This window comes from Vibrio sp. 2132-1 (genome assembly GCF_033344315.1).
Map to the genome: position 1 here is coordinate 57,672 of NZ_JAWPON010000014.1, position 109,101 is coordinate 166,772.

Annotated in this window: 96 protein-coding genes and 6 pseudogenes (1 of these 102 cut by a window edge); 60 read left to right on the top strand and 42 right to left on the bottom strand. The window is 43.9% G+C overall.

Annotated features, from left to right (window positions below; genetic code table 11):
- The 3 genes in view from R8N47_RS16355 to R8N47_RS16365 are tightly spaced (at most 55 nt apart) and all read right to left on the bottom strand, a layout consistent with a single transcriptional unit that may run on beyond the window.
- Window positions 1–1,458, bottom strand: partial view of an Hsp70 family protein gene (locus R8N47_RS16355; RefSeq protein WP_064353897.1) — the 5' portion only. 1,353 nt of this gene lie to the left of the window's left edge; 1,458 of the gene's 2,811 nt are visible here — the first part of the coding sequence; the start codon lies at window positions 1,456–1,458; its stop codon lies beyond the left edge, outside the window.
- A 55-nt stretch (window positions 1,459–1,513) separates the two neighbouring features.
- On the bottom strand, window positions 1,514–3,478 hold the full coding sequence (locus R8N47_RS16360) for an Hsp70 family protein (protein ID WP_005442693.1): 1,965 nt from the start codon (window positions 3,476–3,478) through the stop codon (window positions 1,514–1,516).
- Complete coding sequence (locus R8N47_RS16365; RefSeq protein WP_005389474.1) at window positions 3,478–4,110, bottom strand: DUF2760 domain-containing protein; 633 nt, start codon at window positions 4,108–4,110, stop codon at window positions 3,478–3,480. Before R8N47_RS16365 ends, R8N47_RS16360 begins: the two co-directional genes overlap by 1 nt.
- Window positions 4,111–4,401: 291 nt before the next feature.
- Here R8N47_RS16365 and R8N47_RS16370 point away from each other — a divergent pair, with 291 nt between their 5' ends.
- Both R8N47_RS16370 and R8N47_RS16375 read left to right on the top strand, forming a co-directional pair.
- Window positions 4,402–5,943: a sensor domain-containing diguanylate cyclase gene (locus R8N47_RS16370; protein WP_005377686.1), complete on the top strand. Its 1,542-nt coding sequence runs from the start codon at window positions 4,402–4,404 to the stop codon at window positions 5,941–5,943.
- A gap of 83 nt (window positions 5,944–6,026) precedes the next feature.
- Entirely contained in the window at window positions 6,027–6,557 is a 531-nt protein-coding gene (locus tag R8N47_RS16375) for a 3'-5' exonuclease (protein ID WP_033905248.1), read from the top strand.
- Window positions 6,558–6,798: 241 nt separating this feature from the next.
- Here R8N47_RS16375 and R8N47_RS16380 read toward each other — a convergent pair whose 3' ends face one another.
- The 3 genes from R8N47_RS16380 to R8N47_RS16390 all read right to left on the bottom strand — a co-directional run bounded on the left by R8N47_RS16380 (window position 6,799) and on the right by R8N47_RS16390 (window position 9,729).
- Window positions 6,799–7,239, bottom strand: a complete 441-nt coding sequence (locus tag R8N47_RS16380) for a TerB family tellurite resistance protein (protein WP_017820644.1) — start codon at window positions 7,237–7,239, stop codon at window positions 6,799–6,801.
- 189 nt (window positions 7,240–7,428) lie between these two features.
- Window positions 7,429–9,369 (bottom strand): alkaline phosphatase D family protein, encoded by a 1,941-nt coding sequence (locus R8N47_RS16385; protein ID WP_064353898.1) that lies wholly within the window; start codon window positions 9,367–9,369, stop codon window positions 7,429–7,431.
- 9 nt (window positions 9,370–9,378) lie between these two features.
- Window positions 9,379–9,729, bottom strand: coding sequence for a hypothetical protein (locus tag R8N47_RS16390; protein WP_005377676.1), 351 nt, complete (start codon window positions 9,727–9,729; stop codon window positions 9,379–9,381).
- A 235-nt stretch (window positions 9,730–9,964) separates the two neighbouring features.
- On the opposite strand from R8N47_RS16390, the gene R8N47_RS16395 reads away from it, so the two are divergent.
- Both R8N47_RS16395 and R8N47_RS16400 read left to right on the top strand, forming a co-directional pair.
- Complete coding sequence (locus R8N47_RS16395) at window positions 9,965–11,269, top strand: MipA/OmpV family protein (RefSeq protein ID WP_064353948.1); 1,305 nt, start codon at window positions 9,965–9,967, stop codon at window positions 11,267–11,269.
- A gap of 65 nt (window positions 11,270–11,334) precedes the next feature.
- Window positions 11,335–11,721 carry a hypothetical protein gene (locus R8N47_RS16400; RefSeq protein ID WP_081248157.1) on the top strand — a complete coding sequence of 129 codons (387 nt, stop codon included), beginning with the start codon at window positions 11,335–11,337 and terminating at the stop codon, window positions 11,719–11,721.
- A gap of 94 nt (window positions 11,722–11,815) precedes the next feature.
- Here R8N47_RS16400 and R8N47_RS16405 read toward each other — a convergent pair whose 3' ends face one another.
- Window positions 11,816–12,400, bottom strand: coding sequence for an FMN-dependent NADH-azoreductase (locus R8N47_RS16405; protein WP_005377667.1), 585 nt, complete (start codon window positions 12,398–12,400; stop codon window positions 11,816–11,818).
- A 185-nt stretch (window positions 12,401–12,585) separates the two neighbouring features.
- Between R8N47_RS16405 and hrpA the strand changes: the two genes are divergently transcribed.
- The 5 genes from hrpA (at window position 12,586) to R8N47_RS16430 (ending at window position 20,408) form a co-directional block, all read left to right on the top strand.
- Complete coding sequence (hrpA, locus tag R8N47_RS16410) at window positions 12,586–16,572, top strand: ATP-dependent RNA helicase HrpA (RefSeq protein ID WP_198039104.1); 3,987 nt, start codon at window positions 12,586–12,588, stop codon at window positions 16,570–16,572.
- A gap of 182 nt (window positions 16,573–16,754) precedes the next feature.
- Window positions 16,755–17,234: an outer membrane beta-barrel protein gene (locus R8N47_RS16415; RefSeq protein ID WP_021033871.1), complete on the top strand. Its 480-nt coding sequence runs from the start codon at window positions 16,755–16,757 to the stop codon at window positions 17,232–17,234.
- A gap of 199 nt (window positions 17,235–17,433) precedes the next feature.
- Window positions 17,434–17,949 (top strand): outer membrane beta-barrel protein, encoded by a 516-nt coding sequence (locus R8N47_RS16420; protein ID WP_005377661.1) that lies wholly within the window; start codon window positions 17,434–17,436, stop codon window positions 17,947–17,949.
- A gap of 362 nt (window positions 17,950–18,311) precedes the next feature.
- Window positions 18,312–19,892, top strand: coding sequence for a BCCT family transporter (locus R8N47_RS16425; protein ID WP_054579965.1), 1,581 nt, complete (start codon window positions 18,312–18,314; stop codon window positions 19,890–19,892).
- Between the two features lie 126 nt (window positions 19,893–20,018).
- Window positions 20,019–20,408 (top strand): ATP-binding protein, encoded by a 390-nt coding sequence (locus R8N47_RS16430; RefSeq protein ID WP_054579474.1) that lies wholly within the window; start codon window positions 20,019–20,021, stop codon window positions 20,406–20,408.
- Window positions 20,409–20,427: 19 nt separating this feature from the next.
- Here the strand turns inward: R8N47_RS16430 and R8N47_RS16435 are convergent, their stop codons facing one another.
- The 16 genes from R8N47_RS16435 to R8N47_RS16510 form a co-directional block, all read right to left on the bottom strand.
- Entirely contained in the window at window positions 20,428–21,066 is a 639-nt protein-coding gene (locus R8N47_RS16435) for a sugar transferase (protein ID WP_054576904.1), read from the bottom strand.
- A 10-nt stretch (window positions 21,067–21,076) separates the two neighbouring features.
- Complete coding sequence (locus R8N47_RS16440) at window positions 21,077–22,267, bottom strand: glycosyltransferase family 2 protein (RefSeq protein ID WP_064353899.1); 1,191 nt, start codon at window positions 22,265–22,267, stop codon at window positions 21,077–21,079.
- Window positions 22,260–23,378, bottom strand: a complete 1,119-nt coding sequence (locus R8N47_RS16445) for a glycosyltransferase (RefSeq protein WP_054730656.1) — start codon at window positions 23,376–23,378, stop codon at window positions 22,260–22,262. Before R8N47_RS16445 ends, R8N47_RS16440 begins: the two co-directional genes overlap by 8 nt.
- Before the next feature lie 221 nt (window positions 23,379–23,599).
- Window positions 23,600–25,033: a GumC family protein gene (locus tag R8N47_RS16450; RefSeq protein WP_005377649.1), complete on the bottom strand. Its 1,434-nt coding sequence runs from the start codon at window positions 25,031–25,033 to the stop codon at window positions 23,600–23,602.
- Complete coding sequence (locus R8N47_RS16455; protein WP_064353900.1) at window positions 25,030–26,154, bottom strand: glycosyltransferase; 1,125 nt, start codon at window positions 26,152–26,154, stop codon at window positions 25,030–25,032. Before R8N47_RS16455 ends, R8N47_RS16450 begins: the two co-directional genes overlap by 4 nt.
- A 115-nt stretch (window positions 26,155–26,269) precedes the next feature.
- Entirely contained in the window at window positions 26,270–27,634 is a 1,365-nt protein-coding gene (locus R8N47_RS16460) for an O-antigen ligase family protein (RefSeq protein ID WP_005377645.1), read from the bottom strand.
- Entirely contained in the window at window positions 27,631–29,061 is a 1,431-nt protein-coding gene (locus tag R8N47_RS16465; RefSeq protein WP_064353901.1) for a lipopolysaccharide biosynthesis protein, read from the bottom strand. Before R8N47_RS16465 ends, R8N47_RS16460 begins: the two co-directional genes overlap by 4 nt.
- Window positions 29,054–30,226 carry a glycosyltransferase gene (locus R8N47_RS16470; RefSeq protein WP_064353902.1) on the bottom strand — a complete coding sequence of 391 codons (1,173 nt, stop codon included), beginning with the start codon at window positions 30,224–30,226 and terminating at the stop codon, window positions 29,054–29,056. The genes R8N47_RS16465 and R8N47_RS16470 overlap by 8 nt, the downstream gene beginning before the upstream one ends.
- 11 nt (window positions 30,227–30,237) lie before the next feature.
- Window positions 30,238–31,422, bottom strand: a complete 1,185-nt coding sequence (locus R8N47_RS16475; protein WP_053350559.1) for a glycosyltransferase — start codon at window positions 31,420–31,422, stop codon at window positions 30,238–30,240.
- A gap of 144 nt (window positions 31,423–31,566) precedes the next feature.
- On the bottom strand, window positions 31,567–32,637 hold the full coding sequence (locus R8N47_RS16480) for a glycosyltransferase family 4 protein (protein ID WP_064353903.1): 1,071 nt from the start codon (window positions 32,635–32,637) through the stop codon (window positions 31,567–31,569).
- Entirely contained in the window at window positions 32,612–34,138 is a 1,527-nt protein-coding gene (locus R8N47_RS16485) for a sigma-54-dependent transcriptional regulator (protein ID WP_031778967.1), read from the bottom strand. Before R8N47_RS16485 ends, R8N47_RS16480 begins: the two co-directional genes overlap by 26 nt.
- A gap of 308 nt (window positions 34,139–34,446) precedes the next feature.
- Window positions 34,447–34,827 carry an Hpt domain-containing protein gene (locus tag R8N47_RS16490; protein WP_005377636.1) on the bottom strand — a complete coding sequence of 127 codons (381 nt, stop codon included), beginning with the start codon at window positions 34,825–34,827 and terminating at the stop codon, window positions 34,447–34,449.
- An 11-nt stretch (window positions 34,828–34,838) separates the two neighbouring features.
- A complete protein-coding gene (locus R8N47_RS16495) occupies window positions 34,839–35,525 on the bottom strand; it encodes an AAA family ATPase (RefSeq protein WP_033905258.1) in 687 nt (228 codons plus the stop codon).
- Window positions 35,525–37,627: an SLBB domain-containing protein gene (locus R8N47_RS16500; protein ID WP_064376593.1), complete on the bottom strand. Its 2,103-nt coding sequence runs from the start codon at window positions 37,625–37,627 to the stop codon at window positions 35,525–35,527. The genes R8N47_RS16495 and R8N47_RS16500 overlap by 1 nt, the downstream gene beginning before the upstream one ends.
- Entirely contained in the window at window positions 37,624–38,490 is an 867-nt protein-coding gene (locus tag R8N47_RS16505; protein ID WP_017634930.1) for an OmpA family protein, read from the bottom strand. Before R8N47_RS16505 ends, R8N47_RS16500 begins: the two co-directional genes overlap by 4 nt.
- Before the next feature lie 26 nt (window positions 38,491–38,516).
- Window positions 38,517–38,837: an STAS domain-containing protein gene (locus tag R8N47_RS16510; protein ID WP_017634929.1), complete on the bottom strand. Its 321-nt coding sequence runs from the start codon at window positions 38,835–38,837 to the stop codon at window positions 38,517–38,519.
- A 423-nt stretch (window positions 38,838–39,260) separates the two neighbouring features.
- Here R8N47_RS16510 and R8N47_RS16515 point away from each other — a divergent pair, with 423 nt between their 5' ends.
- A complete protein-coding gene (locus R8N47_RS16515) occupies window positions 39,261–40,106 on the top strand; it encodes a DNA ligase (RefSeq protein ID WP_053307085.1) in 846 nt (281 codons plus the stop codon).
- 15 nt (window positions 40,107–40,121) lie between these two features.
- Here the strand turns inward: R8N47_RS16515 and R8N47_RS16520 are convergent, their stop codons facing one another.
- Both R8N47_RS16520 and R8N47_RS16525 read right to left on the bottom strand, forming a co-directional pair.
- A complete protein-coding gene (locus R8N47_RS16520) occupies window positions 40,122–41,120 on the bottom strand; it encodes a DUF3080 domain-containing protein (protein ID WP_042522941.1) in 999 nt (332 codons plus the stop codon).
- 134 nt (window positions 41,121–41,254) lie between these two features.
- Entirely contained in the window at window positions 41,255–42,625 is a 1,371-nt protein-coding gene (locus tag R8N47_RS16525; protein ID WP_005377626.1) for an MATE family efflux transporter, read from the bottom strand.
- A gap of 392 nt (window positions 42,626–43,017) precedes the next feature.
- On the opposite strand from R8N47_RS16525, the gene R8N47_RS16530 reads away from it, so the two are divergent.
- A complete protein-coding gene (locus R8N47_RS16530; protein ID WP_064353905.1) occupies window positions 43,018–43,629 on the top strand; it encodes a riboflavin synthase in 612 nt (203 codons plus the stop codon).
- A 75-nt stretch (window positions 43,630–43,704) separates the two neighbouring features.
- Here R8N47_RS16530 and R8N47_RS16535 read toward each other — a convergent pair whose 3' ends face one another.
- Entirely contained in the window at window positions 43,705–43,899 is a 195-nt protein-coding gene (locus R8N47_RS16535) for a CPXCG motif-containing cysteine-rich protein (protein WP_017634925.1), read from the bottom strand.
- A gap of 253 nt (window positions 43,900–44,152) precedes the next feature.
- Window positions 44,153–45,019, bottom strand: coding sequence for a fructosamine kinase family protein (locus R8N47_RS16540; protein ID WP_005377623.1), 867 nt, complete (start codon window positions 45,017–45,019; stop codon window positions 44,153–44,155).
- Between the two features lie 224 nt (window positions 45,020–45,243).
- On the opposite strand from R8N47_RS16540, the gene R8N47_RS16545 reads away from it, so the two are divergent.
- The 3 genes from R8N47_RS16545 (at window position 45,244) to R8N47_RS16555 (ending at window position 47,715) form a co-directional block, all read left to right on the top strand.
- Window positions 45,244–46,218 (top strand): response regulator, encoded by a 975-nt coding sequence (locus R8N47_RS16545; protein WP_021033872.1) that lies wholly within the window; start codon window positions 45,244–45,246, stop codon window positions 46,216–46,218.
- Complete coding sequence (locus R8N47_RS16550; protein WP_025766666.1) at window positions 46,218–47,180, top strand: GGDEF domain-containing protein; 963 nt, start codon at window positions 46,218–46,220, stop codon at window positions 47,178–47,180. Before R8N47_RS16545 ends, R8N47_RS16550 begins: the two co-directional genes overlap by 1 nt.
- A 190-nt stretch (window positions 47,181–47,370) precedes the next feature.
- Window positions 47,371–47,715, top strand: a complete 345-nt coding sequence (locus R8N47_RS16555; RefSeq protein ID WP_005377620.1) for a DUF3802 family protein — start codon at window positions 47,371–47,373, stop codon at window positions 47,713–47,715.
- 45 nt (window positions 47,716–47,760) lie between these two features.
- On the opposite strand, the gene R8N47_RS16560 is transcribed toward R8N47_RS16555, so the two are convergent.
- The gene (locus R8N47_RS16560; protein WP_064353906.1) at window positions 47,761–48,255 is read right to left on the bottom strand and encodes an NlpC/P60 family protein; all 495 of its coding nucleotides are present in this window, start codon (window positions 48,253–48,255) and stop codon (window positions 47,761–47,763) included.
- A 134-nt stretch (window positions 48,256–48,389) separates the two neighbouring features.
- Between R8N47_RS16560 and R8N47_RS16565 the strand changes: the two genes are divergently transcribed.
- The 5 genes from R8N47_RS16565 (at window position 48,390) to R8N47_RS16585 (ending at window position 52,297) form a co-directional block, all read left to right on the top strand.
- Window positions 48,390–50,408, top strand: coding sequence for a methyl-accepting chemotaxis protein (locus R8N47_RS16565; RefSeq protein WP_064353907.1), 2,019 nt, complete (start codon window positions 48,390–48,392; stop codon window positions 50,406–50,408).
- A 207-nt stretch (window positions 50,409–50,615) separates the two neighbouring features.
- Entirely contained in the window at window positions 50,616–51,035 is a 420-nt protein-coding gene (locus R8N47_RS16570; RefSeq protein ID WP_053307086.1) for an NUDIX domain-containing protein, read from the top strand.
- A complete protein-coding gene (locus R8N47_RS16575; RefSeq protein ID WP_005389540.1) occupies window positions 51,025–51,438 on the top strand; it encodes an NUDIX hydrolase in 414 nt (137 codons plus the stop codon). Before R8N47_RS16570 ends, R8N47_RS16575 begins: the two co-directional genes overlap by 11 nt.
- 211 nt (window positions 51,439–51,649) lie before the next feature.
- On the top strand, window positions 51,650–52,030 hold the full coding sequence (locus tag R8N47_RS16580) for a hypothetical protein (protein ID WP_005377611.1): 381 nt from the start codon (window positions 51,650–51,652) through the stop codon (window positions 52,028–52,030).
- A gap of 48 nt (window positions 52,031–52,078) precedes the next feature.
- A complete protein-coding gene (locus tag R8N47_RS16585; RefSeq protein WP_005389537.1) occupies window positions 52,079–52,297 on the top strand; it encodes a hypothetical protein in 219 nt (72 codons plus the stop codon).
- Between the two features lie 103 nt (window positions 52,298–52,400).
- On the opposite strand, the gene R8N47_RS16590 is transcribed toward R8N47_RS16585, so the two are convergent.
- Entirely contained in the window at window positions 52,401–53,216 is an 816-nt protein-coding gene (locus tag R8N47_RS16590) for a sterol desaturase family protein (protein ID WP_031777247.1), read from the bottom strand.
- A gap of 140 nt (window positions 53,217–53,356) precedes the next feature.
- On the opposite strand from R8N47_RS16590, the gene R8N47_RS16595 reads away from it, so the two are divergent.
- Both R8N47_RS16595 and nagK read left to right on the top strand, forming a co-directional pair.
- Entirely contained in the window at window positions 53,357–54,106 is a 750-nt protein-coding gene (locus R8N47_RS16595) for a tRNA-uridine aminocarboxypropyltransferase (protein ID WP_064353908.1), read from the top strand.
- Between the two features lie 175 nt (window positions 54,107–54,281).
- Window positions 54,282–55,190 carry an N-acetylglucosamine kinase gene (gene nagK / locus R8N47_RS16600; protein ID WP_005377586.1) on the top strand — a complete coding sequence of 303 codons (909 nt, stop codon included), beginning with the start codon at window positions 54,282–54,284 and terminating at the stop codon, window positions 55,188–55,190.
- 203 nt (window positions 55,191–55,393) lie between these two features.
- On the opposite strand, the gene R8N47_RS16605 is transcribed toward nagK, so the two are convergent.
- The 6 genes from R8N47_RS16605 to R8N47_RS16630 all read right to left on the bottom strand — a co-directional run bounded on the left by R8N47_RS16605 (window position 55,394) and on the right by R8N47_RS16630 (window position 60,375).
- On the bottom strand, window positions 55,394–55,660 hold the full coding sequence (locus tag R8N47_RS16605; protein WP_005377584.1) for a DUF2960 domain-containing protein: 267 nt from the start codon (window positions 55,658–55,660) through the stop codon (window positions 55,394–55,396).
- 74 nt (window positions 55,661–55,734) lie between these two features.
- Entirely contained in the window at window positions 55,735–57,513 is a 1,779-nt protein-coding gene (locus R8N47_RS16610) for a bifunctional molybdopterin-guanine dinucleotide biosynthesis adaptor protein MobB/molybdopterin molybdotransferase MoeA (RefSeq protein WP_064353909.1), read from the bottom strand.
- Window positions 57,510–58,097, bottom strand: coding sequence for a molybdenum cofactor guanylyltransferase MobA (mobA, locus tag R8N47_RS16615; protein WP_005377572.1), 588 nt, complete (start codon window positions 58,095–58,097; stop codon window positions 57,510–57,512). The genes R8N47_RS16610 and mobA overlap by 4 nt, the downstream gene beginning before the upstream one ends.
- Window positions 58,075–58,794, bottom strand: coding sequence for an energy-coupling factor ABC transporter ATP-binding protein (locus R8N47_RS16620; protein WP_005377570.1), 720 nt, complete (start codon window positions 58,792–58,794; stop codon window positions 58,075–58,077). Before R8N47_RS16620 ends, mobA begins: the two co-directional genes overlap by 23 nt.
- A 57-nt stretch (window positions 58,795–58,851) precedes the next feature.
- A complete protein-coding gene (locus R8N47_RS16625; RefSeq protein ID WP_005389524.1) occupies window positions 58,852–59,550 on the bottom strand; it encodes an ABC transporter permease in 699 nt (232 codons plus the stop codon).
- Window positions 59,551–59,556: 6 nt separating this feature from the next.
- A complete protein-coding gene (locus tag R8N47_RS16630) occupies window positions 59,557–60,375 on the bottom strand; it encodes a substrate-binding domain-containing protein (RefSeq protein WP_005389522.1) in 819 nt (272 codons plus the stop codon).
- 334 nt (window positions 60,376–60,709) lie between these two features.
- Between R8N47_RS16630 and R8N47_RS16635 the strand changes: the two genes are divergently transcribed.
- The 3 genes from R8N47_RS16635 to R8N47_RS16645 all read left to right on the top strand — a co-directional run bounded on the left by R8N47_RS16635 (window position 60,710) and on the right by R8N47_RS16645 (window position 66,000).
- Window positions 60,710–62,161, top strand: coding sequence for a sigma-54-dependent transcriptional regulator (locus tag R8N47_RS16635; RefSeq protein WP_064353911.1), 1,452 nt, complete (start codon window positions 60,710–60,712; stop codon window positions 62,159–62,161).
- Window positions 62,151–64,190 (top strand): cache domain-containing protein, encoded by a 2,040-nt coding sequence (locus R8N47_RS16640; protein WP_064353912.1) that lies wholly within the window; start codon window positions 62,151–62,153, stop codon window positions 64,188–64,190. Before R8N47_RS16635 ends, R8N47_RS16640 begins: the two co-directional genes overlap by 11 nt.
- Window positions 64,191–64,407: 217 nt before the next feature.
- Window positions 64,408–66,000, top strand: coding sequence for an ABC-F family ATPase (locus R8N47_RS16645; RefSeq protein ID WP_025766654.1), 1,593 nt, complete (start codon window positions 64,408–64,410; stop codon window positions 65,998–66,000).
- A gap of 240 nt (window positions 66,001–66,240) precedes the next feature.
- Here R8N47_RS16645 and R8N47_RS16650 read toward each other — a convergent pair whose 3' ends face one another.
- On the bottom strand, window positions 66,241–67,065 hold the full coding sequence (locus R8N47_RS16650; protein ID WP_017820681.1) for a formate dehydrogenase accessory sulfurtransferase FdhD: 825 nt from the start codon (window positions 67,063–67,065) through the stop codon (window positions 66,241–66,243).
- A 323-nt stretch (window positions 67,066–67,388) separates the two neighbouring features.
- On the opposite strand from R8N47_RS16650, the gene R8N47_RS16655 reads away from it, so the two are divergent.
- The 31 genes and pseudogenes from R8N47_RS16655 to R8N47_RS16800 all read left to right on the top strand — a co-directional run bounded on the left by R8N47_RS16655 (window position 67,389) and on the right by R8N47_RS16800 (window position 98,853).
- Complete coding sequence (locus R8N47_RS16655; RefSeq protein ID WP_005389514.1) at window positions 67,389–67,853, top strand: DUF3305 domain-containing protein; 465 nt, start codon at window positions 67,389–67,391, stop codon at window positions 67,851–67,853.
- Window positions 67,843–68,472, top strand: coding sequence for a DUF3306 domain-containing protein (locus tag R8N47_RS16660; protein ID WP_005389513.1), 630 nt, complete (start codon window positions 67,843–67,845; stop codon window positions 68,470–68,472). Before R8N47_RS16655 ends, R8N47_RS16660 begins: the two co-directional genes overlap by 11 nt.
- A 308-nt stretch (window positions 68,473–68,780) precedes the next feature.
- Window positions 68,781–70,442, top strand: a complete 1,662-nt coding sequence (locus R8N47_RS16665) for a 4Fe-4S dicluster domain-containing protein (RefSeq protein ID WP_064353913.1) — start codon at window positions 68,781–68,783, stop codon at window positions 70,440–70,442.
- Between the two features lie 9 nt (window positions 70,443–70,451).
- A complete protein-coding gene (locus tag R8N47_RS16670; protein ID WP_064353914.1) occupies window positions 70,452–71,078 on the top strand; it encodes a molecular chaperone in 627 nt (208 codons plus the stop codon).
- A gap of 73 nt (window positions 71,079–71,151) precedes the next feature.
- Window positions 71,152–71,352 (top strand): twin-arginine translocation signal domain-containing protein, encoded by a 201-nt coding sequence (locus tag R8N47_RS16675; protein ID WP_005377542.1) that lies wholly within the window; start codon window positions 71,152–71,154, stop codon window positions 71,350–71,352.
- A gap of 10 nt (window positions 71,353–71,362) precedes the next feature.
- On the top strand, window positions 71,363–74,218 hold the full coding sequence (locus R8N47_RS16680; RefSeq protein ID WP_021033875.1) for a formate dehydrogenase subunit alpha: 2,856 nt from the start codon (window positions 71,363–71,365) through the stop codon (window positions 74,216–74,218).
- Between the two features lie 11 nt (window positions 74,219–74,229).
- The gene (gene fdh3B / locus R8N47_RS16685; RefSeq protein ID WP_005377536.1) at window positions 74,230–74,838 is read left to right on the top strand and encodes a formate dehydrogenase FDH3 subunit beta; all 609 of its coding nucleotides are present in this window, start codon (window positions 74,230–74,232) and stop codon (window positions 74,836–74,838) included.
- Window positions 74,839–74,852: 14 nt separating this feature from the next.
- Window positions 74,853–75,905 carry a formate dehydrogenase subunit gamma gene (locus R8N47_RS16690; protein ID WP_064353916.1) on the top strand — a complete coding sequence of 351 codons (1,053 nt, stop codon included), beginning with the start codon at window positions 74,853–74,855 and terminating at the stop codon, window positions 75,903–75,905.
- A complete protein-coding gene (locus tag R8N47_RS16695; protein WP_012841836.1) occupies window positions 75,889–76,305 on the top strand; it encodes a membrane protein in 417 nt (138 codons plus the stop codon). Before R8N47_RS16690 ends, R8N47_RS16695 begins: the two co-directional genes overlap by 17 nt.
- A 423-nt stretch (window positions 76,306–76,728) precedes the next feature.
- Window positions 76,729–81,126, top strand: a complete 4,398-nt coding sequence (locus tag R8N47_RS16700) for an RHS repeat-associated core domain-containing protein (protein ID WP_064353917.1) — start codon at window positions 76,729–76,731, stop codon at window positions 81,124–81,126.
- Window positions 81,119–82,021, top strand: a complete 903-nt coding sequence (locus R8N47_RS16705; RefSeq protein WP_053350543.1) for an immunity 49 family protein — start codon at window positions 81,119–81,121, stop codon at window positions 82,019–82,021. Before R8N47_RS16700 ends, R8N47_RS16705 begins: the two co-directional genes overlap by 8 nt.
- 66 nt (window positions 82,022–82,087) lie before the next feature.
- Window positions 82,088–83,134, top strand: a pseudogene (locus R8N47_RS16710) (type IV secretion protein Rhs); the annotation flags it as partial.
- On the top strand, window positions 83,124–84,023 hold the full coding sequence (locus tag R8N47_RS16715) for an immunity 49 family protein (RefSeq protein ID WP_064353919.1): 900 nt from the start codon (window positions 83,124–83,126) through the stop codon (window positions 84,021–84,023). The pseudogene R8N47_RS16710 and the gene R8N47_RS16715, both read left to right, overlap by 11 nt.
- A 707-nt stretch (window positions 84,024–84,730) precedes the next feature.
- On the top strand, window positions 84,731–85,624 hold the full coding sequence (locus R8N47_RS16720) for an immunity 49 family protein (RefSeq protein ID WP_064353920.1): 894 nt from the start codon (window positions 84,731–84,733) through the stop codon (window positions 85,622–85,624).
- A gap of 28 nt (window positions 85,625–85,652) precedes the next feature.
- Window positions 85,653–86,113, top strand: a pseudogene (locus R8N47_RS28860) (type IV secretion protein Rhs); the annotation flags it as partial.
- 1 nt (window position 86,114) lies between these two features.
- A complete protein-coding gene (locus R8N47_RS16725; protein ID WP_033905285.1) occupies window positions 86,115–87,005 on the top strand; it encodes an immunity 49 family protein in 891 nt (296 codons plus the stop codon).
- Window positions 87,006–87,180: 175 nt separating this feature from the next.
- Window positions 87,181–87,690 (top strand): annotated as a pseudogene (locus tag R8N47_RS16730) (type IV secretion protein Rhs); the annotation flags it as partial.
- A gap of 16 nt (window positions 87,691–87,706) precedes the next feature.
- Window positions 87,707–88,588: an immunity 49 family protein gene (locus tag R8N47_RS16735; RefSeq protein WP_033905287.1), complete on the top strand. Its 882-nt coding sequence runs from the start codon at window positions 87,707–87,709 to the stop codon at window positions 88,586–88,588.
- A gap of 168 nt (window positions 88,589–88,756) precedes the next feature.
- The gene (locus tag R8N47_RS16740) at window positions 88,757–89,659 is read left to right on the top strand and encodes an immunity 49 family protein (protein ID WP_064353922.1); all 903 of its coding nucleotides are present in this window, start codon (window positions 88,757–88,759) and stop codon (window positions 89,657–89,659) included.
- Window positions 89,660–89,722: 63 nt separating this feature from the next.
- Window positions 89,723–89,936, top strand: a pseudogene (locus R8N47_RS16745) (hypothetical protein); the annotation flags it as partial.
- A gap of 196 nt (window positions 89,937–90,132) precedes the next feature.
- The gene (locus R8N47_RS16750; protein ID WP_033905291.1) at window positions 90,133–90,351 is read left to right on the top strand and encodes a hypothetical protein; all 219 of its coding nucleotides are present in this window, start codon (window positions 90,133–90,135) and stop codon (window positions 90,349–90,351) included.
- 673 nt (window positions 90,352–91,024) lie between these two features.
- Window positions 91,025–91,924 (top strand): immunity 49 family protein, encoded by a 900-nt coding sequence (locus R8N47_RS16755; RefSeq protein ID WP_318070354.1) that lies wholly within the window; start codon window positions 91,025–91,027, stop codon window positions 91,922–91,924.
- Window positions 91,925–92,229: 305 nt separating this feature from the next.
- Window positions 92,230–92,673, top strand: coding sequence for an SMI1/KNR4 family protein (locus R8N47_RS16760; protein ID WP_169644514.1), 444 nt, complete (start codon window positions 92,230–92,232; stop codon window positions 92,671–92,673).
- 159 nt (window positions 92,674–92,832) lie between these two features.
- Window positions 92,833–93,732 (top strand): immunity 49 family protein, encoded by a 900-nt coding sequence (locus R8N47_RS16765; RefSeq protein ID WP_301875983.1) that lies wholly within the window; start codon window positions 92,833–92,835, stop codon window positions 93,730–93,732.
- Window positions 93,733–93,807: 75 nt separating this feature from the next.
- Window positions 93,808–94,062, top strand: a complete 255-nt coding sequence (locus R8N47_RS16770) for a hypothetical protein (protein WP_226084321.1) — start codon at window positions 93,808–93,810, stop codon at window positions 94,060–94,062.
- Between the two features lie 429 nt (window positions 94,063–94,491).
- The gene (locus tag R8N47_RS16775) at window positions 94,492–95,046 is read left to right on the top strand and encodes an imm11 family protein (protein WP_064353926.1); all 555 of its coding nucleotides are present in this window, start codon (window positions 94,492–94,494) and stop codon (window positions 95,044–95,046) included.
- Between the two features lie 181 nt (window positions 95,047–95,227).
- Window positions 95,228–95,389: pseudogene (locus R8N47_RS16780) on the top strand (transposase); the annotation flags it as partial.
- A gap of 102 nt (window positions 95,390–95,491) precedes the next feature.
- Window positions 95,492–96,384 (top strand): annotated as a pseudogene (locus R8N47_RS16785) (type IV secretion protein Rhs); the annotation flags it as partial.
- Window positions 96,385–96,636, top strand: a complete 252-nt coding sequence (locus R8N47_RS16790) for a hypothetical protein (protein ID WP_033905296.1) — start codon at window positions 96,385–96,387, stop codon at window positions 96,634–96,636.
- Entirely contained in the window at window positions 96,612–97,190 is a 579-nt protein-coding gene (locus tag R8N47_RS16795) for an ankyrin repeat domain-containing protein (protein ID WP_225452442.1), read from the top strand. The genes R8N47_RS16790 and R8N47_RS16795 overlap by 25 nt, the downstream gene beginning before the upstream one ends.
- 442 nt (window positions 97,191–97,632) lie before the next feature.
- Complete coding sequence (locus R8N47_RS16800) at window positions 97,633–98,853, top strand: ammonium transporter (RefSeq protein WP_064353929.1); 1,221 nt, start codon at window positions 97,633–97,635, stop codon at window positions 98,851–98,853.
- 32 nt (window positions 98,854–98,885) lie between these two features.
- Here the strand turns inward: R8N47_RS16800 and R8N47_RS16805 are convergent, their stop codons facing one another.
- On the bottom strand, window positions 98,886–99,059 hold the full coding sequence (locus tag R8N47_RS16805) for a hypothetical protein (RefSeq protein WP_165401620.1): 174 nt from the start codon (window positions 99,057–99,059) through the stop codon (window positions 98,886–98,888).
- A gap of 118 nt (window positions 99,060–99,177) precedes the next feature.
- Between R8N47_RS16805 and cobB the strand changes: the two genes are divergently transcribed.
- Window positions 99,178–99,909, top strand: coding sequence for a Sir2 family NAD+-dependent deacetylase (gene cobB / locus R8N47_RS16810; RefSeq protein WP_005377522.1), 732 nt, complete (start codon window positions 99,178–99,180; stop codon window positions 99,907–99,909).
- An 88-nt stretch (window positions 99,910–99,997) separates the two neighbouring features.
- Here cobB and R8N47_RS16815 read toward each other — a convergent pair whose 3' ends face one another.
- The 5 genes from R8N47_RS16815 to potA all read right to left on the bottom strand — a co-directional run bounded on the left by R8N47_RS16815 (window position 99,998) and on the right by potA (window position 105,145).
- Entirely contained in the window at window positions 99,998–101,035 is a 1,038-nt protein-coding gene (locus tag R8N47_RS16815) for an extracellular solute-binding protein (protein WP_005377521.1), read from the bottom strand.
- Between the two features lie 249 nt (window positions 101,036–101,284).
- Complete coding sequence (locus tag R8N47_RS16820; RefSeq protein WP_005377519.1) at window positions 101,285–102,316, bottom strand: extracellular solute-binding protein; 1,032 nt, start codon at window positions 102,314–102,316, stop codon at window positions 101,285–101,287.
- Between the two features lie 102 nt (window positions 102,317–102,418).
- Complete coding sequence (potC, locus tag R8N47_RS16825; protein ID WP_005389180.1) at window positions 102,419–103,189, bottom strand: spermidine/putrescine ABC transporter permease PotC; 771 nt, start codon at window positions 103,187–103,189, stop codon at window positions 102,419–102,421.
- Window positions 103,189–104,049 carry a spermidine/putrescine ABC transporter permease PotB gene (potB, locus tag R8N47_RS16830; protein ID WP_005377512.1) on the bottom strand — a complete coding sequence of 287 codons (861 nt, stop codon included), beginning with the start codon at window positions 104,047–104,049 and terminating at the stop codon, window positions 103,189–103,191. Before potB ends, potC begins: the two co-directional genes overlap by 1 nt.
- Window positions 104,030–105,145: a spermidine/putrescine ABC transporter ATP-binding protein PotA gene (gene potA, locus R8N47_RS16835; RefSeq protein ID WP_064353931.1), complete on the bottom strand. Its 1,116-nt coding sequence runs from the start codon at window positions 105,143–105,145 to the stop codon at window positions 104,030–104,032. The genes potB and potA overlap by 20 nt, the downstream gene beginning before the upstream one ends.
- A 400-nt stretch (window positions 105,146–105,545) precedes the next feature.
- Between potA and R8N47_RS16840 the strand changes: the two genes are divergently transcribed.
- From R8N47_RS16840 to ttcA, 4 genes are all read left to right on the top strand, one after another.
- A complete protein-coding gene (locus tag R8N47_RS16840; RefSeq protein WP_005377508.1) occupies window positions 105,546–106,343 on the top strand; it encodes a hypothetical protein in 798 nt (265 codons plus the stop codon).
- Window positions 106,336–107,172, top strand: a complete 837-nt coding sequence (locus R8N47_RS16845) for a glucosaminidase domain-containing protein (protein WP_017634900.1) — start codon at window positions 106,336–106,338, stop codon at window positions 107,170–107,172. Before R8N47_RS16840 ends, R8N47_RS16845 begins: the two co-directional genes overlap by 8 nt.
- Window positions 107,173–107,185: 13 nt before the next feature.
- The gene (locus R8N47_RS16850) at window positions 107,186–107,848 is read left to right on the top strand and encodes a DUF2987 domain-containing protein (protein ID WP_005389171.1); all 663 of its coding nucleotides are present in this window, start codon (window positions 107,186–107,188) and stop codon (window positions 107,846–107,848) included.
- A gap of 198 nt (window positions 107,849–108,046) precedes the next feature.
- Window positions 108,047–108,940, top strand: coding sequence for a tRNA 2-thiocytidine(32) synthetase TtcA (ttcA, locus tag R8N47_RS16855; RefSeq protein WP_005377502.1), 894 nt, complete (start codon window positions 108,047–108,049; stop codon window positions 108,938–108,940).
- Window positions 108,941–109,101: the final 161 nt, after the last annotated feature.

Here is a 109,101-nt window from a genome sequence, read left to right on the forward strand (position 1 = left end):
GCCCATCTTGTTCTTCTCTTGAAGGTGCAAGAAGTAAGAACGCGCTGCACCACCACCTATTTTTAGCTGTGCACCACGACGTGCTTTACCAAACGCAACAGCACCTAGTGCAACAGACCAATCTGGATGTGGGTTATCTAATACCGTAACTGGAGCGCCTCGCCAATCGGACAGTAGGGTAGTGACTCGCTCAGTCACAAGTTCACTATTGAACACACCACCGTTAAGTAGCAAACCGACCGGAATTGCATTTTGTTTGTCGTCTTCAATGCTAAGAGCGGCACGAGCAACTTGTTGGTGCTGAGTTAAGAACTCGGCTACGTGTTTGCTCACCGCTGGGTCAGCAACGTAGGGAAGACCAAACTCGACAACCGCGCTGCGACGTTTGTCTGGTACTTCACTGAAATCAGAAAGCGGGAAGAAGCCATCCAAAGCGATTTGGTGCACTTCTTGTTTGCTCAGCCCAATACTCTTTGTTCCGCCAAGAAGTTTCGAGCCGCTGCCCAGCATGGTGATCTTCACTTCTTCAGGTGCACTTGCTGAAAGTAGGTTTTCTTTCGCCTTACGAGTTTGCTGAATCAGCTTAGTCAGGCTTGCAGCAGTGAGCTTCTTACTTTGATTGAAACGGCTCTCTGCAAGATGTGCTAATGCTAAGTCGAGGTTGTCACCGCCCAGCATCAAGTGCTCGCCAACACCAATACGGTCAAGGGCTAGTTCATCTTGAGAAGAGAAACTGGCTTCAATCAAGCTCAAGTCGGTAGTACCACCGCCCACATCACATACCAGAATCAGCGGTAACTCTTTGAGTTCATCAGCTGCGGTTTGCTGGTGGCGTGCGTACCAGTCGTAACATACGGCTTGTGGCTCTTCGAGCAGGACGATTTTCTTTAAGCCTGCCAGCTCAGCCGCTTGAAGCGTGAGCTTACGAGCGGTTTCATCGAACGACGCTGGAACGGTCACAACCACATCTTGGTCTTCTAACTTATTGCTAGGATGACGGTAGTTCCATGCTTGGCGAATGTGGTTGAGGTAGCTTGCGCTGGCAATAACGGGTGAGACTTTATCTACGTCTTGCGCACCAGCCCAAGGAAGAATGTCTGAACTACGATCCACTGCTTGGTGCGATAGCCAGCTTTTAGCACTGGATACCTGACGTCCTTCCACCTTAGCGCCTAATTCACGAGCCCATTCACCCACGATCACATTACTAATGTCGCCAGAGACAGGTTCGTTTTCCCAAGGGAGTGTTAGGTCAGAAGGGGAGATTTGACCAACCGCAGGGTGATAGCGGAAAGAGGGCAGTAATGGTTTACGAACCACTTCACCCGGACCAATTAATTGGTCGATGTCGAATAGGGATACTTCGGATTGTTCAAGGTTGTCGGTGATTTCACAATACGCCACCACAGTGTTTGTGGTGCCAAGGTCAATACCAACAAGAAAACGAGGAGATGCCATACAAACCTTCGTGTATTTAAAAACGGCACCCGATTGGATGCCGTTTGATTTCTATTTATTCTTCTTCGTTTGAGTTGCTTTTCGCGTCTTCGCGCACATCGAACTCAACATGCCATTTTTGACCGTTATCAGCGGCAATGGCTTCTAAGTAAAGCGTACCAAGCTCTGTTACGCGAGAGGCTAGGGTTACCGGAACCACTTCACCTTCACGACGACCTTCAGATACAGGCAGCGTTACTTGAATTTCTGGTAGCTCTTCAAGCTCTTCTGGTGCCCAGTAGTCTAGGTGAGTACCTGCTAGGTCATCACGACGAACCGTTGAGCCAAAGAATTGGAAGTTAACCGGCTGACCGATGATCAAACCAAACTCTTGGCTTGGTACGTCAACGCTGGAACCTTCTTCCATACCAAATGGTGCAACGCAAAGTGCTTCCATTGGAGGCGCCATGCCAGGAATCGCAGGCATCGCACTTTCGATACCCACGTAGTACGCCGAAGCAATACCACCACGGATACGAACGCCTTGACCACGACGTACAGAGCCGTAGTAAGCCGCACCGCTAGCAACCGCAAGGTCTAGATCCACACCTGTTAGGCGCTTCGCCATTTCTGCATCTGCTTCAATTAACCATTCGTTGATCGTGTCTTCTAGACGAGTTGCTAGAAGTTTCGATTTCAGAACACCACCGTTGAATAGGATTGCCGTTGGCTTGATGAAGTCAGCTGATTGCGCTGCATCCGCACCTGGCATACCAGGCATGTTAGCGAATGGATTGAAATCTTGAGCTGCTGCTTCTGCGCCATTTCCTGAAGCAGAAAGGGCATTAGCTTGCTTAGACAAGAATGCAGCAATGTGACGAGTGATGCCTGCATCTTGTGCGTAAGGCAGACCCATTTGCGTTAGTGCACCACGGTTACGTTGAACAGGGTGGTCAGTAATCGCAACTTGAGGGAAGAAGCCGTCAACCAGTGTTTGTTGTACTTCTTCTTGAGTCAGTTCTGTTTTCAGCGTTGCGCCAAGCAGTTTAGAACCACGGCTTGGTACTACGATTGGCACTGACTGAAGTTCGCTGTCGTTCAATAGCGCTTCTTTTGCGTCACGACATGCGTGTGTCATTGCCTGAACCTGCCATGGTTGTAGCTCTTTGCCTTCTTGCGCTAGCTTCATCTTCAAGCGGTACGCAAGTGCAAGGTCCATGTTGTCACCGCCAAGTAGGATGTGTTCACCTACCGCGATACGGTTTAGAGTTAGGTTGCCGTCGTCTTCAGTTACTTCAACCAAAGAAAGGTCGGTTGTACCACCACCGATATCGACCACAAGTACGATGTCGCCAACTTCAACTTCGTCGCGCCATTTGTCGTTGCTGTTATCGATCCAGTTGTAAAGTGCAGCTTGTGGCTCTTCTAGAAGCGTTAGGTGCACAAAACCAACGTTGCGTGCTGCTTCTGCAGTTAGATCGCGAGCAGCAGGATCAAAAGAAGCAGGTACCGTGATAGTCACGTCTTGATCGGCAAGGTTGTGATTTGGATTGGTGTGATTCCAAGCATCTTTTAGGTGCTCTAGGTAAAGCTCTGTCGCACGAAGAGGGGATACTTTTTCCACTTCTTCTGGGCTACCTGCTGGTAGGAAAGCATCACGACGATTCACACCTGCGTGGCAAAGCCAAGATTTCGCACTTGCAACAAGGCGAATCGGTGTTTTTGAACCTAGGTTACGTGCAATTGCACCAACTAGAGCTTTTGGCTCGCTCGACCACGGAAGAACGCGTGATTGCGGGTTCATTTCGTGCTCGTGCGGCTGGTAAAGGAAAGAGCCTAATTGGCTACGAGTCTCTACCGTACCCGGCGCAGTCAACTGCGGGATTGGCATCACTTCAACGCGAGCGTCTTCGTTGTGTGTATCAACAAAAGACATGACACAGTGTGTTGTACCTAAGTCGATACCAACACTGAATTTAGGTGTCTGTTGAGTTTCAACAGACGCTTCTTGAGAATGGTTTTCTTGGTTCATGTGTTCCATTACAGCTCAACCTCAGCTGGAGCGATCACAGAAGCATCGTAGTTCTCAGCCAGTTTAGGCAACGTCATTGATGTTGCTTTCCAGCCTTTGTGAACTAGCGTGCCGTTGAATGGCGCGCTGCCTGTTACGTTGCCAGTTAGGCGGATTTCTTGTGGGTTGAAGCCTTCTTCAACCGTAATGCGAGTTTCTTCGTCTTCGTTACGAACATGCGCTAGCGTCACGTAGTCGTTCAGTACTTTCTGACCGCCAGTGTGGATTACGCGAGCGGCTGCGCCTACTTCTTCATCAGAGAATGACGTTAGGTCTTCTTTTAGGAAGTCAATCAGGCGAGCTTCTTGTTGCATGATAGAAAGCAGCTGCATTGCAGAGTCCGTTGACGCGGTTGCAAGTTTTGATTCAACTTCCACCACTTTTTCAACGACTTTCTCTACTTCCACTACTTTTTCTACTTCAACGATCTTCTCAACTGGTTTCTCAACCTCGACGATTTTCTCGACTGGTTTTTCTACCACTTTCTCGACCACTTTTGATTTGCGCGACACTGCAACTAGAAGAAGCAAAACGCTCGATGCGGTTAGGCCAGCGTGAAGCATATCGAACGTTTGAGGAATTAGGTTCAAATCAATGTTCATGACGTTTTTTCTCTTTCTATTGATTTATTGGTGCTCAGTATTGGCTCATATTTGTTCACTAAAACGATCGTCTTTGCGATCTTGCACCAAGTTTAGACATTAAAATGATGACGGATGGTAGCATATTCAAGGCTTAAGGCTGTAATAATTCGTGACTATACCGTACGAACAGCGTGAAAAATCGACGATCAGACTCCCCAATATAGGTTGTTGCTTGATGTTTGTGCATTGCTAACGCAGTATTTCAATAGATCCCGAAGTTTAACTTACGGAAGTATCAAAAATTACGATATGACACAAAGCACCGCTCATAAGAGCTTTATAAAACGACATTCAGACTCTATTTTAGCTTTTTTGGCGACTTTATGTGTCACAGCTGGTGTAGTAGGTGCTGCTTATACAATGCAGCAACGGTATACACAGACGACGTTTGATACTTTAGCCGACCGACAAGCAGAATCACTTAAAGCAAACGTCGAGAATGATCTAAAGTTCATTGGTGCGGGCGCAAACTTTTTCCATTCGATTGAGCGAAGCTATTGGCCATCGTTTCCGATGTATGCGGAACAAGTGATTAACAGCTCGCGAAGTCTCATTGGACTTCAATGGATGCAAAAGGTCGAATTTGAAGATCTTGATGAACATATTTTAAAGACCCGTCAAAAATTTCCAAACTTCCAACCGTTTACCGTTCCTAAAGATGGTCCCAAAACCTACGGGTACATTTTTGAACACAATGAGCCAATTTTTATCGCGTCGGATATCTACCCAAGAACACCGGAAAACCTTTCTCTATTGGGTTTCTATTTTTCGCGCAAACGCTTCGATTTAATCTTGGATGATATTTCCGAAAATGGGCGAGCGAATGTCTCGGATAAAGTTCGCTTACTGCAAGATGGTTATGACAAGTCCATACCTAAGACTGGGTTGCTGGTGTTCCATCCAGTGTTCGACTTCGAGAACAAATATTTATTAGGAGTAGTGACCGGCGTTATCCGAAGTACGGTCTATTTTGAGGATTTGATTACGAAAACCGCGACGGAGCTCGATATGTCGGTGCGCGTAGAAGACTTGGGATTCGACGCAGCAGATGACCCTGTTCTCTTTCAAAGTGCTAGCTGGGATAACATTCGAGGAACCGTTATAAGCCGAACCATTCAACTGCCTAACCGTGAATGGCGTATTGACTTTAAACTTTCTGACGCAGTCTCAGCTTGGGAGCGTTCTATTTTAGCGGGCACGACGCTAGCCGGATTGGTAATCGCCTTTTTGATCAGTTGGATTGTGAATTTACAGTCTCGAGAAAAAGAGCGCTTAGCGGTCATGTTGGAGCTCAAAACCGTTGAATTAAAAAGAATGGCAGAGCGAGACCCTCTAACTCAACTACTGAATCGCCGAGCATTCAACGATCACTTGCTTAATCAGATAAACAAAGGTGTTAACTTCGCCTTGGTTGGTTTTGATATCGACCACTTCAAAGTGATTAATGACAAACACGGCCATTTAGGTGGAGATGAAGCGTTGCAACATGTCACTAAGCTGGTCAGTGCTAATTTAAAACCGGGAGATAAGTTTTACCGCGCTGGTGGTGACGAGTTTTGTATTATTTCTAAAGTCATTGATAGAGCGGTGCTAGAAGCTTACCTAGAAAAGTTACGGAGTGTTGTGGCAAGTACGGCTTTTGATTATGGTGATGCGTCAATCATCTGTACGTTGAGTATCGGTGCGGTTATCCATAAAGAAGAAGATCCTGAGAGCTTGTATCACAAAATGGACAGTCAACTCTATTTGAGTAAAAAAAACGGCCGTAATAATGTGTCGATCGGCGATTAAATGGGCGCACAAATTCGAGTTTTACGCCGTGTTACGATAGAATCGCACGCTTTAAATTTTTATGTTAGGAACCAAGGCAAACTATGAACCATAACCGTATTGTATGCTTCGATTTAGAAATGTGTTGCTGGAACGAAAATGGCGTCGGCAGCACGGGTGAAATTATCGAAGTGGGGTTAGCTGAAATAGATTTGTCTAAAGGTGAGATAGTCAAGCGTGCTCAATACTACGTGAAACCAGAACACGATGAAGTGTCTCTGTTTTGCGCTGAGTTAACGGGCATCACACCACGTAAGATTGAAAAACAAGGACGCCCACTAGAAGAAGTGCTTAAATCCATGGTTAAGAACTTCGGTGGTCGCAACAAAATCTTTGCATCTTGGGGGCGAGATGACCTCATTCTTCTAGAAGAGTGTAAGCAAAAAGGTATTGAAGCACCGTTCACAGAGTTCATCAACTTAGCGACACTCTACCGTATTCAAAATCGTCTTAAAGATAGACGTATAGGCCATCGAGCCGCTCAAGAAGCAAAAGGAATAGACTGGGAAGGGCGTCAACACTCTGGCTATGTAGATGCATACAACTTAGCTAAGCTTGCTTTGACCATGTTTTAGTTATTCGAACCTAGCTAGCTTGTAATTAAATAATCATCCAACCATTGTTGTTTTGTCATGCAGTCTGTTTAGTGTGGAAAGAGCTAAACACATACCTTGACCAGTATTTTAATAACAATGTCGTTGGCTTATTGAAAAACGCGCAGAGTGCGCGTTTTTTTATGGCTACAGAAGCGATATCTGTTGTCATTCTAGGGGTAGCTTAGAGTTAGCCAGCGACTTATATACTCATCTCGTCACTTTACTGAGACTGTAACTTCGCTCGAATGAACTCGCTGTGATCAACATAGAGTAGCTCTGCTGTTTTACGGATCACCGCGTCTTCTAGCGGGTCAATTTCGCCGTCTGCGTAAGCGACTTCCCACATGCTTTTGATTAAGTTGTAACGAGTTTCTTGAGTCAGTTCTCTTAGTTGAGAGGTAAAGTCGTACAGCGAAGCGGAATCTTTTATTTTCTGTTGCGCTTGCTCTAACAAAGTATTTGATTCTTCTTCATTTAACGAAAGCAGTTTCATCAATAAAGAGCGCTTTGTTTCTTGTTCTCTATCATCGACACTATGGTCTGCGCCAGAAACTTCACAAAGCAAACACGCGATAGCCATGTTAGGGGAAAGTGTGTTGGTTTGGCTTAAATCAGAGCCATCAATGAGTTGTTTAAATAATGATGTGAGAGAATTAAACATAATGAACACCGAGCTATTGTTTATTTGGTTAACATGGTAATAAATACGGAAGATCTCAAGGTGCGATACCAAATTTAGCACGCCGTTGACATTTAAGAACGGCCACTTTCTCCCCAAAAAAACTAAACTCCTGAGTTAGTTCAAGGTGACTTGCCTCTTACAAAGGGCAAGTCATTTTGGGATTGATACTCAGCTTTCAGCACGTGTCGGTGGAAAATGAACTTCGTCACCATCACTCGTCAGAATACTAATTTGACTTGGTTTGCCTTCATCATCAAGGCGTAGCTCACCAATGGCACTATGGTTAACCAAGCGATAAAAGTTGTGCGTACTTGGTGCGCGTTTGTAAATCTTGAGTCGTTTACGTTTTGTGAACCAGTTTAAAGGTGAGCGAGGGCTGTATAGCAGTCTATCTAGGCCATCACAAATATTGAGCAGTTGTGTAGGGAACTGATTTTTAATTCCACTACAGGTGATTTGATAGATATTCGGACTGTTTTTTCGATAGCGGAGCTTAATATCGTATGCAAAAGAGTAGTGTACGTCGCCAGAGAGAATAACAAAGTTAGTTGGTGTCTTTGTGTGTGTGAAAATACTAATAAGAGTATTCGCACTTCCGGGGTGAGCCATCCAGTTTTCAGCATCAACCATCAATGGTTTACCAAGCATGGTCACCACACGTTGTAGTGCTTCGATAAATTTCACACCAAACATTGGCGCGGCAGAAACAATAACAACTTTGTCTTGGTGCACGAGTTCTTGGTGGAACTCAATCATCGCTTCCCAGTCCATTAAGCCAGAAGGTTTGTTCATTTTAGACTCAGAACGCCAGCGTCTGGTTCGTGTATCTAGCACGACAACTTTTGGTGTCGTAGGAATGGTGTAGTGCCAATTCTCAAAGCGATACAAATATTGAATAAATGCATCTTGGGTTTGCGAGGTTCGCTCATCGATAAAGCGTTGAGCGAGGCTCATAAATTCATCATTGAATTTTTCTGGCGCATTTCCCCAACCTTGGCAAACCCAGTAAGCAATCAAGCTATTACCGATAATGCGTTTTGCAAACGTGTTGCTGTATGCGGCTTGTTCCCAGCCTATGGTGAGATTCCAATCGTCGGTGACATCGTGATCATCAAAAATCATATAGGTTGGAATGTGAGCGAGTAAGCGTTGAACCTTGTCCAGACCTGCGACGAATTTATCAATTTGTTTTTTTTCTTCGCGCCATTGCTGCTGCCATTTGGGTTCAAGAACTTCTCCGCCGACAGTAAATTCGTTTTCTAATAAACGATCCGTTCGAACAAGCTTCCACAAGGTCGGAGACCAAACCAATAAGTACATTGCAAAGCACTCAGCAAAGCTTATTAGGTGATTCTCACACTCTTTGGCGCTGAATATTGGTGTCCCTCGGTGTGGAAAAAACTTACTTAGTAAACTGTCATCACTCACATAATGAGGCAACAATTTATCTCGACCATAATAGCAAGCAGGGTGTTGGTAGAGCTCATTGGTATTTTTTATCGGAGCTTGATCGAATTCTTCGCCTGGCAAACCCAATAAAGCTATGACTTGCTCAATGGCATCGAGAGTGGGGCCTGCAACATGGTCTGCATAGATTTGATCACCACTCATGATGAGCATATCCGGTCTCTCTTCAATGGATTGAGACGCGATTTTATGATCCGCAGCGACCAATGTATCATCACTGAAGTGATGGGGATTACGGCAAGAGCCATGTAGGAGATAATCCGCTTTTTCACTAACGAGGAACTCAATACCCAAGTTTGGCGTATTATCTCGCTCATAAGTCAGGTGAGGGAGCAGTTCCGTCACTAATCCATATTGCGTTTTTATTTGATAGCGTAACGCTTGATGGGTTGGAAACTCGCCTTCTAATTTAAGTAAGCAACACCACGCATTGAGGCCGATTTGAAGCTGTTCTTTTTGTTCACTTAAAGGGGCTTGATAAAGGATGGAGGCATTTTCATCCGTAATTTGCACCATACCCTCCAAGCGTTGGGTGGTGACTAGCCAAATATTGATTTCAGTTGCGGTCACTTTACGTAGGATCGGACCTGCAACGACAAGAGGAAGTGAAGAAATTTCAGTCGTGTTCATCAATGCTGGCAAAACGGCTCCTTATGTGTCAGCTTCTTCTTCTAATATTTCGATAACTTGCGAGCTACTAAGTTCATGTCCCATAAGGAACAAACCAAGCATCGCATCGGCTTTTGACGCGTTATCACTGTCTTCATCCAAAATTTGCTGAAGCCGAGTTCTAATTAGGTCGATTTCGTGTTCGACGAAGCCACGCCCTTCTTCGTCACCTTGACCATCTTCTGGTGCATTATCAAAGTGCAAAAACAACATGTCACCATCGAGTTGAGTCCCTATCAACCTCTCTGGCAGCCATGCTTCTCCCATCACAATGTCTGGGTCTGTATCTGCGGGTAAATGATTCAAGGTAGAGATGAGTTCTGATGCTTTCACTTTTTACTTCATTATGTTTGATTTAGAACTAAGCTAGAGTTTAAGCGCTTGTTGTGATGGTAAAATATTCGCAAACAAGCTCACCTAGTCGTGCAATATTAATATGATCTTGGGACTCAAACTGTCACGAGGATGACAACATTTGCCATTGTAACGGCTATCATCAGCAGAACATAAGCTTTTAATGGCAAATCATTGATGTTTGCCTGCTTCTCAACCAACATTTTTCGAACTCATGAAGAGATTAATTCTAACAACACTCGCTTTACCTTTAGCTGCGGCAGTTTCTTCTGCGCATGGTTCAGAAGAACAAACGTGGGGGATTGCTGCGATGTATCGCACAGCATCGATTCCGTTTTATACCGCCGATAATGACTCTACGGTGAGTACATTTGTACCAATGATGTTCTTTGAAAACGAACATGTGTATATCAATGGCATTGAAGGTGGCGCTTTTTTGTATAACGAGAGTGATTCTGACTGGCGTGCGAGCGCACTCATGCGATTGAGATTTGTCGATATTCCCATGTCACTACAAAATGCTAATGAAGGGGACAGAGTCGATTTCGGTGGGCAAGTGCGTTATAGCATTAACGACAATTGGCGCGCAGAAGTAGAGTTGATGGCGGACGACGAACTCCAGTTTCACTCTAATTACCGCCTTGCTGCCAATTATGTATTTGGGGATTGGGAATTAGAGCCATCGATTACGATTCGATACAAAGACGCTGACTTCAATAGTGAATATTATTCCTTTAAGGATAGTACTGGCGAGAGAATTGGAGCTGGGCTTGACACCAATCTTGGTATTAAAGCGCGTTACCATGTAACTTCAAATTTGTATTTATTGGGTGAGACGAGTGTTACTCGCTTAGATGATAACGCCTACAACAGTCAGCTTGTAGAAGATCGATATCAGGGAGAAGTGTTTGTCGGTTTTGGCTTTTTCAACGATAAAAGCAAAGCTCCGAAACCGACACTGAGCAATAAAGCATATCTACGTATTGCGCATGGTTGGGCGACGCCTTCGAACATCGGTGAAATATTTAGCTTTGAGAGAGAAAAAGACCCATACGACAATCAACTTACTTCATTGTTTTATGGGCATCCATTAACGGATGAGCTGTTTGGTTTTCCTCTTGATATTTATTTAACGCCAGGGTTGGTTCATCACTGGTCGTCCAGTGTTCAGTCTGCGAGCACAGAATACGTCATGGCGATTAAGGCTTATTATACGGTTAATTGGCCTACGACTTGGCGATTTGGTGTAGCGGAAGGTGTGTCATACATTGATAGCATTACCTATATTGAAGGCACAGAAATGGAAGACAAGGGTTATACACCAAGCAAGTTGCTCAACTACCTAGATTTCTCGTTTGATGTCAATGTAGGCGATCTCTTCAACCAAAAGAGCTGGAACAATATGTGGGTGGGCTATTCATTGCATCACCGCTCGGCAATTTTTGAAAGCGCTTCCCAGTTTGGGCGAATTAAAGGTGGGAGCAACTACAATACTATTTATTTCCAGTTCGAGTTTTAGCGCATCGCGAGATGCATATAGGTCGGATTTGCAACTGACTTATTTATCGCCCATTATGAGTAAAGATGAATAATACTATGCTGCTTTCAACGAGAAATTTCGTATATCGTGCCAGAGTTAAGGCTGTTTGTGATGCATCTGATGAATCGGATGGCATAAGCACCATGAGTATCGACTCCTCATTTAATATTCAAATTGAAGCGATAAATTGTACTAACTATGAATTTGCTAAACGATTTTTTGCCATTCACGGAGAAGGGCATTTGGAGGGAGATGAATGGTTGGTGTTGTACGTCAACTCTCTTGACGTTAAGGCGGGAGACAATATAGAAATCCGTAGCGATGTCGCGTTTAATGCGATGATCGAGAATATGATAAGCGAAGCTGAGCGGTCTTTAGAAAAAGTCTACCTCGATGCAATACGCAACTTGGAGAAAGTGAATCGTTTTTGACGATGTAAGAGACCCGATAAATACGATCAAGGCATCAGGATCCAAAAAGGGATTGGCGCGAACCAATCCCTTTTGTATTCTGGTTTATTCTAACTTACGCCATTGTTGCAAGTTGGCTTTGCGCTTCTGAAATGCCTTTTGCAGCCGCATCTTCACCCATGTTTAGCGCTTCGGCGTAAACAAATTCCACATCAGTGATTCCTACAAAACCCAGCACAGTGCGTAGGTATGGCGTAACGTTGTCAGTTGGTGAATCTTTATGAATACCACCACGAGTCGTTACTACAATCGCCTTTTTACCTTCAATCAAACCTTGAACGCCGTTTTCTGTGTATTTGAATGTCACGCCTGCACGAGCAATCAAATCAATCCAGTTTTTAAGCTGAGTCGGGATGGTGAAGTTGTACATTGGAGCGGCAATAACCAAAGTGTCTGCGGCCTTTACTTCTTCAATAAGGGTGTCAGACAAGTCGACCACCGCTTGCTGTTCTTGTGAAAGATCTTCCGTAGCGCGCAGTGCAGTCGCAACGGCGAAGTCCAAAACAGGTAGCGGGTTTGCAGCCAAATCACGAACAGTAAGCTTGTCTTGGTCTACATTTTTGATGAAGTCTTCAACCAATTTGTTTGATTGAGAGTAATCGCCAAGGATGCTTGATTTTAGAGCTAGTACACGAGACATAATGGTTATTCCTTAAATAAGTGCTTTCGACTATGGGAGCCATTATAAGCAACGTAAGTGAGTTCAAAAGCCTAGCGATTCGCTGAACATGTTCGAAAAAATTGAATGAGCTTTCGGTTATCTTGTTACAGATCTTGTGTGATACAATCCGCGCAGTTTTTGTAATGAAAAGAATAGGAAACGCTTTGACTTCGTCACAGCCCCCAAAAAAGAATCTAGCTGAAGAGCAAGCGACACCGTCAAATGGTGCGCAAAAAGCGACAGCGAAACAAGCTCAAACACCTCAGGCTCAAGTGAATAGTGCTGCATCTCTGCGTAAAGCGCTGAATCAGTGCATGATGCGCGACCGTTTCCGCTTGAGTAAACGTATTTCTGGTGCAAGCAAAATTAATAAGGACGCAGCGCGTAATGCTGTGTTCGACGAAATCGCATTAGACATCGCAAAATCCATGATGGTTGCAGAGCAGCGCAGCAACTACAAACCAACGATTGAATACCCAGAAATCCTGCCTGTAAGCCAAAAACGCGACGATATTGCGAAAGCGATCGAAGAAAACCAAGTGGTTATCGTCGCGGGTGAAACCGGTTCTGGTAAAACCACTCAGCTACCAAAAATCTGTGCTGAGCTTGGTCGCGGTAAATTTGGTCTGATTGGTCATACTCAGCCTCGTCGTCTTGCAGCGCGTTCGGTTGCTAACCGTATTGCCGAAGAGATGGAAACCAAGCTTGGTGAGTTTGTTGGTTACAAGGTTCGATTCAACGATCAGATCTCTGAAAATACCCAAATCAAATTGATGACGGACGGTATCTTGCTGGCTGAAATTCAGCATGACCGTTTCTTGAATCAATACGACACCATCATTATCGATGAAGCGCACGAGCGCAGCCTTAACATCGATTTCATCTTGGGTTACTTGAAAGAGTTGCTGCCACGTCGTCCTGATTTGAAAGTGATCATCACGTCGGCAACCATCGACCCAGAACGCTTCTCAAAACACTTCAACAATGCACCAATCATTGAAGTATCGGGTCGTACTTACCCAGTAGAAACACGTTACCGCCCACTAAGCGGTGATGACGACAATGATCGTGACCAGCTTGAAGGCATCTTCGAAGCGGTAGATGAACTGTGCGATGAAGGTTTAGGTGACATCCTGATTTTCATGAACGGTGAACGTGAAATCCGTGATACCGCAGATGCATTGTCCAAACGTAATCTGAAGAGCACGGAAATTGTGCCGCTTTACGCGCGTTTGTCGGCAGGTGAGCAGAATAAGATTTTCCAACCTCATACTGGTCGCCGAATTGTACTGGCAACCAACGTGGCAGAAACCTCGCTAACTGTTCCGGGCATTAAGTACGTTATCGACCCGGGTACGGCGCGTATCAGTCGATACAGTTACCGTACTAAGGTTCAGCGTCTTCCAATTGAGCCAGTTTCTCAGGCGAGTGCGAACCAGCGAAAAGGTCGTTGTGGTCGTGTGGAAGAGGGTATTTGTATTCGTCTGTACTCAGAGGAAGATTTTGAGTCACGCCCAGAGTTTACTGATCCTGAAATCCTACGTACCAATCTAGCGTCGGTTATCTTGCAAATGACGGCACTTGGTTTGGGTGATATTCAAGCGTTTCCGTTTGTGGAAGCACCGGATAAACGTAACATCCAAGACGGCGTGCGTTTGCTGGAAGAGCTTGGTGCGATTAACTCTGAGGTAAAAGACCCGAAAAAGCGCCTGACTTCCATTGGTCGCCAATTAGCGCGTTTGCCAATCGATCCGCGCTTGGCGCGTATGGTATTGGAAGCGCCAAAATATGGTGCGCTTAAAGAAGTGATGATCATCGCAGCTGCCTTGTCGATTCAAGATCCACGCGAGCGTCCTTCCGACAAACAACAATCTTCAGACGATAAACATCGTCGCTTCTTCCATGAAGAGTCGGACTTCCTGACATTTGTGAATTTGTGGGAATACATCCAAAAGCAGCAAAAAGCCTTGTCTAGCAATCAGTTCCGCAAACAGTGTAAGCAAGACTATTTGAACTACTTGCGCGTTCGCGAGTGGCAAGATGTGTACTTCCAAATTCATCAGTCGATGCGTGAGATGGAGTCCAAGCTTAACGACGAGCCCGCTTCTTACCATGGCGTACACAGTGCCATTTTGGTTGGTTTGCTGTCGCACATCGGCATGAAAGACCAAGAAAAGAATGAATATCAAGGCGCTCGTAATGCTCGCTTTCATATCTTCCCAGCGTCGGGGTTATTCAAGAAACAACCTAAATGGATTATGTCAGCCGAGCTGGTGGAAACCTCAAAGCTTTGGGGTCGTATCATCGCAAAGATTCAACCAGAATGGATTGAGCCGTTAGCTAAACACCTTATTAAACGCAGTTACAGCGAACCACACTGGTCGAAGAAACGTGCGGCGGTGATGGCGCACGAGAAAGTCATGCTTTACGGCGTACCAATTGTACCGAAACGCTTGGTCAACTACGGCAGTATCGATTCGACCGTAAGTCGCGAAATCTTCATTCGTAGTGCATTGGTTGAGGGTGAATGGGAAACCAAACACGCGTTCTTTAAGCAAAACCGTAAGCTTCTGCAAGAAGTGGAAGAGCTTGAGCATAAATCTCGTCGTCGAGACATCTTAGTGGATGATGATGAGCTGTTTGATTTCTATGACCAACGTGTTGGTACTGAAGTCGTTTCTGGCAAACACTTCGATACGTGGTGGAAAAAGGCATCTAAAGAAAATCCGGAACTGCTGAACTTTGAAAAAGAGATGCTGTTCAAGGGTGATGCTAGCCATGTGACCGATTTGGATTACCCGAACTTCTGGCATCAAAATGGTTTGAAGCTCAAATTGAGTTACCAATTTGAACCAGGCGATGATAGTGACGGTGTCACAGTGCATTTGCCGTTGCCGATTTTAAACCAAGTTGAACCAGCGGGCTTTGATTGGCAGATCCCAGGTTTACGCCATGAGCTTGTGGTTAGCTTGATTAAATCGTTGCCAAAGACAATTCGTAAGAACTTTGTACCTGCGCCGAACTATGCCGATGCATTCTTAGCACGCGTTACGCCAATGGAAGCGCCGCTGTTAGATTCATTGGAGAAAGAGTTGCGACGCATGACGGGCGTAGAAGTGCTGCGTGAAGACTGGAACTTGGAACAAGTACCTGAGCACTTGAAAGTCACGTTTCGTGCGGTTGATCACCGAAATCGTAAACTGAAGGAAAACAAAGACCTTCATGAACTGAAAGAAAGTTTGAAAGACAAAGTTCAAGAAACGCTTTCCAAAGTTGCGGATGACGATATCGAACAGCAAGGTCTGCATACGTGGAGTTTTGGAGAATTGCCGAAAGTGTATCAACAAAAACGTGGCGGCTACGATGTAAAAGCGTATCCGGCGCTTGTTGATACCAAAGACAGCGTTGAAATCAAACTCTACGAAACGGAGTACGAGCAGATAACGGCAATGCGTGCTGGTCAGCGTCGCCTAATTTTATTGAACGTACCGTCGCCAATTAAATATTTGCACGCCAACTTACCGAACAAATCGAAGCTGGGTCTGTACTTTAATCCATACGGCAAAGTGCTTGATCTGATAGATGACTGCATTGCCTGTGGTGTCGATAAGCTTATTGAAGAGCAGGGTGGTTTAGTTTGGGAGCCAGAGAAGTTCGAAGCGTTGAAAGAACACGTTCGTGCTGAATTGGGTGACACCGTTGTAGAGATTGCTCAACAGGTTGAGACTATTCTGACCACGGCGTTTAGCATCAATAAGAAGCTAAAAGGCAAGATCGACTTCACAATGGCGTTTGCTCTGTCCGATATCAAAGCACAAATTGAAGGCTTGATCTTCAAAGGCTTTGCAACGGAATGTGGCTGGAAACGCTTGCCGGATATTCTTCGCTACATGCGCGCGATAGAGCGTCGTATGGAGAAGTTGCCAATCGATCCAAACAAAGATCGTTTACATATGCTGAAGATTGAATCTGTGACTCAAGACTATAAAGAGTTGCTGAACAAGATCCCGAAAGGTGTGGCCATTCCTGAAAATGTAAAAGAAGTGCGTTGGATGATTGAAGAGCTTCGCGTGAGTTACTTTGCTCAACAATTAGGCACTCCTTATCCTGTTTCTGATAAACGAGTCAAAAACGCGATTGATGCTTGCTAATCAACCAGTAAAATAGTGTCAGATTTGTAATTATCGCTTAAGAAGTTGCTGGTACACTAATTGCTAGTAACTCAATAAGCATTATTTTTTAGTTCTGGGAGGCAATAGTTCGCCTCCCTTTATTTGTAGTACCAACGACTGAGTTATGCAGACGTGGGAATAATAAAGAGTAAAGGTAGATGATGAAAAAAACTCTATTAGCAGTGGCGCTACTTGGCGCATCTTCTGCGGCAATGGCGGATTCTTGGATTTACGGTGGTGCAACAGTAGGTCAGTCTGACTACAAAGGTGAGACGGACACATCATACTCTGTTCACGTTGGTACAGGCATTCTACCTATCATTGGTGTTGAAGCTGGTGTAACACAGCACGGTGAGTTCAACGTAAATGGTCAAGACACTAAGCTAACTTCTTACTACGCAGCACTTAAGCCAAGTATCGACTTCGGTCCGCTACACGTGTACGCAAAAGGTGGTTTCCATCAGTGGGACAAAAAAGTGAAAGGCGGCAAAGACGATGACGATTTGGACCTAATGTACGGTGTGGGTGCTGAGTACTTCATTTTTGGCCCAATGTCTGTTGGTGCTAGCTACATGAACTACACTGCTGGTAAAGACGATATCAGCACGTTCTCTGTTAACGCAACACTACATTTCCTATAAGCGTCAAGCTTTCTAACACCATATGAAACACACCGGCTTTATGCCGGTGTTTTTTTGTCTGGAAGTCACAAAACAAAAGTTGAACATAAATTATTCACTTTTAGAGTCTTAAAATGCCTATGCTTTCCAATATATAGTGGCGATTAAATGCGCATATTTGCGTAATGTTTCGCTTAGGAATCGATCAGGAAGGGATAGTATGAAAAAAACACTCTCGTTATTCGCTCTAACGTTGTGCTCAACATCAGCTATGGCTGACTCTTGGATTTACGCTGGTGGCCAAATTGGTCAGTCCGATATCGACAGCGAAAATGATACAACCTACGGTATTCATGTTGGTACTGGTATTTTGCCGTTCATTGGCATTGAAGCAGGCTACTTTAACCACGGCAAAGTGGATTTATCTTTGAGTGGCAGCAGGGGTAGTGCTGATTTTGATTCATTCTATTTAGCGGCGAAACCTAGTATCGACTTCGGCCCGTTACACGTTTACGCAAAAGGCGGCATCAATGCATTCAACGTTGATTATGACGGCGGACTTAGAAACTTAGACAAAGATGATGGCGTCTCTTACATGTATGGTGTTGGTGCCGAATACTTCTTGCTTGACAATGTGTCTGTGGGCGCGAGTTATCAAGCGTTTGGCGTGGATATTGAAGGCGATAGCGATACCGTTAGCAGCGTAACAGGGAACATCACCTTCCATTTCTTATAACGCTCGCTGGATGAAAGGTTTGCTGATTTGGTTTCGTCGTTAATTGTGAAACCAAATCATCGCAGGTCTTCTCTATTTGCGCAGTGACTGGCTATGAACTTAAGTATTTCTTGTGCCTTTTCTAGTCTACAACCTACGACAAAATCAATCGTTAGACCTCATAATTTTTGTGTTGATATTATTTCCCCTTCATCTGTCTCGAATTGAGCTTAAAATGCAATAAATCACGACTTTTTGCAAAAATATGTGATTGCTGCTAAAATTCGTTCCGCTTTAAAACTTTAGAGTTCAAATTAATGGAGGGCGGTATTGGAGTTCTTCTCACCTGAGGGGCGTTTCAAATTCACGTTAAATTTGTATTTATGGATAATGCATTTAAAAAATATAGTATTGATACAACCGATTATCAGGTTGGACAGGATAACGTTCAAAAGTGGGGATTCGATATACATAACCCGGTTTTTGGCATTAGTGCGGGGCTCGTTGTTTTCTGTCTGATTTCACTTCTTCTTGTTGAGCCAACCACTGCTCGTGACGTATTAAACGGTCTAAAAAACGGAATTATCGAACAGTTTGATGCGTTTTTTATGTGGTCGACAAACTTCTTCTTATTGTTCGCCGTTGCTCTTCTTTTTTCTCCGCTAGGTAAAATCCGCTTAGGTGGCAAAGAAGCAACGCCGGATCACTCAACCGTTTCTTGGTTGTCGATGCTTTTCGCCGCGGGTATGGGTATTGGTCTTCTGTTCTGGAGTGTGGCTGAGCCGACCGCGTATTTCACTGATTGGTGGGGAATGCCACTTAACGCAGTACCATACACCGAAGAAGCAAAATCCCTCGCGATGGGTGCCACTATGTTCCACTGGGGTGTGCATGGTTGGAGTATTTACGCACTCGTTGCACTAGCATTAGCGTTTTTTGCATTTAACAAAGGTTTACCACTTTCATTGCGCGCGGCGTTCTATCCAATTTTTGGTGACCGTGCATGGGGCTGGTTAGGTCACGTTATTGATATCCTTGCCGTTTTGTCGACGCTATTTGGTCTTGCAACGTCGCTAGGTCTGGGTGCTCAGCAGGCGACCAGTGGTATTAACCATGTCTTTGGTCTAGAAGGCGGCATTGGTACACAAATGATTGTGATCACCTTCGTTACCTTTATCGCGGTGCTATCAGTGATTCGTGGTATTGATGGTGGTGTTAAGCTACTGAGTAACGTCAATATGGTGGTTGCGTTTGCGCTGCTTATTTTCATTACCTTCATCACGTTTGATACGGCGTGGAGCTCGCTACGCGACACAACAATGGCTTACATTGAAAATATTATTCCATTGAGTAACCCTCACGGTCGTGAAGATGAAACTTGGATGCACGGCTGGACGGTATTCTACTGGGCTTGGTGGGTATCTTGGTCACCGTTTGTTGGTATGTTTATCGCGCGTGTGTCTAAAGGTCGTACGGTTCGAGAATTCTTATTCGCAGTCATCGTTATTCCTACAGTTGTTACTTTGACTTGGATGTCTGTGTTTGGTGGTATCGCGCTTGACCAAGTGGTGAATAAAGTTGGTGAGCTAGGTGCAAATGGCCTAACTGATATTTCATTGACTCTGTTCCATGTTTACGATGCGCTTCCGTATAGCTCAGTGATTTCAATGCTTTCTATCGTGCTGATTCTGGTATTCTTTATTACATCGTCAGACTCTGGCTCGCTGGTTATCGATAGTATTACCGCCGGTGGTAAGATTGATGCACCAGTACCGCAACGCATTTTCTGGGCGTGTATTGAAGGTGCAATTGCAGCCGTAATGCTTTGGGTTGGTGGTAAAGAAGCCCTGCAAGCATTGCAATCAGGCGTTGTTGCAACAGGATTACCGTTTACTTTTGTTCTGCTGTTGATGTGCGTCAGTCTGGTGAAAGGGTTAAGAACTGAACTGCCAGCTTACAAATAAATACAACACGATCCATGATTGAGTTTAAATGCCGAGCCTAATGTGCTCGGCATTTTTTATTTCTACTTTTCTTTTCCAATAATTTCGTTACAGTTTAGGCTTATTCCCACCTCATTAAACTGCATTATGTCACTGGCTAAACTCATTCTTATTCGTGGACTTCCGGGTTCAGGTAAAACAACCTTAGCAAAACAACTAGCGATAGAGCTTGGTGCTAAGCATTTTGAAGCTGACATGTATTTTGAAAATGATGAAGGTGATTATCACTTTGAACCGGTTCAATTACCTCAAGCGCATGAGTGGTGTTTTCAGAAAGCTAGAAAGTGGCTGAACAAAGGGAGAGTCGTGATTGTGAGCAATACGTTTGTTCGACATTGGGAGATGAAGCGTTACATGGACTACTGCATGAAGAAGCGCATCGAGGTGGAAATTAAAGTGTGTCACGGAGCGTATCAAAGCATTCATGACGTGCCACCAGCGACGATAGAAAAGATGCGCCGCCAGTGGCAAGAGTGACCGTTACCAGAACCGGAAGTTATTGACCTCGTCCGTCAATCATCACAACGAATGTTTTGCTCATGATTGAAAGGTCCATTGAAATCCAAGAGTAAAACGAACCTAAGCTTAGTGCGTAACTGTGGTCAAACCCAACTTTGCGTCTTACATCTTCAATGCATGCATCATAGCCTTGGTTAACCTGAGCTAAGCCTGTGATACCTGGTAACACGCCATATGTGCGCTCTACAAAATAGGGGATTTCATCTTCCAATTTCTGGTAGAAAGCTGGGCGTTCTGGGCGCGGCCCAATCATCGACATTTCACCTCTCAACACATTAAACAGTTGAGGTAGTTCATCTAAACGCGTTTTGCGTAAAAAGCGTCCTACTGGCGTGATGCGGGGATCATTTTCAGTTGCCCATACTGCGCCAGAGCGTTGCTCTGCATCAATATACATGGTGCGAAACTTCATGATTTGAAAAAGATCCATTTTTTCTGGTGTACAGCGCCCAACACGCAGTTGACGATAGATCACTGGGCCTTTCGATGTGATTTTTATAGCTAGCGCGATAAATGGGAATAGCGGTGCAGTGACGACCAAAATAAGCATTGCAACCAGTACATCAAACGTTCTTTTCGCGTGGCATACATTTGAATCGTAGCGTGAGTTTTTCATGATGCTTTCCTTATTGGTTGACGCGTTTCCAACGTCCATTTTCCATTCCGAGTAAATACTTCATACCGCCGATAAAGTTGGCGAGATGACCAATGACGATGTAGCTAATCAGCTTAAAAGGTTTAATTGTGTTAAGTGCTGGCATCAAGTAAGTGATAAGCGCGATGCTATAAATACCAACTTGTGCGGACAGCATTACTTGAAACAGCGGATTGTGTGCCAGTAGTAGTGAGCAAATAAAGCAAACAATCATCAAATAGGGTGTTGCTAAGCGCAGAACCTTTCCCGATAGAAATGCAAAGGCAGTGCCACGATAACGAGGTAGCAGTAATTTCTTTAATTGCATGAGCTGCTGCATGTTACCCGCTGAAATTCTTAGGCGCCGCTTGAAATCTGCGTTGTCTGAGCTCTGTTCTAGTTCAAGAGCCAGCATGTTTGGCTCGTAAATAGCGCTATAGCCTCGCAAAACGATTCTCATAGGGAGAATAAAGTCGTCATTAATGGTGCTAACTTCCAGTGGTTCAAATAAGTGAGTTCTGAAAGTGTAAAACGCACCGTGGGAACCAATCGTTGAACCTAACAAAGATTCTTGGTGCTTTACTCGAGACTGGTATTGCCAATACGCCGCTTCACCTTGGTTATCAGTGCTCATTATTTGATATGTTGCGTTAACCACTCCAACGTTCTCATTTTGATAATGCTGACTAGCTAGCAATAGAGAATCGCAAGAAATCAATGCCGACGTGTCACTCAGTGCGGTAATGTCCGAGCTAACATGACGCATTTCTTCGTTGAGTAGGGCAACTTTACCACGATTGACTTGGTGATCATTAATAATGAACAGAGTATCAGAGCAGATTGCTTCTTGAATTGTCGCTTGAGCAATCTCGGCTGTGTTATCTGTGCAGCCATCACATGCGATCACTACTCTTAATTTATCCCTCGGGTAGTCTAGGCTCGCAAGGTTACGGATCTTCTCTGCTATCCATTGTTCTTCATTGTAGGCGGGCACGATGACAGTAATAGAGGGTAGCTGGCTGTCTGTTTTGGAGGCTTTGTAAGCTCGCTCTACAAATGGTGCTTTGGCTTCGTCTTGCTGTTTTAAAGGAAGCCACTTAAGGAGCAGTGGGTACCCAACGTGATGATAGACAATCAAAAACGCGGATAAACCAAACCCTATAATCCAAAGTAAATCATTCATAACTAGCCTCCTTGGCCAAACGTGAGTAGCGACTCACCATGTCTCTGATATCAAAGTGTTTGAGAATAAAAGTTCGAGGAGAATGGTGTGATGATTCCAGTTGCTGTGATAACGCTTCGGCCAACGAAAACACGCGATTTGCTTCAACCAGTGTGCTGTTGTTCGGACAGAGCGTCTCTTTCACGCCGCCAACATCCGTCGCGACGCAAGGAATGTCACATGCTTGAGCCTCGAGGGTTGAGAGAGGAAATCCCTCTTGAAGTGATGGTAAGCAAAACAAGTCTAGGCTTTGGTAAAAGCTGGGCATATCGTCGACCAAGCCTAAAAAGGTTACTCGATCTTCAAGTTTTAACGTTCTAACTTGTGCTTCCAATTGAACTCGCTGAGAACCATCTCCAGCAATGGCTAGGTGTGTGTTTGGCGTAAGATGAGAGAATGCTTCGATAAGCACTTTATGGCCTTTAACTGCTTCTAGACGCCCGGCAACGCCAATCACGATTTTGTCGGTTGGAAGTTCAAACAAGTGTCTTGTTGCCGTTTGGTCACCGCTTTTAAACTTCTGACAGTCAATCCCGTTATGGATAGTACAAATTTTGCGATACTTTAACTTAGTCTGTATTTGATGGGCGACAAAGTTAGCATCCGCAACTACTTGCGGGCGAATCATCGTTAGCAAAAGGGACTGTAGTCGAGCTGATTTTTTGTTATTAAGGTGCCATGCGTCGTGCTCGGTATGAATCACTACAGGTACGTGCGCTAAACGTGCAGCAATACCACCATACAGAAGTGGGCCGATATGATGGGTGTGGACCACGTCAGGCTTAAGTCCTTTGAGCATGGAAGTCAGCGTACTGATGGTTTTTCCGCTGAATCCAGGTTTCTTATTAAGAAAGTGCAGTTGGCCTTGGTAGGGCAATAGTTTTTGCCAGCCTTGTAGTGCATGTTCTTTGCTTCCTTCTAAGCTCACGACAAAAACGGAATGGTTTGGCTGCGCAAAACGAAGCATTTCTAGTACGAGCGTTTCTAAACCACCAGGAGCTAAGTGTTGCACGACGTGTAATATCACTTTTTTGCTGTGCTTAGTGTTATTGTGTTTTTGTCTGAATTCCATTTTCAAACCCTCGTTGAGTTCTTTGTTTATTTAGGAGTTGCAGACTGCGTGCCAAAAAATTAATCATTTAAAAACAATAGGTTAATATTGATGTTTATGAGACTTTATGTTTATTCTCAATTTGAGATTCATATTAGTGGACATGCTATGAGGCTGTATAAGGCAGTAGTAAAAGAAAAGCACTCGCCGACCGAGTGCTTGTAAATGAGTTCTTATGGCGGTTAGTTTCCGTACACTACGTTAGGTAAAGTGGTGATGACAGGAACACCAAGGTGTTTTTCTAATGCTCTTTTAGAGCGGATAGAGTTATCGGCTAACTCTAGTATCGTCGCTAATCCAATGCCTAAACCAGCGCCACCAATAAATCCTAAAATGACAAATACAAAACTAGGTAAGTTAGTTGGGATCGTTGGCGTGAACGGTTCATCAATGATTTTTACGCGCTTATTCTCTTCAAATTCTCCCAAAGAACCCGTTAGTTGGGCCATCTCATAGCGTTCGACGAGTTCATCATACATTTCTCTCTTCACTGCGACGTCACGAGCTAAGCGGTTGATTTCTGTCGCTGTGCTCCCAAATTGGTGCGCATTTCGCTCTAATTCTTGGATCATGTCTCGCAAGCTGTTGGTTTCTTCCGTAAGTGCTTCAAAACGTCCGCGCATCATTTGTAATTGATGTAGTTGGGAGACAAGTAGAGGCTGTGCTTCGCCAAGACTGTTTACTGTGGTATTGCTCGCGATATCCCATAGTTGAGCACTGTTTAGTTCTGGTTGTTTAGAGTTCAAGAGTACCGAGCGTTCCTGCTCCAACCGGTTTAATTCTCGCAACTTACCTTGCACTAAACTATGCGCCTCTGTGTATTTAGCGCGAAGCAGGGTAAGTTCACTACGAATGTCGATGATTTGCTCTTCCAGTTTACCGATAACCGGGTTCGTTTTGGATAGTTGTTGATCCAAACTGCCTAGACTTCGTGAAACACCAGCAAGCTCCGCCTCCTTTTCGGCTAACGTTTGTTTGAGGCTAGCAAGGCGAGTAAGGCTTTGAGCTTGCATTTCGGGCGTCGCGTCTGAGTAAGTATTTTTATATTCTGCAAAGGCTTGTTCAGCCTTGTCTAGTTCTTCCCTGCGTTTGTTGATATGGATAGTCAAAAAATGGCTCGAATCTTTAATCGAAGAACGCTCAGGAGCCAAAAGCTGTTCGACAAAATGCTCTCTGACAGACAGCAGCATCGACTCCATTCCTTCTGATTTACCACTTTGCAATTGAATTTGAATGAAGTCTTTACCGAGTGGCTGAACAGACAGGCGCGACGCGAGATCTTTTATGATGAACTCTTGCTCTTTTGCACTCATCTCGTCATTGATCAACGATTGTTCTTTTGCGACTGAATACAAAACGTGTCGGCTTTTTAGCAGAGTACTGAGTGCGCTCAATCGGTCTTTCAGCATTGTTGAGACGGCAAGGTCTTGAAGGAACGGGTTCATTTTCGCTGTCTCTTGAATAAGCATGCTGGTATGAGCAACATAAGTCGTCGGAACCAGTTTACTTACGATGAAACCCAGCACCGGCAAGACAAGCATAGGAATAACGATCATGTAGCGACGTCTCCAAGCTCCATGTAACAGTACGCTGAGGTTTTCTCTTAAATCGTTCATAGCGCCCTCACTAATTTATCAACTTGGTTGGCTCTTGCTTCCCAGCTTTGCTGTTGAACATATTGCTTTGAGTTTGCCGGGGGTGGGATCAGGTGATCGAGACTGGCACGCACGTCTTCGACATCTTGAACCACATGAAGCATATGTTTGTAGGGCATTAATGCAGGAAACGGTGTGCTGATAACAGGGGTTCCTGTTGCCAAGTACTCAAGAAGTTTAAGCGGATTACATGCCTTGATTTGAGCGTTATCAACAAAGGGCAACCAACTGGCATCCCAGTGTTGGGAGTAACGTGGCAGAGTGTGATGCGCTCTCGGGCCCAGGTAGTATACGTTGCATCTTTGTGGAAGTGGATTATCACTGAACTCGTTAGGGCCGATGAACACGAGATCCCAGTCAGGCGCTTGGTCTGCGACTTGGGCAATTAAGTCGTAGTCTAACCATTCCGACAAACTGCCATAAAAGCCCAGCACCTTGCGACCATTATTAGGAAAATCTTCAGCCTTAGGTGCTGGCTCAGAAAACAGACTAAAGTTGACACCGTGAGGCAAAGTGACGGTTTTACCAGATGGAAATTTGGTGGAGAGTGTTTCGCTTGCCGTAAAGATAACGCTGGCCGCATTAACAAGAGTACGTTCGTGCTTGGCCACCGTGTCGTGGTCAACACCAGCTAAAGCGCTAAAGTCATCGCCACAATAGTAAATCAGTCCACGTGGGTTCATTTCTGCACAAAGATCGGCAGCAGTCGGGAGCGACGTCCAAAATACAGGCTTATCAAAACCAAGAGCTTGTAATTGTTTATTGAGTTGGTGTTTCATCATCTTAGCGGCCACTTTTCTTGCTAATGCAGAGCTAGGGGCAGGAATGGTGAGCAAGTTGATGATGTGAATGTTTGGGCTTGTTTCAGAGTCCAATGTTGGCTTGTGTGAGTCTACGTTATGAAATACACGAGTGAGTTTGTTTAACGCACGCTGTATGTCTTTAGAATCCAGCTTAGGTTGACGAAGGCCAATGGAGTTAACCCAAAGGATGCGATGGTTCGCTGCTAGTCGCTTGACAATATGCTGAGTGGAAGAGGGTAACCCACCAAAATCTTCTCCAAATACTACGATGTCTGTCATGTGGCTCTCCTTGAGTCTTGGTTATTTGATTACTAATTAAGTGAGTAATCACAATGCGTGCCAAGGAATTAGCCATTTTAAAACAGTGAGTTATGGGTTTTGTTTATGTTTGAAACTAGGATTTCTCATTTTGACAGTCACTTTGAACAATTCGGCTAACGACAACTGTTAATGCCGCTAGAATGTAAATTGGCCAAGTGAAACCTTGAGTCAGAAAAGTGCCTGATACGATGGTACCGATAAGCCCACTTAACACGGCGTTTGCTCCAACAGAGAGGGTGTAATCTGATTTTGGTGTCAACAATGAGATGGAATGCAAAGAGGTGCGGATCAATGACACAATTAAAGTGATGAACACCGCGAGCCCGACAAAACCCGTTTCTGCTAACACGCCAAACCAAGTGCTATGGACGGCGTGGTTGATACCATCCCAGTGTGGGCTGTAGAAATAGTAATTAAAGTAGAAGTTATCTAGACCTACGCCAGTCAACGGGTGATGCAGCGCCATTTTAAATGCCGCTTCCCACGCATAAAGTCGCCCCATCGCAGAGGCATCTATACCATCCTCAGCGGCTCCCCCCGATTCTCGTCCTGAAATACCAGCGAATGCGTAGAGTACGATCGCTGCGATAGCGCCTAATACCAAGACTAATGTTTTGCTTTTGATATGTTTAAAAGCAAAGTAGGCAAATACAGACAGTGAACCTAGTAACCCCCCGCGGCTCTGCGTCTCAATGATCGCAAAGAACAAAACCAAACAGGTGATAAGGGCAAAGAGCCTGAGATGCTTGGGGGAATGCTTCTCCATCAATTGACTAACGGTAAAGGCAAGGGGAAACATCAGCACTAGTGCCAAATCGTTAGGATCGCCAAGTACTGAACCTATGGAGCGTCCTATCGACACGCGCGTCCCTTCGACTAAATCAATGCCATTCGCTGCGTTTTGTAATGCCACTAAGCCAATCAATAATCCGGCGAAAATAATTGCTTTTGACATCTGTGCGAGCTGTGAAGGTTTAGTAATAAGCCAGGTGATGGCCAACGTCATAATGATGATTTTCCAATAGGTGTTTTTGAACACCGTTATTGCGATATCACGACTGGAAGCGAATATGATTCCGATGATCACCAGACCCCAAAATATACACAGCCACTTTAATGAAGGGTGCCAAAAAGCTGTAATCTGGCGGCTTATAAGAAGGTGAAAAGCGAGTGCGGCGAGTGCCCCCAGTGATAACAGTAATGGGATCTTGAAGTTATAGATAACAGGAAAGGCTTCGTGAATACGAAAGAATGAAAAAATAACGAACAGTGTGACAAGCCAAAACGTTTGATTGAGAACAAACAGTAACGCGAGTGGTGCGAAACACAACGCGACAATCAAAATGGGATGAGGCATAACAATCCAAAGCAGGCCGATACAGACAGTGATCGTCAGTGCTGCGATGGACTGTTTTGTTCTCACCTTGGTTTCATTCATAACGAGTATCTCTTCACCTGTCCACGCCTTTTCACTATGTATCGAGTGAGAGCATTTAGCGTCTCTTTACTCACGTAGCGAGTGGCTATCCATGCCAGCAAACTGCATGTCAAAATGCAAATTGCGATGGCGATGCCTATTGATTGTGAAGAGTGAAGCAGGAACAGTGCCACACCGGATATAATCTGTAATAAAACCATCAGACTGAGGTGAAAAGGCAACGTCATACATTGTTGGCTTACTACATAAGTCAGGCCCAACTTACACAGTTGTGCGTAATAAAGCGCAATGAATACCCCATAAATGCCCAGAGAAGATAAGCCAAACAGCAAAGCAATCGCAACGCACGCAGAGACGACATTTATACCCAGTAGCCAGCGAGTACGACGCTTGTACAAAATGGAGATGTTAATCAATTCACTCCATTCTTTTAACATGGCGATAGGCAGCAAGAATAAGCTAAATAGTACCGCCTCATGATAGGTTTCTGGCAGTAAGTAGGTGATCATCACCATTGCTAATGTGCCGACCACTACACTCAAACCTGTGATGTAAATCATACCTAGGTGTGTGATGCGCACTGCTTCAGTGTTCTTGCGCCCTTCTAAGTAGTTAAATCGACGTGGCATCCACCACATGCCAAATGGCTGCACTAAAATACACATGCCCACTGCAAATTTTACCGCTATCGCGTAAATCCCTAACGTCGCAAGAGAAGTGTTGGCACCAATGAACCAGCGCTCAGCGCCATTGAGGCAGAACGCAACCAATCCAGCCATCATCATTGGTAGGCAGTAGTTTAGGTATTGTTTTGCCAATGTCAGCTTAGGAAGGGTGACATTGTAACGGTTAACGATGTGCAGCCAAACAAATTGAGTAATAGCAGCCAACAAGCCCCCCCACAAAACAGAAATAACATGGGGATGAACAGACAGCGCCGCGACGATAAAAATGACCTGAAAAATGGTGGTAGTGACCATGACGTTAAGCAGTGTTCTTGCTTTGTCGTCTTGTGTTCTTAACCAGGCAGTGCCGATTGCAATACTGCCTTCTAGAACGATGGCAAACATAACAATAGCAAATTCGACTCGCGTAAAAGGCGCGGGAATGGGGGCGATTAAAATGATAGTGAGCAAGCTAAGAGCGACGACGCCAGCGATGAGTAAAGCAAGTGAGTACAGCTGGTTTAGTAGGCTTGTGCGCGTATTTTGATCCTTTTCAACGCCGACGAATCGATAAAGCGCTTCATGCAAAGCGAAACTGACAAACAAGGTCGTAACAACACCAAAGGTTGTTAGAAGCTCAAGCTTGCCCATTTGTTCTGGTGAGAGAAAGTGGGGCAATACAGGCAGCATGATTAGGCTGATGCTTTTATTGATCACTAAGGCGATAGCAAATAGCGTCATGTTGGTCATTGCTTTAGACATGATCATATCCTTTGATGTCTCGCGGTGTCTTGAGTGTGCAATCATTGTTGGTAGCAATTTCGGCAGCAAGGTGCTGGGCGATTGGCAAATAACAACGTTCGGCTGTGTATAGTTGAGAAACATTAAGTGCTTCGATACCCATCGTTACTTTCATCCACGGCGATTCATTCAAAAGGCGAATTGCGTTGTGTAACGAAGCCACATTGTTAGGCGTGTATTTAATACAATTTCGGCCGTGAGTTAACACGCGGTCCCAATAACTATCATCATGTGGAATGACGACACACATACCTGCAGCGAGAGCTTCCAAAATAGATAACCCAAAAGGCTCGTTGAGACTGGTGGAAACAAACACACCACACTGTGAACGCAATTCATCTAAGTTGTTTGGGCACTCATGCCATTCAACACCTTGTCTGTTGAAGTCCGGTGTTGAATATTCCACACCTGCCACATTAGGTTTGATGTAACACACGGTGGATTTGATCTTTTTCGACTCATCAAGTGTTAAAGCATCAAGCAAAAGATCGATGTTCTTCCATTTTAGTAAGCTAGCTGCCCAGAAAACGCGGTTTGAAATCGGATTCGCTTGTTTTGGCCAGCGATCTTTCGATAATCCATTAACAAACGTAGATGTATTCAAACCACACCAATAGCGTTCGGTGGCTGGCTTCTCTGTTTTGAGGTAGGCCTGTAATGCTTCTACCATTGATTCGCGGGTGTTTGCCAAGTAGTAAATTGCCGATGCTTTTACTAAGCAGTAGCCAGCAGATCTCGATCGTCCAATAGGACCATGAACCATCTGTACCACAGGCTTTTTGCTAATTAATCGTAGTAAGTACAAAGGCATATCATTACTTGGGCAAGATAGGCCCAAAAAGCTATCTATTTTTGGCAGCTTCATGCACGCGTAGAGAAGTTGGAGAAAGTAGTAAGCGTTCATCAACCAGTAGGTCAGTCCATGAGTCGAGTTAAATGGTGATGGTTTTATTTTTATAACTTGCACACGCGGTGTATCACTAAGCAGTGACGCCCAATGCTCTGGATTTGTAGTGAGTAGATAACCAATCACGTTCAGCTTATCGCACTGCTTAAGGAGCTCTGCATTCGCGATTTTGGATCCACCTTGCATTGGGATGGCGTCGAACATCAATACACGTTTCATGACCGGGCTCCTCAATTGATGCTCAACCAGCGTGAAAGAGGCTTCATGCAGTGAGTCATTGGCATTGGTGTAATGGCGTTGTTATTAAGTTCACCTTCGTAAATACGTTCAATAGCGTTGATAGATGCAGTCGTCGTTAAGTTCTGGCTAGCATGTAGGTAAGCGTTTTCCGCCAGCTTGTTTCTTAATGCCGCGTCTTGCATGACTTGTTGAATCGCGTTTAACAGGCTCGCCATTCCACTGTTCTGGTACAGCAATGCAGAGTGATTATGCTCGAACAACTCAGGAATGCCTCCCGTTTTAGGAGCCACGATAGGCAGTTGAGCTAAAGCCGCTTCCCCGAGCACGAGACCAAAGGCCTCTTCATAGGCGCCGCTAATAAAAGCGTCTGCATTACCACACATCCACTCTCCGGCATTGTGTTGCTCCCCGACAAAGTGCACTCGCTCTTGGATACCAAGATCCGCGGCAAGCTGTTGCAATGCTTCTCTTTCTTCGCCGTCACCAACAATAACAAGGTGAGGGTTGTGGTGGTGGTAGTTGTGCATGCGCATTGCGCGAATAAGGCGGTCGAACCCTTTGCGCTTAATCAGCGAACCCACCGACAGAAAGGTAAAGGCCTGTGATGGGATTCCGAGTCGATCTTTAATGTCGATGGGTGTATCCACGCCTTGAAGTGACACGCCGTTGTGTACGACATGAAGTTGGTTTTGCGGGTAGCCGTCCTGAAGAATTTCGCGTCCAACATCTTTGCTAACGCAAATCAATTTTGGAGAGAGGTGAAGTCCGAGAGAGAAGCGATCGCGCAATGTATAATGGCAATGAAGTTGCGTGACAAGTGGTATATGATTCATGCGAGCAGCCAAACACATCCATTGACAAGGGCCGCCGCTATTGACGTGTACCAAGTCGATGCTGTGCTTTTCGATCAAAGCTGAGCCTTGTTTGATAAGGCTATTCCACCCGCTAATATCCCAGCGTGGAGCGCTCCAACCACCAACCAAATTGAAGGATGAATGTTCCGCTTCAATTCCGAGCGAATGGCACTTATCGATTAATGGTTGGCAGTTTGACCATACGAATGGCTCAAACTTATTGCGGTCGATTCCTGAAATGAGATCCAGAAGCACCACTTCACTGCCGCGAATCCAATTATCACCATAATGAACATATAGAATGCGTTTTGGCGTAGTCATAAGTCACCTCTGTCTCATCATTAATCTGCGTTAACTGCTGAGCTGCAATAGAGATGCCAAAATATGCTATTAGTTTATGTGATTGAATCTTATATGATATTTATGTTTGGAACTCATCATTCTCATATTGAGAACCAATATGGATTAGTGATCCGTTTCAATTTGATATTTTTGTAGCAATACGGGAATCACACTTTGCGCTGAGAAATCATCAATGATGGTTTGTCGAGCATTCTGGCGAATGAGTGATTGTTGCGCTTCACCAATCGACATCCAGTCATGAAGACATTTAGCAAGAGAGGGAATGTCTTCGACGATAAAACCATTTTTACCCGTTTGGATAATATCTGGAAGACGACCTACACGTAAGCTCATCACGGCAATGCCTCTCGACATGGCTTCAAGCGCCGCCATTGGAAGACCCTCATAACGAGAAGAAATGATAAGTACACTGATATTTTCCCAAACACCTTCCATATCGGTTTGATGGCCGAAGAAAGTCACATTTGAAGGGGCAGTTTGATTAAGCGACTCTTTTTCCGGGCCATCACCGTACACACTAAACTGTAATGTTGGACAGAGCCTCGCTACCTCAATAAATTGATCGGCGCCTTTTTCCTGACTCAATCGGCCGACAAAAGCGATCTCCTGATAGTTGAGTTGACTGTTGGGAATCGAAACAAAGTTATTCAGCAGTTCTGAAGAACAAAAAACTTTGCGCTGAATACTTGGACTGACAGCAAAGCAATGGTCAGATAGGCTGCCGGAGCTTCTATCAAGCCAATCGTATAGCCATAGTTTCCCTGAGGACGATTCACCAGCATGATAAGTTGAAATCAAACGAGGAAACGTACGGGTGAGCAGTTTGGCGCAGCGCGACAAAATCGACGCTTTATAACCATGGGAGTGAACCACTGAGGGTTGGTGATTGGCGACGGCGCTTGTTAGGTGTTTAATTTTTAAAGCTTTATTGGGCTCGCCAGACAAATAGTTTAAGTAACTCACAGGGATCGCGGCTTCTTTTGCCTTCTGTACAATCTGAGCGGCTGGCGAATACTCAGTGGTTAGCACAACTCGAGCTTTGTGTCCAAAGGCGATTAATCCCCGAGCTAGCTCGATAACGTGACTTTCAATGCCACCGAATAGACGGCTATCAAGCAAGATCCAAATTTCACCAATGGCAGGTTTATCAAGATTGTTCGAGATTAATTTCATCCGCTTCCCACGCTTGTTTTTTTCGGTAAACCGTAGATGGGCTTAACTCCAGCATGACAGCGGCGTTGAGGACGTTGCCATCACAGTACGCGATTGCGTTTTGAATTGCTTCACGCTCTACTTGCCACATAGGACGAATGGTTCCATCAGCGTTAAAGTACGGTGAGGTAGCAGCAGAGGACGGTGTACCAGGCAGCTCCGCTGCGGTAATCGACGGTTCGACCGCAGAAGGTGAAGGTTCCTCAGTATAAACAGGTGGTGGTGTGATTGGTGCAATGTTTGCTGACTCTTGAGCAACATGCGCAGGCGTCGTTGTTTTCGTCACTTTAGACTTTTTAGTAAGTTGAGCGGGTAGGTGGCTCACCGTGACTTTTTCGTCGTTATTAAGCACCACAATGTTACGTATGATGTTTTGTAGTTGCCTTACATTACCCGGCCATTCGTAATGCTTGATGATATGTTGAGCTTCGCTGTCGATTGTTGAGAATTTCTTTTTGTCCTGTTTGGCGTAAGTGGTCAAGAAGTGCTTGGCAAGCGTGACGATGTCACTTCCTCGTTCACGTAATGGGGGCATATCGATAGGTATAACGTGCACACGGTAGTATAAGTCTTCACGAAAACGACCTTCTTCTACTTCTGTTAATGGATCTCGGTTAGTGGCACAAATGATTCTCACATCTACTTTCATTTCTCGAGTGCCACCAAGAGGGGTGTAAGTGCCCGTTTGTAGAAAACGGAGCAACTTCTTTTGCATCTCAAGTTCCATTTCACACAGCTCATCAAGAAAAAGCGTACCACCATGTGCCAGCGTCGCCGCACCTTTTCGATCTGTTGTTGCTCCAGTAAAGGCCCCTTTAACGTGACCAAAAATCTCACTTTCCATCAAATCTCGTGGAATAGCCCCACAGTTAATTGCAATAAAAGGCTTGTCTTTACGGTCGCTCTGGCGGTGGACGGCTTCAGCACAAACTTCTTTACCTGTGCCGCTTTCTCCCACAATAAACACACTGGCAGAAGTTGGCGCAACAGCATCAATGGTCTTGTATACCGCCTGCATCGGGAGGCTTGAACCGATGAATCCGTGATAGTTGTGGCGATCAAACTTGGACTGAATATTTTCCACCAAATCTTCCAATTTGGCGCGTTTGAGGTGCAATGCGACTGATGTTTTTAGGCGATCAGCGTTTATGGGCTTTTCTAAGAAATCTTCCGCACCTTTTTGAATTAGATTAACGGCTAAGTCGACGCTGCCGTGTGCCGTAGCAATAATAACGGACGTAGGAATGTCATTCTGGTTGATCCAATCCAACACGTCTTCGCCAGACATGTCGGGCAGTTTCAAATCGAGAATGATGAGCTGAGGTTTGCTTCTTTCAATAAATTGAATCGCTTCGCGACCTGTCTCGACATGAAAAATGTCATAAGGTTCGTCTTTAACATACTGCTTATAAAGTATGGCTAGTGAAGTAGAGTCCTCTACCAGTAACACCCTTGGTCTCATAGTCCCATCCCAACGTAGTTTGTTTCATTTTTTATGATTTTTGTCAGCACTACTATTTGGCATTATGAGTGGTTTATAGCTCTCTAGTGCTGAAAATTCTCAATTTGAGAAAAGCGTTATTTAAGTATTAGCACAAGGTAGGAAATTTGCGAAAAATCCATACTTTTTAATTGATTAAGTTATACCCAAATAATTTCAAGGTGTGTGGCTTGGCGAGGGTGACTGAATTTGGAGCCTAAATTTCTGAGATGATGTAGGCATCGCGCTTTATCAAACGCGATGCTTCGCTAGGGAGTAAGACACTGATACTACTCAAACCCTTGAGCTTTTCGCTTTTCTAACGCATCAAACGATTCATTGGCGAGTTGAGGAAGTGTTTCACAAAGCTCCAATGCTTTTGGTATTTTTCCTTCGACACAGTACTTCTCAATCATTCTTGCTTGTCTTGAAAGCGTTCGATTGCCTAGAGCGAGAGCAGAACTGCCCAGTGTGTGAACCTCGAACTCTAATGTTTGAAGGTCTTTTGTGCTTAATGCTTGCTCTATTTTCTCCATGCGATCGCGTGACTCTTCGACATAGTGATCAATCAAGGTAGGGATGATTTCGGCGCACGTATCTTTGATCATTTGCTGAAGAATATGCTCATCCACTAATTCTTGCTCGATAGTCAATGTGTTATTTATCGTCATAATAGCGCTCCCTATAACATAAACAGTTCGCTTTTTTTAATTTGCTGAGACAGTTTTTCTTTCCACTTTTTTGGTAAGAAACGCAGCTTGGAAACTTGGCGGATTAACTCATCTTTCAGGCTTGGAGTGTGCTTCATGTTCAGTACAGAACCAATCAAGTTCGCATCGCTAGCATCGAGTAGCTTTTTGGCTTGCTCGAGCTGGGTTGCAGTCGTAGAACCATAATGCGCTACTAACAAAGTAGCATCACATACGCCAGCAATCACTTGAGGCGCAATATTGCTTCGGTTGACACTGAGAAGTGGTGATGTATCTATCACGACGCGCTCGTACTGCGTTAACCATTGTGCAATGTTTCGTTTCAGCATTGTTGGGTCTCGGTACGCTAACTGAGTGCTGGCGAGAGATGGAGCAGGGAGGCCGACTAAAGTTTGATGTGTATTCTCTCGTGTGATCAAATGGCCAACCTTCTCGTCATCATCAAAGTCGTGAACAGTGTGATAAGCGGGTTTGAATAAGTTAAGGTCTACATACAAAGTATTGTGGCCTGCTAAAACCAAGCGCTCTGCAAGAGATGACGCCACGGAAGTGACACCATCTTCAGATTTACAACCCACAACACAAATCGTTTTGTGGCCTTTCTGTTCACTCTGAAGATAAATTTGCTCAATCTCAGCGTGAGTTGCAGGAATAGTCATTACAACGCTCCTATTAACACGATGGTTGTGGTGATTTGTAAAATATCTCTTAATCCGGCCCTCGCTTTTTCAACAAAGCTTTCGTCTTTATGGGGAATGTAAATCGTGTCGCCTGCGCGAATGACTGGCAGCTCATAAATGTTGGCTGTTTTACTAAAGTTCACCAAATCAAATGTTCGGGCTTGGCCCTGGCAGCAAGACATATTGACCACACTGATCTTTTCAAGGTAGGCATTGTCAGTTGGTCCTCCTGCTTCCGCTAACAGATCAAGCACAGTCATGTTGTCATTGAATACGTATCGCCCTGGGTCTCTTACTTCACCTAATACGCGTACCGTGGACTCTTTTGAACGATCTAACCAGTTTTTGTTTTTTTCTGGAATGTAAATGGTATCACCAGGACGAACGTGGGGCAGAATTGATTCATCACCTGTTTCAAAGTACATCGATAAATTCAATTTACTCACTTTGGCATAACCTAGGCCTCGGTGTGTGACACGGATGTTGTGAATATCTGCATCCATTGTCGGTCCATCGGCGGCAGACAAAATATCCAGAAAATGCATATCTTCAGTGAAACGATAGCGCCCAGGTGCATTGATTTGCCCGAAAACGTATATCGATGCGTCAGAGCTTTGGCTTACCCATTGCGATTTATTATCGGATGGGTCGTCAGGCAATGCATGTACCCTTACGACTGTACCAGCGGAAACTCGAGGTAGGCTTGATGTTGGTGAGCCATCCAGAATGTATTGGTCTAAGTCAAATTGTGTCATTTGACCGTTATTGGCGACTTCAATTTTGGTGGTATCAGCTCGTCGAGTTGGGCCACCAACGTGTGCAAGCAGATCAATCAAATCCATTTCGTCTGACCACTCGATGCGTCCAGGGCGAACAACTTCTCCCATCACTGCGACCGCTCTACTAGGTGCTACTTTTAACCAAGACTTCTCATTGAAATCGGTTTTCTCCGGCACGAAAATCGCATCTCCTGGTCCAACATTTGGTGGTCTGGCTGAAGATAGTCCTTCTGTATGCGCGGTAAGATCGAATTTGATGACTTTGCCATCGGCTTTTATAACGCGAATTTGGCGAGATTCTGCGTAGCGAGTGGGCCCGCCAGCGTTGGCGAGGATATCCATGAAGCTAGCGCCTTGCTTGCCTTCGTATGCCCCAGGATGGGCGACTTCACCCATCACGTAAACCACATTTGCACCTGCTTTGATTTCTTCTTCCTGTTTTGGGACAAAGATGGTGGCACCTGGCAGGATCTCCGGCAGTAGGCTTTGGTCTCCAGTATCAAGGTACTTTTTCAGGTTAAACATGGTTGGGTTATTGTTTGTTATCACGCGAATTTGCTCAACACTGGCATATCGTGTCACGCCGCCAGCTCGCATTACGACATCAACTAGCGTGGTGTTTGGCTTGTATGAGAACGAGCCAGGTGCGTTGACTTCACCAAAGACTTTGATTGCACGAGCGGAATCTGCGCTGTCACCTGAATTCGCGAGTTTTGCTGCATCAAACTCTTGCTCAATATTCCCTACGAGTGGGGAAGCGGGGACAAATAAGACATCCAGTGATTCTAGTTTTGGCAGCCGGCTATTGTCCCCCGTATCAAGGAAGCGTTTGTAGTCAAATTCAATGTTTTTATTTCCACGTTTCACGATCATTTTATCAAGCTGAGCCCCTGCGCGCAGGCCTCCAGCTTCGTACACAAACATTTGAATGTTGGACCCAGAAGGTAAGGTATATTCACCGGGTTTGACCACGTAGCCTTGAACGGACACTAACAACTGTTGCTGTTTAATAAAAACTCGAGCGTTGTTAACGTCACGATACACGGTCTTTAGCCTGTCGATAATCACGTCTTGGAGTTGTTGTTCATTGTAGCCGGCCACTAATACAGGGCCGACTTCTGGTAAATTAATTCGTCCACGACGATCAACCTGAAACCCTTGGTTTAACGACGCCTCTCCAGGTAAGTTAATCTGTATTAAATCACCGACCTTAACAGTATTGCTCTCATCCGCTATGGAAGAAGGTACCCACGCGACCAGGCACAACAACATTAAGAGGATAAATGGTTTCATCGTGTTCATAGCGCGCCTCCTGCCGTTGGGTTGCGGTTTATTGAGGTATCGCTATCTGAATTAGGGCTAATAACCTCGATGCTTACTCGACGATTAGTTAAACGCACGGCGGATGTTTCACCTTCATAGAGTGGCAGGTTATCTCCGACAGATTTGGTAGTGACTCTCTCTGAAGTGATACCAAATACGGTTAGGTAACGCTTTACTTGTTCCGCACGCGCTTGAGCAAGTTTCTGGTTGTAATCGGGTGTTCCAGTTGCATCCGCATGCCCCGTTACTACAAGAGATAGGTTGGGGTGGTCACGTAAAATGTAGGCTGCTTCTGCCAAATGTCCCATGTACTTCGGGTTGATTTCTGCTGAATCGACAGCAAACTGGTTGTCGATATTAAGTAGTGCATAGATATCCGAGACTATGTTTAGGTCGCTACGTAGTGCTTCAATATCATCGGGCGGTGTGCAAGTTGTTTGGCTCAGTACGTAGTCGAGTTGTTGTTCGAGCTGGTTTAAGCGTCGACGCTGAATCACAAGGTCGTTGGCAGCGTCGAGTAAAAGCCCACCTTCTAACTCGCGCGCAATTCTATTTTGTTTTTCAAGGGCCTGAACAACTGCCGCAGGAAAACACCAGCGCGCGCCCTCTTGGATTAGTGCGTCTAGATGTAACTTGGTCAATTGCCAATCAAACCTTAACCCATGTTCTGGACCTAAAGGCTCGTCAGGCATTACTGGGGAAAACTGATAATTCTCGATCGAGATATCTTGATAGCTTTCCGCCAAGCCACCTTTCCCGTGTTCTGGGTAGTCAAACGACGAACAACCAAACATGCCGACAACAAGACCGCTTACTGCATATCGTCGTAAAAGATTTACCATGCCAACCTCCGTTTAAACCGGTATTTTTAGTGTCCTTTTGAGTTAACGGGAATGGCATGGTTGATACGAAGCAAGCTCATGATTTCTAAAGGTTGGCCTGATACGTTTTCAATACTCATGCTTCTTTCACGTTCAACTAGACGCTTATATAAGTAAACAATGGCACCAATCCCTGAAGAATCAAGAAATTGGACGTGCTGTAGGTTAATTTCGACTTCTTTGTGATGATTGTTGTGAATTACTTCATCAATGTGATGTTGTGCTTGTCGACAGCCACTTGCGTCTAAGTCACCAAAAAACTCAATGGCTAACTTGTCTTGATTGATTTCTAGTTTGCGTAATTCCATGACTCTGTCTCCGTTTGTTTTTCTAATTGGATATAGAGCAGGTAACGTGCCAATTTGAAATTAATGAAAAATCAAACAGTTAAATATTGTTAATTATATTGTTCAATTTGAGAAAGGACTGATTCTCAAATTGAGAATCAAAAACGCACAGAGAAATGGTTTGCTTATAAGAGGTTTTGAGCCGAAAGAAGTCGTTAGACCGGGGGAGGCACGTCATGATTAGATTCCAACTCGATTGACGAACCATCCGCCATACGAGAATAATGTGTAACGACTAAATGCAAAACCTGTCTAAAGTTTATGATTATCTTTGCAAATTATTACTAATGTTGATTGTTATGAGTCGAAGAATAACTAGTAATAAATAGGTCATCGAGAGGACTTACGTTTCAATAAAGGCGATTTTTTGTACAAGGTCTTCTTATGCCATTAAAAATGACATTAATTGCGCTGGCTGTTATGGCAGCGTCTTCACAGCCTCAAGCGGATACGTCTTTCGCACCACCAGTTTCTCTTGCACAAAGCTATCAGGATGGCATTGATGTGTCTGAATATTGGTATAGCGAAAAACTTGATGGTGTTCGCGCTTATTGGACTGGGCAACATCTCGTGACGAGAAATGGTAATCGAATCTACGCCCCAGATTGGTTTACAGGACCTTTGCCTGATTATCCGTTGGACGGTGAACTTTGGGCTGGGAGAGGTAACTTCCATCTTGTTCAGCAAACGGTATTAGATAAAACTCCTGTAGAGTCTGCTTGGCGACACATCGACTTTATGATCTTTGATATGCCATATTCCGCTGGTGATTATCGGAAGCGTTATTACAACATCAAAGATTTAGTGCTTGAAGTCGACCAGCCTCATATCAAATATGTCGAGCACCGAGCCATTCAAAATGAAGCTCATCTGTTTACACAGTTGGATAAAATTTCAATATCCGACGGTGAAGGGGTGATGTTGCGGAAGGTATCAAGCCGCTATCAGGCTGGACGCGGTAGTGATTTGCTTAAACTTAAACGATACGCAGATGATGAAGCGTTAGTTGTGGGTTATAAGCCAGGAACAGGGCGCTTATTAGGTATGATGGGAGCAATGTTAGTTCGCTTACCAAATGGCATTGAGTTTTACATCGGTAGCGGATTTACCGATGAAGTGCGTCGCCAGCCTCCGAAAATTGGTTCAACCATTACATTTAGATATAACGGTTTTACACATACTGGTAAACCACGTTTTGCTCGATTCTTGCGTGAAAGGTTGAAGGAATAGAACGCTCTGCACTTACTAGTTGCCAACGGTTACGCCACATCGTTTGAAGAGACCCTGCCAAAACTGAACGTGGTTTAGGGTTTCTTGCCTAAATGTCCTATGTGCCTCAATGATGCCATACTGGTGACCATGGAGTTGCATACGGTTCTCCACCAAAGTGGCACCATCATTAAGTTGTTGATAGGTGCTGTCTAAATAAGCCAAATAAGGTTGCACTTCTTCAACGTAAATGGATTGAAAGACATTTCTTAAGTAGCGGAACTGGGTGGTGTCTCTGTTCGGCCCGCACAATACATTGCTCTGGTTCTGCTCAAGTAGCTGAGTTGTCGCTTTTAACCAAAGGGATGTATTTACCATTGAATAGTAAAGTCGTCCGAGTAAACGAGATTTCTCTAACTCTTCTTGATATTGAGTAACTTCCACATCGGGTAGACGTGAGACCGCGCGGTGGGGTAAATCATACATTTCGCTGAAAATACGATAGACATCGTTAATGCGTGCAATATCATTCGTCGTATTTTGAGATAGCCAATCAGAGGCTGTTAGTTGCTTTTGCATGGCATCACTTACGAGTAGTAAGTTGTCGAGATGAATGTCTAGATGTTGCCACTTGGTTGAGTAAAGCTCTGTCAATGTCGCGCGTTCTTCATCGCTAAGTGGAAATTCGGATAAACATCGATTTATGACTCTTAAAAGGGCAGTTTGATAATCAAAATCATGAAAGGCATCCTGCACCTTTCCAAGTTGTGAGTTTTTCTCGGCAAGTAAATTAAAGAGTCCGCATTGTCGTAATTGATAGCTCTCTAGCAGGCCAATAGATAGCCTTGGCAATGGCTCGAACAAAACGCGTTTCGCAGGAATCGTTACCGTAGACTGTAATTCTATTGGAATAGCAGGAACGTCCAATACATTGGCTACACGTTGATGATACTTATCAAACATGGCGTTCTCTGGATTGAACCAGTTATCACAACCATTAAGAATCAAGATTAAGAACAATAAAATAGACCGCACAAATATCCTTTTTTATAACTTCGTATCCGTTGTCTAGAGAGCAAAATCAACCACTTCGCAATCTTGTTATAAGTATACTCAACCGTGTGATTATTCGATCAAAAAAGCCAGCGGATGCTGGCTTTTTTTACTTTTTATTGAACTGAAAAGTTCAATTGCACTTCTGGCTCTTGGCGATGCATCCAACGCATTCTGACGCCTAACATAAAGGCCGCAGAAGATAGGCCGATGATAAAACCAAGCCAGAAGCCTTGTGCTCCCATTGGCTCGACAATCCAGTCTGTACGGCCAAGGACGTAACCAATTGGCAGCCCAAGAATCCAATAAGCAATAAAAGTACGGTTGAAGATGGCTCGCATGTCTTTATAGCCGCGTAATGCACCAGCTGCGATCACTTGAACCGCATCCGTACATTGATAAACAGCGGCAAACACGAGCAGGTGCATCGCTAGAGTGATTACCTCTGGGTTGCTAGTATAAAGCTCGGCGATCCACTCACGAGACAAGACGGTTAAAATCGCTGTGAGAACGGACAATGCTAGACCAACCATAATGCCGACTCGTGACGCTACGCGCGCGCCATCTACGTTTTCTTCACCAAGTCGATGGCCGACACGAATGCTTACTGCTGCACCAATACTCATTGGTAGCATAAATACCAACGAGGAGAAGTTAATCGCGACTTGATGCGCTGCCACAATGATAGGACCCAGTGGTGAAACGAGCAGTGCAACAACAGCAAACAATGTCACTTCAAAAAACAGCGCTGCTGCAACAGGAAAGCCGAGCTTGAATAGACGAACTTGCGCTTTCCATTGTGGGCGATGCCATTCTCCAAATAGGTTGATGCTTTTCAATCGCTCTGATGTCATCACATACAGCAATAGCATGGCAAACATGACCCAGTAAACAATCGTGGTTGCTACACCACAGCCAACACCGCCTAATTCAGGTGCACCAAACTTGCCGTACACGAAAATCCAGTTTAGAGGAATGTTGAGCAGCAAACCGATAAAGCCAATAACCATTGCCGGTTTCGTCAATGACATACCATCCGTAAAGCTTCTAAGCGTTTGGAAAAGTAAAAAAGCGGGTACTGCTAATATAACGGCATGAATGTATCCCACCGTTTTTTCAGCCATCAGTGCTTCAACATCCATCAGCCCGAGAATAAACTGGGTTTGAAGCAGGACTGCAATTATCGGCACACTGATCAGCAATGCCAAAACGACGCCTTGCTGAATTTCAAACGGTATTTTCACTCGACGACCAGAGCCATTTAACTGTGCGACAACAGGGACCAATGCCATTAATAAACCCACCCCAAACAAAATGGATGGTAGCCAAATACTTGAAGCGACAGAAACCGCAGCCATGTCGGTGGCGCTAACGCCGCCAGCCATTACGGTATCAACAAACCCCATACCAGTTTGAGCGACAGATGCGATCAATACCGGGGTCGCCAATTTGATAAGACTTGATGCTTCTTCTTTATAGCGATGCACGAAAAATACTCCAGAGCGGAACAATAAGTTGAAAGAATGAGAGTACTCGAGGGCAAAAGATGTGGTGAACGGATCTGATGGTTGATTTTAGTCACGATAAGGTGAAAAAATGCCTCGGAGAAACTCCGCGCAAATGATAAACAATTGTATGTTTATATTCCATAGCTAGGTAGTGAATAGTCGATAACAGTGACTGGACGCTCTCCACGCTAAGGATACGCTTTTACTGAGAACAGCAGCGAATCATGGTAATGTTGAAGCATGCATGAGAACAAACCAGTGTTCATTAAGCCGTTGCTTTATCGTCTGCGGTCTTTATTTCCGACCTGTAGCGCAGTGTTTAGGGCTTAGTCTTCGACTACAGTTGGTATTAAATCAATAGGTAAAAAGAAATGTTTACAGGAATAGTTCAGGGTACGGCGAAGGTCGTTAAAATTGATAAAAAAGAACGCTTTCAAACGCACGTTGTCGAGTTAAGCGATGAACTTTGTAAAGGGTTAGAAATTGGTGCATCCGTTGCACACAACGGATGTTGTCTAACTGTGACTAAGATCGAAGGCAACCTTATCAGTTTTGATTTAATGCAAGCGACATTGGCTCTTACTAATTTAGGTCAGCTGGTGGAAGGGGATAGCGTAAACATTGAGCGCGCGGCTAAGTTTGGTGACGAAATAGGCGGGCATAGCATGTCTGGTCATATTAGTTTGACGGCAGATATTGTCGATATCATCGATACGCCCAATAACCGCACGATTTGGTTCCAACTGCCGCAAGAATCAATGAAATATGTATTAGCGAAAGGTTACATCGGTTTAGATGGTTGCTCGCTAACTATTGGTGAAGTTGAAGCGTGTCGTTTTTCAGTACATCTAATTCCAGAAACCTTGCAGCGAACTCTTTTCGGAGTGAGACAAGTAGGGGAGCGTGTTAATATTGAGTTTGATCCTCAGACTCAAGCAATTGTTGATACTGTTGAGCGCGTTCTTGCAGCAAAACAGCTTTAGAATGAGAAAAAGGAGCCTAGTGCTCCTTTTTCATTTAAGCGTTTTTATATTTCTGATGTTCACATGCTCGAGCTGCTATTCGTAATTGTCATCGATAAATAGTTCGACCTTATCTTGTAACTCATCCACTCGCATATTTAGGTGGATAGCGTGGCAACAAGCTGGGCAATCATCATAAAACTCTTGGTCACCATTGCTTGCATCCAATGTAATGCCGATAGAGTGTCCGCAATGCGGGCACTTTACATACCTTTCGGTATAATTTTTCATACAACAACTCCTAATCTCGCAGGGCTTTTAAACACATTATTCATCAAGGAAGCACAGCCCTTTACTTACTTTGCCTACAAGGAAAATAGGCACAATCCAAAGTTAAGTCTCCTTTGATATTAGGTCGAGTTGTTGCTAATTGAGTCGAAATAAGTACAAAACTTGACCCCAAACTCAACCTTGAGCTTAGGGTGATCTTCTGTAGTGATGTGCCTCGAGATTTTACATCTTGAAATATGCAGTGGCTTCCAAATTAATAAGAAATGATTTTATTAATAACCAGTTGAGCCTGTTCCAAGTAATGGCCGCCAAACAAATTACAATGGTTGAGAACATGGTAAAGGTTATAGATATCTTTACGCTCTTCATAGCTTGAAGAAAGTGGCATAACCGATTCGTAGCCTTGATAAAATTCTGGTTGAAATCCACCAAAAAGCTCCGTCATCGCAATATCACACTCCCTGTCCCCCCAATAGCACGCAGGATCGTAACAGATAGGACCGAATGCAGTGAGTGCCGCATTTCCATTCCATAAATCGCCATGCAACAAAGAAGGTTCCGGAGCATGGTTTGCTAGCCGCTGTTTTACGACATCGATAAAGTCATCGATATCAACCAAGGTGACGCCTTTTTCTTTAAGGAGCTGTAATTGCCATCCTATGCGTTGCTCAGCAAAGAATACACACCATTTCTTGTGCCATTTGTTGGGCTGTAGAGTCGAACCGAGATAGTTGTCGGTATCAAAACCAAACTCTTTTTGCTCGCCCCACTGGTGTAGGTGAGCTAATTGCTGCCCAAATTTAAAGCTGTTGGGACCATCTTCTAATGGTTTCGTTGGAAGGTAGTTAAGAATTAAGAATGAGGCATTTTTGGTTTTACCAACCAATACCACCTCAGGTACAAATAGGGTGGATGTTTCACGCAAAAGATGCAGGCTTTCAGCTTCTACCTCAAATTTCGACAAAAACTCGCGATCGTTAATTTTCACAAAATAACGTTGCTCGCCATCATTGATCATGTAGCTTTCACTGATATCCCCACCAGACAGCCTTACTTTTTCCGTGATCTGGTAATCGAACAATAAAGTATCAGAAAGCTGTTGCGATATTGCTTGCCACATACAAAACCTCGCGAATCTATTTGACCACCAATAGTTTAGGATAAATAGCAGGGAGTTGGCGCTATGTTGAGCATACTTAGTAAAGAAACCTTCCTCTTAGTGTAGTCAATTTGTATAAATGTGAATCAAATCGCTTATAAGCCTCTGATTTGTTGGCTTAGCATATGGAGATGAACGTTTACAACAGGTATTATGATTTTTTTGACGTTAGTTCCATTGGTGGCATGAAAATACTGATATGTGATGACTCAGCTGTTGCAAGAAAGCTTATTGCGCGTTCTATCGTACAAGATACATCATTGCATCTTATTGAAGCGCAAGATGGTTATGAGGCGCTTAATATTCTTGCTGAGCAAAATATCGATATTTTGTTTCTCGATTTAACGATGCCCATAATGGATGGTTTTGAGGTCCTCGAATCATTACCTGTTAGTCAGTACCCGACCAAAATCGTCATTATTTCTGGAGATGTTCAACAAGAGGCAAAACAGCGCTGTCTCGATCTTGGTGCTCAAGCTTTTATCGCTAAGCCTCTGACAGAAGAGCAGGTGCTCCCACTATACGAACAATTAGGGCTGCATTATGCGTTCAAACCTAGTCATTCGGTTGATTCTAAAAACCAGGGTTGCGAAGAGCTTTCCTTACTAGCCAAATTCCGTGAAATTGCGAACATTGCCCTTGGTAAAGGGGCTGCGATTATGGCTGACCATTTACATGAGTTCATCCAACTTCCTGTTCCTCATGTTGGACCGTTGTCCTACGGCGAGCTTCATATGACACTGGTTGATGTGGTTGGGCGTGACAGTTCCGTTGCGGTAGCGCAGAGGTTTGTCGGTGGTGGTATTCACGGAGAGGCACTGGTGTGCTTACGTGGTAGGGATATCAATCAGATTGGGGAAAAATTAGGTTACCTCCTTGAGTTTACGCCTCATAATGAAATCATCTTGAATATCTCTAACCTACTGGTCTCGTCATTTCTCACATCATTGGGCGATCAACTCGACAAGCAGTTCTCACTTCGTCAGCCAGGCATTGTGGATACCTTAACACCTTATTGTGAAGAGCAAGGCGAGTTGGGTGAGCTCTTTACTATCGAATACACCTACATGGCAGAAGCGCTCGATTTCGAGTGCGAGGTACTGTTTTTAATTGATAAGCCATCCGTAGAAATAATCTATGAAATCATGGAGCTAATCTAATGTCCGATATCACGCTGGACATAGCAGACTTTCATTGGGTCACACAAATTCTCGATACGATGGATTCAGGGCTTATTGTTTTGGATCAAGAGTATAAAGTGTGTGTGTGGAACAGTTTTATGCAGTCATACAGTGGCGTTCTATCACAAGAAATTCTTGGTGAATGTTTATTTGAGCATTTTGAAGAGCTGCCAAGAACTTGGCTAGAAACCAAGATAAAAGCTGCCGCCGATCTGGAAACTCGTTCTTTTTCTAGCTGGGAAAACCGACCGTACCTTTTTAAGTTCAACAATTTTTCTCCGGTTTCAAACAGCAGTGATTTTATGTATCAAGATATCGTGATCACGCCGTTAATTGGGCTTTCAGGAGAGGTCAGCCACATAGCGATTCAAGTCAATGATGTTTCTGAAACTGCGAGAAATCGCATTCATTTGAAAGAAACAAATCAACATTTGTCGGAAATCAGTCGCAAAGATGGTTTAACAGGTTTATTTAATCGCGCTTATTGGGAGCAATCATTGAAAGATGAGTTTGCTCACTTAAAAGTTATCGACGGACCATGCTCATTAGTAATATTCGATATCGACCACTTTAAGAAGGTGAATGATACTTATGGTCACCCGACAGGGGACGAAGTCATTCGTCGAACCTCTGCCTTGTTGAGAAAAACAGCAAGGAGCAGTGACATCTGCGGTCGTTTTGGTGGTGAAGAGTTTACGGTACTACTTCCTCACACAAACCAGGAGCAAGCTTGCTATTTCGCAGAGCGTTTGCGCAAAAGAATTGAGCAAGAGATCGTGAAAGTGGAAGATTTTTTGATTAATTACACAATAAGTATTGGTGTTTGCGAGTATAAGCCTTATTTTGAAACTCACACTCAATGGTTAAAGAGTGCCGATGCTGCGCTGTATCGTGCAAAAGAAAATGGTCGTAACCAAACCTGTTTGCATGAAAATGACTGAAATATAAAAAGGTTTGAAGAAACCCTGCATCCGAATTCAGTGAAGCAAAGCTCAATTGTTTGAAAATCATCCAGTTGGTTCGTGAATGTTTGTTAATATGAAATAAGTTAATGAAATTTTCTCGGCATGTCTTACTATTGAAACTATTCTGCTTTCAGCTTCGAAGGCTTGCAATAAACGGAGAAAAACAGTGGTTTTAGAAACCGATGGATATCTCGCTCTTATCGAGCACTTGTCTCTAAATCTAGATATTTTTACGACCGAAATTGGCGACACTGGATCCGAAAGCATCGAAGATGTTGTCACCGATATGGTGGCTTCAAACATCATGGCGATTTTTGAGCAAAATCCAGAACTTCACTCGAGCGTACGCTTCAAATTGTTGAAAGAGGCTGATGCAGTTGTTGAAGATCTTGGTGAGATATTGGCTGGGGTATGGCATAAAAAAGCGACCAATGAACAGATCACGTTCCTTGATGAATACATCGCTCTGGTCAAAAATCTGTTCGATAATGCTGTTGCGACTTACGACTGATATTGTTTTAACTTACAGCAATGTCCGGTTAAAGAGTGAGAGGAGTTACATTGTAACTCTTCTTATTTGCCAAAACTTAGATGCCCAGTATGGGTTGTCGATTCTTGAAATAATCACACCTCTAGACGTCGATGCATGCATGAACTGCTTGTTACCCAAGTAAATTCCGACATGATAAGTTGTACGTCTTGTTTTAAAAAACACTAGATCCCCTTGCTTGGCATCCGTCCAACTTAACTCCACACCTTGCTTTGATTGCTGCTTCGTTGTCCTTGGTAACGAGAGCTGATAAGCCTCAATAAACGCTTTTTGTACAAATGCTGAGCAATCAATTCCAGATTTCTGTGTCCCGCCTAAGCGATAAGGCGTGCCGTGCCACTCTGTGTAAAAGTCGAACAAGTCAGGGTTGTCCGACAATAGCTGATTTGTAGGTGTTGTCACCTGTGCTTGCTTACTAGGCTCAGGCCCAGAAGAGCAGGCGCCTATTAGCACACTGATTATCAAAGGAAAATATACTCGACGCAAATCACCACCTGTCATCTCTATGACTCACAACTGAAATATTAGTGTCATAACCAATCCATAGTATGGGCTGCAAATCACGGTTTTGTCTCACAAATGTGACGGAATCACTGCAGAACCGATTCAACCTTAAGAAAGAATAAAAATTGATTATGGCAAAGCGAAAACGCTCACGCACATCACTTTCACTGATTCAGGCTGTCAGTGCAACATTTTTAACTATCATTGCTCTTGTTATAGCCCTTTCTGTCTCAAGTTTCAAAGGAATGGAACAGGTAGGGGAACAATTTGAAGACTTGTCGCAAAAAGCATTACCCATCGCGATGGCAAACGCAAAGTTAACCAGGAATGTATTGGAGATGGTTAAGCTACTCAACCATGGTATGCAGATTACTGAGCCGAAAGAGTTGCCTCTCATAAAAGAGCAAATCGACTCTCTTGCAACTCAAAGCACAACTTTGGTTGTGGAAGCGTCTGGTGTAGCTCAGCAACTCTCGGAGGAGTTAGACACCAAACTAGCGCGTTTACATAACATCACGCAGTCCATTTTGTTGAAGCAATCTTCGGTGATACAAATTCAAATCGATATTGATGCCGCTGTTGGTGGGTTTCGCTATGGGCTTAGCTCTATCGGTCCGGAAATGAATCGAATCAGTTCGTTCCTTAGTGCCGATAATCCTGGGTCGAGCGATGCCGCTAACCGTTTCATTGCTTCTGCGAGCTCAATGGAAAGTACGTTCTTAGTCATGATGATGCACTCAGAATTAAACAAAGCCGAAAAAGAATACCGAGAAATGCGAAATCGCATAGCAGGTATTAAACTCGCCTATGAAGACTTCCAATCTTTCCATCCTGAAGTAAGTGAATATGCAAGCTTAACCGCACCATATGAGATGGTGAAACAAGGCTTTAGTGAAAAGGGCGTGCTGCGTTTGATCCTCGCCAAACTAGAACAAGGGGAATTGCAACGTTCAGAGTTTAAACAGGCTTCGATGCTTGCGGATGAAACCATGCGGTTACTTGATCAAATCTCCCAAACCGCTGGTCAGTTGATCGATGAAAAGGAGCGGGTGGTCAACGAGACCATTGAATCGGTGAGCGTTGTGCTCGTGTTTGCGGCGTGTGTGATTTCTTTTATTATTCTGGTTACTTGGTTTAGCCTAAAGTCATGGACAAACCGAGGGTTAAGGAATGTACTAACGCGTCTTTCAGCACTTACCGAACATGATTTTCGTGACAAGGCAGAAGAAGTCGGCCCCTATGAGCTGAAGGAAGTAGCTCGAAAGTTGAATCAAGTAATCGATTCCACACACGACTCCATTCAAACGGTGACACGCAATTGTGAAACGCTTTATCAGACGGCAGAAGTAAGTCACAGTGCAGCCGAACAAACAAGTGATGGGTTGGCAACACAAAATGAAGCGTTGTCGAGTATGATCACGACCATAACGCAGCTTGAAGCCTCTATTCGTGAAATAGCAATGGTGACTAATGCATCTTCACAGGACTCGCTCCTTGCAACCCAACACACTGAAAAAGGGGTTCAAGTCGTGGAACAAAACCGCGAACGTTTGGAGTCATTAGAAAGCTCTTTGGATGTAAATGAACAGTCAATGTTAGAGCTAGACCAGCGTGTTAAACAGATTCGTGAAATGGTGGATATGATCAGTGGGATCGCGGACAACACCAACTTACTTGCTCTCAACGCAGCAATAGAAGCTGCCCGTGCTGGTGAGCAAGGGCGTGGATTTGCGGTTGTCGCTGATGAAGTTCGCAAACTTGCAAGTGATACCTCTCAACAAACTACGAACATCCGAGAAATGATGAGCGAGCTTATTACTGCCGCAGAGCGTTCGCGCCAAGCAGTTAATGATTCAAGAGAAGAAATGACCCACGCGCTACAGTCCAGCAATGAAGTGAAATCGACATTTTCTGATATCAACCTCGCGGTTAAGCACATTCAAGAACGTGTTGAGCAAATCTCAGTTGCTACAGAAGAACAAGAACGAGCGACGGCAGATGTATCTCAATCCATCACGCATATTTCTGATCTTGGCGAACGCACAAAGCTGCAGCTTGAGTCTATGGTTGAGAGTTCTGAGCAAGTGGCGGAAATTGCCGGGCACCAGCAAGCAATGCTGCACAAGTATGAGCTTCATCAGACCAAGTAAATGAGATGTTTCCACCGACTAAAAGCAGAACCTCGGTTCTGCTTTTTTGTTACGGCTACCCATTCAATGGCTCCTATTTGCATTGCAAGAGTGAGTTACATCTCATCTCGTTCATTTCTAAAGGGTTTAGTTATCACAACGTGATGTTAATGCTTTGTTCGAGGGACTCGTTGACTAGAATGTCGCTAGAATTCAAAGGAATGAATCATGCAGTTATCACAAAGAGCCAGCCTCATACTAGTTAATCATCACCAAGAGCTTTTGCTTATCCACCGCGTTCGAAACGACAGACAGTATTGGGTTTTCCCTGGCGGCAGTGTTGAAGCAGGTGAGAAGCCTGTTGAAGCTGCTAAAAGAGAAGCGCTGGAAGAAACCTCAATAGAACTTGGCTCGGTTAAGAAAGTTTTGGAACTCGAAAATCAAGGTCGCTTAGAAACCTATTTTCTTTCTTATGTAGGGAACTTAAAAGTGAAACTAGGGAGTGGGCCAGAGCAAATCAGAAAATCAGATGTTAATCAGTACCATTTGAAGTGGGTGCGTGTAGAGCAACTTCACTCGATTTCTTTATATCCAGAGAAAGCTAAAGCCTTTTGCTTGAAGCATAAGGAGTGGTTTTGTGATCGATAAAGTTTGCCCCGTTGTTCTACGTAATCAAAATCAAGAGATCCTACTTTTTAAACATCCGTTGGCGGGTGTTCAGCTTGTCAAGGGCACTGTTGAAGTGTTTGATGAAAGTTACATCATAGCAGCCAAGCGGGAGCTCGCTGAGGAGTCTGGTATCACACATGTTCGTTCCGCACGATATTTATGCTCATGGGACAGTGGCTTTCAAAATCAAGTATGGCATTTTGTTTTGTGTGAGTGTGCTGGCCTCGCTAATTCATGGCTGTTTCATACGCAAGACGATGGCGGACATGATTTTGCGTTCTTCTGGCACGATGTCGAGAGCGGCCTTCCAGCGAATGCACATACTGTGTTTCAGCGCGGGCTGGAAAAGGTACGAGAGTTGATAAACCAAGGCGTGATTTAAAGGAGGATTCTGTCATTGCATTGGCGGATTTGGGCGAAACGCCACAGCAAACACTATGCTTCTACTAGAAGCAAATAAAGAAGGTAGAGCAGCCGTTACTGTTCTCATCGTGTTGATAATGGCACTGTCGATCTCAAAAATGGCGATGAGATTACAAATGTTTAAGTGACTTCTATATGCTTTGCTCATTCATTCAGATAAGGAAACGGTAATGGATAAATTCGTCGTGTTTCTCTTATGCCTTTTTATGACAGTTGGCGGAGTGGTTCATCTTTATGACAACATTGTTGGTGGCTTTTTACCTTACGATTTTGCGCCACGCTGGTTGAATATGTATTGGAGCGCTTTGGGACTATTGGACTTATTAGCAGCGTATCTATTGGTCAAGCATCGCCGCTCTGGCCTAGTCGTTATGTTATTGATTCTTATAACCAATGTTATCTTTAGTTCCCACGCTCACTATACATTAGAAATATTAGATAACAACGTCGCCCTACAAATGAAGACACTGTTTTTAGGGTTCTCATTTGGGGTATCTATCTGGTTATGGAATGCGCGAAAACATAGTCAATCGCGCCAAATATTTCGTTAATTATTATTTTCACAACACTCGATTAAGGATTGTAAACAGGGACTCGTTATGAACGATTTTAAAGACTTGGCCAGTTTTGCTGGTTTCAGCGTACTGACAGGTTTGAGCTTTGCCACCACTTTCTTCAGCCTTGCTTTTCTATACAGCTCAATAGAGGCACAGCAAGTAATGAACACCAATGCTTTGGCATGTGCAGTGCTTGGTGTTGTTGGTTTATTTGTTGGTATTACTCAGCTAAACAAAAAGCGTCAGCTAGCAGAAAACTAATCTGTTCTTACACATCATGAGGATGAAGTAGTGTTTAACTGGGGTTTAGGCTTGGTCTATTCGTTTGGTTGACATACTTCATCCAACAATATTTTTTCAACCATTACTTCTTCTCTTTATTGTAGCGAAAGGGCTGCGTTAACAGCTTATCTAATCTTTGCTCTTCTTCGTCTCTAATTTCCGGCACACCAATAACAACATCTTCATGACCCAACTTAGGCTGAGCTCGGTATGTCCCAAAAAAGCGGTCCCAAACTGAAAGGAAAAAACCAAAGTTTGAGTGGGTCTCTTTTACTATCACTGAATGGTGCACGCGATGCATGTCTGGTGTAACGATGACGTTTCGCAGTTTTTGGTCCATAGATAAAGCCAGTTTTGCATTACTGTGATTAAACATCGCGCTCGCATTAAGCACAATTTCAAATACCACAATTCCGATAGGTGAAACACCTAAGATAAACACGGCTGCAATTTTTACTCCCATTGAAATGATTATTTCGAAGGGATGAAAGCGTGCGCCTGTAGTGACGTCTATGTCGAGATCGGCGTGATGCATTCGGTGAATCTTCCACAGCGGTTTTACATGATGAAAGACAACATGCTGAGCGTAAATGACGAAATCAAGCAAAATGACGGTTAGAAAAATATTTAACCAAGCGGGGAGGGACAGAATATTGAGCAGCCCCCATTGTTGCTCCTGAGCTATGACCGCAGCTTGAAAGGCGGCGATAGGCATGATTAAAGCAATAACTAGGCTGTTAAAAGCGACCAATGACAAGTTATTGACCCAGCGAAACCTGCGCGAAGCGGTCAGTGTTTTTCTAGGCAATTTGTTTTCCCAAATGGCACAAAGCAATAATACGCCAAGGAAAAAGCCTAATCTGAGCCATGAGGGTTCTTGAAATGTCGTTTCTGTCACTGTCATTCCCTTATTTATTTCTTTATCTATGACCGAGATAAGAGTGAAATTATTTCAACACACTGCTGATGGGCTTATCTTGAGGCGAAACCATAATATCAGTAAAATCGCGCTCTACTTTTTACTTGGCATTACTTACCATGAGAATTCACGCTTTCCACCGTTTATATCAGTACCGACAATCTATCTCAACCAAGCCTTTCAATGCGCGTGGATGTAAAGTGGTTCGTTGCCAATATTGCCAGGTTTCTGAGCAACACTGTTTGTGCGACCTTCAGCCAAACATCAAGGCCAATATTGCATGTATGTTGATTGTTTCTGAAAACGAAGTGTTTAAGCCAAGTAATACCGGTCGTCTAATTGCTGATACGATTCAAGAGACTTACGTGTATCAATGGAACCGAACAGAACCGTCTGAAGAGATGCTCGCGCTACTACAGGATGACAGCTACCAACCGGTGATTGTATTTCCTGCAGACTATGTGGATGATCCCTCTCGTTTAATTGAAGATCTAGAGCCAGCGCGATTGCTAAAAGAAGATGTCGAGAACAAAAAATGGTTGCTGATCTTTATTGATGGTAGCTGGCGTGAGGCACGAAAGATATTCCGTCGTTCTGATTTTCTTAAATCTTTGCCTGTGCTTTCCATTGAGCCGGAATCTCTGTCTGAATACATCATGCGCCGCTCCGAGAATGAGCAGCATCTTTCAACCGCCGAAGTCGCGACATTAGTTTTAAAACAAGCTGGTGAGCCTAAAGCTGCGGAATGCCTTCAATTGTGGTTTGAAGCCTTCAGAGAAACTTACATGCTGAGCAAGACTCGAGTCAAAAACGACCCTAACCAGCCACACTTGAAACGTTTCAAAGAGTGGATGAAAACCGAGAGCTGACTCTAAGGAATGAGCTTTTGTTGATGGTATGTTGTTCAACTGGCTTCGGTGAGGGGATAAATCTGCATTCGGTCACGGTTTGCAGGCGTACAGATATGGATAATGCCATCAGTTTATACTTTTGACTCTAGCCATTTTTGAGAGTCGTTTGAAGCATTTTTTAGGAGAGAAATACATGTATTACGGCTTTGATGTCGGTGGCACTAAAATTGAATTTGGTGCATTTAACGAGAAGCTTGAGCGTGTAGCGACGGAACGTGTACCTACACCAACAGACAACTACGAGCTGCTGGTTGATACCATTGCGGAATTGGTGAATAAATACGATACAGAGTTTGGCTGCGAAGGTACGATTGGTCTTGGCTTGCCAGGTATGGAAGACGCCGATGATGCAACGGTACTAACAGTTAACGTTCCTGCGGCAAAAGGCAAACCACTTCGTGCTGATCTGGAAGCTAAAATCGGTCGCAGCGTAAAAATTGAAAACGATGCAAACTGTTTCGCGCTTTCTGAAGCGTGGGACGAAGATCTTCAAGATGAACCATCTGTGCTAGGTTTGATCCTTGGTACTGGTTTTGGCGGTGGCTTTATCTACGAAGGTAAAGTATTCTCTGGCCGCAACCACGTAGCGGGTGAGGTGGGTCACACACGTCTTCCTATCGACGCATGGTTCCACCTGGGCGAAAACGCACCATTACTTGGCTGTGGCTGTGGCAACAAAGGCTGTTTAGATAGTTACCTATCTGGTCGTGGTTTCGAGCTTCTTTACGCGCATTACTACGGCGAAGAGAAGAAAGCGATCGACATTATTAAAGCGCACGCAGAGGGTGAAGAGAAAGCAGTAGAGCACGTCGAGCGCTTTATGGAGCTGCTAGCAATCTGCTTTGCAAACCTGTTTACTGCAACAGACCCACACACCGTTGTACTTGGTGGAGGCTTATCTAACTTCGAATTGATTTACGAAGAGATGCCAAAACGCATCCCTAAACACTTATTGTCTGTAGCTAAGTGTCCTAAGATCATCAAAGCAAAACACGGTGATTCAGGTGGTGTACGCGGCGCTGCGTTCTTAAACATCAAGTAGTGACTGAAACCTTACTCGATACAAAGTAAGAAGAAATTTAAAGCCCCGTTTAGACCATCGAGGTAAAACGGGGCTTTTACTTGTATATCGAAGTAACTTATATACCCAAGTAACTTCTATATGCTTGGGTATAGAGCACGAACAAAAAATAGCATGCATAAAAAACTCGCGACGAATCGCGAGTTTTCTGTTTACAGCTAAGCTTATTTGTTCTTTTTGCCTACGCCTAGGTTTTCTTTTTGAGCTAGGGTGATTTTACTAAAGCCTAATTTTCTGAAGTAGTTGTCGCGGTAGTTGCGCACTGCTTTAGTGTCAGACACTGCTTCGATTTGTTGCTCCATCTTTAGGAACTCAGTGATATCGATACCTTCTGCCTCGGCAACTGCTTCTTGAATGTTGCGGTGTTGCTGGTATGAGAATGTCAGTTCTTTGTCTTGGTCTTTGTAAGTGTAAAGAATGGTGCGAGCCATAGCTGTCTCTCTGAAAAGGTTTCTGTATTAAACAAAAAGGCCAGACTCGCTGACCTTTGAATTTCTAGTTTGAGCTAGATTCTGCCTTGAAGTGGGATAATTGTCACGCTTTCTCCCGCTTTTACTGTATCAATAGCTGGGGAGATTTCGATCAAACAGTTTGCCTCACTCATTGAGCGCAAAATACCAGAGCCTTGCTTGCCTGTTGTACGAACGGTTAAACGGCCAGTTGCATCCAGTTCATAGACGCCACGGCTAAACTCGGTACGACCTTGTCGAGAGCGAAGGTTTTCAGTCGCGATGGCATTCACTTTCAGAGGCTTCCAGCCTTGTTCGCCTTGCATCTTACGCAGTGCAGGCTCGACAAAGTTAATGAAAGAGACCATCACGGCAACAGGGTTGCCCGGCAGACCAAAGAACGGCTTGTTGTTGATTTGACCAAACGCTAATGGACGTCCCGGACGCATGTTGATTCGCCAAAAATCTATTTGACCAAGTTTATCCAAGGCAAGTTTGATGTAATCCGCATCACCAACGGATACGCCACCAGAAGTCATAACCACGTCCGCTTGCGCCGATGCGTTTTCCAACGCTTCAATCATTAACTGTTCGTTGTCTTCCAGAATACCGAAATCCAAGATCTCGCAGCCGAGCTTTTCAAGCATGCCCATGATGGTAAAACGGTTGGAATCGTAGATAGAATTCGCTTTTTGCTCTGTTCCCGGCGCTTGCACTTCGTCACCGGTGGAGAACACGGCAACTTTCAATTTTCGGAATACATTCGCTTCACCAAAGCCAAGCGAAGCGATCATGCCCATTTCTGGAGAGGCGAGGCGAGTGCCTGCGGTAAAGACGTCACTGCCGATAGCGAGATCTTCACCTGCTTGACGAACGTTTTGGCCTGCTTTGATGTTCGCACCGTTAAAAGTGACCTTGTCACCTTCTTGAGTGGCTTGCTCACGCATGACCACTGTATCGCCGTTACGTGGTGTTGGTGCGCCAGTCATGATCTTAACTGCTTGACCAACGTCCAGAGGCTGATCGTAAGCATGGCCCGCCATCACTTCAGCAACCACTTGGTAGCTATCACGGTCAACATCATCACTGCGGATGGCATAACCGTCCATCGCGGAGTTGGTGTATTGCGGCACATTTACTGGTGAAACGATATGTTCCGCAAGAACGCGGCCATAGGCGTTTTCAATCTTGCATGCTTCTATTTCCGAAACCGTGTTCACCAAAGAAAGGATTTTCTCTTGGCCTTGAACCACAGAAAGGAAAGCCGGAGAAAGTGTGTCGCAACATGCGGCTTCTTTCTCTTTGTTTTTTGGTGCTTTCGCTTCTTGAACATACTGAATAACGAACTGAGCAATCGCTTCAAGATCATTGATGTTCATTTGTGGCAGTTCAGAGTCCAACTCGCCGCCGTCTGAAGCGATAGCGATGATGTTTTCATCGTTTGGATAAAGCCAAGGCTTGCCGACTTCTTCACGGTGCAATTCGATTTTAGGAAACGCGATGTTTTTGCAGCCTTCGACCAAAACCACATCAAGCATGTCTTCATCAAAACGTGTTAATAGGTATTCAAACTCCGCTTCGGCTTCTGGCGTTTCTGTCATTAACGCAAAACGGTTGCGAGAAGCAATCAGCATTTGAGATGCGCCAGCTTTGCGTAAACGGTAGCTGTCTTTACCCGGCTTATCGACATCGAAGTTGTGATGAGCATGTTTTAGCATGCCAATGCGCAGGCCCGCTTCAGTTAGCTTTGGCAATAGAGCTTCAAGTAGTGTGGTTTTGCCTGTGCCTGAATAAGCCGCAAAACCAAGAATAGGAATGTTTAGCGTGTGTTTCATGATTCTAATTGTCCAAATTGCGCCAGTTCTTCCGGAGTGTTCAAGTTGACGAAACAGTTTGGTGAGTCGCTAAAGTCAACGTAACTGGTATTGCACTCTTTGTAGAGCAGAATGATTTTGCGGTCGCCACGTTCTAAAAATGCGGTGAGTTTTGGCAGTACGCGCTTGTGGTAGAGCGTAAAAACAGGTTGCTGATGGTCACCATCATGCGCGACCAAAATATCGCTGTCTTCTTTGACGAACTGGCAGAAACGCTCGACAAGGTCGGTGTTGATTTGTGGGCTATCGCAAGGTACAAATCCGACCCAGTCAGTTTCAGCATGCATCAAACCCGCGTGAATACCGCCCATAGGCCCAGGGAAATCTTTGAATTGATCACTAAATACGAAACCAAATTTGCTGTACGCATCTTGGTTTCGGTTGGCATTAATTAAAATCCGTGGAGTTTGTGGAGATAAACGCTCAATAACGTGTTCGATGAGTGGCTTCTGATTTAACTCAATCAGACCTTTATCTTTTCCACCCATACGGCTGGCTTGGCCACCAGCCAAAATGACCCAACTAGTTTGTGTTGGTTGAAGCATATGCATTCTCTTGGGATGTTTCTTTTGGTATGACATACAACAGAGGAGACTCTATCAAAGTCTTGTCTTTAATCCACCACTGTTTTTTACATAAGTCGGTCAGTGCGTTGGCCTGATGGCTTGTCACCACGATACTGGAACCACGATCCAAAAGATCTTTCGCCATCATTACCAATCGTTCAATGGATTCTTGGTCTAAAGACGCACTTGGCTCATCCATCAATAAAATCGACGGTTTTAAAATCCAAGCCCTTGCCATGGCAACGCGCTGTTTTTCACCGCCGGACAACACGGAAATATGTTCGTCCGCTAAGGTTTCTAAACCTACCATGCGCAGCGCGTGAATAACTTGAGCTCGCTTATCTTTTTGCGTGTCTTGTTGATATTTCACTCCATAGACTACGTTTTCATATACAGTGCCGTCAAAAAGGTAAGGGGATTGATGGAGATAAATCACATCGACACGACCATTGCGACACGTCAGTCTTTTCAGCCACGTATCTTTTGGCGCAACAACATCGCCAGTAGAGGGTTTGAGCAAGCCAGCAAGGATTTTGAGTAGGGTAGTTTTGCCCACACCATTGTCACCCTTGAGATAAATGGCATCATTTGGGCCGATGGCTAACTCAGGGATGTGGAAAAGCACACGCTCTTTAAAGCGCATGGATAACTGTTCGGCGGTGATTTTTATAGTCATAATTCGCCTCGACATGGGGTTAATGGTGAGTCGTTTGTTTGCTTCATGTTCTATGTTCTATGTTCTGAGGTAGCCTTTGCCTCTCATGCTTGATAAGAAGAAGTTTAGAGCCAACGCTAAAGATAGTAATACAATTCCTAATGCAACTCCTTGCGCAAAAGCACCTTTACTGCTTTCCATTGCGATAGCCGTGGGAATGTTTCGCGTCACGCCCATAATGTTCCCACCAACCATCATTGAGCAGCCCACCTCGGTCACGATACGTGAAAACCCTGCAATGATAGCCGCAAGTAGAGGAAAGCGGGTTTCCCAAATCATCGTAGCTGCCAAGCGCGGAATGGAGACGCCCAGCGTGATGGCAGTTTCCACTGCACGACGGTCGCTAGATTGTAATGCACCATGCATCATCGATACCAAAACAGGGAAGCAGATCACCATTTGGCCGAAGATCATTGCCTTCTGAGTGAACAGCATTTGCCAGTCTCCCCAAGGGCCAGCACGCGACAGCAACATGTACAGCAACAGGCCAATCACCACGGTAGGGACCGCTTGCAGCGTATTTACGATCGACAACAAAAACCATTTACCGCGAAAGTCGGTATACGCCAGTACAAAGGACATCAAAATAGCCGGCAATACCACTAGTGATATTGCCGTGATAGAAACACTAAAGGAGACCGCAACGATCTCCCATAGGTCTGCATCAAAATTCACCAGTAAGCGAAGCGCTTCCAGTGTTGTATCAGCAAGATTCATATTGCGTTATTTGCTCTCAGCATTCGCAACAAACAGTTGTTTACCGTTTAGGCGGAAACCATTGATAAGTTCCTGTCCACGAGGGTTTACCAACCAATCACTGAATGCCTTCGCACCTTGGTAGTTAATCGTTGGGTAACGCTCAGGGTTAACAAGAATAACTTGGTACGGGTTAAACAGTTTTTCATCGCCTTGGAACAGAATTTCTAGATCCAATTTGTTTTGGTAAGCCAGCCATGTGCCGCGATCCGTCATGGTGTAGCCTTGCATTTCAGACGCCATGTTTAGAGTTGGGCCCATACCTTGACCTACGCTACGGTAGCCACCAAAGTTCGGTTCGATTTTAGTTTGAGCCCAGAAGCCCATTTCTTTTTTGTGCGTACCAGAATCATCGCCGCGAGAGATGAACGTTGCGTTTTTGTTTGCGATCTCTTTGAATACATCTAACACGCCTTCGTCATTTTTGATTGTTGCTGGGTCAGCTTTCGGGCCTACAATCACAAAGTCGTTGTACATTAGCTTGCGAGGTAAAACGCCGTAGCCTTTCTCAACAAATGCGCCTTCAGCTTTTGGTGCATGTGTCATCACCAAATCTACGTCACCGTTTTCGCCCATTTTTAAGGCTTTACCCGTACCTGCAGCAATAACATCGACTTTGTAGCCCGTGTCTTTTTCAAATTGTGGAAGCAGGTAATCAAGTAAACCTGAATGGTAAGTACTGGTTGTGGTTGCAAGGCGAACATGTTCTCCGTCTTGAGCAGAAAACGCAGAGTAACTTACAAGCGTGATAGACGTTGCAGCCAGAGTTAGCGCAATTTTTTTCATTTTTATGTGTTCCTTTCCAATGATTCTTTGGAATCTCTCCAGGTTTTAGGGAGAAGCCTTTTTGGACGAGAGCGATTAGCGTAATACGCAAGTTGTCTTAGGGTGTTGGAATAAGCAAACATCAACATCCTGAGATCACTTAAATGCGCTCCGTATCCACCTTATAGCAAACAAGATGCCAACCTTTTACAAGCTTAAAGTGCTTGGTTTATGCACTAAATCATGGGGTTATTTGCATAAAAGTTTGCGTTGGTACAAAATGTCGCACTTTTTGTAGGGTATCTCTGTTTAAACTTGGTACACTCTGTCCCATCGAAATCCATCTGGGGTAAATATGTCTACTCAATCCCATCTTAGTACAAACCAACAATATAGCGCCTTTTCCGTACTGGTCGTCGATGATGAATTAGGCATGCAAGCCATCTTGAAAAAGGCATTGGGTAAGCTTTTTTCACATGTCGATACAGCTGGTAGCATCGAAGAAGCAGAACAACTGCGTAATTCTCGACATTATGATCTGATCTTACTGGATATTAATCTGCCAGGGCGTTCTGGAATTGAGTGGGAAGAAGCGTTTGAAGATGATGACAAACGTGCCGATGTGATTTTTATGACGGGTTATGCGGATTTAGAAATTGCCATTCGAGCGCTACAGCTCGGTGCTTCCGACTTTATCCTCAAACCATTCAACCTTGAGCAGATGTTAAAAGCGGTCAGTCGCTGTATGGATCGCCGTTTGAACGAACGCATGCAGTACGCCATGACACGCGATTACCAACGTCACAATACCTCAGAGATCATCGGCGGCTCAGAAAAAACGCGTCTGCTTAAGCAACTTATTAACCAATTTGCACCATCACGTGCTTCTGTTTTGGTGGAAGGTGAGTCGGGTACGGGTAAAGAGCTAGTTGCACGAGGTATCCACCAGGCGAGTGGGAGAACGGGCCCGTTTGTGCCAATCAACTGCGGCGCGATTGCACCTGAGCTACTTGAAAGTGAGTTATTTGGTCATACATCGGGCGCGTTTACCGGTGCGAAAAAATCTCGTGAAGGTTTGTTCCGCGTAGCAAATGGCGGCACCTTGTTCCTCGATGAAATTGGGGAAATGCCACTTGCAATGCAAGCGTCGCTGTTACGCGTTTTAGAGCAGCGTACGATTCGCCCTGTCGGTTCAGAAAGAGAGATCAGTATTGATGTCCGTATCGTAGCGGCAACCAACCGAAACCTGCAAGAAGAGGTCAATCAAGGTAATTTCCGCAGTGACCTCTATTACCGTTTAAACGTTCTGAAAATTGAAGTGTGTCCGCTGCGAGAGCGCAAAACCGACTTATTTGAGTTGGTGCCATTTTTCAGCAACATGCTGACGCGCGAGCTCGGTATGCCTGCGCCCAAATGGGCTCACGAGGATATGGAAGCCATGAGTGAGTACGATTGGCCGGGAAACATTCGTGAGCTGAAAAACTTGATTGAGCGTTGTATCTTGCTTGGCAAACCACCTGCACACTATTGGCGAGAGCTGAATGGCGGGCATTCACTGCCTAATGTATCGATTACTGTTTCTCACTCTGCTGAGTTACCAACCTTTAGAGAAGGCAAAGAATTTACTGGCGAAGGCTATCCAAACAGCTGGACGTTAAAAGAAGTCGAGAAAGCACATATTAAACAAGTCGTTAACTTGCATGAAGGTAATAAGTCTGCTGCTGCTCGTGACTTGGGCGTAGCTCGCAAGACCTTAGAACGTAAGTACAAAGAATGGGATTCTGAGGGTGAGGAATATGCCGACTAACGGCCCACAGCACAAAGGATTGTCAAAATGGACGCACCGTTTTAAAACCATGGTGCGTTATCGCTTGTTATTCTTAACCTCTGCGCCGATTTTCCTCACATTGTTAGCTCTGATCGGCATTACCATTTATTGGTCTATTCATTACACGTGGCAAAATGCGCTGCTTGATGTCTCGGAACGTCTTGGTGTTGCAAATAACAGTGTAACGTTGTTACAGCAAAAGCAAGCCAATTACGTGCGGGCGTTTGCCGATTCGTACGATTTCCGTATTCGTATTAATCAAGGAACGCCACAAGGTGACCTGAAAAAGTGGGTCACAGAGCAGAAGAAAAGATATGCTTTAGATTTTCTCTCTTTCCAACGCGTTAATTCCATGGAAAACAAATTCCGCTTTATGGATCTCACCAAGCGCGAATCGTTTTTTGATGTGCTCAATAAAGAAGAACTCGAACGCCTCGATCCTGAACTCGCCAAACGAGCAGAAGTGCCTATTCTTGCTGATGGTGACAGGGAGGTGCGTGGGTTAGTCAGTCGGACCGTGATTCCGGTATACAGCCAAGCGAACGATTTGATCGGCTTTCTGGATGGTGGTTTGCTCCTTAACAATAGTACAGTGCTGGTGGATCAAATCCGCGATCTCATATACTTAAGTGATAATGACCGCCTTCGCCCTGTGGGTACGTTGACGGTATTTCTCGATGATTTGCGTGTGAGCACCAACGTTCCTTTAGACAGCGATCATAGGCTAGGGCGCGCCATAGGCACTCGCGTGAGCGCAGAAGTGTATAACCAAGTACTTTCGAAGGGTGAACAGTGGGTTGATCGCGCTTATGTGTATGACGCTTGGTATATTACGGCGTATCAACCAATCAAAGACCAATACGACAATGTTATTGGTATGCTTTATACGGGTTACCTCATGTGGCCATTCGTTAAAGCCTACATGACGAACATTGCCGAAATCAGCTTGATTACGGTTATGTTATTGCTGGTTTCCGGCGTGATGGTATATCGCGGTTCTTATGATCTGTTTCGACCGATCGAACGCATTCATAAAGTGGTGAAGCAGGTCCAACAAGGTAAAGAAAAACGGATTGGCCCGTTAGGATTAGATGCCGATCATGAACTTGCGCAGTTAGCCAGACAGTTTGATGATATGTTAGACGCGCTAGAAGAGCGCAAAATTGAATTGAAAAACTCCGCAGCTCAACTTGAATGCAAAGTTCAAGAGCGTACGGCAAGCCTGAGAGAAAAAACCCAAGATCTTGAACTGCATATTCAATTGCTCAACCAAACCCGCGACAAACTCGTTGTTCATGAAAAACTGGCAGCACTGGGAGAACTCACCGCGGGGATTGCTCACGAAATTAATAACCCAACCGCCGTGATTCTTGGCAACGTAGAATTGATCCATTTTGAATTAGGTGACGATGCAAGTCGAGTACAAGAAGAAATTGATGCGATTCACGCGCAAATTGATCGTATCCGCAATATCACACGCAGTTTATTGCAATACAGTCGCCAAGGCGGTGTTCAAGATGAAATCACTTGGCAACATGTCAATCCTATCATTGATGAAAGCATCACCTTGGTTAAAACTGGCACCAAGAAACGCGACGTTGAGTTTGTGACTGACCTACAAGCGCATACGTCCGTTGAGATAAACCGTCACCACTTGCTACAAATCTTAGTTAATTTGCAAATGAACGCCATTCACGCAATGAGCGGTAAAGGAACTTTAACAGTAGTCAGTGAAGACTGGATTGAAGAGGGCGAAGTGAAAGGAGCTGCGATTCATGTTATCGATGAGGGCTGCGGTATTAAACCAGAAAACTTGAGTCGAATCTTCTCGCCATTTTACACAACGAAACGAGAAGGCACAGGGTTAGGGCTATCGGTCTCCCAAAGTATTCTCAGCCAAACGGGTGGTGAGTTAAAAGCAGAGTCTGAATGGGGAAAAGGCAGTAAATTCAGTATTTATTTACCTAAAAAAGCCGAACTGATCCTAGAGGTGACGAATATCGCTTAGTCACTTGTTGTAAGCATTACGGAAGAAAGAGCCAGTTATAATACTGGCTCTTTTTTGTATTCAATGACGCATTTGTGCTTGAGCTTTTTGCTTTGAAGAAGCACTGCGATGGTTTCACTAGCTATGAATTAATAAAAACAACACTTGCAGTATGTAGCATGAACAAGTACCGTTGCCCGGTTTTTCTAAATACACCCCAATTGCTAAGGTAAAGGTTTTGATCTCCACAGCGAATATTACTCAACAATTCGGCGCTAAGCCTCTATTCGAAAACATTTCAGTTAAGTTCGGCGAAGGCAATCGCTATGGCTTAATTGGAGCTAACGGTTGTGGTAAATCAACCTTTATGAAGATCCTCAGCGGCGAGCTTGAGCAAACCAGTGGTAACGTAAGCTACGATCCAAACGAGCGCGTTGCAAAACTGAACCAGGACCAGTTCGCTTACGAAGAATTTACTGTAATCGATACCGTTATCATGGGTCATAAAGAGCTATGGGAAGTGAAGAAAGAGCGTGACCGCATCTACTCACTTGCTGAAATGAGCGAAGAAGACGGCATGAAAGTGGCTGACTTAGAAGTTCAGTTTGCTGAAATGGACGGCTACATGGCAGAAGCCAAAGCGGGCGAGCTTCTTCTTGCTGTAGGTATCCCAATGGAGCAACACTTCGGTCTAATGAGTGAAGTAGCACCAGGTTGGAAACTTCGTGTGCTTCTAGCGCAGGTTCTATTCGCAGACCCAGATGTGATGCTTCTTGACGAACCTACCAACAACTTGGACATGGACACAATCCGTTGGTTGGAAGACACGCTAAACGCGCGTAACTGCACAATGATCATCATTTCGCACGACCGTCACTTCCTAAACTCAGTATGTACACACATGGCTGACTTGGACTACGGTGAACTACGTGTTTACCCAGGTAACTACGACGAGTACATGACGGCGGCTTCTCAAGCTCGCGAACGTCTACTAAACGACAACGCTAAGAAGAAAGCACAAATCGCTGAGCTACAAACTTTCGTTGCGCGTTTCTCTGCAAACGCATCGAAAGCAAAACAAGCGACATCTCGTGCGAAGCAAATCGACAAGATCAAATTGGACGAAGTGAAAGCGTCTAGTCGTCAAAACCCATTCATTCGTTTTGAACAGTCTAAAGAGCTGTTCCGTAACGCTCTGATTGTAGAAAACCTGAGCCAAGGTTTTGAAGAGGACTTGTTCTCAGACTTCAATGCAATTTTTGAAGTGGGAGAGCGCGTTGCGATCATCGGTGAAAATGGTGTGGGTAAAACAACACTTCTAAACACGCTTGCTGGTGTACTTGAACCGCGTGCTGGTGAGTTCAAATGGTCTGAAAATGCAAACATCGGTTACTACGCGCAAGACCACGCGCATGACTTTGCAGAAGATATGAATCTAACGGATTGGATGGGTCAATGGCGTCAAGAAGGTGATGATGAGCAAGTCGTTCGTGGTTTCCTTGGTCGTATGCTGTTTGGTCAAGATGACATTAAGAAGTCAGTAAAAGTACTGTCTGGTGGTGAGCAAGGTCGTATGCTGCTTGGTAAGCTAATGATGCACAAGCCAAACATGCTGCTAATGGACGAACCAACCAACCACATGGACATGGAATCAATTGAATCTTTGAACACCGCGCTTGAGCAATACAAAGGCACGTTGTTCTTCGTCTCTCACGACCGTGTATTCGTAGACTCGTTAGCAACGCGTATTATCGAAATCCGCGATGGTAAAATCACAGACTTTAAAGGCACTTACTCTGAGTTCCTAAAATCTCGTGGCGTTGACGCGTAATTACTCGCAAAGCGTTTAAAAAGCAAAAGCCTCGCTATTTAGCGAGGCTTTTTTGATATTTGGCCTTAATCCTTAAACTGACCGGTTATATACGCATAGAGCCCGACCACGCCAAAGGTAATAATCATAGAAAGCATGATACCGCTGGGCGTAAGCAGAAAATTCCACAATTGGTCATTATTCATAGTCCACATCCTCTGTGAATCCGCATTATTGGTTTTAGTTTACACTGAAAAGGTGTTATTGGTTGCCTTTTACATCAAATTCAACCTTGTCGGCTCCTGTAAACACTTGGAAGCGCAAACCTTTCGCACGCGCAATGGTCGTAATACCAAATTGCTTCGCTAGATCTAACCCCATTTGAGTAACGCCAGAGCGAGAAAGCAGAACAGGAATGCCCATTTGAGCCACTTTAATCACCATCTCTGATGTAAGGCGACCAGTTGTGTAGAAAATTTTATCTTCACCTGTTTCTTCTTTGAGCCACATCTCACCTGCAAGTGTATCCACTGCGTTGTGACGGCCGACATCTTCCACAAATGACAACACTTCATTACCTTTGCAAACCGCACAGCCGTGTACTGCGCCCGCTTTTTTGTAGGTGTCGTTGTAATGAGTTAACGCTTCCAGCGCAGAATAAATCTCTGACTGCTTAAGAGGAACTTGAGGCACTTGATAATTTTCAAGCTGCTTCATCACGTTGCCATACATAGTGCCTTGACCACAACCTGAGGTGACGGTTTTCTTTTTCAGGGCGCCTTCTAAGTGCTCAGTGTTTTCTTTAGTAATCACCGCTGCGGAATGCGTTTCCCAGTCAATAATAACGGATTCGATCGCGGCTGGATCGGACAGGAAGCTTTGGTTTTTTAAATAACCGAGTACTAGTGCTTCTGGACGCGAACCTAGCGTCATGAGCGTGACCACTTCTTTCCAGTTCAGCATGACCGTAAGAGGACGCTCGCAAGCGATTTGCTTCGTGAGCTTTTCGCCGTACTCGTCGTACACATCGACTTCAATGGTTTGCAGGGGATTTTCACTGGTTTTAATAATATTTGGTTTCAGCACAGTCGTGTCCTAGTGATTAAGAGCGTTAGGTTGCTACGCATTTTAGCGTTTTAAGTGGCTAGCAAATCTCATTCCAAAATAGCGGTTCCCACAGAAATTGCGAGGTTTTATGTCAACAATGCATTAAAACTGCGAGTTCGCAGTAATGACACATCAGTACATTTGAGTTTCGTCTAGTTTGGTACTTATAGCCTGAGGGAGTATATAGACTAAGTTATATCAGCTTGGCGCGTTTATTGCTTCGAAGACAATAAAAATGGTCGAAAACGGGGGCAAAATATCCTGTGTGTTTTCAGACCAAAAATAGAAAGACTGGGTGAGTTATGTCGGATAAGAAAGATTTCGAAAAAAATTACGAAAAGACTGAGGATACATGGCCAATCGGCGTAGAGCTTGTTGAGCATGAGATCAGTACAGGGATTTGGGTGACAACCCAATGGCAGTTGACAGGATTTGCGCTGAATCCGACGGAAGAGACTCCAGATGTTTGTCTGTTGCAATTACATAAAGACGAGCGTACAGACTACCGTTTTAACTTAAGCTCTCAGCAACCTAAACTCTTTTTAGTGATGGATAACGTCGAGTCTGGTGAAAAACCAGCGATACAGCTACTGACGGCCTCACAATCTGTTGCGGCGCAATATATGGATGGTGATAACCTTGTACTATCTAACGATATGCCGTTAGCCGTTCAGGCTTGGATGGAAGCCTTTATTGGTCGTCACGGTGAGTTGTTAGAAGTAAGACGCAAGAAACGCAAAGGAGCAGGCAGAGCAAATGGCAACTAGTTTTTTAAGCCGTTGGTCGAAACGTAAACTAGAAGAATCTTCCCAACATGATGAAGAGATTACGCCGATAGCAGAGACGGAGCAATCCGAAGATAATGTCACAGCGCTTTCAAACGCTGACGAAAGCTCAGATGCTTTGAACATCGATGAGGATAGTCAGGCTCCAGACATTACCGCGAGTGTAGAGACTGAAAAAACCGAAGAAATGTCTGTGGCGCAACTGCTGGTTTCTGAAGCTTCAGAAAGCGTTAAGAAAGCCGCGCTGCGCAAAATGTTCTTGTCCGAAGAATTTAACGTGCGTGACGGCCTAGACGATTACGATGATGATTACAGTAACTTAAAGTCACTTTCTCAAGACGTCGCTGAGACGCTGCGTGATTGGGTTAAAGACAAAGTGGAAGACGAACCAGACGCTGAAACTGCGCAAGGGTCTGAGCTTAATGTTAACGATATCGCATCTGAGGTAGTTGAAGACGCAGAGTCAAACACCGACAAAAATGCCCAAATTACTCAAGATGAAAATGAACTGTATATAAATACAGTGCTTGGCGAAAGTGATACTTTTGCTGAAGAATCACCGCCTAACGAGGTGAGACAAAATATACCACACAAAGAATAGGTACATTTTGACTAAACACTCAATGAGCCGGCTGAGACAAAATGTCTCAACCGGTTTTTTTATCCCTACTATTTGTCAGTAAAATTGATAACCTATTGATTTTTAGTTGATATTTTATTGGCATGACACTTGCTATTTGTTGCTAAATACCAATCTGGTTGAAGTTAGTACGGACGCACTGCGTAGTATTCATCGCCTATAGACGGTGGAATAAGAATGCTCATTGATAAGTTAATCAGCAGAATCTCCGGCGCTAACTACACTAAGAGATGGAAAAGACTATCCATGTTCATAAATGGAATTGAGCAATGCTGAAACAATTATTAGAACAAGCAACTTCCAATAACGGTAAAGCGAGGCTGTACGCTTTCGAAAATACCGTAGAGTTGACCAATCTTATTCCACCAACCGTAAGCTATGAAAGCGGCGGTAATACTTTGATTGTGGGCCCAACAGCAATCATCGAAAGTGCGGCAGCGCAATTGTCGCAAATGAACAGCCTAACGCTGCTTTCTACCGATGGCGAAAAGGGCACAAATCCCGAGCTTTATTACGCCAATTCGGTTCAGGTTTCAGGGTTCTTAGGTACGTTTGAAGTTCTGATTGAAAATCATGGTTCGACCAACAATCTTGCCAAGGTCGCGATCAATAGCGATTGTTTCGATATCGTACTCGATCTTTGCCTTAACAGCTGCATGTCGGAAGAAGTCCCAGTACCGGGCTACTACCCAGTAGGTCGTGGCTATCCGAAACTGGCTGAGGCGTTGGAAGAAATTCCAACCTTGATGGGGACGTTCGATAAACCGAAATTCTTCCGTTTAGATACCGATTTATGTGCACACAGCTCTCGTGGCGTAAAAGGCTGCGAACGTTGTGTGGATGCCTGTCCGGCAGGTGCATTATCGAGTGAAGGCAGCGACAAAACGGGCCATCGCATCGAGATCAACCCATACCTATGTCAAGGCGTGGGTACTTGTGCTACAGCGTGTCCGACAGAAGCGATTCATTACGCACTGCCAAACCCTGAAGATACGCAAAAGTTTATTGAACGTACGCTAGCTAACTATGAGCAAGCGGGTGGTTTAGATCCTATCGTATTGATTTGTAGTTCTCGCCACGAGAGCTACAACGTGATGGCACTAAAAGCACTGCCAGATAATGTGATTCCAATTGTGGTGGAAGAACTGCCTTCGGTTGGTATTGATACTTGGTTCGCCGCGCTTGTGAATGGTGCTACTCAGGTGCTGTTTGCGGCTTCACGTTTTATGCCTCAAACCATTATTCGTGTGCTTAATAGCGAAGTAGGTATTGCTCAAGAGCTGCTCGGTCAGCTTGGTATCGCCAAAGAAACCATCGACATTCTGTATCTAGAGTCACTACGTGAAGGTGCTCCGACACTTTGTACCGAGTCTTTTGATTTGGCATTAGGTGATTTGCAAGGTAACAAACGTCAGCGTCTATTTACGGCGTTGGATGCGATGTCGTCTTCTCGTATTCCAGTCGAGAACATTGTTGAGCTGCCAGCAAACGCGCCTTACGGCAATGTTTCTTGTGAGAGCAAAGATTGTACGTTGTGTATGAGCTGTGTGGCAGTTTGTCCTACACGTGCACTTCATACCGATGGTCAATCTCCGTCGCTTAAATTCGTCGAGCAAGACTGCATTCAATGTGGGCTGTGCGAGAAAGCGTGTCCAGAGAAAGTGCTGACGCTTACGCCTCGTATGAACTGGGTGAAAAAAGAGCGCCAAAAAGCGGTTGTGATTCACGAAGAGAAAGCAGCGGAATGTATTCGCTGTCATAAGCCATTCGCACCTCAGTCTATGATCGACATGCTACAAAACAAGTTACGCGGTCACTCTCATTTCTCTGATGAAGCGGCGATCAATCGTATCGCGATGTGTGAAGACTGCCGTGTGATCGACATGTTTGAGTCGATGGCAGAAGACCCAATGAAACAACTGAAATACTAGGAGCTCGCAGTGGACACACAACAAGAACAAACACTGAGAACAGACATTTATCTCGTTTTATCCGCACTTTTTCGTAGTGCGCCTAGTGATGAAATGCTGGCGTTCCTGAAATCGCTAGAAATTGAGCCGTCTGAGAGCGCGATGCAAAAAGCTTGGCTCGCACTGCAACAAGCCGCGAACGAAGCGCAGCGAGAAGCGTTAGAAGAAGAATATCAAGATCTGTTTATTGGCATTGGACGTGGTGAAGTTGTGCCATTCGGATCTTGGCATCGTACTGGCTCGATGATGGAAAAACCGTTAGCGGAAATTCGTCGCGATTTGGATCTTTTAGGCATCGAACGAGAAGAGAACGTGAAAGAGCCTGAAGACCATATTTCTGCACAGTGCGAAGTGATGGCAATGCTGACAGGTGAAGAGGAAGAACTTCAACAAGCGGTGTTTAACAAACACATCGCCCCTTGGTTCCAATCTTTTACGCGCCAACTAGAGAGCGCAGAAAGCGTGAACTTCTACAAGCCAGCTGCACAGCTTTGCGATGCGTTTTTAACGTTAGAGCAAGTGCGCTTTAGCGTGAACACCAAAAGCAGTAAGAACAAATTAAAAATTGATGTGAAAAACGTCACTGATTACGAGTAATCGAGCAGTACTTGGTCATATCGATAGAGAGGCATGAGTCTCCAAAGATCTACCGTAAGGTAAGGAAGCAATGATGAAAGATAATAAAGAAATAAACACAAGCCGTAGGGATCTCCTAAAAGGCTTCACAACCGCTGCCGTTGCCGGTGCTGTTGTTGCGGGAACCACGAAAGTGGCCGTTGCTTCAGAAACGGTTGAGCCTTCTGAAAACGACGTGAAGAAGAAAGGGTATCGTGAAACTCAACACATTCGCGATTACTACGACACACTTTAGGAGATAACGGATGAAACTTGTCAAACGCTCCGACAGTGTGAGCAAAGAAACGAACCAGCTTGGCGTATCTCGTCGTGCATTCATGAAAAACACTTCGCTTGCCGCTGGTGGCGCAGTGGTTGGTGCTAGTCTATTCGCACCGGGAATGATGAAAAAAGCGCAAGCAAAATCTGTCGATCCAGAAGCGAAAACAGAAATAAAACGTACTATCTGTTCTCACTGTTCAGTGGGTTGTGGTATTTACGCAGAAGTTCAAAATGGTGTTTGGACGGGTCAAGAGCCTGCATTTGACCACCCATTTAACGCCGGTGGTCACTGTGCAAAAGGCGCAGCACTGCGTGAACATGGCCACGGTGAGCGTCGTCTAAAATACCCAATGAAGCTTGAAAACGGTAAGTGGAAAAAGCTTTCTTGGGATCAAGCGATCGAAGAAATCGGTAACAAGGTGATGGACATCCGCAAAGAGTCTGGCCCTGATTCGGTTTACTTCTTGGGAAGCGCAAAGCACAGCAACGAACAAGCGTACTTGTTCCGCAAAATGGCATCACTTTGGGGTACGAACAACGTTGACCACCAAGCGCGTATTTGTCACTCAACAACCGTGGCGGGTGTAGCGAACACTTGGGGTTACGGTGCGATGACCAACTCTTTCAATGACATGCACAACTGTAAGTCGATGCTATTCATTGGTTCAAACCCAGCTGAAGCACACCCAGTAGCGATGCAGCACATTCTGATCGCAAAAGAGAAGAACAACTGTAAGATCGTCGTAGCGGATCCTCGCCGTACGCGTACTGCTGCGAAATCAGATCACTACGTTTCTCTTCGTCCAGGTTCTGACGTAGCATTTATTTGGGGTGTGTTGTGGCACATCTTCGAAAACCAATGGGAAGATAAAGAGTTCATCCGTCAACGTGTATTCGGTATGGATGAAATCCGTGCTGAAGTGGCGAAGTGGACGCCAGCAGAAGTAGAGCGCGTAACAGGCGTAAGCGAAGAAGACGTTTACCAAACAGCAAAACTGCTTTCTGAAAATCGCCCGGGCTGTATTGTTTGGTGTATGGGTGGTACTCAGCATACTACTGGTAACAACAACACACGCGCTTACTGTGTGCTTGAGCTAGCGCTTGGTAACATTGGTAAATCAGGCGGCGGTGCAAACATCTTCCGTGGTCACGATAACGTACAAGGCGCAACCGACCTTGGCGTACTTTCTGACACGCTACCGGGCTACTACGGCCTTTCTGAAGGCGCTTGGCGTCATTGGTCAAAAGTGTGGGAAATCGATTACGAATGGATCAAAGGTCGTTTCGATGACAACGCTTATAGCGGTCAGAAACCAATGCACAGTGCAGGTATTCCTGTATCTCGTTGGGTTGATGGTGTACTGGAAAACAAAGACAACATTCGTCAGCGCGAAAACATCCGTGCAATGTTCTACTGGGGACACGCAGTGAACTCTCAAACACGTGGTGTTGAGATGAAAAAAGCGATGCAGAAGTTGGACATGATGGTGATTGTGGACCCTTACCCAACGGTTGCTGCGGTAATGAACGACCGTACCGACGGCGTTTACCTGCTTCCTGCAACAACACAGTTTGAAACACACGGCAGCGTTACCGCATCTAACCGTTCTCTACAATGGCGTGATCAGGTGATTGAACCTTTGTTTGAATCAAAACCAGACCACGAAATCATGTACTTGCTTTCGAAGAAACTGGGCTATTCCGATCTTCTGTTCAAAAACATCCGTGTTGAAAACAACCAGCCGGTGATTGAAGACCTAACGCGTGAATTCAACAAAGGCATGTGGACGATTGGTTACACAGGCCAAAGCCCAGAGCGTTTGAAAGCGCACCAACAAAACTGGCATACGTTCCACAAAACCACATTGGAAGCGGAAGGTGGCCCTGTCAACGGTGAAACCTACGGTCTACCTTGGCCATGTTGGGGTACACCAGAAATGAAACACCCAGGTACACACATTCTGTACGATACGTCTAAGACGGTTGCAGAAGGTGGCGGTAACTTCCGTACGCGCTTTGGTGTGGAATTCGAAGGCAAAAGCCTTCTTGCAGAAGACAGTTATTCGAAAGGCTGTGAAATCAAAGACGGTTACCCAGAGTTCACTGACAAGTTGTTGAAACAACTTGGTTGGTGGGACGACTTAACTGCTGAAGAGAAAGTGGCAGCAGAGGGTAAAAACTGGAAGACTGACCTTTCTGGCGGTATTCAGCGTGTCGCGATCAAGCACGGTTGTATTCCATTTGGTAACGCGAAAGCGCGTGCGATTGTTTGGACGTTCCCAGACCGTGTGCCACTGCATCGTGAACCACTTTACACACCACGTCGTGACCTTGTAACGGATTACCCAACTTGGGAAGACAAAGATGCAATCTTCCGTGTTCCTACGTTGTATAAATCCATTCAAGAGCAAGACAAATCGGGCGAGTACCCAATCGTTCTGACTTCTGGCCGTCTGGTTGAATACGAAGGTGGTGGTGAAGAGACGCGTTCAAACCCTTGGCTTGCCGAGCTTCAACAAGAAATGTTTGTTGAAGTGAACCCGAAAGACGCGAACGATCTTGGCTTTAGAGATGGTGATGATGTTTGGGTTGAAGGTGCAGAGAAAGGACGAATCAAGGTGAAAGCGATGGTAACACGTCGTGTGAAACCTGGTTTGGCGTTCATTCCGTTCCACTTTGGCGGTAAGTTCGAAGGTGAAGACCTACGCCCTAAATACCCAGAAGGTACACAACCTTACGTTGTTGGCGAATCGGCTAACACGGCAACCACTTACGGTTACGACCCGGTTACCTTGATGCAGGAAACCAAAGTAACCCTATGTAACATTCGTAAAGCGTAAGGAGTCTGACAATGGCACGAATGAAATTTCTATGTGACACCAAACGCTGTATCGAGTGTAACGGCTGTGTTACTGCATGTAAGAACGAAAACGACGATGCGCTTGAATGGGGCATTCAACGTCGCCGCGTGGTAACACTAAACGACGGTGAAGCTGGTGAAAACTCTATCTCTGTTGCTTGTATGCACTGTACCGATGCACCTTGTATGGCAGTTTGTCCAGCAGACTGTTTCGAACATACCGAAGACGGCATCGTTCTTCACAATAAAGATCTGTGTATCGGTTGTGGTTACTGTTTGTTTGCTTGTCCGTTTGGCGCACCTCAATTTCCTAAACAAGAAGCGTTTGGTGAACGTGGCAAAATGGATAAATGTACTTTCTGCGCGGGCGGCCCAGAAACAGAGCCTGGCTCTGAGGAAGAACGTCAAAAATACGGTGCGAACCGTATCGCAGAAGGCAAGTTACCGATGTGTGCATCGCTTTGTTCAACTAAAGCGCTGCTTGCGGGTGACGCAGAGAAAGTATCTGACATTTTCCGTCAACGTGTGGTAGAACGCGGCGCGAAAAACGCAGGTTGGACAGACGGAAACGATCTTTCTTACGATGCGACGAAAAGCTAAGTAAGGAGAGGCACATGTTAAACACGCTTAAACGTGCATCTTTAGCAATGCTGTCAATGATGACAGCATTGCTGCTGACTTTCGCAATGCCTGCTTCAGCAGAGGAACAATCTTCTAAAGTTATTCAACAGGAGATCACGCAACTCGCCGGGGCAGACTATTGGCGCGAAGTCAGAGAGGGGCAAGAAGGCTACACCACGTCTCAATCGCCAGAACATGGCGTATTGATCAGTAAACCTGGTGAGACTTGGTACATTCTAAAAGAGAAATGGATGTCTCCAGCGGGTGCTGTCGCGATTTTCGGCAGTATTGCAATGGTAATCATGGCTTACGTATTCGTTGGTCCTTTGATGCTTAGCAAGCCGCGTACTGGTAAAAAAATGAAGCGTTGGTCTCGTTTAGACCGCGCGCTTCACTGGAGTATGGCGTTTACATTCTTAACGCTGGCATTCAGTGGTTTGATGCTGGTTTACGGTAAGCACTTCTTAAAACCGTACGTTCCTACTGAGTTCTGGGGCTTTATCGTCATGTTGGCGAAGCAGTACCACAATTACATGGGACCATTGTTCTTCATTTTACTGATGCTCGTGCTCTTTAAATGGTGGCGCAAGTCGATTCCAAACATGACAGATGTTCGTTGGTTTATGAAAATGGGCGGCATGGTTGGTAAATACAAAGGCACACATCCGTCAGCTGGTTTCTCAAACGGTGGTGAGAAGGCAATCTATTGGTTGTTAATCTTCTTTGGTGCTATCGCGGCAGTGAGTGGCTTAGTTCTGGACTTTCCTATCTTTGGCCAAACTCGCCGTGACATGGAGCTTTCTAACTTAGTTCATGCGATTTCGGCGCTGATTCTAATCTGTGGCTTTATCTTCCACATCTATATTGGTCTATTCGGTATGGAAGGTGCGCTAGAAGGCATGGTGACTGGTGAAGTTGACGAGACATGGGCGAAAGAGCATCACGATCTTTGGTATGAGGAAGTGAAGTCCAAAGAAGCGATGGGTGAAACAGATACGGCACAAACGGAAGTAAAAGGAGCGAAAGCGAATGAACAAACCTCATAACGGGATTTGGGTTGCGTACATCCTGAGCTGTCTGACCCCGTTTACGTTTCTGATCTCAGGCGTTATCGCAATTATCTATGCGGGTTACCGATTAGATAAGGGAGAAGACAGCGACGTAGTGATTTCTCATTACTACGGTTTAATTCGCACCTTCTTTCTCTACCTGACGTTTTTTGTTGTGTTGATCGTCACCGTCGCGACTTCTAACGGTGTACTCGTTGGCGTGAGTGATTATTGGTTGCATAGTACTTTGCTTGAAACCATCGCTTACTTTATTCCTTGGGTAGGGATGGTGTTTGCTGCATTAGCCATCTTGGTGTGGTTTATGCGAATGTTTCAAGGGATGCAGCAACTGCGGAATAACCAACCACACAGACCATCGACAGGTCCAAACCTTTAATCAGTATTCTTTAAGCAAAACCGCCGTAATAGGCGGTTTTTTTGTTGCTGTTTTGTCTCAAATATGAAGCGTTGAGTCGCAGTGGTGATACTTGATGCAACTTATTGAGTGAATTTACGTAACTGGGCAGAAAATCATAGTTAAGTAAGAAACATGTAAAAAAATCGCGTCACGATGAGACATTAGTCTCACTCACGCTATTGTTCATTTACTCAGGATTCATCGTCCCGTTAAAGTACGCTGCGCTCAGAAATTCAAAGAGTTGCATACGTGAAAATTGCCATCAATACATTCAGTCTACGCATACAGAGGAATCTCTATCGGAGGATGTTTGATTAAGGCATCTTGCTCTCACAAATAAAAAGAGCGAAACGAGCATTAAATGATGCGGCAAGGTAAGAAAAGGACAAACACGTTACGGCTATGATCCCTCAATTCGTCATTCCTATCACGAATCGCTTTGGCGAAAGTTATCACTTCTCTGGTCAGTTACTTACTAGCGGCGAACCTAAAACATTCGTGACCAAACAAGAGGCAATAGAGTTTCTTGAGAGCTTTGGTGAGCTTGACCTTCGCTATGTCGAGGATTTGTTCTATGCGATTGGTCAATTCAAGCCAAACATACCTGACGGTGAGCTTACTTCCCAACACTATAATTCAACGTTTGCCAATGCTTTGGTGAACGGTGACTTGCATGTCGCTCGAATTGTACCTACCGGCGAAAACTACGCACTCTCGTCGGCGGTTACGCCTCCACCGACTCAAAATACCGTCAATGCAAAACCATCGAAGGGAAAGGGGAAGTCGAATAAAAAGAGTGGCAGAAGTGCCGCATCCGCCAAGCCTCAGCAACAAAGCAGCGAAAAACATGAGAAAGCCGGTGATCCTGTATCACTTGTGACGGGTGAAGAAATTCTCGAACTCTATGATATCGAGCTACAACAAGGTACTACTTGGCAGCGTACTTACCGCTCTTCGCAGTCGGATGTAAATCATGGAATGGGCTTTGGTTGGCGACATGCATTTCAGTTTGAATTACGCGAAAAGACGAACGAGAAAGACAATGTTATCGCTTGGGAGTTTGTTGACGATAAGGCCGATATCACAGAATTTGAGCCAGTAGATATTGGAGCAACAAGTTATCAAATATACGCTGGTGCGAGCTGTTATTTCCTGAGCTCAACAACTCGGATTGTAACGCTCGCTAATGGGCATCAATATCGGTTTGAGCAAAAAGATGATCGCTGGCTTGTTAAACAAGTTAGAAATGGCACGTTTTCAACGTTTCAATTGCAGTATTCTCGAAACCATCGATTGATCGAGATCGCATATAACAAGCGTCCGGTTCTTGAATGTCAATATGATAAGCAAGGCCGCCTTGTAGAACTGCTTAATGCAAAGTCCCAAAAAGTTCTGACAACTTATACCTATGATGAGCACGATGATTTGGTCAGTGCAACTAATCATTTAGGCTTAAAGGAACAGTATCAATACCGCGGCCATTTAATTGTTAAGCGTGTACGACCAACTGGCTTTACTCATTATTTTGAATGGGATGGCGAAGGTGCTAACGCGAAATGCATCAGGAACGTTGGGGACGCAGGAATTTATGACTATCGCTTCCATTATCAGGGAAATCACTCTTCTTATTCTGACTCGTTAGATCATCAATGGTCTTTCTTGCATGACGAGCAGGGTAACTTACTCGAGAAAATAAGCCCCACAGGTAAAACTTGGCGATGGCAATATGATGAATTAGGAAGAAAAGCACAAGCTATCTATCCTGATCAGTCAACGGTCAATTATCAATATAATCAGCATGGTCAATTGGTTTCTAAGTTTCATTCCTCTGGCAAAGAAATTCAATATGGCTATGACGGCTTAGGTAAGTTAGTTAAAACGGTTTCGCCAGATGGGGATATCGAGAAGGCTTACTACAATAGCCTCGGTCAAAGAGTTTGGGATACCGACCAGTTTGGCTGTGTCACGGAATATGATTACGATAAACACGGGCAAGTCGTCAAAAAAGAGTCTGAAGATGGTAAGAAAAGTCAATGGTGGTGGGATGAACAACAAAGACTTATCGCGAATGAAATAGACGGTACATTACTTCGTTACAGCTACAATGAAGAAGATTTAGTGAATGGCGTTGCTTATCCCGATGGGTGTATTGCTCAACTCGCTTATGATCAATTTGGCAGGCGTACATCAGTTCGTTATTTTAACGACGAAGACAAAGTCGGTTATAGCGAAGAATATTCTTACGATGAGCACAGTCGTGTTGCTCAGATTCGGACGCCAGCAGGCATTACCTCGTATCAATGGGGAGCACTCGCGCAACAAGAAGCAGTCATCTTTCCCGATGGCAGCCATATTTCTTACGAATACGATCAACAACGTAACCTGACTAAATTAGTTCGGAGTGACGGCTTAGAGTTCGAATTCCTGTATGACGATGAAGGCCAGCTATCAGGAACTATTGGGTTTGATAATCTACAAAGCCAATTTGATTATGATCATATGGGGCGGCTCCATCGTAAGCAAGTCGCCGATAGAACGGTGCTGTATCGCTATGACGCTGCGGGTTATCTCATGCACGTCAAAGCAGGAAATGGTAGCAGTATTGTAGAGAACCACTTCAATTATACGCTTGGTGGGCGACTTACTTTAGCATCCAATCGCCATCAAACATTGCAATACCAATACTCTTCATTTGGGCATTTAACAAAGCGCATTCAAGGCCAGTTTGAGATAGCGCAGGAGTTTAACAGAGTTGGCCAACGCGTATCTCAGGTACTGCCAGATAATACGGAACTGAACTTCTCTTACGATCGATATGGGCGTTTTTCAGCGATTCGGTTTGGAAACCTAGATTTACCTCAAATCAAATTTCATTACGATGAAATGGGACGAGTTTCCCAAATTGAAACGGCATATTTTAATGAGCGCATCATTTATGATGGTGTTGGTCGTTTGGTTGAACAGCATTGGCCAGATAGAGAGAAAAAGTACGTTTACAACGCACAAAACCGTATTTCATCAATCATTGATAATACGGCAGGAGCAACGCACTATCAGTACGATACCTTAGGGCAACTTAAACGAGTCAATGCTTCCGGAGATGTGACTAAATTTGAATACGATAGTTTTGGCAATCCTACTTTGCCAACTTCAGAGGTATTCGCTGATCGTATTGAAGTACACGATGATGTACGGTTCAAATATGACGCGCAAGGAAACCAGACAAAACGTGAGGGGCAAGGACACGTTCAGACTCGCGTATTTGATGCGTTAAATCAGCTCATTGAAGTTCACACCGACGATGGTATCAGTCAATATGAATATGATGCATTAGGGCGCAGAACGAAAAAAATTACACAAAAAGGCGTTAAGGAGTTCCTGTGGGAAGGTGAACGTTTAATTGGTGAACGCTCTTCAGGTGCTTTCCGTTGGTACCTATATCAACCCGAAACTTACACGCCAGTGGCACTGCTAGAAAATGACGTTATTTATTGGTACCAGTGCGATCAAGTTGGTAAACCAGAGCGACTAATCGATTGCGAAGGGAATGTTGTATGGAGTGCCAGCTACGATGCTAACGGCTTTGCTCATGTACATATTGAAAATGTAGCAAATCCACTGCGTTTTCAAGGACAGTACTTCGATCAAGAAACCAACTTACATTACAACCTCGCTCGGTATTACGATCCTAAGCTAGGACGCTTTATCCAACAAGATCCGATATCTATTGCTGGTGGCATTAACCATTACCAATATGCAGTCAACCCAATTCAATGGATTGACCCAACAGGTTTCCTATGTGAAGAAGGGCTAAAACGCTTGGGTCAAATGTTGGCAGAGTATCAGGCGCAAAGCGATGTCCCCCAAGAGGTTTGCGATCAGATTTTAGAAGCAGCAAAAGAGTCATCCGTCGGAGAAGATGGCGTTCGCTCGCAAGTCAAAATCCGAAAACCCAAAGGTAAAAATCATATTCGATATGAATACGATTTAGACCATATTGATTGCGAGAAGAACGAGATTACTTTTTATCGCCACATTAATCATTCTGACGGAAGCAAACATGAAGTGCAGTACGTAGTCGGGATAGAAGAGTTTGTTAATGCTCACGTGTTTGATTCAGAGAAGGTCGGTGGCGATAAGACCTGCACCATCTTCACCGAGGACCTAGTGCTGAATAAAGCGGATTACAAGGATAACTCAGAATTCGAATTCAATAATAAGGATGAGGATGAGAAATACAAACTTTCTGAAGAATGCAAACAAAAGGTTGATGAGTGTTTAGCAGAACGTCAAAAGGCAATGGATGCGCGTAGCGGCGAAGAAGGGCATAACGCCCAAATTGCTAAAATTAACCAGCAGTCAGCAAAAATTGGTGAGTTGGTCGCGGATGACTTTGTTCGGAATATACGCCCTAATGCTAAGTTGATCCATCCCAAAGACCTTGCAACTTCGGGATCGAAACCAGGTGATTTCGATATGGTGTACCTCTCAGATGATCCTGAAGAAATCATCATCGTCGAGGCTAAGGGTGGCAGCAGCCCGCTCGGCAGTCGTAAAATTGGAAATATGGCATATCAGCAAGGGACAACTGAATATACAGCAGCAATTATTGGTGAGATGTCTAAGCAAGAACAAGGTACAACGGAAAAGATTGCTGCAAATCACATCAAATCCGCTATCAAAGATGATATTCCGATTCGTTATATTCATACACAAGCAGAAATATCTTCAGATGGTAAAGTCTCGAAAATTAAAGCGAAAGAATTTGATATAGACATGGGAGAATTTGGAAATGTTTGATGCCAAGGAATTAAAAAAGATTGAGCGATTGGCTCATATTAGTCTAACTCAAGCGGCAATAGATGCTTACAGAGAAGAAGTAAAAGAGAACTTAGATAAACGAAAAAGGCGCATTGCGATAAAAAGAGAAAACTTGGTTTATTTGAGTGATGATGTGTCTGAGCAAATTCGCCTGTATACATGGCTACCTCCATTAAATGATGATGAGAGAACCGGCACACTATGTCTATATGAAGCATCATTAATGCGTGCATTTTATCATCAGCTCGCCATGAGACCTGACGAGCCTCAAAGTATTCAATTACCTGGATACCCGGAAGTAACCTGGAAAGGTGAAGGTATTTTAAAAACGGGGTGTTTACACCCTAACCGATGGCTTGATGCTTATTTCACTTCGGTGATCGTGCGTGACAGGCCAAGTATGGACGTATTGGCGAGCTTTCCGATTTCTCTGATGAAACAAAGTTCTACGAAGGCTGGTGAGCTTTCTTACATGCTGGTGGATGTGATTCAGTCATTCCACAACCGCACATCGGATTACCCCGATAAGCTAGTCGCAGCAATGGACGCTGCAGTTGCTCAGGGTGATGACTGGGCATTAGAAATCGCCATGGGCATTTTAGAAACCTTTGCCGCCCTGACAACCGATATTGATTATGACTTTGAAGAGGTACTCATTAAGAACCTGCAGTTCCAGGAGCAATATCAAATGCGCTTGGATGCTCCTAAAAAATTGATTTCAATCGAAACCTTCATCTCTTTCCCTCTGCTTGGCATGGCTTGTATGTGGTACGACAAAGGTAACTGTTTATCTGTTGAAACCGGTTGGCTTCCTCCTTATCTCGTTGAAGGGCGTTGGCTAGAAGATGTAAAAGTAGGGAAGATCACACGATAAATTATCATTTATATAGAAATTCAGTATATAAGCCACCTTTCACGAGGTGGCTTATATGTTTACCGATATTCAATCAACCCCATCCAGTGGATTGACCCAACAGGTTTTCTTTGTGAAGAAGGGCTAAAACGCTTGCAGAAAATGCTGGCTGAGTATCAGGCGCAAAACAACGTTCCCCAAGAGGTTTGCGATCAGATTTTAGAAGCAGCAAAAGAGTCATCTGTCGGAGAAGATGGCGTTCGTTCGCAAGTCAAAATCCGAAAACCCAAAGGTAAAAACAATATTCGATATGAATACGATTTAGACCATATTCATTGTGAGAGAAACGAGATTACTTTTTATCGTCATATCAATCATTCAGATGGCAGCAGACACGAAGTGCAGTATGTTGTTGGGATTGAGGAATTTGTAAATGCGCATGTTTTTGACTCAGAGAAAGTTGGCGAGGAAGAAGGTTGCACGATCTTCACTGAAGATCTTGTGCTGAATAAAGCAGAGTATAAAGAAAACTCAGAACTCAATATGAGTGATTATGAGCTAACAGAAAAAAACAAAGCAAAAATTGATGAATGCTTGAAAGAGCGTCAAGAGGCAATGGACGCTCGAACTGGCGAAGAGGGATATAATGCTCAAATTGGCAATATTAACCAACAGTCTGCAAAAATTGGTGAGTTAGCCGCGGATGACTTTGTCCGGAGTAAACGTCCTAATGCTAAGCTGCTTCATCCCAAAGATATTGGAACCTCAATTTCGAAGCCGGGCGATTTTGATATGGTTTACGAGGTGGAAGAGCCGCCACCAGGTGAAATTATAATTGTTGAGGCCAAAGGGGGTAGCAGCCCGCTGGGTAGCAGAAAAATTGGAAATATGGCATATCAGCAAGGGACAACGGAATACACTGCCGAAATCACCAACCTAATGTCTGAAAAAAAGGAAGGAACGACTGAAAAATTAGCTGCCGACGAAATTCAATACGCCGCTTTATCCGGCAGAACTATTCGATATATACATACTCAAGCGAATATCCCTGAAAGTGGTAAGGCCTCAGATGTAAAACTAGAAGTGGCAGAGTTTAAAATTGATTCAAAAGGATTAAGTCAAAATGCAAAGTAAAGAATCGGTCAAATTTTTAGAGCGAAAAGCAAATCCTGAACTTGACACACAAGCCATTGTGAATCGGAAAAAATTTATAAACCGGGTTTTAGATAACAGAAAAGAAGGTCTTAAAGTCAGGCGGGAAAACCTGGTCAGTCTTGGTGATTTCGCCATTGACCAGGTTCGCTGGTATACCTGGTTTCAAACCTCGCATGAAGACGAACAAATTTGTACATTACGTCTTTACGAAACTTCTCTAATGGGCGCTTGTTATCATCGACTTGCTATGAATCCCAATGATGAATTAACTATCAAGATTCTCGACTATCCTGAAGTAAAGTGGGACGGGGAAGGCATTTTAAAAACGGGGTGCATAAATCTTAATAGATGGCTTGATATGTATTTCATATCGACAATTGTGCGTGACAGGCCAAGTATGGACATATTGGCGAACTTTCCAATTTCTTTGATGAGGCAGAGCTCTACCAAAGCGGGTGAGCTGTCTTATATGCTAGTAGACGTCATTCAGTCGTTCCACAACCGCACACCGGATTATCCTGATAAGCTGGTTGCAGCAATGGACGCAGCGGTAGCTCAAGGGGATAACTGGGCGTTGGAAATTGCGATGGGGATCCTAGAAACCTTCGCAGCGCTCACTACTAACATTGGTTATGATTTTGAGGAAGTGCTCGTTAAAAACCTACAGTTTCAAGAGAAATATCATCTTCGAGAATTAGGACCAGATAGAATAGGGATCCGCACGTTTATTAATTTCCCTCTGCTTGGCATGGCTTGCATGTGGTACGACAAAGGCAACCGTCTATCTGTTGAAACTGGTTGGCTTCCTCACTATCTCATCGAAGGACGTTGGTTAGAAGATGTAAAAGCAGGGAAGATCATTCGATAAACTCCTTTAGCAAATCAATATATAAGCCATCTCTCATGGGGTGGCATTACCAATATGCAGTCCACCATATCCAGTGGGTTGACCCAACAGGTTTGGGGCAGCCAATGCTGACATAGTATAAAAAAGTCTGAACTCAATACGAGTGATTATGAGCTAACAGAAAGAAACAAAGCAAAAATTGATGAATGCTTGAAAGAGCGTCAAGAGGCAATGGACGCTCGGATTGGCCAAGATGGATATAACGCGCAAATAAGTAAAATCAATAGACAATCGGCAAAAATTGTGAAACGGTCGAGGATGACTTTGTTCGGAGTAAACGTCCTAATGCTAAGCTGCTTCATCCCAAAGATATTGGAACCTCAATTTCGAAGCCGGGCGACTTTGATATGGTTTACGAGGTGGAAGAGCCACCACTAGGTGAAATTATCATTGTTGAGGCCAAAGGGGGAGCAGTCCTTTGGGTAGTAGAAAAATAGGAAACGAAGCATGTCAGCAAGGAACGTCTAAATATGCAGCGGCAATAGTTGGTAAGATGTCTAGGAATGGGCGAAATACAACAGAGTGGGAAACAGCTAAATCAATAAGAAACGCTTCGAGGAGTGGACGCCCAATTAGATAGATACATACTAAAACCCCAATCTCTGAACCAGGGAAAGTTTCAAAGATTAAAGTAAAAGAATTTAATGTAGATTTAGGGAAGTTTTAAAATGTCTGACAAAATTAAAATAAAAAGAAATGCTGATCCAAAGCTGACCTCGGAGTTAATCAAAGGCTATAGTTCTGATATTGATGAAGACCTTGACACGCGCAAAGAGGTAATCAGTATTCGTAGAGAAAACTTAGTTGCTTTAAGTGATGAATCGTTTTATCTAGTGAGATGGTACTCGTGGTTCCCACACTCCATAGAAAATGAACAAATCGGAACACTTTGCCTGTATGAAGCGTCATTAATGCGCGCGTTTTATCATCAGTTAGCGATGAGGCCTGACGAACCTCAAAGTATTCAATTACCTAGATACCCAGAAGTGACCTGGAAAGGCGAAGGTATTTTAAAAACAGGCTTCATTTGTCCTTCAATGTGGCTAGATGCCTATTTTACCTCTGTCATCGTCCGTGACAAAGCTAGCATGGATGTGTTGGCGAACTTTCCGATTTCTTTGATGAGACAGAGCTCTACTAAAGCGGGTGAGCTGTCTTACATGTTAGTAGATGTCATCCAGTCGTTTCATAATCGCACACCGGATTATCCTGATAAGCTGGTTACAGCAATGGACGCAGCGGTAGCCCAAGGGGATAACTGGGCGTTGGAAATTGCGATGGGGATCCTAGAAACCTTCGCGGCGCTCACTACCGACATTGGTTATGACTTTGAGGAAATGCTCGTTAAAAACCTACAGTTCCAAGAGAAATACCAAATGAGGCTTGATAAGCCAGAGGACTTGATTTCTATAGAAACTTTCATATCCTTCCCTCTTCTTGGCATGGCCTGTATGTGGTACGACAAAGGCAACCGTTTATCTATTAAAACCGGTTGGCTTCCTCCTTATCTCGTCGAGGGGCGTTGGCTAGAAGATGTAAAAGCAGGGAAGATCACTAGATAAACTCCTTTAGTTAGCAATTCAGTATAATAACTTTCAAATCGCCAAGATTAATCGGCAATCTGCAGAAATTGGTGAGTTGGCCGCAGATGACGTTGTCCGGAGTAAGCGTCCTAATGCTAAGCTGCTTTATCCCAAAGATATTGGAACCTCAATTTCGAAGCCGGGCGACTTTGATATGGTTTACGATGTGGAAGAGTCTCCACCAGGTGAAATTATCATTGTTGAGGCTAAAGGGGGTAGCAGCCCGCTGGGTAGCAGAAAAATTGGAAATATGGCATATCGAATACACTGCAGAAATCACCAACCTAATGTCTGAAAAAAGGAAGGGACGACTGAAAAATAACAGCAAGACAAATCCAAGATGCAGCTTTATCCGGCATACCTATTCGATATATACATACTCAAGCAAGCATTCAAGAGAACGGGGATGCATCGGATGTAAAACTAAAAGTGGCAGAGTTTAAAATTAATTCTAAAGGGCTAATTTAAAATGCAAAGTAAAGTTGTAGAACGCAAAGCAAACCCTGAGTTGAGTGAAAGTGGGGTTTCTTCTGAGAAAGAATTTATCAATAAAATATTAGATAAAAGAAAAGAAGGCCTTAAAATCCGGCGGGAAAACCTGGTCAGTCTTGGTGATTTCGCCATTGACCAGGTTCGCTGGTATACCTGGTTTCAAACCTCGCATGAAGACGAACAAATTTGTACATTACGTCTTTACGAAACTTCTCTAATGGGCGCTTGTTATCATCGACTTGCTAGGAATCCCAATGGTGAATTAACTATAAAGATTCTCGACTATCCTGAAGTAAAGTGGGACGGGGAAGGTATTTTAAAAACGGGGTGCATAAATCCTAATAGATGGATTGATATGTATTTCATATCGACAGTTGTGCGTGACAGGCTAAGTTTAGACGTATTGGCGAACTTTCCGATTTCTTTGATGAGACAGAGCTCTACCAAAGCGGGTGAGCTGTCTTATATGCTAGTAGACGTCATTCAGTCGTTCCACAATCGCACATCGGATTATCCTGATAAGCTGGTTGCAGCAATGGACGCAGCGGTAGCTCAAGGGGATAACTGGGCGTTGGAAATTGCGATGGGGGTCCTAGAAACCTTCGCAGCGCTCACTACTAATATTGGTTATGATTTTGAGGAAGTGCTCGTTAAAAACCTACATTTCCAAGAGAAATACCAAATGAGGCTCGATAAGCCAGAGGACTTGATTTCTATAGAAACTTTCATATCTTTCCCTCTTCTTGGCATGGCCTGTATGTGGTACGACAAAGGCAACCGTTTGTCAGTTGAAACTGGTTGGCTTCCAGCTTATCTCGTCGAAGGACGTTGGCTAGAAGATGTAAAAGCAGGGAAGATCATTCGATAAACTCCTTTAGCAAATCAATATACAAGCCATCTCTCATGGGGTGGCTTTTACGTTTGAGGTGGGGAGCTTGTTGTTTGTTGAACGCTCCATCATTGGTGGCATTACCAATATGCAGTCCACCATATCCAGTGGATTGACCCAACAGGTTTGGGGCAGCCAATACTGGCATAGTATAAAAAAGTCTGAACTCAATACGAGTGATTATGAGCTAACAGAAAGAAACAAAGCAAAAATTGATGAATGCTTGAAAGAGCGTCAAGAGGCAATGGACGCTCGAGCTAGCAAAGAGGGATATCACGCTCAAATTGGTAATATTAACCAGCAGTCTGCAAAAATTGGTGAGTTGGTCGCGGATGACTTTATTCGGAATATACGCCCTAATGCTAAGTTGAGCCATCCCAAAGACCTTGCAACTTAGGGATCGAAACCAGGTGATTTCAATATGGTGTACCTCTCAGATGATACTGAAGAAATCATCATCGTCGAGGCTAAGGGTGGCAGCAGGCCGCTCGGCAGTCGTAAAATTGGCAATGAAGCATATCAGCAAGGGACAAGCAAATATGCGGCGGAAATCGTTAAATTAATGTCTGAACAAAAAGCTGGTACAACAGAAATTGATGCTTCAGATGGCGTATCTAAAGTGAATGTAAAAGAGTTTGATATTAGCCTCGAAGAATTAGGTTAAGGGAAGTAAAGTTAGTATGAAAAAGATAAATAGAAAAGCAGCCTACGAGTTGAATACTGAGGAACTTAATTACTATACAAAACAAATAGAAAAAAACTTAGAGAAAAGAAAACATCGTATCACAATAAAGCGCGAAAACTTGATATATCTAACAGACGGGGTTTGGGAGCAAGTTAGGTTATATACTTTGTTTCCAGTGTCTGAACTAAATGACCGAATAGGAACGCTGCGTCTATTTGAAGCCTCGATAATGCAAGCTAGCTATCATCGACTAGCTCAAAAACCTGAAAGCCCTTTGACGGTTAAGGTACCTGATCATCCTGAAATAACTTGGAAAGGCGAAGGTATTTTAAAAACAGGTTTCATTTGTCCTTCAATGTGGCTAGATGCGTATTTTACCTCTGTCATCGTTCGTGATAAACCTAGCTTGGACGTATTGGCGAACTTTCCGATTTCTTTGATGAGACAGAGCTCTACCAAAGCGGGTGAGCTGTCTTATATGCTAGTAGACGTCATTCAGTCGTTCCACAATCGCACATCGGGTTATCCTGATAAGCTGGTTGCAGCAATGGACGCAGCGGTAACTCAAGGGGATAACTGGGCGTCGGAAATTGCGATGGGGATCCTAGAAACCTTCGCAGCGCTCACTACTAACATTGGTTATGACTTTGAGGAAGTGCTAGTCAAAAACCTACAATTCCAAGAAAAATATCATCTTCGAGAATTAGGATCAGATAGGATAGGCATCCGCACTTTTATTAACTTCCCACTGCTTGGCATGGCTTGTATGTGGTACGACAAAGGCAACCGTTTATCTGTCGAAACTGGTTGGCTTCCTCCATATCTCGTCGAAGGGTGTTGGTTAGAGGATGTAAAAGCCGGAAATATAATTCGCTAAGATTCAAAGGGAGCTAGGTCATCATTTCTGACGTTTTGTTGCGTTACACTTGGCATTATGTGTCCTTTTTAAAGATACCTAAGCCCTTTTACTCGAATAGCTTGAAGCCCTCAGACGTAGTAGTAGAAGTAGTAGAGTTTAAAATTGATTCAAAAGGATTAAGTCAAAATGCAAAGTAAAGAATCGATCAAGATTGTAGAGCGCAAAGCAAATCCTGAACTTGACACACAAGCCATTGTGAGTAAAAAAAATTTTATAAACCGGGTTTTAGATAACAGAAAAGAAGGTCTTAAGGTCAGGCGAGAAAACTTGGTTAGTCTTGGTGATTTTGCCATCGACCAGGCTCGCTGGTATACCTGGTTTCAAACTACGCATGAAGACGAACAAATTTGTACATTACGTCTTTACGAAACTTCTTTAATGGGAGCCTGTTATCATCAACTTGCTATGAATCCCAATGAAGAATTAAGTATCCAGATACTCGGCTATCCAGAAGTGACATGGGATGGTGAAGGTATTTTTAAAACAGGCTTTATTTGTCCTTCAATGTGGCTTGATGCTCATTTTACTTCGGTGATTGTGCGTGATAAACCTAGCATGGATGTATTGGCGAACTTTCCGGTTTCTTTGATGAGACAGAGCTCTACCAAAGCGGGTGAGCTGTCTTATATGCTAGTAGATGTCATTCAGTCGTTCCATAACCGCACGTCGGACTACCCTGATAAACTGGTGGCCGCGATGGACGCGGCAGTTTCTCAGGGTGATGATTGGGCATTAGAAATCGCCATGGGTATTTTGGAAACTTTTGCGGCCCTGACAACTGACATCGGTTATGACTTTGAAGAAGTACTCATTAAGAACCTACAGTTCCAAGAGCAATACCAAATGAGGCTCGATAAGCCAGAGGGCTTAATTTCTATAGAAACCTTCATATCTTTCCCTCTGCTTGGTATGGCATGTATGTGGTATGACAAAGGCAACCGTCTATCTATTGAAACCAGTTGGCTTCCTCCTTATCTCGTCGAAGGACATTGGTTAGAAGATGTAAAAGCAGGGAAGATCACTCGATAAATCCTTTAGTTAGCAATTCAGTAAATAATCCACCTTTCACGAGGTGGATTATATGTTTACCGATATTCAATCAACTCCATCTAGTGGATTGACTCAACAGGTTTCCTCTGTGAAAAACGCTTACAGCAAATGTTGGCAGAGTATCAGGCACAAAATAACTTTCCCCCAAGAGGTTTGCGATCAGATTTTAGAGGCAGCAAAAGAGTCATCCGTCGGAGAAGATGGCGTTCTCTCGCAAGTCAAAATCCGAAAGCCAAAAGGTAAAAAACATATCAGAAGCTCTAGTCAAAATTCCAGTCAATGAATTAATAAAACTAACGGTATCTCGCCCTTTTTGGGGGCATTAAGCGTTGGATGGGAGCCTACGAGCGATTTTTACCCAGCAGTCGGTGAAGGTGGAGTTAATCAATTTCTAGGAGAAACTAAAAGTTGGGACGATAGCTAGGTTATCCCATTACAAAGTTGAGGATAAAATGAATTTTGAAGATGATCTTGTGACTATACTCATAAATTTCAGAGATAACATTATTAATGATATGGCTCTTAAAAAGTGGGTTACTAATAATGAGTGCGATTTAAAAGCCTTGCTAGGAAAGTCAGGGCTTACTTTGAAAATAAATAATGGTGATAGAAAGGCAGTTACGTCTGTAATTGCTCAATATAGTGGCTCGGAAAAAACTTATTTTATATAAGGAGGGCCCCTTCAAAGGCTTGACCGACGTTGAGTGCTGTGAAACAGCAATTGCTATGGCAGTTTCTAATGGAATTCTAAAAAAGTGCCTCAACCTCATTGGTTTCAGCCGTCCACTAAAGAGATCGGGGCCGCCGAGTTTTACGAATCTATAGGCAGTAAATCTGTTTGGAATCTGGTAATCCCAGAGCGAGCATCTAGAGGGTACTGGAAAAAATAGGTTAGATCTCTATTTTTGGCGTTCATGTTTCGTGACACATGGCATTTTATGGCTAAGACTCAACGGTATGTCACTTAACTAGGAGTTGTCCCCTAAAAAATAATGGCGTGTTTTCTTACAACCAGGAGACTACGGTATGGCCTACCTTGTAGAAGAACCCAAAACCCAGGGAAATTATTCTCGTAGACGTTAAGAGGTATTAGCCCACTAGACAGCCGTAAGGTTGGAAATATGGCATATCAGCAAGGGACAACTGAATATGCAACTGCAATTACTGATCTAATGGCTCAAAAGGACAAAGATACAACCGAATAGAAAGCGGCCAGAAGTATAAAAAGCATTGAGAAAAAAAACTCCTGTTAGATATATTCACACCGCAGCGGCTATTTCTGATGCTGGAGAGGTTTCTTCAGTTAATGTAAAGGAATTTAACGTAGAATTAGGACTGGATTAAATGTCTGATAATAAAAAGAAAGTTAGCATGAAGAGAAAGGCGGAACCTCAATTGACACCAAATGATGTCGCTGACTACCAAATGTATATCAATGAAGATTTAGATGAGCGCAAAGAGCTAATAGCAATCCGCAGGGAGAACTTAGTCGCTCTTAGCGACGACGTTTCAGAACAAGTGAGGTGGTATAGTTGCTTTCCATCTTCAATAGAAACTGAACAAATCGGAACACTTTGCCTTTATGAGGCATCATTGATGCGTGCTTTTTACCATCAACTTGCCATTAAACCAAATGAACCTCAAAGCGTTAAATTACCTGATTATCCAGAAGTGACATGGAAAGGCGAAGGTATTTTGAAAACTGGATGTTTACACCCTAATCGATGGTTAGATGCTTATTTTACTTCGGTGATTGTGCGTGACAAAGCTAGCATGGACGTATTGGCAAACTTTCCTATTTCTTTGATGAGACAGAGTTCTACCAAAGCGGGCGAGTTATCTTATATGCTAGTAGACGTCATTCAGTCGTTCCACAACCGCACATCGGACTACCCAGATAAGCTGGTTGCAGCAATGGACGCGGCGGTAGCTCAAGGGGATAACTGGGCGTTGGAAATTGCGATGGGGATCCTAGAAACCTTCGCAGCGCTCACTACTAATATTGGTTATGATTTTGAGGAAGTGCTCGTTAAAAACCTACAGTTCCAAGAGAAATATCATCTTCGAGAATTGGGACCAGATAGGATAGGCATCAGAACTTTTATCAACTTCCCTCTGCTTGGCATGGCATGTATGTGGTACGACAAAGGCAACCGTCTATCTATTGAAACCGGTTGGCTTCCACCCTATCTTGTTGAAGGACGTTGGCTAGAAGATGTAAAAGCAGGGAAGATCACTAGATAAATTCTCTTTACTTATAAGCCATCTTTTACGAGGTGGCTTATAAGTTTATGGTGAGGGGTTCGTTGTTACGCGATTACAAAAGAGGCAGCGAAGCGTTTTACTTCAAAGCAGTTGTTCAAAATGATTAAATCAGGAAGACTTCTCGACGGATTTAATCATTCACCATAAGACCTCTTTTATTTCGGAAAGGGGATAACTCGTTCAATAACTTCAGGGTAATGAATTCCAAGCCTCATCAGAAGTACAATAAGCGATTGCACTGGTACGATGAAGGCAAAATATATATCAAAAATAGAGTTTTAAATATGAGAAGCTTAGACGTAATGCTCGATCAATTCACCGAAAAAGAAGGGTTTGAGTGCTTTGGAGAGTTGAATGACGTATCAATTCATGAAATGGAAAATCAGCTAGGATTATCCTTTCCGGAGCCATATAAAGTTTTTCTAAGAAAATATGGTTACGTTGAGTGGTTTGGTCATACGATTTATGGATACTCTGAAGATGAGGACTATCTTACAGTTGAGCGCACTCTTGAACTTCGCGAGGATGAGATACCGAGTGATTTTGAGAAAATACCACAAAACGGTTGCGTATTAGAGCGCTATGCCGGAGGTGGCTACTACTTTTTATTTTCAAATGAATCAGAAAGATCGGGGCAAGTAGCCCTTTTCATAGATGAATTGTTTGGTAAAGAAGCCCAATCATGGACAACATTTGAGGCATTTTTGGAATATATGCTCAGCCTTTGAACTGTTGTTACATAGAGCCTCAATTTCGAAGCCAGGCGACTTTGATATGATTTACGAGGCACCAACTGAAATTACATACACAAGCAGAAATACCCTCTAGCGGTAAGGTTTCCAAGTTCAAAGCAAAAGAGTTTGATATAGATATAGGAGAGTTCAGAAGTGGTTGATAGCTCAGAGGTAAAAAAGGTTGAACGAGTAGCTCATGTTGAACTAAGTGATTTTGAAAGAGAAGCTTATCGAGAAGAAATAAAAGAGAGTTTAGACAAAAGGAAAAGGCGCATATCTATAAAAAGAGAAAACTTGGTTTACTTGAGCGATGGTATTTCTTATCAGCTCCGTCTGTATACATGGTTACCTCCATTAGACGATGATGAGAGAATCGGCACGCTATGTCTATATGAATCATCATTGATGCGTGCTTTTTACCATCAACTTGCCATCAAGCCAAGCGAGCCTCAAAGCATTAAATTACCTGATTATCCAGAAGTAACATGGAAAGGCGAAGGTATTTTAAAAACAGGCTTCATTTGCCCCTCAATGTGGCTAGATGCGTATTTTACCTCTGTCATCGTTCGTGACAAAGCTAGCATGGATGTGTTAGCGAACTTTTCGATTTCTTTGATGAGACAGAGCTCTACCAAAGCGGGTGAGCTGTCTTATATGCTAGTAGACGTCATTCAGTCGTTCCACAATCGCACATCGGATTATCCTGATAAGCTGGTTGCAGCAATGGACGCAGCGGTAGCTCAAGGGGATAACTGGGCGTTGGAAATTGCGATGGGGATCCTAGAAACCTTCGCAGCGCTCACTACTAATATTGGTTATGATTTTGAGGAAGTGCTCGTTAAAAACCTACAGTTCCAAGAGAAATATCATCTTAGAGAATTAGGGCCAGATAGAATAGGGCTCCGCACGTTCATTAATTTCCCTCTGCTTGGCATGGCTTGCATGTGGTACGACAGAGGCAACCGTCTATCTGTTGAAACCGGTTGGCTTCCACCCTATCTTGTTGAAGGACGTTGGCTAGAAGATGTAAAAGCAGGGAAGATCACTCAATAACACCCTTTAGTTAGCAATTCAGTCTATAAGCCATCTTTCTCTTGAAATGGCTTTATATTTATGGTGGGGAGTTTGTTGTTTGCCGAACGACCAATCATTCGTGGCATTATCAGAAAACCCAAAGTTAAAAATCATATTCGATATGAATACGATTTAGACCATATTGATTGCGAGAAGAACGAAGTTACTTTTCATCGTTATATCAATCATTCAGATGGTAGTAAACGCAAAGTTCAATATGTTGTAGGTATAGAGGAAATTGTCCAAATCATCCCCTTAAATAAAACTCAAAGGAGGGGAGTGTTGCGAATTATTATGGCGGTTCTTTAAGAAGAGGTTGTGGGCTCAAGTTAAATAACGAAATAGTTGGCGGGTTACCTGAAAACCATGCTGGAAATCACCAAATTAGTATCAATATTGCTCAGGAATATCCGGTCATGCATAGAGCTACCGAACTTGATTACAACATTAACAGAGGTGCAAATGGGATTGCACTTCCAACTAATATTAAAACATCTGTCGAAATAGGCCTTCCCTGACACGTGGGTAGACATCTAAGTGCAAGGCACCAAGGTTCTCAGGTGCTTTAGTTCGACGAGAAATGAGAGCGTTGTAAACTAAGTATGGTCGTGGTTTGATCGATGATATGATTTTTGTAGATGAAATTGGAAAAACAGAAAGTAACATTAGGAATGCTCTGGAAAAGAATGAAGCTCGATCGCAATTGGATGATCCGCAATGGAAAAGTAGGAAGTAGTAATGACACTTAAAATTTGGACCAACAAGGTAGATAGAGACTCCGATTTTACTCACGGCAAAGTAACGCAGTCTAGTGTATTAATAGGATTGAATCTGACGGGAGGCGTTGCCCTAGGAGACAAATGGCCAAAAGTTACTATTGATGTCATATCAGATGACAAGCCTGCGGATAGTTTTCTTAGTGGTCCTTTATTAATCGTGAGTCGACGGTTATCTGATTTAATTTCTAAGCACACACAAACGAGTGAAGTTGAATTCCTACCGATTGAGGTTAATTACCAAGGTAAAAGTTTTGGTGAATACTATTTTTTAAATGTTCTTGCGATTTGCGATTTACTGGATAGAAATCATTCAATATTTAGTGAGTTTGATGGAGAGGTTGATTCAATTGATCGAGTTGTCCTTAAGAAAGATATTGAAATGCAGAAAACTATATTTCAACTGGATGCTATCGAGTGGTTATTATGTGTCGATGAAAAACTGGCTGAATTAATCGAGAACAAAGATTTTTCAGGAGTGGTATTTAAGTCAGAAAGTGAATGGCGTCCTTTTTAGAGCTCCTCGGGTATTTTTTTAGCCATCTCTTACGAGGTGGCTTTTATTTTCAGCCCTAAACCACCTACTTCAGTAGGTGGTTATCATCCGCTTTGGCTTTGCCTGTAAATCTACTCATGCTAAATGCATCTTTGATTTTTCCAGAAGTCAAAGAGGACAAATAACATGAGTAGATACAATCAAGTTTCTTCACCTTAGGAAGAACAGGCTTTGGGGTAATCACTTTTGGCAAAGAGGCTATTTTGTCGATAGTGTTGGAATCAATGAAGAAATAATACGCCGATATGTAAGACATCAAGAGAAGCAAGAGCGAGTAGAGCAGCAGCAATTGGCGCTGGACTAAACAAAGGCCCTCTTTTAGGGGGCTCACACAAAGCCACCTTCTTTAGAAGGTGGTAATTTACATTTATGATTGGGAGCTTGTTAGTTGAACTGTCAATAGTGGCATTACCAATATGCAGTCAATCCTATCCAGTGGATTGACCCAACAGGCTTCTTGTGTGAAGAAGGGCTAAAACGCTTGGGTCAAATGTAGGCAGAGTATCAGGCCCAAAGCGATGTCCCCCAAGAGGTTTGCGATCAGATTTTAAACGCTGCAAAAGAGTCATCCGTCGGAGAAGATGGCAGCAGACACGAAGTGCAGTATGTTGTTGGGATTGAGGAATTTGTCAATGCGCATGTTTTTGACTCTGAGAAAGTTGGCGGGGAAGAAGGTTGCACGATCTTCACTGAAGATCTTGTGCTGAATAAAGCAGAGTATAAAAAAACTCAGAAATCTATATGAGTGATTATGAGCTAATAAAACGAAACAAAGCAAAAATTGAAGAGTGTTTGAAAGAACGTTAAGAGGCTAGGAAGGCTCGAACTGGCGAAGATGGATATAACGCTCAAATCGCCAAGATTAATCAGAAATCTGCAAAAATTGGTGAGTTAGCCGCGGATGACTTTGTTCGGAGTAAACGTCCTAATGCTAAGCTGCTTCATCCCTAAGGTAAATTTAGAAGCCGGGCGATTTTGATATGGTTTACTAGGTGGCAGAGCCGCCACTAGGTGAAATTATAATTGTTGAGGCCAAAGGAGGGAGCAGCCCGCTGCGCAGCCGTAAGATAGGTACCATGGCATATCAGCAAGGGACAACTGAATATGCAACTGCAATTACTGTTCTAATGGCTCAAAAGGACAAAGATACAACCGAATGGAAAGCGGCCAGAAGTATAAAAAGCATTGAGAAAAAAAACTCCTGTTAGATATATTCACACCGCAGCGGCTATTTCTGATGCTGGAGAGGTTTCTTCAGTTAATGTAAAGGAATTTAACGTAGAATTAGGACTGGATTAAATGTCTGATAATAAAAAGAAAGTTAGCATGAAGAGAAAGGCGGAACCTCAATTGACACCAAATGATGTCGCTGACTACCAAATGTATATCAATGAAGATTTAGATGAGCGCAAAGAGCTAATAGCAATCCGCAGGGAGAACTTAGTGTGGGCTCCAAATCGGATTCAAGGTCAGTATGATATTTATGCGTTGCGGCAGGTTGTTGATACTCTTAAAGTGACAGATAAATGTTGGGTAAACGCGGTGATATAGTTAATGCTTTAAAATTACTGGTTAAAACCGCAGCTGAGGAGATAAATATGGCAGGTGAGCATAGCGCAAAAGATGTAATGGCCGCGATTAGATCCGGTGACGTGAGTGAGGTTGAAAAAATTCTCTCAGGAGATGACAAATTACTTCATCTAATTACGCCTCTGGGTTCTTGGTTGCATATCGCAACGGAGCAAGGGCAAGATAAAATTGTAGAGCTTCTGGTGAATCTAGGTATTGATGTAAATGTTAAGGGGGGGCCTTCAGGTGTAACTCCTTTAAATACAGCTGCATATGAAGGTCATTTAGACTTACTTACCTATTTTCTAGAAAGAAATGCAGTGATGGATATATCTGAACCAGACCGCAACCCATTGTTTGCTGCGATCCATGCAGGTCATAAAAATATTGTGGAGCTATTACTAAAAGCTGGTATAGATACAAAGGTAAAATATACTGGTAACTCTATGAAAGACATGGACGCTATAGCGTTTACTTATGAGTGGGGACGCAAGGAAATCGCAGAAATGATTAAAGAGCACAATAGGCACGCTTAGTAGAAGTTAATATGGTACGACAAAGGCAACCGTCTATCTGTTGAAACCGGTTGGCTTCCACCTTATCTTGTTGAAGGGCGTTGGCTAGAAGATGTAAAAGCAGAGAAGATCACTCGATAAACTCCTTTAGTTAGCAATTCAGTATATAAGCCACCTCTCATGAGGTGGCTTTTACGTTTTGTTGAGCTATATGGTGCGCATTATGTTGGTGCACTAAAACCATATTGGTGCACTTATTAGCGTGTTAAGCGCCATTTTAAGAATGCCTAATTTTATTAAAGTTCATACAAAACAATAAATTAAATCGTAAGTGTTAGAAATGTAAATTATGGAATGAGAATTGCTCTGATAGACGCTCTATAAGTTAAGTTCACCAAATTGGTGATGAGCCTAACTTTGATGCACAGGATAAGTGCGCTACAGATCAACGGAGACAATCATAATGAGTGTAACTGCCTATCAGGTACACGGCGCTGTACAAACTCTCACGCAAAGTTCCGACACACTTTTCTTACTACTTGGCGCAATCATGGTTTTTTTGATGCATGCTGGTTTCGCTTTCCTTGAAGTAGGAACCGTGCGCCAAAAGAACCAAGTTAATGCTTTAGTTAAGATATTGGCCGATTTCGGTATTTCCGCCATTGCGTATTTTTTCATTGGATACTGGGTCGCTTATGGCGGCACCTTCTTTGCTGATGCTGAGACATTATCTCAAGGCAATGGTTACGAGTTAGTGAAGTTCTTTTTCTTGCTGACCTTCGCTGCAGCGATTCCCGCTATTGTTTCAGGTGGTATCGCAGAGCGAGCTCGTTTTTATCCGATTCTAATCGCAACATTTTTCACTGTCGGCATCGTATACCCGTTATTTGAGGGAATGATCTGGAACGGAAACTTTGGTGTTCAAGCTTGGTTTGAAAATACCTTTGGTTATGGCTTCCACGATTTTGCAGGTTCAGTCGTTGTGCATGGTGTTGGCGGCTGGATAGCGCTTGTTGCCGTCGTGTTTTTGGGCATGAGAAAAGGCAGAGTTCGAGCAGGAAAGCACACCAACTTTGCACCTTCGAATATTCCGTTTTTGGCTTTGGGAGCTTGGGTCTTATGTGTGGGGTGGTTTGGCTTCAACGTCATGTCAGCTCAAACTGTGTCAGGCATAAGTGGCTTGGTGGCTATGAACTCATTGATGGCAATGGTCGGGGGCATTGTCGCGTCACTGTTGGCTGGTAAGAATGACCCTGGCTTTATTCATAACGGCCCACTAGCTGGCTTGGTTGCTGTATGTGCGGGCTCAGACTTAATGCATCCTATCGGTGCTTTAGTGACAGGTGCGATTGCTGGCGTGCTATTTGTTTATCTTTTTACCCACCTACAAAACAAAACCAAGATTGATGATGTGCTAGGTGTCTGGCCTTTACACGGTGTATGTGGCGCTTGGGGTGGTATTGCCGCTGGGATTTTTGGTCAAAGCGCATTGGGTGGGCTAGGTGGCGTGAGCATTATCGTTCAGCTTCTAGGAACGCTTTTGGGTCTTTCCATCGCAGTGCTTGGTGCACTTGTAGTCTATGGTGCGATTAATACCAGTATGGGACTGAGGCTTTCAGAAGAAGACGAATTCAATGGCGCTGACCTAGCCATTCATAAAATATCTTCGACCAACGAGGATTGAGGCCAATATGGGAGCGGCATAAAGCCGCTCTTTTAGCAATTGCCTTTCTTGGCTTGGCCAGGAGGACAGAAATTACCATTACCTCGATGGTCATCATCATTGGTGCTGACTCTTACCTTTACATCATCGACTTCGCCTTCAACATTGGTAAGTTGACAGCCTGCCAAAGTCATAAGCAATATAAACGCTAGAGATACTTGTCTCATTGCTGTTCCTCTTAAATTGTAATTCTAATAGTGACCATTACGACTATGGTCTAATCCATATTACTACTGTTGCTATTCTTTCAGTGTTAAGCTAATGAAAAAACAGCAAGGATGAGTTATGAATTTCCCTTATAGAAATATTGTAGTACTTACTGGTGCAGGTATCTCGGCCGAATCTGGTATTCAAACATTTCGTGCGCAAGATGGCCTATGGGAGAATCACCGTATCGAAGATGTAGCAACGCCTGAAGGGTTTGCTCGCGATCCGGACCTTGTTCAAGATTTTTACAACCAACGCCGCAAGAAACTTCAAGATAATGCGATAAAGCCTAATGCAGCGCATGAAGCATTGGGTCGTTTAGAGGCTGAGTTAGAAGGTAAAGTGACGGTCATCACTCAAAATATAGACAACCTTCACGAAAGAGGCGGCAGTCAGAATGTGATTCACATGCATGGTGAGTTGCTCAAGGCCCGCTGTAGTGAATCTAACCAAGTAGTAGAGCACAATGAGGACATTAAGACCGGCGAGCTTTGTCACTGTTGTCAGATCCCTTCACAAATGCGACCACATATTGTTTGGTTTGGTGAAATGCCACTGCGAATGGGTGATATCTACGCGTCATTAGAAGAAGCAGATTTGTTTATTTCTATTGGGACTTCTGGCGTTGTGTATCCCGCAGCAGGTTTTGTTCATGATGCAAAAATGCACGGCGCACATACCATTGAAATTAACCTAGAACCTAGTGCGGTAGAAAGTGAATTTGAGGAAAAACGCTACGGAAAAGCAAGCGTTGAGGTTCCAAAATTAGTTGACGAGATACTGGCTCTAGAAGGAAAAGAAAGAGCGTAGTAACTTCAACAGGAAGAGTTTTTGTCTTGTCATTAAGAACAAAAAAGCGGCTCATGAGCCGCTTTTTCATATCTTTAAAACTAACGAATTAGTTGTTCACTTTTAGCTTTTGGAAGTACTCATCGTACATTACGCTCGCTTCGCCAACTTCATCTTGCCAAGTACCGCTGTCCATCACTTCTTGTGGTGGGAAGATGCTTGGATCATTAGCAAATTCTTTCGGTAGCAGATCGTGTGCCGTTTTAACTGGCGTAGGATAACCAATCTCAAGTGCAATCTTAGCTGCGTTCTCAGGACGTAGTAGGAAATCGATCATCTTATGAGCTGCGTCAACGTTCTTCGCACCAGCTGGAATTGCTAGGCTGTCCATCCAGAAGATAGTGCCTTTTTCTGGCCAGATGATGTCGATGTTCGCGCCTTCTTGACGAGCCATGTATGCAGAACCGTTCCAAAGCATGCCTAGTGAAACTTCACCCGCAAGGTAAGGGTTTGCAGGAAAGTCTGAGTTAAATACTAATACGTTTGGCATTAGCTTTTTCAGTTCTTCGTAAGCGGCTTTGATTTCTTCTGGGTTAGTCGTGTTTGGTGAGTAACCAAGCTTAGTCAATGCAATGTGGAATACTTCGCGAGAATCATCCATCAGCATTAGTTGACCTTCCCACTTGCTATCCCAGAAATCATCCCATTTAGAAACCGATGACTTGTCTAGCATGTCAGCATTGATACCAATACCGGTCGCACCCCAAATGTATGGGATAGAGTAGTTGTTGTTCGGATCGAACGGTTTGTTTAGGAAGTTAGTATCAAGATCGGCAAAATGAGATAATTTCTCTTTGTCGATCTGTTGTAGCATGCCTTCTTTACGCATTTTAGAGACGAAATAGGTAGACGGTACTACCAAGTCGTAACCAGAACCTTGAGTTTTTAGTTTTGCGTACATACTCTCGTTAGATTCGTATGTAGAGTAAATAACTTTGATTCCGGTTTCTTTTGTAAAGTCTTCAAGAACTTCGTTTGGAATGTATTCCGACCAGTTGTAGAAATACAGTTCTTGATCAGCAGCCATTGCAGGGGTAGCGATGAGCGTCGCTGCACATAGAGCGCTTGCGTAGAATTTACTTTTCATTTGTTTTCCGTTTTGTTTCGCGATTGGACAAGTCAATACTAGCTGGAGTTATCAAGTTGAGCCAAATCGCAGTAAGCACAAATATGTTCATTTAGCTTGAATATCGTTGTCTCCTTGTTATGAGACGATAAATCTATGATACCAAGACAAATAAACCTAGCAACGCGCGATTATATCAGCCTAAGACAAAAATAGGCAGCGTATTGCTGCCTATTTTCCTATGGTTGATGACTTGTTACACAAGCTAGATTATTGTCCCGCTTTCAGCTTGAGGAAGTAATCTTCGTATTTAACGGTTAGATCACCAACCGCATCTTGCCATTCAACGCGGTCAAGGTCTTCTTGAGAAGGGAATAGTGGGGCAACGTCTTTAAACTTAGCATTCGATTCCTCCACCGCCGTTAGGTACCCAGTATCACGAGAGATTTGCTCTGCGATTTCTGGGCGCAGTAGGAAGTCGATCATCTTGTGAGCGGCTTCTACGTTCTTCGCACCGGAAGAGATAGCGAAGTTATCAACCCAGCCGATACCGCCTTCTTTAGGAAAAACGAGTTTAAGGTTCAGGCCTTCACTTTGTGCCGCTGCGGCGCTACCGTTCCAAAGCATACCAACGCCCACTTCACCAGACATGTAAGGTGCGCCAGGGTTGTCAGAGTTGAAAACTAAAACGTTAGGCATCAACTTTTGTAGCTCAGCGTACGCTTCATCGATTTGCTTAGGGTCTTTTGAGTTACCTGAGTAGCCAAGTTTACGCAGAGCGATATGGAACACTTCACGAGTGTCGTCCATCAACATTACTTGACCTTCAAGCTCAGGCTTCCATAGGTCAGCCCAGCTTTGGAACTCGTTTGGATCGTACATGTCTGCGTTAACCGCTAGGCCTGTAATCGCAACAACGTGTGGGATAGAGTAGTCGTTACTTGGATCGTAAGGCTTGTCTAGGTAGTTTTTATCTAGGTTGCCGAAGTTTTTCAGCTTAGTCTTATCGATCTTTTGTAGCATGCCTTCGTCACGCATCTTCGCCACGAAGTACGTTGAAGGTACTACTAGGTCATAACCTTGGTTATGAGTTTTTAGCTTTGCATACAAAGTTTCGTTCGACTCGTAAGTCGAGTAGATCACTTTGATGCCAGTTTCTTTAGTAAATTGCTCTAGGATATTACTGTTGATGTAAGGACCCCAGTTCATAAATACTAGTTCTTTATCATCCGCTGTCGCTGTACCAGAGAACAGAGAAAGCGCACATGCACTACCAGCTAATAGAGTAGCCCATTTTTTCATTGACGTTAGCTCCAAACCAAACGTTGTCCAATTTTGGACGATAGATAGAAAAACAGAATGGCATGTAACCATTCTGTTTCGTGATGTTAACAGGTGCGGATTCTACTTCACTTTTTCTCTTGCTAGCAACTGAGAAATTACTACCAAGACCAAAGAAACAATCAACATTACCGTTGCTAGGGCGTTCACTTCCGGTGAAATGCCCACCTTAACCATGGAGTAAATCTTCAATGGTAAGATTTCGTAAGTTGGACCTGTTACAAACGAGCTGATAATTACGTCGTCCAAAGACAGCGTAAAGCTCAATAGCCAACCTGCAGCAACCGCTGGTTTAGCAAGAGGAAGGATGATCTGTTTCAAGATAACCCATTCGCTTGCACCAAGGTCTTTTGCAGCTTCCAACATTTTCACATCAAAGCCATTTAAGCGGCTGTACACAGTTACCACAACGAATGGTAGACAAAAGGTGATGTGAGCAATCAATAGTGTAAAGAAGCCAAGCTGTGCGCCTAATACCAGGAACAGAGCAAGTAATGAAATCGCCATAACAATATCTGGAGACATCATCACGACAAACAGCATGCCGTTTACCGCACCTTTACCTTTGAACGAGTAACGGAATAGGGCAACGGCCGTTAAGCTACCAATGATGGTTGCTGCTGTCGCTGAGAATACCGCTACGTTCAATGAATGCCATGCAGCTTGCATTAGGCTATCGTTGTTTACTAAGGTTTCGTACCATTTCGTGGTGAAACCACCCCATTTCATACCAAATTTGTTGGCATTAAATGAGTTAACAATTAAGACGATGATTGGCAGATACAAAAATGCATACACCAGCGCCATAAAGCTAAATCTAACCGTGCGTCCCATTAGTCTAGCTCCACTTTCTTATTCAATAGTTTGCCTGCTCTGTAGTAAGCGTAAAGCATCACAGCCATTGCGAAGGTGAGGGCGATACTGGTCGCAGCACCAAATGGCCAGTCACGAGCGTTCAATACTTGGCTCTTAATAACGTTACCAATCAGTAGGTTCTTCGCACCACCAAGAAGGTCAGAGATGTAGAACATACCTAGTGCTGGTAGCAGAACCAACAAACAACCACCGATAATGCCAGGCATTGTAAGAGGTAGAATCACTTTCGTAATGGTTTGGAACTTGTTCGCACCAAGATCTTTCGCCGCCTCGATATAAGTGTTGTCCAACTTCTCGATTGCCGAGTAAAGCGGCAGAATCATAAATGGAAGCAGGATGTACACAAGACCAATCATTACTGCTGTTTCGGTGTACATAATACGTAATGGCTTATCGATGATTTCCATCGCCATTAATGATTTGTTCAAAATACCTTGTGTACCCAGAACAATCTTCAGGCCGTAAGTACGGATAAGAGAGTTTGTCCAAAAAGGTACGATAACTAAGAACAACATGAATGGGCGCCATTTCTCTGGCATTTTCGCTATGATGTAAGCAAATGGGTAACCAATTACTAAACACAACAACGTCGCCACAATCGCCATGTAGAACGAGTGCATCAGCACTTTCGCATACAAGGGATCGAGTAGACGTAAGTAGTTGTCGAAAGTAAATGTCATTTCGATTAAGTTTGCTTCATCACGCGTTAAGAAACTCGTACCGATAATCATCACATTTGGTACCAACACGAAAAGTGTTAACCACCCGACGATTAAGGTAATGATCGCGTTTTGAAGATTAATCTTCTTGCTTATCATTGAGGACTACCTCCCAGCTCTCAACCCAAGTGATAGCGACTTTCTGGCCAAGTGAGTGGTCCACATCAGGATCATCTTCGTTAAAGAATTCGCTAACCATTACACGCATGCCTGAATCCAAATGGATAACTGAATCAAGCGTCATACCTTTATAGGTACGCTCTGTTACGTGACCTACGATGCCTTTTTCTTCAGACTCTTTGATCTCTTCGATACGTAAGTCTTCTGGGCGAAGTAGTACTTGCAGTTTTTCACCTGCTTGCGCTTCCTGATCGTAGTAAACAACAGACTCGACACCTTCGATTTCTGCACGGATACGTTTCTCGTCGATACGCTCTAGCATTGTTGCGTTGAATACGTTGATCTCACCGATAAAGCGAGCAACAAATAGGTTCTTCGGCTCTTCGTAAATCTCACGTGGAGAACCATCCTGCTCGATAACACCATCGCGCATTACAATAATGCGGTCAGACATCGATAGGGCTTCTTCCTGATCGTGCGTAACGAAGATAAAGGTAATACCAAGCTGACGCTGAAGCTGTTTAAGCTCGATTTGCATTTGCTTACGTAGTTTGTAATCAAGTGCAGATAGAGATTCATCTAGCAGCAGTACTTTTGGCTTGTTCACAACCGCACGCGCAATGGCGATACGTTGTTGTTGACCACCAGAAAGCTGATGAGGCTTACGCTGTGCCATTTTTTCTAGGCGCACCATGCGTAGCGCTTCCATTACTCGTGGTTCAATGTCCGCAGTAGGTGTTTTCTGCATACGAAGACCAAAAGCGACATTCTCATATACGGTCATGTGTGGAAACAATGCGTAACTTTGAAATACCGTGTTGACGTGCCTTTGCTCCGCAGGAACCTGTGTTACATCCTGGTCATCCAAAATAATTTGACCGTTATCTGCCGTTTCAAAACCTGCAATCATGCGTAAAACTGTTGTCTTACCACAACCAGAAGGCCCGAGAATCGTCAGAAATTCACCATGATTAACATCCAGATTTAAATTACCGATGATTTCCTTACCATCGAAACTTTTACTAATACCAGATAAACGAATAACTGGCTTTCCTGCTTGCGGTTTTGCGTTCAACGTCTGTATTTCCCCCACGTTCAAGCCGGGATTATCCCAGCTGATGTGACACTAACCATTCACTTTTGAGGCGCGCATCATAATCACCAAAAGTGTGAAATTAAAGCATTTTCTTATCTTGAAACAGAAATAATTTTGCAGGAAAAAGCCATCATTCCTTACCATACTGTTTTTATGAGATTAATTGGCATCTAGACACAGTTTGATAGCACTAAACTTTGTTCAACAATTGTTTCAATTTCATGACCTTGAAAGTGGTTAATTATCAACCATACAGTTGAGATTGCAAGGATTGTAGGTGAGTTGTGATGTTAGATGTGGAAAGATTTCTTTATAATGACGATTACATTAATTGACTGGAATTCCAGTCAAAATTTTACAAGTTAGTCTTGGATAAACTATGAACGACGATTTTGAGAAAGATTTCAATCTTGGGGGGAGTGTAGAGCGAGCTTTGTCTGGCAACTACGAGCTTAAAGCTGGCGCGGTTTTTAACGAAGCTTGGCGAGCAACCATCCAGCACTTTTTATCATTTTCTCCTGCCATTATTGTATTGCTTTTTGTCCAGTTAGGTATTTTCTATATTGCATTAAAACTGCAGTTGGGCGATTTGACCGTTATTCTTGATGCGTTTGAGAACCCAGAGTCGTTCACAAACGATATTGTGTCTTCTATTTATGTCGCGAATTTCAGTTATGAGGTGATTAGCGCCCCAATTTATGCGGGGATAAGTTTGATGGCTATGAGTCATGTCGCTGGCCTAAAGACTAAGTTGCGCCATGTTGGAAAGGGGTTGCAGTTCACCATTCCTGTTATCCTAGCAACGCTCATGAGCTTAATGCTACAAGGTGTGGTTGGTATGATTTTTCCTTTACTGTCGCTGTATCTTTCCTTGGCATTTAGTCACTCTATCTTGTTGATTTGTGAGAAAAGGGTGCCACCAATGCAAGCGTTGCTGTTATCACTTCGCGCAATCAACAAGAAGATTTTTGTGGTCGCGGGGCTTTACTTAGGCGTGATGTTAATGTTTATTATTGCAGCAATGTTCTACGGTATTGGCTTGATTTTTGTGCTGCCATTCTTCTTCCATTTGAAAGGCATACTCTACCGCGAAATGTTTGGAATTAAGCTTAAGATCGTTACAACACAGAAAAACGATAATGATCACGATGGTAACTCACAGGTGTTTGATGCCTAATTCTTTGAAATCAATAAGTTTACGAGTGGCGGCAACCTGTATAGCCGCCACTTTTATTTCTATAGGCCCATATTTACACTACGAGAAACAGTTTAAATATGTGGAAAATCCTGACGTACTCTCTGGCAAGATTAAGCATGTCGATTTATCACACTTGCCATACATCGGTGATATCCCAGACTTCAATTCAATAAAAGATACGAAAGAGAAAAAAGCTGCTTTTTTTGATTTTTTAAGGCCTAAAATTGCTCTTGAGAATCAACGAATTCGTCATGAGCGGGCCTTTCTTACCTCTTTAAAGGTGGGACAAGTGACGCAAGAACAACAAGAGTATGCTCAGCGGTTATCATCTCTGTATTCGTTGCCCTTGAGTAACGATAAGATTGATCAAGCATGGCTAGACGAGATGCTTGTGAGAGTGAACGTCTTACCTGAAGCCTTGGTTCTAACTCAAGCGGCAAATGAATCTGCGTGGGGCACTTCTCGTTTTGCTACTCAAGCAAACAACTTGTTTGGCCAATGGTGTTATAAAAAGGGCTGTGGAATTGTTCCAGCGCAACGTGGCGCTAACAAAGTTCATGAAGTTGAAAAATTCGATTCTGTACAACAGTCTGTTCATGGCTACTTTATGAATGTTAATCGAAACCCAGCGTATGCAGACCTGCGTGAAATCAGAACATCTCTGGCTGAAAAGAACAAGGGCTTGTTAACGGTTGCAACCGCGTCAGAGTTAACGCATGGGTTGCTAGCCTATTCTGAACGTGGCATCGCCTATGTACACGATCTTCGCGCTATGATTCGTCATAACAACGCCTACTGGACGCAATAAAATAACGGATAAAATGAAAAAGTTAAGCCTAAGTCTATTGGGAAGTGCGGCGCTAATTCTTGTATCGCCGATAACCCAAGCTCAAGAGTACATGTTCACGTACTCAAAGTTATACACTCAACTAAAAAACAACAATAAAGAAGGGCATGACGATGTGAAAGTTGGTGTCTTTTTTGTGGACGCAAAAACTAAGCAAATTTGTACGATAGAAAAAGCTTGGATGGAAAAAGAAGAGCACTATGAAGAGTTTGTTATCCCTGCTTCACAAGAGTTGCCTTTACCAGTTGATAAAAACTTAAAGTCAGCAAATCCGTTGGTTTTTGTCGATACCCCAAAAGATACACGTTGCGATTACTCACTTGTCGTGATGACCAAAGAACCATTACAGGGTAACGTTTCTTACGACCAACTTAAGCCTCTTCTACCTCAAATGCAGACGATGCTGGAAGATTTAGGCGGTATGTTTGCGGGTTGGTTTACACCGGAAGTTCAAGGTGTGACGATGGAGTTTGCAAATCAACTGAATGATAAAGTGATTTTCTCAAACGGAACCGAAAAGCCAATTGTCAATGGCAAGATACAAGTCGCACTAAGTGAAATAGGGCAAGGTGGCACAATGACACTACCAGAACCGACGATGCGAGTGTTACCTTATCTACCTAACGCAAAGAAATGAACACTGAACGTTTAGAAAGGGCTGCAATCGCAGCTCTTTTTTAATTTTGACCGTAACTAAAGTATCTTTCACACTCTTTTCTTAAAGACTCAATAAGACAAGCATTTAATCCTGCGTAAAAAGCTCGTATAATCCACGCCCCAAAGAAACCCATGTTAGGAAGTCCTAGTCGATTTATCGGCGATGTGAGAGCCCGCAATGAACCAAATAGATACAAGAAAAGAAACCCTAGAATTCAACAAGCTTCAGAAACGCCTAAGAAGACATGTTGGAAATGCCATTACTGATTACAACATGATCGAAGAAGGCGATGTTGTAATGGCATGTATTAGCGGTGGTAAAGATTCATTCGCGATGCTTGATATCCTGCTGAATCTTCAAAAAGCCGCACCGATCAAATTTGAAGTGGTTGCGGTAAACCTAGACCAAAAACAACCGGGCTTCCCTGAGCACATTCTGCCAGAGTATTTCGAAACACTGAATATCCCTTACTATATCGTCGATAAGGACACGTACTCCGTCGTAAAAGAGAAGGTACCAGAAGGCAAAACCACTTGTGGTCTGTGTTCACGCCTGCGACGTGGTACGCTGTATTCATTTGCAGAGAAGATTGGTGCAACTAAGCTTGCGCTAGGTCATCACATGGATGACATCGTCGAAACAATGTTCTTGAATATGTTCCACGGCTCTCGCCTTAAAGCGATGCCACCAAAGCTACGCTCTGATGATGGCCGTAACGTGGTCATTCGTCCATTGACTTACTGTCGTGAAAAAGATTTGATCAAATACGCTGAGCACAAGGATTTCCCAATAATTCCGTGTAACCTTTGTGGCTCTCAAGAGAACCTTCAGCGTCAATCTATAAAAGCAATGTTGATTGAATGGGATAAGAAGACGCCAGGGCGTGTGGAAGCAATTTTTAAATCAATTCAAAACGTAAGCCCAAGCCAACTAGCAGACCGCGAATTGTTCGACTTTGTTAACTTACCGCTAGATCGTGAAGGTAACCGCGAAGAGTATGAATTTAATGAGGCTGTCGTTTCTTCGACGAATATTGATGAATCGATGTTCATCGATGTTACGAATATCTAACTCGTAAAAAAGGAGGTCAATTAGACCTCCTTTTTTGTACCCAACTGTGCCGTCCTAAATAAGGTTGACACTTTCCCCCCCAAAAAAATTGGAGAGTGTTATGAAATCAACAACTAAAAGAACTCAGCGCGATTACTCCCTCGCTTTTAAACTCACTGTAG

Coding starts and splice junctions, on each gene's coding strand:
- R8N47_RS16360 (WP_005442693.1), bottom strand. CDS start 3,478: ATGGAACACATGAACCAAGAAAACCATTCTCAAGAAGCGTCTGTTGAA.
- R8N47_RS16365 (WP_005389474.1), bottom strand. CDS start 4,110: ATGAACATTGATTTGAACCTAATTCCTCAAACGTTCGATATGCTTCAC.
- R8N47_RS16370 (WP_005377686.1), top strand. CDS start 4,402: ATGACACAAAGCACCGCTCATAAGAGCTTTATAAAACGACATTCAGAC.
- R8N47_RS16375 (WP_033905248.1), top strand. CDS start 6,027: ATGAACCATAACCGTATTGTATGCTTCGATTTAGAAATGTGTTGCTGG.
- R8N47_RS16380 (WP_017820644.1), bottom strand. CDS start 7,239: ATGTTTAATTCTCTCACATCATTATTTAAACAACTCATTGATGGCTCT.
- R8N47_RS16395 (WP_064353948.1), top strand. CDS start 9,965: ATGAAGAGATTAATTCTAACAACACTCGCTTTACCTTTAGCTGCGGCA.
- R8N47_RS16400 (WP_081248157.1), top strand. CDS start 11,335: ATGAATAATACTATGCTGCTTTCAACGAGAAATTTCGTATATCGTGCC.
- R8N47_RS16405 (WP_005377667.1), bottom strand. CDS start 12,400: ATGTCTCGTGTACTAGCTCTAAAATCAAGCATCCTTGGCGATTACTCT.
- R8N47_RS16415 (WP_021033871.1), top strand. CDS start 16,755: ATGAAAAAAACTCTATTAGCAGTGGCGCTACTTGGCGCATCTTCTGCG.
- R8N47_RS16420 (WP_005377661.1), top strand. CDS start 17,434: ATGAAAAAAACACTCTCGTTATTCGCTCTAACGTTGTGCTCAACATCA.
- R8N47_RS16425 (WP_054579965.1), top strand. CDS start 18,312: ATGGATAATGCATTTAAAAAATATAGTATTGATACAACCGATTATCAG.
- R8N47_RS16430 (WP_054579474.1), top strand. CDS start 20,019: ATGTCACTGGCTAAACTCATTCTTATTCGTGGACTTCCGGGTTCAGGT.
- R8N47_RS16435 (WP_054576904.1), bottom strand. CDS start 21,066: ATGAAAAACTCACGCTACGATTCAAATGTATGCCACGCGAAAAGAACG.
- R8N47_RS16440 (WP_064353899.1), bottom strand. CDS start 22,267: ATGAATGATTTACTTTGGATTATAGGGTTTGGTTTATCCGCGTTTTTG.
- R8N47_RS16445 (WP_054730656.1), bottom strand. CDS start 23,378: ATGGAATTCAGACAAAAACACAATAACACTAAGCACAGCAAAAAAGTG.
- R8N47_RS16450 (WP_005377649.1), bottom strand. CDS start 25,033: ATGAACGATTTAAGAGAAAACCTCAGCGTACTGTTACATGGAGCTTGG.
- R8N47_RS16455 (WP_064353900.1), bottom strand. CDS start 26,154: ATGACAGACATCGTAGTATTTGGAGAAGATTTTGGTGGGTTACCCTCT.
- R8N47_RS16460 (WP_005377645.1), bottom strand. CDS start 27,634: ATGAATGAAACCAAGGTGAGAACAAAACAGTCCATCGCAGCACTGACG.
- R8N47_RS16465 (WP_064353901.1), bottom strand. CDS start 29,061: ATGTCTAAAGCAATGACCAACATGACGCTATTTGCTATCGCCTTAGTG.
- R8N47_RS16470 (WP_064353902.1), bottom strand. CDS start 30,226: ATGAAACGTGTATTGATGTTCGACGCCATCCCAATGCAAGGTGGATCC.
- R8N47_RS16475 (WP_053350559.1), bottom strand. CDS start 31,422: ATGACTACGCCAAAACGCATTCTATATGTTCATTATGGTGATAATTGG.
- R8N47_RS16480 (WP_064353903.1), bottom strand. CDS start 32,637: ATGAAATTAATCTCGAACAATCTTGATAAACCTGCCATTGGTGAAATT.
- R8N47_RS16485 (WP_031778967.1), bottom strand. CDS start 34,138: ATGAGACCAAGGGTGTTACTGGTAGAGGACTCTACTTCACTAGCCATA.
- R8N47_RS16490 (WP_005377636.1), bottom strand. CDS start 34,827: ATGACGATAAATAACACATTGACTATCGAGCAAGAATTAGTGGATGAG.
- R8N47_RS16495 (WP_033905258.1), bottom strand. CDS start 35,525: ATGACTATTCCTGCAACTCACGCTGAGATTGAGCAAATTTATCTTCAG.
- R8N47_RS16500 (WP_064376593.1), bottom strand. CDS start 37,627: ATGAACACGATGAAACCATTTATCCTCTTAATGTTGTTGTGCCTGGTC.
- R8N47_RS16505 (WP_017634930.1), bottom strand. CDS start 38,490: ATGGTAAATCTTTTACGACGATATGCAGTAAGCGGTCTTGTTGTCGGC.
- R8N47_RS16510 (WP_017634929.1), bottom strand. CDS start 38,837: ATGGAATTACGCAAACTAGAAATCAATCAAGACAAGTTAGCCATTGAG.
- R8N47_RS16515 (WP_053307085.1), top strand. CDS start 39,261: ATGCCATTAAAAATGACATTAATTGCGCTGGCTGTTATGGCAGCGTCT.
- R8N47_RS16530 (WP_064353905.1), top strand. CDS start 43,018: ATGTTTACAGGAATAGTTCAGGGTACGGCGAAGGTCGTTAAAATTGAT.
- R8N47_RS16535 (WP_017634925.1), bottom strand. CDS start 43,899: ATGAAAAATTATACCGAAAGGTATGTAAAGTGCCCGCATTGCGGACAC.
- R8N47_RS16540 (WP_005377623.1), bottom strand. CDS start 45,019: ATGTGGCAAGCAATATCGCAACAGCTTTCTGATACTTTATTGTTCGAT.
- R8N47_RS16545 (WP_021033872.1), top strand. CDS start 45,244: ATGAAAATACTGATATGTGATGACTCAGCTGTTGCAAGAAAGCTTATT.
- R8N47_RS16550 (WP_025766666.1), top strand. CDS start 46,218: ATGTCCGATATCACGCTGGACATAGCAGACTTTCATTGGGTCACACAA.
- R8N47_RS16560 (WP_064353906.1), bottom strand. CDS start 48,255: ATGACAGGTGGTGATTTGCGTCGAGTATATTTTCCTTTGATAATCAGT.
- R8N47_RS16565 (WP_064353907.1), top strand. CDS start 48,390: ATGGCAAAGCGAAAACGCTCACGCACATCACTTTCACTGATTCAGGCT.
- R8N47_RS16570 (WP_053307086.1), top strand. CDS start 50,616: ATGCAGTTATCACAAAGAGCCAGCCTCATACTAGTTAATCATCACCAA.
- R8N47_RS16580 (WP_005377611.1), top strand. CDS start 51,650: ATGGATAAATTCGTCGTGTTTCTCTTATGCCTTTTTATGACAGTTGGC.
- R8N47_RS16585 (WP_005389537.1), top strand. CDS start 52,079: ATGAACGATTTTAAAGACTTGGCCAGTTTTGCTGGTTTCAGCGTACTG.
- R8N47_RS16595 (WP_064353908.1), top strand. CDS start 53,357: ATGAGAATTCACGCTTTCCACCGTTTATATCAGTACCGACAATCTATC.
- nagK (WP_005377586.1), top strand. CDS start 54,282: ATGTATTACGGCTTTGATGTCGGTGGCACTAAAATTGAATTTGGTGCA.
- R8N47_RS16605 (WP_005377584.1), bottom strand. CDS start 55,660: ATGGCTCGCACCATTCTTTACACTTACAAAGACCAAGACAAAGAACTG.
- R8N47_RS16610 (WP_064353909.1), bottom strand. CDS start 57,513: ATGAAACACACGCTAAACATTCCTATTCTTGGTTTTGCGGCTTATTCA.
- mobA (WP_005377572.1), bottom strand. CDS start 58,097: ATGCTTCAACCAACACAAACTAGTTGGGTCATTTTGGCTGGTGGCCAA.
- R8N47_RS16620 (WP_005377570.1), bottom strand. CDS start 58,794: ATGACTATAAAAATCACCGCCGAACAGTTATCCATGCGCTTTAAAGAG.
- R8N47_RS16625 (WP_005389524.1), bottom strand. CDS start 59,550: ATGAATCTTGCTGATACAACACTGGAAGCGCTTCGCTTACTGGTGAAT.
- R8N47_RS16630 (WP_005389522.1), bottom strand. CDS start 60,375: ATGAAAAAAATTGCGCTAACTCTGGCTGCAACGTCTATCACGCTTGTA.
- R8N47_RS16635 (WP_064353911.1), top strand. CDS start 60,710: ATGTCTACTCAATCCCATCTTAGTACAAACCAACAATATAGCGCCTTT.
- R8N47_RS16640 (WP_064353912.1), top strand. CDS start 62,151: ATGCCGACTAACGGCCCACAGCACAAAGGATTGTCAAAATGGACGCAC.
- R8N47_RS16655 (WP_005389514.1), top strand. CDS start 67,389: ATGTCGGATAAGAAAGATTTCGAAAAAAATTACGAAAAGACTGAGGAT.
- R8N47_RS16660 (WP_005389513.1), top strand. CDS start 67,843: ATGGCAACTAGTTTTTTAAGCCGTTGGTCGAAACGTAAACTAGAAGAA.
- R8N47_RS16665 (WP_064353913.1), top strand. CDS start 68,781: ATGCTGAAACAATTATTAGAACAAGCAACTTCCAATAACGGTAAAGCG.
- R8N47_RS16675 (WP_005377542.1), top strand. CDS start 71,152: ATGAAAGATAATAAAGAAATAAACACAAGCCGTAGGGATCTCCTAAAA.
- R8N47_RS16680 (WP_021033875.1), top strand. CDS start 71,363: ATGAAACTTGTCAAACGCTCCGACAGTGTGAGCAAAGAAACGAACCAG.
- fdh3B (WP_005377536.1), top strand. CDS start 74,230: ATGGCACGAATGAAATTTCTATGTGACACCAAACGCTGTATCGAGTGT.
- R8N47_RS16690 (WP_064353916.1), top strand. CDS start 74,853: ATGTTAAACACGCTTAAACGTGCATCTTTAGCAATGCTGTCAATGATG.
- R8N47_RS16695 (WP_012841836.1), top strand. CDS start 75,889: ATGAACAAACCTCATAACGGGATTTGGGTTGCGTACATCCTGAGCTGT.
- R8N47_RS16700 (WP_064353917.1), top strand. CDS start 76,729: ATGATCCCTCAATTCGTCATTCCTATCACGAATCGCTTTGGCGAAAGT.
- R8N47_RS16705 (WP_053350543.1), top strand. CDS start 81,119: ATGTTTGATGCCAAGGAATTAAAAAAGATTGAGCGATTGGCTCATATT.
- R8N47_RS16715 (WP_064353919.1), top strand. CDS start 83,124: ATGCAAAGTAAAGAATCGGTCAAATTTTTAGAGCGAAAAGCAAATCCT.
- R8N47_RS16720 (WP_064353920.1), top strand. CDS start 84,731: ATGTCTGACAAAATTAAAATAAAAAGAAATGCTGATCCAAAGCTGACC.
- R8N47_RS16725 (WP_033905285.1), top strand. CDS start 86,115: ATGCAAAGTAAAGTTGTAGAACGCAAAGCAAACCCTGAGTTGAGTGAA.
- R8N47_RS16735 (WP_033905287.1), top strand. CDS start 87,707: ATGAAAAAGATAAATAGAAAAGCAGCCTACGAGTTGAATACTGAGGAA.
- R8N47_RS16740 (WP_064353922.1), top strand. CDS start 88,757: ATGCAAAGTAAAGAATCGATCAAGATTGTAGAGCGCAAAGCAAATCCT.
- R8N47_RS16750 (WP_033905291.1), top strand. CDS start 90,133: ATGAATTTTGAAGATGATCTTGTGACTATACTCATAAATTTCAGAGAT.
- R8N47_RS16755 (WP_318070354.1), top strand. CDS start 91,025: ATGTCTGATAATAAAAAGAAAGTTAGCATGAAGAGAAAGGCGGAACCT.
- R8N47_RS16760 (WP_169644514.1), top strand. CDS start 92,230: ATGAGAAGCTTAGACGTAATGCTCGATCAATTCACCGAAAAAGAAGGG.
- R8N47_RS16775 (WP_064353926.1), top strand. CDS start 94,492: ATGACACTTAAAATTTGGACCAACAAGGTAGATAGAGACTCCGATTTT.
- R8N47_RS16790 (WP_033905296.1), top strand. CDS start 96,385: ATGTCTGATAATAAAAAGAAAGTTAGCATGAAGAGAAAGGCGGAACCT.
- R8N47_RS16795 (WP_225452442.1), top strand. CDS start 96,612: ATGTTGGGTAAACGCGGTGATATAGTTAATGCTTTAAAATTACTGGTT.
- R8N47_RS16800 (WP_064353929.1), top strand. CDS start 97,633: ATGAGTGTAACTGCCTATCAGGTACACGGCGCTGTACAAACTCTCACG.
- R8N47_RS16805 (WP_165401620.1), bottom strand. CDS start 99,059: ATGAGACAAGTATCTCTAGCGTTTATATTGCTTATGACTTTGGCAGGC.
- cobB (WP_005377522.1), top strand. CDS start 99,178: ATGAATTTCCCTTATAGAAATATTGTAGTACTTACTGGTGCAGGTATC.
- R8N47_RS16815 (WP_005377521.1), bottom strand. CDS start 101,035: ATGAAAAGTAAATTCTACGCAAGCGCTCTATGTGCAGCGACGCTCATC.
- R8N47_RS16820 (WP_005377519.1), bottom strand. CDS start 102,316: ATGAAAAAATGGGCTACTCTATTAGCTGGTAGTGCATGTGCGCTTTCT.
- potC (WP_005389180.1), bottom strand. CDS start 103,189: ATGGGACGCACGGTTAGATTTAGCTTTATGGCGCTGGTGTATGCATTT.
- potB (WP_005377512.1), bottom strand. CDS start 104,049: ATGATAAGCAAGAAGATTAATCTTCAAAACGCGATCATTACCTTAATC.
- R8N47_RS16840 (WP_005377508.1), top strand. CDS start 105,546: ATGAACGACGATTTTGAGAAAGATTTCAATCTTGGGGGGAGTGTAGAG.
- R8N47_RS16845 (WP_017634900.1), top strand. CDS start 106,336: ATGCCTAATTCTTTGAAATCAATAAGTTTACGAGTGGCGGCAACCTGT.
- R8N47_RS16850 (WP_005389171.1), top strand. CDS start 107,186: ATGAAAAAGTTAAGCCTAAGTCTATTGGGAAGTGCGGCGCTAATTCTT.
- ttcA (WP_005377502.1), top strand. CDS start 108,047: ATGAACCAAATAGATACAAGAAAAGAAACCCTAGAATTCAACAAGCTT.